The organism is Streptomyces sp. NPDC096311 (assembly GCF_044763085.1).
GTDB lineage: Bacteria > Actinomycetota > Actinomycetes > Streptomycetales > Streptomycetaceae > Streptomyces.
Genome location: NZ_JBIWFN010000017.1, coordinates 1 through 115,343 on the forward strand (window position 1 = coordinate 1; position 115,343 = coordinate 115,343).

At 70.8% G+C, this 115,343-nt stretch carries 79 protein-coding genes and 2 pseudogenes (1 of these 81 running past the window's edge); 55 read left to right on the top strand and 26 right to left on the bottom strand.

Going from position 1 to position 115,343, the window contains the following annotated elements; all coding sequences use genetic code 11:
• From ACIRA5_RS35960 to ACIRA5_RS36005, 10 genes are all read left to right on the top strand, one after another.
• On the top strand, positions 1-943 hold a 943-nt coding region (locus ACIRA5_RS35960; protein ID WP_403698174.1), incomplete at its 5' end, for a phosphopantetheine-binding protein.
• Positions 943-14,604: an amino acid adenylation domain-containing protein gene (locus ACIRA5_RS35965; protein ID WP_403698176.1), complete on the top strand. Its 13,662-nt coding sequence runs from the start codon at positions 943-945 to the stop codon at positions 14,602-14,604. The genes ACIRA5_RS35960 and ACIRA5_RS35965, both read left to right, overlap by 1 nt.
• A 111-nt stretch (positions 14,605-14,715) precedes the next feature.
• Positions 14,716-15,834: a 4-hydroxyphenylpyruvate dioxygenase gene (gene hppD / locus ACIRA5_RS35970; protein ID WP_403698177.1), complete on the top strand. Its 1,119-nt coding sequence runs from the start codon at positions 14,716-14,718 to the stop codon at positions 15,832-15,834.
• Complete coding sequence (locus ACIRA5_RS35975) at positions 15,831-17,018, top strand: alpha-hydroxy acid oxidase (protein WP_403698179.1); 1,188 nt, start codon at positions 15,831-15,833, stop codon at positions 17,016-17,018. Before hppD ends, ACIRA5_RS35975 begins: the two co-directional genes overlap by 4 nt.
• Complete coding sequence (locus tag ACIRA5_RS35980) at positions 17,012-18,319, top strand: PLP-dependent aminotransferase family protein (protein WP_403698181.1); 1,308 nt, start codon at positions 17,012-17,014, stop codon at positions 18,317-18,319. The genes ACIRA5_RS35975 and ACIRA5_RS35980 overlap by 7 nt, the downstream gene beginning before the upstream one ends.
• Complete coding sequence (locus ACIRA5_RS35985) at positions 18,319-21,972, top strand: ABC transporter ATP-binding protein (RefSeq protein WP_403698183.1); 3,654 nt, start codon at positions 18,319-18,321, stop codon at positions 21,970-21,972. Before ACIRA5_RS35980 ends, ACIRA5_RS35985 begins: the two co-directional genes overlap by 1 nt.
• Positions 21,973-22,052: 80 nt before the next feature.
• Positions 22,053-22,880 (top strand): phytanoyl-CoA dioxygenase family protein, encoded by an 828-nt coding sequence (locus ACIRA5_RS35990; RefSeq protein WP_403698185.1) that lies wholly within the window; start codon positions 22,053-22,055, stop codon positions 22,878-22,880.
• 471 nt (positions 22,881-23,351) lie between these two features.
• Complete coding sequence (panD, locus tag ACIRA5_RS35995; RefSeq protein WP_385370146.1) at positions 23,352-23,771, top strand: aspartate 1-decarboxylase; 420 nt, start codon at positions 23,352-23,354, stop codon at positions 23,769-23,771.
• A 60-nt stretch (positions 23,772-23,831) separates the two neighbouring features.
• The gene (locus ACIRA5_RS36000) at positions 23,832-24,176 is read left to right on the top strand and encodes a GNAT family N-acetyltransferase (RefSeq protein WP_403698187.1); all 345 of its coding nucleotides are present in this window, start codon (positions 23,832-23,834) and stop codon (positions 24,174-24,176) included.
• Positions 24,176-24,838, top strand: a complete 663-nt coding sequence (locus ACIRA5_RS36005; RefSeq protein WP_403698189.1) for an aspartate/glutamate racemase family protein — start codon at positions 24,176-24,178, stop codon at positions 24,836-24,838. Before ACIRA5_RS36000 ends, ACIRA5_RS36005 begins: the two co-directional genes overlap by 1 nt.
• A 627-nt stretch (positions 24,839-25,465) precedes the next feature.
• Here the strand turns inward: ACIRA5_RS36005 and gndA are convergent.
• Entirely contained in the window at positions 25,466-26,905 is a 1,440-nt protein-coding gene (gndA, locus tag ACIRA5_RS36010; RefSeq protein ID WP_403698191.1) for an NADP-dependent phosphogluconate dehydrogenase, read from the bottom strand.
• A 376-nt stretch (positions 26,906-27,281) separates the two neighbouring features.
• On the opposite strand from gndA, the pseudogene ACIRA5_RS36015 reads away from it, so the two are divergent.
• Together ACIRA5_RS36015 and ACIRA5_RS36020 are read left to right on the top strand one after the other, a co-directional pair.
• Positions 27,282-27,488: pseudogene (locus ACIRA5_RS36015) on the top strand (transglycosylase family protein); the annotation flags it as partial.
• 165 nt (positions 27,489-27,653) lie between these two features.
• Positions 27,654-28,427, top strand: a pseudogene (locus ACIRA5_RS36020) (peptidoglycan DD-metalloendopeptidase family protein); the annotation flags it as partial.
• Here the strand turns inward: ACIRA5_RS36020 and ACIRA5_RS36025 are convergent.
• Entirely contained in the window at positions 28,417-29,694 is a 1,278-nt protein-coding gene (locus ACIRA5_RS36025; protein ID WP_403698193.1) for a DMT family transporter, read from the bottom strand. The pseudogene ACIRA5_RS36020 and the gene ACIRA5_RS36025 sit on opposite strands and share 11 nt — an antisense overlap.
• Before the next feature lie 210 nt (positions 29,695-29,904).
• On the opposite strand from ACIRA5_RS36025, the gene ACIRA5_RS36030 reads away from it, so the two are divergent.
• The 6 genes from ACIRA5_RS36030 to ACIRA5_RS36055 all read left to right on the top strand — a co-directional run bounded on the left by ACIRA5_RS36030 (position 29,905) and on the right by ACIRA5_RS36055 (position 39,275).
• Positions 29,905-30,666, top strand: a complete 762-nt coding sequence (locus ACIRA5_RS36030; RefSeq protein WP_403698195.1) for a (2Fe-2S)-binding protein — start codon at positions 29,905-29,907, stop codon at positions 30,664-30,666.
• An 81-nt stretch (positions 30,667-30,747) separates the two neighbouring features.
• A complete protein-coding gene (gene glgA / locus ACIRA5_RS36035; protein WP_355301171.1) occupies positions 30,748-31,899 on the top strand; it encodes a glycogen synthase in 1,152 nt (383 codons plus the stop codon).
• An 81-nt stretch (positions 31,900-31,980) separates the two neighbouring features.
• On the top strand, positions 31,981-33,201 hold the full coding sequence (gene glgC, locus ACIRA5_RS36040; RefSeq protein WP_403698196.1) for a glucose-1-phosphate adenylyltransferase: 1,221 nt from the start codon (positions 31,981-31,983) through the stop codon (positions 33,199-33,201).
• Positions 33,202-33,426: 225 nt separating this feature from the next.
• On the top strand, positions 33,427-36,033 hold the full coding sequence (locus ACIRA5_RS36045) for a PA14 domain-containing protein (RefSeq protein WP_403698197.1): 2,607 nt from the start codon (positions 33,427-33,429) through the stop codon (positions 36,031-36,033).
• A gap of 262 nt (positions 36,034-36,295) precedes the next feature.
• Complete coding sequence (locus tag ACIRA5_RS36050; protein WP_054234961.1) at positions 36,296-37,627, top strand: wax ester/triacylglycerol synthase family O-acyltransferase; 1,332 nt, start codon at positions 36,296-36,298, stop codon at positions 37,625-37,627.
• Positions 37,628-37,751: 124 nt separating this feature from the next.
• On the top strand, positions 37,752-39,275 hold the full coding sequence (locus tag ACIRA5_RS36055) for an SDR family NAD(P)-dependent oxidoreductase (protein ID WP_403698199.1): 1,524 nt from the start codon (positions 37,752-37,754) through the stop codon (positions 39,273-39,275).
• A gap of 32 nt (positions 39,276-39,307) precedes the next feature.
• Here ACIRA5_RS36055 and ACIRA5_RS36060 read toward each other — a convergent pair whose 3' ends face one another.
• The 4 genes from ACIRA5_RS36060 to ACIRA5_RS36075 all read right to left on the bottom strand — a co-directional run bounded on the left by ACIRA5_RS36060 (position 39,308) and on the right by ACIRA5_RS36075 (position 43,665).
• Complete coding sequence (locus ACIRA5_RS36060; RefSeq protein ID WP_403698201.1) at positions 39,308-40,915, bottom strand: serine hydrolase; 1,608 nt, start codon at positions 40,913-40,915, stop codon at positions 39,308-39,310.
• A gap of 117 nt (positions 40,916-41,032) precedes the next feature.
• Complete coding sequence (locus ACIRA5_RS36065) at positions 41,033-41,833, bottom strand: SDR family oxidoreductase (RefSeq protein WP_403698203.1); 801 nt, start codon at positions 41,831-41,833, stop codon at positions 41,033-41,035.
• A gap of 25 nt (positions 41,834-41,858) precedes the next feature.
• Positions 41,859-42,314, bottom strand: coding sequence for a hypothetical protein (locus ACIRA5_RS36070; RefSeq protein WP_403698205.1), 456 nt, complete (start codon positions 42,312-42,314; stop codon positions 41,859-41,861).
• A gap of 106 nt (positions 42,315-42,420) precedes the next feature.
• Positions 42,421-43,665 (bottom strand): permease, encoded by a 1,245-nt coding sequence (locus ACIRA5_RS36075; RefSeq protein WP_403698207.1) that lies wholly within the window; start codon positions 43,663-43,665, stop codon positions 42,421-42,423.
• A gap of 566 nt (positions 43,666-44,231) precedes the next feature.
• Between ACIRA5_RS36075 and ACIRA5_RS36080 the strand changes: the two genes are divergently transcribed.
• Together ACIRA5_RS36080 and ACIRA5_RS36085 are read left to right on the top strand one after the other, a co-directional pair.
• On the top strand, positions 44,232-44,405 hold the full coding sequence (locus ACIRA5_RS36080; protein ID WP_180292769.1) for a hypothetical protein: 174 nt from the start codon (positions 44,232-44,234) through the stop codon (positions 44,403-44,405).
• Between the two features lie 59 nt (positions 44,406-44,464).
• A complete protein-coding gene (locus tag ACIRA5_RS36085; protein ID WP_403698209.1) occupies positions 44,465-44,947 on the top strand; it encodes a GNAT family N-acetyltransferase in 483 nt (160 codons plus the stop codon).
• Between the two features lie 36 nt (positions 44,948-44,983).
• Here the strand turns inward: ACIRA5_RS36085 and ACIRA5_RS36090 are convergent, their stop codons facing one another.
• Entirely contained in the window at positions 44,984-46,327 is a 1,344-nt protein-coding gene (locus ACIRA5_RS36090; RefSeq protein ID WP_403698210.1) for an amidase, read from the bottom strand.
• A gap of 252 nt (positions 46,328-46,579) precedes the next feature.
• Between ACIRA5_RS36090 and ACIRA5_RS36095 the strand changes: the two genes are divergently transcribed.
• Genes ACIRA5_RS36095 through ACIRA5_RS36105 form a run of 3 tightly spaced genes read left to right on the top strand, consistent with a single transcriptional unit; the run spans position 46,580 to position 52,360 of the window.
• The gene (locus ACIRA5_RS36095; RefSeq protein ID WP_403698211.1) at positions 46,580-48,919 is read left to right on the top strand and encodes an alpha-L-fucosidase; all 2,340 of its coding nucleotides are present in this window, start codon (positions 46,580-46,582) and stop codon (positions 48,917-48,919) included.
• A complete protein-coding gene (locus ACIRA5_RS36100; protein WP_403698213.1) occupies positions 48,912-50,807 on the top strand; it encodes a family 20 glycosylhydrolase in 1,896 nt (631 codons plus the stop codon). Before ACIRA5_RS36095 ends, ACIRA5_RS36100 begins: the two co-directional genes overlap by 8 nt.
• A gap of 20 nt (positions 50,808-50,827) precedes the next feature.
• Entirely contained in the window at positions 50,828-52,360 is a 1,533-nt protein-coding gene (locus ACIRA5_RS36105) for an alpha-L-fucosidase (RefSeq protein ID WP_403698215.1), read from the top strand.
• 75 nt (positions 52,361-52,435) lie between these two features.
• Here ACIRA5_RS36105 and ACIRA5_RS36110 read toward each other — a convergent pair whose 3' ends face one another.
• A complete protein-coding gene (locus ACIRA5_RS36110; RefSeq protein WP_403698217.1) occupies positions 52,436-53,479 on the bottom strand; it encodes a LacI family DNA-binding transcriptional regulator in 1,044 nt (347 codons plus the stop codon).
• 220 nt (positions 53,480-53,699) lie between these two features.
• Between ACIRA5_RS36110 and ACIRA5_RS36115 the strand changes: the two genes are divergently transcribed.
• From ACIRA5_RS36115 to ACIRA5_RS36140, 6 genes are read left to right on the top strand one after another with little or no spacing between them, the layout of a single operon-like run.
• Positions 53,700-54,992, top strand: coding sequence for an ABC transporter substrate-binding protein (locus tag ACIRA5_RS36115; RefSeq protein ID WP_403698218.1), 1,293 nt, complete (start codon positions 53,700-53,702; stop codon positions 54,990-54,992).
• A gap of 8 nt (positions 54,993-55,000) precedes the next feature.
• Positions 55,001-55,897 carry a carbohydrate ABC transporter permease gene (locus ACIRA5_RS36120; RefSeq protein WP_403698219.1) on the top strand — a complete coding sequence of 299 codons (897 nt, stop codon included), beginning with the start codon at positions 55,001-55,003 and terminating at the stop codon, positions 55,895-55,897.
• A 44-nt stretch (positions 55,898-55,941) separates the two neighbouring features.
• Positions 55,942-56,859, top strand: coding sequence for a carbohydrate ABC transporter permease (locus ACIRA5_RS36125; protein WP_403698220.1), 918 nt, complete (start codon positions 55,942-55,944; stop codon positions 56,857-56,859).
• A gap of 37 nt (positions 56,860-56,896) precedes the next feature.
• Positions 56,897-58,156 (top strand): glycosyl hydrolase, encoded by a 1,260-nt coding sequence (locus ACIRA5_RS36130; RefSeq protein ID WP_403698222.1) that lies wholly within the window; start codon positions 56,897-56,899, stop codon positions 58,154-58,156.
• A complete protein-coding gene (locus tag ACIRA5_RS36135; RefSeq protein ID WP_403698224.1) occupies positions 58,153-60,174 on the top strand; it encodes an endo-beta-N-acetylglucosaminidase in 2,022 nt (673 codons plus the stop codon). Before ACIRA5_RS36130 ends, ACIRA5_RS36135 begins: the two co-directional genes overlap by 4 nt.
• A gap of 43 nt (positions 60,175-60,217) precedes the next feature.
• Positions 60,218-63,235 carry an alpha-mannosidase gene (locus tag ACIRA5_RS36140; RefSeq protein ID WP_403698226.1) on the top strand — a complete coding sequence of 1,006 codons (3,018 nt, stop codon included), beginning with the start codon at positions 60,218-60,220 and terminating at the stop codon, positions 63,233-63,235.
• 40 nt (positions 63,236-63,275) lie between these two features.
• Here ACIRA5_RS36140 and ACIRA5_RS36145 read toward each other — a convergent pair whose 3' ends face one another.
• A complete protein-coding gene (locus tag ACIRA5_RS36145) occupies positions 63,276-63,977 on the bottom strand; it encodes a FadR/GntR family transcriptional regulator (protein WP_352049912.1) in 702 nt (233 codons plus the stop codon).
• Between the two features lie 199 nt (positions 63,978-64,176).
• Between ACIRA5_RS36145 and ACIRA5_RS36150 the strand changes: the two genes are divergently transcribed.
• The 8 genes from ACIRA5_RS36150 to ACIRA5_RS36185 all read left to right on the top strand — a co-directional run bounded on the left by ACIRA5_RS36150 (position 64,177) and on the right by ACIRA5_RS36185 (position 72,130).
• Positions 64,177-65,244 carry a sugar ABC transporter substrate-binding protein gene (locus tag ACIRA5_RS36150; RefSeq protein WP_403698227.1) on the top strand — a complete coding sequence of 356 codons (1,068 nt, stop codon included), beginning with the start codon at positions 64,177-64,179 and terminating at the stop codon, positions 65,242-65,244.
• Positions 65,241-66,734 carry a sugar ABC transporter ATP-binding protein gene (locus ACIRA5_RS36155; RefSeq protein ID WP_403698228.1) on the top strand — a complete coding sequence of 498 codons (1,494 nt, stop codon included), beginning with the start codon at positions 65,241-65,243 and terminating at the stop codon, positions 66,732-66,734. The genes ACIRA5_RS36150 and ACIRA5_RS36155 overlap by 4 nt, the downstream gene beginning before the upstream one ends.
• Positions 66,727-67,761, top strand: coding sequence for an ABC transporter permease (locus tag ACIRA5_RS36160; protein ID WP_403698230.1), 1,035 nt, complete (start codon positions 66,727-66,729; stop codon positions 67,759-67,761). The genes ACIRA5_RS36155 and ACIRA5_RS36160 overlap by 8 nt, the downstream gene beginning before the upstream one ends.
• Positions 67,762-67,847: 86 nt before the next feature.
• The gene (locus ACIRA5_RS36165; RefSeq protein WP_403698232.1) at positions 67,848-69,218 is read left to right on the top strand and encodes an L-fuconate dehydratase; all 1,371 of its coding nucleotides are present in this window, start codon (positions 67,848-67,850) and stop codon (positions 69,216-69,218) included.
• On the top strand, positions 69,215-69,973 hold the full coding sequence (locus tag ACIRA5_RS36170; protein ID WP_403698233.1) for an SDR family NAD(P)-dependent oxidoreductase: 759 nt from the start codon (positions 69,215-69,217) through the stop codon (positions 69,971-69,973). Before ACIRA5_RS36165 ends, ACIRA5_RS36170 begins: the two co-directional genes overlap by 4 nt.
• Positions 69,970-70,983 (top strand): aldo/keto reductase, encoded by a 1,014-nt coding sequence (locus tag ACIRA5_RS36175; RefSeq protein ID WP_403698235.1) that lies wholly within the window; start codon positions 69,970-69,972, stop codon positions 70,981-70,983. The genes ACIRA5_RS36170 and ACIRA5_RS36175 overlap by 4 nt, the downstream gene beginning before the upstream one ends.
• Entirely contained in the window at positions 70,980-71,294 is a 315-nt protein-coding gene (locus tag ACIRA5_RS36180; protein WP_403698236.1) for an L-rhamnose mutarotase, read from the top strand. Before ACIRA5_RS36175 ends, ACIRA5_RS36180 begins: the two co-directional genes overlap by 4 nt.
• Positions 71,291-72,130 (top strand): amidohydrolase family protein, encoded by an 840-nt coding sequence (locus tag ACIRA5_RS36185; RefSeq protein ID WP_403698238.1) that lies wholly within the window; start codon positions 71,291-71,293, stop codon positions 72,128-72,130. The genes ACIRA5_RS36180 and ACIRA5_RS36185 overlap by 4 nt, the downstream gene beginning before the upstream one ends.
• Before the next feature lie 28 nt (positions 72,131-72,158).
• Here ACIRA5_RS36185 and ACIRA5_RS36190 read toward each other — a convergent pair whose 3' ends face one another.
• Positions 72,159-73,580: a lipase maturation factor family protein gene (locus ACIRA5_RS36190; RefSeq protein ID WP_403698240.1), complete on the bottom strand. Its 1,422-nt coding sequence runs from the start codon at positions 73,578-73,580 to the stop codon at positions 72,159-72,161.
• Positions 73,581-73,755: 175 nt separating this feature from the next.
• Between ACIRA5_RS36190 and ACIRA5_RS36195 the strand changes: the two genes are divergently transcribed.
• From ACIRA5_RS36195 to ACIRA5_RS36205, 3 genes are all read left to right on the top strand, one after another.
• Complete coding sequence (locus tag ACIRA5_RS36195) at positions 73,756-75,051, top strand: DUF6777 domain-containing protein (protein WP_403698242.1); 1,296 nt, start codon at positions 73,756-73,758, stop codon at positions 75,049-75,051.
• A 101-nt stretch (positions 75,052-75,152) separates the two neighbouring features.
• A complete protein-coding gene (locus tag ACIRA5_RS36200) occupies positions 75,153-77,228 on the top strand; it encodes a SpoIIE family protein phosphatase (RefSeq protein ID WP_403698243.1) in 2,076 nt (691 codons plus the stop codon).
• A gap of 86 nt (positions 77,229-77,314) precedes the next feature.
• On the top strand, positions 77,315-78,175 hold the full coding sequence (locus ACIRA5_RS36205; RefSeq protein WP_403698245.1) for an Fpg/Nei family DNA glycosylase: 861 nt from the start codon (positions 77,315-77,317) through the stop codon (positions 78,173-78,175).
• Positions 78,176-78,203: 28 nt separating this feature from the next.
• On the opposite strand, the gene ACIRA5_RS36210 is transcribed toward ACIRA5_RS36205, so the two are convergent.
• From ACIRA5_RS36210 to ACIRA5_RS36220, 3 genes are all read right to left on the bottom strand, one after another.
• Positions 78,204-78,860 carry an anti-sigma factor family protein gene (locus ACIRA5_RS36210; RefSeq protein ID WP_403698247.1) on the bottom strand — a complete coding sequence of 219 codons (657 nt, stop codon included), beginning with the start codon at positions 78,858-78,860 and terminating at the stop codon, positions 78,204-78,206.
• Positions 78,861-79,096: 236 nt separating this feature from the next.
• A complete protein-coding gene (locus ACIRA5_RS36215) occupies positions 79,097-79,612 on the bottom strand; it encodes a hypothetical protein (RefSeq protein WP_095851206.1) in 516 nt (171 codons plus the stop codon).
• A 152-nt stretch (positions 79,613-79,764) separates the two neighbouring features.
• A complete protein-coding gene (locus tag ACIRA5_RS36220) occupies positions 79,765-80,304 on the bottom strand; it encodes a sigma-70 family RNA polymerase sigma factor (RefSeq protein ID WP_060899753.1) in 540 nt (179 codons plus the stop codon).
• A 241-nt stretch (positions 80,305-80,545) separates the two neighbouring features.
• Between ACIRA5_RS36220 and ACIRA5_RS36225 the strand changes: the two genes are divergently transcribed.
• Positions 80,546-81,700 (top strand): CapA family protein, encoded by a 1,155-nt coding sequence (locus tag ACIRA5_RS36225; RefSeq protein ID WP_403698249.1) that lies wholly within the window; start codon positions 80,546-80,548, stop codon positions 81,698-81,700.
• Positions 81,701-81,739: 39 nt separating this feature from the next.
• On the opposite strand, the gene ACIRA5_RS36230 is transcribed toward ACIRA5_RS36225, so the two are convergent.
• Positions 81,740-82,204: a universal stress protein gene (locus ACIRA5_RS36230; RefSeq protein ID WP_403698251.1), complete on the bottom strand. Its 465-nt coding sequence runs from the start codon at positions 82,202-82,204 to the stop codon at positions 81,740-81,742.
• A 188-nt stretch (positions 82,205-82,392) separates the two neighbouring features.
• Between ACIRA5_RS36230 and lysX the strand changes: the two genes are divergently transcribed.
• Together lysX and ACIRA5_RS36240 are read left to right on the top strand one after the other, a co-directional pair.
• The gene (gene lysX / locus ACIRA5_RS36235) at positions 82,393-85,680 is read left to right on the top strand and encodes a bifunctional lysylphosphatidylglycerol synthetase/lysine--tRNA ligase LysX (protein ID WP_403698253.1); all 3,288 of its coding nucleotides are present in this window, start codon (positions 82,393-82,395) and stop codon (positions 85,678-85,680) included.
• Between the two features lie 81 nt (positions 85,681-85,761).
• Positions 85,762-86,607: a polysaccharide deacetylase family protein gene (locus ACIRA5_RS36240; protein WP_403698255.1), complete on the top strand. Its 846-nt coding sequence runs from the start codon at positions 85,762-85,764 to the stop codon at positions 86,605-86,607.
• 76 nt (positions 86,608-86,683) lie between these two features.
• On the opposite strand, the gene ACIRA5_RS36245 is transcribed toward ACIRA5_RS36240, so the two are convergent.
• Positions 86,684-87,346, bottom strand: a complete 663-nt coding sequence (locus ACIRA5_RS36245; RefSeq protein ID WP_403698256.1) for a class F sortase — start codon at positions 87,344-87,346, stop codon at positions 86,684-86,686.
• A gap of 887 nt (positions 87,347-88,233) precedes the next feature.
• Between ACIRA5_RS36245 and ACIRA5_RS36250 the strand changes: the two genes are divergently transcribed.
• Positions 88,234-88,632, top strand: coding sequence for a hypothetical protein (locus ACIRA5_RS36250; RefSeq protein ID WP_403698497.1), 399 nt, complete (start codon positions 88,234-88,236; stop codon positions 88,630-88,632).
• Positions 88,633-88,738: 106 nt separating this feature from the next.
• Here the strand turns inward: ACIRA5_RS36250 and ACIRA5_RS36255 are convergent, their stop codons facing one another.
• The 3 genes from ACIRA5_RS36255 to ACIRA5_RS36265 all read right to left on the bottom strand — a co-directional run bounded on the left by ACIRA5_RS36255 (position 88,739) and on the right by ACIRA5_RS36265 (position 90,911).
• A complete protein-coding gene (locus ACIRA5_RS36255; protein ID WP_403698258.1) occupies positions 88,739-89,332 on the bottom strand; it encodes a hypothetical protein in 594 nt (197 codons plus the stop codon).
• A 223-nt stretch (positions 89,333-89,555) separates the two neighbouring features.
• Positions 89,556-90,320, bottom strand: a complete 765-nt coding sequence (locus ACIRA5_RS36260) for a hypothetical protein (protein WP_352049890.1) — start codon at positions 90,318-90,320, stop codon at positions 89,556-89,558.
• Between the two features lie 15 nt (positions 90,321-90,335).
• On the bottom strand, positions 90,336-90,911 hold the full coding sequence (locus tag ACIRA5_RS36265; protein WP_403698260.1) for a hypothetical protein: 576 nt from the start codon (positions 90,909-90,911) through the stop codon (positions 90,336-90,338).
• A gap of 282 nt (positions 90,912-91,193) precedes the next feature.
• Between ACIRA5_RS36265 and ACIRA5_RS36270 the strand changes: the two genes are divergently transcribed.
• The 4 genes from ACIRA5_RS36270 (at position 91,194) to ACIRA5_RS36285 (ending at position 96,498) form a co-directional block, all read left to right on the top strand.
• The gene (locus tag ACIRA5_RS36270) at positions 91,194-92,141 is read left to right on the top strand and encodes an SCO0930 family lipoprotein (protein WP_060897635.1); all 948 of its coding nucleotides are present in this window, start codon (positions 91,194-91,196) and stop codon (positions 92,139-92,141) included.
• A 443-nt stretch (positions 92,142-92,584) separates the two neighbouring features.
• Positions 92,585-93,397 (top strand): SAM-dependent methyltransferase, encoded by an 813-nt coding sequence (locus ACIRA5_RS36275; RefSeq protein WP_403698262.1) that lies wholly within the window; start codon positions 92,585-92,587, stop codon positions 93,395-93,397.
• Positions 93,394-95,529 carry a putative bifunctional diguanylate cyclase/phosphodiesterase gene (locus tag ACIRA5_RS36280; RefSeq protein ID WP_403698264.1) on the top strand — a complete coding sequence of 712 codons (2,136 nt, stop codon included), beginning with the start codon at positions 93,394-93,396 and terminating at the stop codon, positions 95,527-95,529. Before ACIRA5_RS36275 ends, ACIRA5_RS36280 begins: the two co-directional genes overlap by 4 nt.
• A gap of 189 nt (positions 95,530-95,718) precedes the next feature.
• Positions 95,719-96,498 carry an SDR family NAD(P)-dependent oxidoreductase gene (locus tag ACIRA5_RS36285; protein WP_403698266.1) on the top strand — a complete coding sequence of 260 codons (780 nt, stop codon included), beginning with the start codon at positions 95,719-95,721 and terminating at the stop codon, positions 96,496-96,498.
• Positions 96,499-96,532: 34 nt separating this feature from the next.
• On the opposite strand, the gene ACIRA5_RS36290 is transcribed toward ACIRA5_RS36285, so the two are convergent.
• A complete protein-coding gene (locus ACIRA5_RS36290; RefSeq protein ID WP_054227929.1) occupies positions 96,533-97,414 on the bottom strand; it encodes a LysR family transcriptional regulator in 882 nt (293 codons plus the stop codon).
• A gap of 119 nt (positions 97,415-97,533) precedes the next feature.
• Here ACIRA5_RS36290 and ACIRA5_RS36295 point away from each other — a divergent pair, with 119 nt between their 5' ends.
• The 5 genes from ACIRA5_RS36295 (at position 97,534) to ACIRA5_RS36315 (ending at position 102,805) form a co-directional block, all read left to right on the top strand.
• Positions 97,534-98,205 carry a succinate dehydrogenase gene (locus ACIRA5_RS36295; RefSeq protein WP_403698499.1) on the top strand — a complete coding sequence of 224 codons (672 nt, stop codon included), beginning with the start codon at positions 97,534-97,536 and terminating at the stop codon, positions 98,203-98,205.
• 1 nt (position 98,206) lies between these two features.
• On the top strand, positions 98,207-100,165 hold the full coding sequence (locus ACIRA5_RS36300) for a fumarate reductase/succinate dehydrogenase flavoprotein subunit (protein WP_403698269.1): 1,959 nt from the start codon (positions 98,207-98,209) through the stop codon (positions 100,163-100,165).
• Complete coding sequence (locus ACIRA5_RS36305) at positions 100,162-100,911, top strand: succinate dehydrogenase/fumarate reductase iron-sulfur subunit (protein WP_403698271.1); 750 nt, start codon at positions 100,162-100,164, stop codon at positions 100,909-100,911. The genes ACIRA5_RS36300 and ACIRA5_RS36305 overlap by 4 nt, the downstream gene beginning before the upstream one ends.
• Positions 100,912-101,225: 314 nt before the next feature.
• The gene (locus ACIRA5_RS36310) at positions 101,226-101,996 is read left to right on the top strand and encodes a GNAT family N-acetyltransferase (protein ID WP_403698273.1); all 771 of its coding nucleotides are present in this window, start codon (positions 101,226-101,228) and stop codon (positions 101,994-101,996) included.
• Entirely contained in the window at positions 101,996-102,805 is an 810-nt protein-coding gene (locus tag ACIRA5_RS36315) for a lysophospholipid acyltransferase family protein (protein WP_403698275.1), read from the top strand. Before ACIRA5_RS36310 ends, ACIRA5_RS36315 begins: the two co-directional genes overlap by 1 nt.
• Before the next feature lie 46 nt (positions 102,806-102,851).
• On the opposite strand, the gene ACIRA5_RS36320 is transcribed toward ACIRA5_RS36315, so the two are convergent.
• From ACIRA5_RS36320 to ACIRA5_RS36335, 4 genes are all read right to left on the bottom strand, one after another.
• Positions 102,852-105,200 carry an ATP-binding cassette domain-containing protein gene (locus ACIRA5_RS36320; RefSeq protein WP_403698277.1) on the bottom strand — a complete coding sequence of 783 codons (2,349 nt, stop codon included), beginning with the start codon at positions 105,198-105,200 and terminating at the stop codon, positions 102,852-102,854.
• A gap of 46 nt (positions 105,201-105,246) precedes the next feature.
• A complete protein-coding gene (locus tag ACIRA5_RS36325) occupies positions 105,247-106,290 on the bottom strand; it encodes an LLM class flavin-dependent oxidoreductase (protein ID WP_403698279.1) in 1,044 nt (347 codons plus the stop codon).
• A 37-nt stretch (positions 106,291-106,327) separates the two neighbouring features.
• Positions 106,328-107,542, bottom strand: coding sequence for a hypothetical protein (locus ACIRA5_RS36330; RefSeq protein WP_403698281.1), 1,215 nt, complete (start codon positions 107,540-107,542; stop codon positions 106,328-106,330).
• Positions 107,543-107,613: 71 nt separating this feature from the next.
• Positions 107,614-107,868 carry a hypothetical protein gene (locus tag ACIRA5_RS36335; RefSeq protein WP_403698283.1) on the bottom strand — a complete coding sequence of 85 codons (255 nt, stop codon included), beginning with the start codon at positions 107,866-107,868 and terminating at the stop codon, positions 107,614-107,616.
• A 335-nt stretch (positions 107,869-108,203) separates the two neighbouring features.
• Here ACIRA5_RS36335 and ACIRA5_RS36340 point away from each other — a divergent pair, with 335 nt between their 5' ends.
• Positions 108,204-109,172 carry an aldo/keto reductase gene (locus ACIRA5_RS36340; protein ID WP_403698285.1) on the top strand — a complete coding sequence of 323 codons (969 nt, stop codon included), beginning with the start codon at positions 108,204-108,206 and terminating at the stop codon, positions 109,170-109,172.
• 28 nt (positions 109,173-109,200) lie between these two features.
• Here the strand turns inward: ACIRA5_RS36340 and ACIRA5_RS36345 are convergent, their stop codons facing one another.
• Positions 109,201-111,057, bottom strand: a complete 1,857-nt coding sequence (locus ACIRA5_RS36345; RefSeq protein ID WP_403698287.1) for a glycoside hydrolase family 9 protein — start codon at positions 111,055-111,057, stop codon at positions 109,201-109,203.
• 545 nt (positions 111,058-111,602) lie between these two features.
• Here ACIRA5_RS36345 and ACIRA5_RS36350 point away from each other — a divergent pair.
• Complete coding sequence (locus tag ACIRA5_RS36350; protein ID WP_403698289.1) at positions 111,603-113,546, top strand: ricin-type beta-trefoil lectin domain protein; 1,944 nt, start codon at positions 111,603-111,605, stop codon at positions 113,544-113,546.
• A gap of 86 nt (positions 113,547-113,632) precedes the next feature.
• On the opposite strand, the gene ACIRA5_RS36355 is transcribed toward ACIRA5_RS36350, so the two are convergent.
• Positions 113,633-114,886, bottom strand: a complete 1,254-nt coding sequence (locus tag ACIRA5_RS36355) for a hypothetical protein (protein ID WP_403698291.1) — start codon at positions 114,884-114,886, stop codon at positions 113,633-113,635.
• A 216-nt stretch (positions 114,887-115,102) separates the two neighbouring features.
• Positions 115,103-115,343 carry the 3' end of a DUF4232 domain-containing protein gene (locus ACIRA5_RS36360; RefSeq protein ID WP_403698292.1) on the bottom strand. 479 nt of this gene lie beyond the right edge of the window, so only the last 241 of its 720 coding nucleotides appear in the window; its start codon lies beyond the right edge, outside the window; the stop codon is at positions 115,103-115,105.

Consider the following 115,343-nt stretch of genomic DNA (forward strand, 5'->3'; position numbering starts at 1 on the left):
GCACAACTACTACGGTCCGACCGAGTCGCACGTGATCACAGCACTGACGTTGGAGGGCGAGCCGGCCGAGTGGCCGGTGTTCCCGTCGATCGGTGTGCCGGTGGCCAACAGCCAGGTGTATGTCGTGGACGGCAACCTCCAGCCTGTGCCGGTGGGCGTTGCTGGCGAGCTCTACCTGGCGGGTGTGCAGCTCGCGCGCGGTTATCTCAACCGTCCGGGGTTGACGGCGGAGCGTTTCGTCGCCAACCCGTACGGGGCTGCGGGTGAGCGGATGTATCGCACGGGTGATCTGGCTCGCTGGACCTCTGATGGGACGGTGGAATTCCTGGGGCGTGCGGACTTCCAGGTGAAGATCCGTGGGTTCCGTGTCGAGCTGGGTGAGGTAGAAGCGGCGCTGGCCGCGCACCCGCAGGTCGCTCAGGTAGCCGTGGTGGCGCGTGAGGATCGGCCGGGAGACAAGCGCCTGGTCGCCTACGTTGTTCCGAAGGCAGATGGCGGGGATCTGGATCCGTCTGGGCTGCGGCGGTTTGTTGGGGAGGGTCTGCCGGAATTTATGGTTCCGGCCGCGGTGATGGTGCTGGAGTCGTTCCCGGTGACGGCGAACGGGAAGCTGGACCGTCGTGCGCTTCCCGCGCCCGAGTACGCTTCCGCGGCCGCCTCGCGGGCTCCGCGCAATCCGCGCGAGGAAGTCCTGTGTGCGGTCTTCGCTGAAGTCCTCGGTCTGGACAAGGTCGGCATCGACGACAGTTTCTTCGACCTGGGCGGCCACTCCCTCCTCGCCACCCGCATCGCCAGCCGCATCCGCACCGAACTAAACGTAGAAATTCCGCTTCGGGCCCTGTTCGAAGCTCCCGATGTTGCCAGCCTCAGTGAACGGTTGGGGGCAGCGGAGAAGTCCCGCCGGCCCGCTCTGCGGCGGATGCCGCGCCCCCAGGAGAAGTGATGATTCCTCTTTCTTTTTCGCAGCGTCGTCTCTGGTTCCTCAACCGCTTTGAGGGAGCAAGCGTTTCGACGTACAACCTCCCCATCGCACTCCGTCTGAGCGGTGAGCTCGACCGCGAGGCGCTGGCCGCTGCTCTGCGCGACGTAGTAGAGCGGCACGAGAGCCTGCGCACCGTCTTCCCTGAGGGAGAGGACGGCACGCCGTTCCAGAGGATCCTCGACACGGAGCAGGCATGGACGGGGCTGGACGTGATCTCCACGTCCGAGGGTGAGTTGGACGAACTCATCGTCTCTTTCCGGCAGGTCGGGTTCGATGTGACCGTCGACGTTCCGATCCGCGCCCGCCTGTTCTCCCTGAGTAGTGACTCGCACGTCCTGGTGGTGGTGCTGCACCACATCGCGGGTGACGGCTGGTCTATGGCGCCGCTGGCGCGGGACGTCGCGGGCGCATACGAGGCACGGGCTGAGGGCCGTATCCCGGACTGGGAGCCGCTGCCGGTCCAGTACGCCGACTACGCAATGTGGCAACTGGAACTGCTGGGGGAGGAGTCCGACCCGGAAAGTGTGCTGAGCCGCCAGGTCGCCCACTGGAGCGAGGCGCTCGCGGGCCTCCCGGAGCAGCTCGAACTGCCGACGGACCGGGCGCGGCCTGCTGCGGCCTCGTACGCCGGTGACCGTGTGCCCGTGGAGATCGACGCCGAACTGCATTCCGGTCTCGGCGCGTTGGCGCGCGAATCAGGCGCGAGCATGTTCATGGTCGTCCAGGCGGCTTTCGCCGCGCTGTTGTCGCGCTTGGGTGGGGGCACGGACATCCCGATCGGCGCGCCCATCGCGGGCCGCACGGACGAGGCGCTGGACGATCTGGTCGGGTTCTTCGTCAACACCCTCGTTCTGCGCACGGACCTTTCCGGCAACCCCACCTTCCGCGGACTCCTCGCACAGGTGCGCACGTCCGTCCTCTCCGCGCACGAGCACCAGGAGGTGCCGTTCGAGCACCTGGTGGAGGTTCTGAACCCGGCGCGTTCCATGTCCCGCCACCCGCTCTTCCAGGTCGCGCTCGCCTTCCAGAACAACACGCAGGCGGAACTCCAGCTCAAGGGGCTCACCCTGAGCCTCGTGGACTTCGCCGCGGACACCGCCAAGTTCGACCTGTCCCTCGGCATTTCGGAGCAGTTCACCGAGCAGGGCACGCCGGCCGGTCTGACGGGTGTCTTCGAGTTTGCGACGGATTTGTTTGATCGTTCGACGGTTGAGTCGTTCGTGGTGTATCTGCGTCGTTTGCTGGTGGGTGTTGTTGCTGATCCTGATGTGTTGGTGGGGTCGGTGGACATCCTTGATGTGGGGGAGCGGCGGGATCTTTTGTCGGGGTGGCAGGGGGTGGGGTCTGATGTGGTGGTGGCTCCGTTGCCTGTGTTGTTTGAGCGGCAGGTTGCTCGTACTCCGGATGCCGTTGCAGTGGTGTGCGGTGATGGGGTTGTTTCGTATGCGGAGTTGAATGCGCGTGCGAATCGTTTGGCGCGGTTGTTGGTGGGTCGTGGTGTAGGTCCGGAGTCGGTTGTGGCGTTGGTGTTGCCGCGGTCGGTGGATCTGTTGGTGGCGATGCTGGGGGTGTTGAAGGCTGGTGGTGCGTATGTGCCGGTCGATCCGCAGTATCCGGTGGAGCGTGTGCAGTTCATGCTCGAGGACGCTGATCCGATTGCGGTCGTGGTCGTGGATGATTCCGGCATCGGGATTCCGGAGGGTGTCGCTCGGGTTTTGGTCCGTGATTCCGAGAGGGGTTTCGCTTCCGGTGATCTCTCTGATGGTGAGCGGTTGTCGGTGTTGGGTGTGGATGGTGCGGCGTATGTGATTTATACGTCGGGTTCGACGGGGCGTCCTAAGGGTGTGGTGGTTTCGCATCGGGGTGTGCCGAATTTGGCGGCGGATCATATTGCTCGTCTGGGTGTGACGGGTGGGAGTCGTCTGTTGCAGTTTGCGTCGCCGAGTTTTGATGCGGCGGTGGCGGACATTTGGCCGGCGTGGTTGGCGGGTGCGGCGTTGGTGGTGGCGTCGGCTGAGGAGCTGGTGCCGGGTCCGGCGTTGGCGGATCTGATCGTGCGGTCGGGGGTGACGCATGCGACGTTGCCGCCGGCGGTGTTGCCGGTGCTGGAGGCTGAGGGTGGTCTGCCGGAGTCGGTGACGTTGATCGTGGCGGGTGAGGCGTGTCCGCCGGATGTCGCGGCGCGTTGGGCGCGGGGCCGGCGGATGTTGAATGTGTATGGTCCGACGGAGGCGACGGTTGCCTCGGCGGCGAGTGATCCGTTGGCGGGGGGTGTGGTGGCGGTGCCGCCGATCGGGCGGCCGTTGTGGAACACCCGCGCCTACGTCCTGGACCGGAACCTTCAGCCCGTCCCGGCCGGTGTGACGGGAGAGCTCTATCTCGCGGGTGTCCAGCTTGCTCGTGGGTATCTGAATCGCCCTGGCCTGACCGCGGAGCGGTTCGTCGCCGACCTGCACGGGATGCCGGGTGAGCGGATGTACCGCACGGGGGATGTGGCGCGTTGGCGTGCGGACGGCAATCTGGAGTACGTAGGGCGCGCGGATGATCAGGTGAAGCTGCGGGGCTTCCGCATCGAGCTGGGTGAGATCGAGGCGGTCCTGACCGGCCATCCGCGGGTCGCTCAGGCCGTGGTACTGGTGCGGGAAGACCGGCCCGGTGACAAGCGCCTGATCGCCTACGTCGTCCCGTCGAACGGCGCCGAACAGCCGGACCCGGCCGCACTGCGCCGCTACGCCGGTGAGAGCCTGCCGGAGTTCATGGTCCCGGCCGCGGTGATGGTCCTGGACGCGTTCCCGCTCACGGTCAACCGCAAGATCGACCGCCGTGCCCTGCCCGCCCCCGAGTACGGGGCAAGTGCTGCTTCACGCGCTGCGCGCAACGCGCGGGAAGAGGCTCTGTGCGCGGTGTTTGCCGAGGTCCTCGGCCTGGAGACGGTCGGCATCGACGACAGCTTCTTCGACCTGGGCGGCCACTCCCTGCTCGCCACCCGCGTCGTCAGCCGCATCCGTACCACCCTCGGCGTCGAGATTCCGCTGCGGGCACTGTTCGAGACGCCGACCGTCGCTCAACTCGCCGAGGAGATAGGCGGGGCTGCGGGCGCTCGGACCGCGCTGGTCGCCGGAGAACGGCCGGCAGAGGTCCCGTTGTCGTTCGGCCAGCGACGTCTCTGGTTCCTCAACCGCCTCGAAGGCGCAGAGGCAGCGACGTACAACATGCCGGTCGTCCTGCGCCTGACCGGCGACCTCGACCAGGCTGCCCTCCAGGCCGCCTTCCATGACGTGGTCGTACGTCACGAGAGTCTCCGCACCGTCTTCCCGGAGAACTCCGCCGGAGAGCCCTACCAGCACGTCCTCGTGCCCCACGCCCCGCAGAGTGCCGAACTCACGGTGGAGGAAGTGGAGATCTCGGTCTTGGCGGAGCGCCTCGCGGCCCTTGTGGGTACCGGCTTCGACTTGACCACCGAAATTCCCCTTCGTGCACGCCTCTTGGCGATGGGTGACGGATCGCACGTCCTCGTTGTGGTGCTGCACCACATCGCGGGCGACGGCTGGTCTATGGCGCCGCTGGCGCGTGACATCGCCACCGCGTACGCGGCACGTGCCGAGGGCCGCGGCCCGGACTGGGAGCCGCTCCCCATCCAGTACGCCGACTTCAGCCTCTGGCAGCGCGACCTGCTGGGCAGCGAAGACGATCCCGACAGCCTGGCTTCGCGCCAGCTCGCCCACTGGGCCGCGGCTCTGGACGGCGTACCCGACGAACTGGAGCTGCCGACGGACCGGCCGCGCCCTGCCGTGGCGTCTCATCGCGGCGACACGGTGCCGTTCGCGGTCGATGCGCAGACCCACGACCGCCTCGTCGAACTCTCGCGGGAGTCAGGTGCGAGTGTGTTCATGGTGCTCCAGGCCGCGCTGGCCACGCTGTTGTCGCGGCTGGGTGCCGGTACGGACGTTCCCATCGGCTCGCCGATCGCCGGTCGTACCGACGAAGCGCTGGACGATCTGGTCGGGTTCTTCGTCAACACGCTTGTCCTGCGCACGGATCTCTCCGGTGATCCGACCTTCCGTGAGCTGATCGCGCGCGTCCGGGAGACGGACCTGGCGGCCTACGCCCACCAGGACGTGCCCTTCGAGCACCTCGTCGAGGTCCTGAATCCGGCGCGCTCAATGTCCCGCCATCCGCTCTTCCAGGTGATGCTCGCCCTCCAGAACAACGACGAGGCAGACCTGCGCCTGCCCGGCCTCACCGTGTCGGCCGGAGTCGATGAGGCGGCCCGCGTCTCGGCCGCCCGTTTCGACCTCACCGTCAACGTCGGCGAGCGCCACACCGAGAGCGGCGAGGCGGCCGGGCTGGCCGGTGTCTTCGAGTACGCGACCGATCTGTTCAACCGCACCACGATCGAACGCATGGTCGAGCGTTTCGGTCTGTTCCTCGCCCACGCCGTACGGAACCCGGACGCACGCCTGGCGGATCTGGAACTCCTCCCCGAGCAGGAGCGCCACCAACTCCTCGTCGATTGGCAGGGTCCGGCCCGGTCCGAGAACGACGCATCGGCGATCAGCGGAGGGTCGGCCACCGTGCCGGCGATGTTTGCCGCCGCCGCAGCCCGTACGCCTGAGGCGGTCGCCGTCGAGGGCGGCGAAATCCGGTGGACGTTCGCCGAACTCGACGCCCGCTCACGGCTCGTGGCCGAACGCCTGACCGCGCTCGGTGTCGCCGCGGAGACCCCGGTCGCCGTACTCATGGAGCGTTCGGCGGACCTGATCGCGGCTCTGCTCGCCGTGCTCCGGGCCGGCGGTACGTACGTACCGCTGCACACGGGCTACCCGGTCGCACGCATGCGAGCGGTCCTGGACGAGGCCGACGCGCCGGTCCTGCTGACCGATGCGACGTTCGCTGGGCATGCCCTGGCCGCCGCGCAGCGGGACAAGGGCGTCGCGGTCCTCGTCATCGATGACGTCGCCTCCACAGCTGAGTCCACCACCGTGACCGATGCGGCAGCGGACGAGGCGGACGTGCTTCCGGACGCCCTGGCGTACGTGATGTACACGTCCGGCTCCACCGGTGTGCCCAAGGGCGTGGCCGTCTCGCACCGCAATGTCATGGACCTCGTCGTGGACTCGGGCTGGAACGTAGGCCCAGGGGACAGCGTGCTGATGCACGCCCCGCACGCCTTCGACATCTCCGTGTACGAGATTTGGGTCCCGCTGCTGAACGGCGCCCGCGTCGTGGTGGCACCCGAAGGCGCCCTGGAAGCGGCGGACTTGGACCACCTGGTGCGGTCGTACGAGGTGTCGCACCTCCACCTCACAGCGGGCCTCTTCCGCGTCATGGCCGAAGAGCTGGTCACGGCCTTCTCCCGTACGCGGGAGGTTCTCACCGGTGGCGACGTGATCTCGGCTGACGCGATGCGCCACGTGTTGACCCACTGTCCCGAGACGAACCTGCGCACGCTGTACGGTCCGACCGAGACGACCCTGTGCGTGACGGGCACCGTATGGCGGGAAGCCGACGACGTCACCAGCCCTGTGCCGCTGGGGCGGCCGCTGGAGCAGACGCGTGCGTACGTCCTGGACCGCACGCTGCGACCGGTGCCCGCCGGAGTCACGGGTGAGCTGTACCTCGCGGGCGCCGGACTGGCCCGCGGCTACCTGAACCGCCCTGGCCTTACCGCCGAGCGGTTCGTCGCCGACCCGTTCGGGGCACCGGGGGAGCGGATGTATCGCACTGGTGACCTGGCCCGCTGGGAGGCCTCCGGCATCCTGGAGTTCCTGGGCCGGACCGACGAGCAGGTCAAGATCCGCGGCTACCGCGTCGAGTTGGGCGAGGTGGAGTCGGCCCTGTCGGCGCATCCGCGGATCGCGCAGGTGGCAGTGATAGCCCGCGAGGACCGGCAGGGGGACAAGCGCCTTGTCGCGTACGTCGTGACGGCGGCGAATGGCGCTGAACAGCCGGATTCGGCCGAACTGCGGCAGTACGTCGCGGACAGCCTGCCCGAGTTCATGGTCCCGTCGGCCGTGGTCGTCCTCGGAGCCCTTCCGCTGACTCCCAACGGCAAGCTCGACCGCCGTGCCCTGCCCGCGCCGGCGTACGAGACGGCGGCGACCTCTCGCGCGCCGCGCAGCGCCCATGAAGAGGTGCTCTGCGCGGTCTTCGGGGAAGTTCTCGGCCTGGAGCGGATTGGGATCGACGACAGCTTCTTCGACCTGGGCGGCCACTCCCTGCTGGCCACCCGCGTGGTGAGTCGCGTCCGTACCGCTCTCGGAGTGGAACTGCCTCTGCGCGCCCTGTTCGAAGCACCTACCGTGGCGCAATTGGCCGCGTACATGGGCGAGGCCGGGCCTGCTCGAACGCCGCTCGTGGCGGTGGAGCGGCCGGCGGTGGTGCCGTTGTCGTTTGCGCAGCGTCGGATGTGGTTCCTGAACCGGTTCGAGGGTGCGTCGGCGTCGCTGTACAACATGCCGGTGGTGCTACGGATGGACGGTGTGTTGGATCGCGCGGCACTGGCCGCGGCGCTGGGGGATGTCGTCGGACGGCACGAGTCGCTGCGGACGGTGTTCCCGGAGGGGGCGGACGGTGTTCCGTTCCAGGAGATCCGTCCGGCTGGTGCCGGTCTGATGACCGTGCACATGGAGTCCGCGACGGAGGAGTCGCTGGTCGACCTCGTGGCCGCGTTCACCGGGCGCGGTTTCGACCTGACCTGTGAACTGCCTCTGAGAGTGAGTGTTTTCGACGTCGGCGGAGCGAGTCACGTACTCGTGGTGGTGCTGCACCACATCGCGGGCGACGGCTGGTCCATGGCACCGCTGGCGCGGGATGTCGCGGCCGCGTACGCGGCACGCACCGAGGGCCGTGCTCCGGCCTGGGATCCGCTGCCGGTGCAGTACGCCGATTACGCGTTGTGGCAGCGGGAGCTGTTGGGCGAGGAGTCTGACCCGGAAAGCGTGCTGAGCCGTCAGGTCGCCTACTGGACACGGACACTTGCCGGTGTCCCGGAGCGTTTGGAGCTGCCGACGGACCGTCCGAGGCCCGCGGTGGCCACATTCGGTGGTGACAGCGTCGCAGTGGAGCTCGGCCCGGAGCTCCACGCGTCCCTGGTCCTGCTCGCCCGAGAGTCCGGCGCGAGCGTCTTCATGGTGCTCCAGGCGGCCTTCGCCACGCTTCTGTCGCGGCTGGGTGCGGGGACGGACATTCCGATCGGTTCGCCGGTCGCGGGTCGTACGGACGAGGCGTTGGATGATCTGGTCGGGTTCTTCGTGAACACGCTGGTGCTGCGCACGGACCTGTCCGGTGATCCCACGTTCCGTGAGCTGATCGGGCGGGTGCGGGAGACGGACCTGGCGGCTTACGCCAATCAGGACGTGCCCTTCGAGCACCTGGTGGAGGTGCTCAACCCGACGCGCTCCCTGTCCCGCCACCCGCTCTTCCAGGTCATGCTCGCCCTCCAGAACAACACACGGGCCGAGCTGCGGCTGTCTTCACTGGAGATGATCGGGCAGGTTTCCAGCAGCACCAGCTCCAAGTTCGACCTCTTCCTCACCATGAGCGAGCAACGGAACGGCGAGGGTGCCCCCGCGGGACTGGCCGGCGTGCTGGAGTTCGCGACCGACCTCTTCGACCGTTCCTCGGCCGTGCGTCTGGTGGAGCGGTTCGTCCGCTTGCTGACCGAGGTCGTGGCGTCCCCGGACGTGCGGGTGGGCTCCACTCGGGTGTTGTCGGCGGGTGAGTGTGCGGAGCTGGTCTCGGCCTTCAACGACACAGCGGTGGACGTACCGTGGGTGTCACTCCCCGAGCTGTTCGCGCGTCGCGTCGCGCAGTCTCCGGATGCGTTGGCCGTCGTCTTCGAGGACGTGCGGCTGACGTACGCGGAGCTGGACGCCGCATCGACCCGACTGGCGCACGTTCTGCGCGGTGCGGGTGCGCGACCGGGGAAGACGGTGGCCCTGATGCTGCCGCGCTCCCAGTGGCTGCCGGTGGCGTTGCTGGCCGTGGTCAAGACCGGTGCCGCCTACCTGCCCGTGGATCCGGACTACCCGGCGGATCGGATCGCGTATATGTTCGAGGATGCCGACCCGGTGTCCGTGATCACGGCCACCGGCACGGTGGACAACATCCCCGCCGACGTGTCCCCCGAGGCGATCGTCGTCGACGCACCCGGCTTCGCCCAGACCCTGGCCGAGGTCGCTTCCGGTCCGGTCGAGGTCCAGGACCTGCGGCCCGAGCACTCTGTCTACCTGATCTACACCTCCGGCTCCACAGGGCGCCCGAAGGGCGTCGTCCTCCCTTCCGGCGCCATGGTCAATCTGCTGGCCTGGCACGAGCGGACTCGTCCCGAGGGTGTCGGGGTGGTCACCGCCAACTTCACGTCGATCAGCTTCGACGTGGCGGCGCAGGAGCTCTTCACCACACTTTGGTCCGGACGCACCCTCGCCGTTCCCCGCGACGAAGTACGCCGCCACCCCGGCGACTTCGCGCGCTGGCTGGACCGGTACCGGGTGAACGAGTTGTTCGCCCCCAACCTGATGGTCGAGGCCCTCGCCGGGGCTGCCGCCGAGCTCGGGCTCTCACTGCCCGAGCTGCGTGACGTGGCGCAGGCGGGCGAGGCCCTGACCCTGCACGATCGGGTGCGGGAGTTCTTCGCGGCGGTGCCGGGCGGGCGCAGGCTGCACAACCACTACGGGCCCACCGAGTCGCACGTCGTCACGACGCTGGCCCTGCACGGCGATTCCGGCGACTGGCCGGTGTCCCCGTCGATCGGTGCGCCGGTCGACAACAGCCAGGTCTACGTCCTCGACGCCGGCCTCCGGCCCGTCCCCGTGGGCGTGACCGGTGAGCTCTACCTCGCGGGCGCCCAGCTGGCGCGCGGCTACCTCAACCGCCCTGGCCTCACGGCCGAGCGATTCGTCGCCAACCCCTACGGCACCGCCGGTGAGCGCATGTATCGCACGGGTGACCTGGCCCGCTGGCGGGGGGACGGTACGCTGGAGTTCCTGGGGCGCGCCGACTTCCAGGTCAAGATCCGCGGCTACCGGATCGAGCCGGCCGAGGTGGAGTCGGTGCTGGCCGCCCACCCGCAGGTCGCCCAGGTGGCGGTCCTCGCGCGTGAGGACCGGCCGGGGGACAAGCGACTGGTCGCCTACGTCGTACCGGCGAACAGCGCCGAACAGCCGGAGCCGTCCGCGCTGCGGCGGTACGTCGGTGAGGGCCTGCCCGAGTTCATGGTCCCCTCTGCCGTGGTGGTCCTGGACCATCTTCCGCTGACGGTCAACCGCAAGCTCGACCGCCGGGCCCTGCCCGCCCCCGAGTACGCCTCGGAGGCCGCCTCGCGCGGGCCGCGCACCGCGCACGAGGAAGTGCTGTGTGCGGTGTTCGGCGAGGTTCTCGGCCTGGAGACGGTCGGCATCGACGACGGGTTCTTCGACCTGGGCGGGCACTCGCTGCTCGCCACCCGCGTCGTCAGCCGCATCCGTACCGTCCTCGGTGTCGAGCTGCCGCTGCGGGCCCTGTTCGAGTCGCCCACCGTCGCCGAGCTCGCCCGGCACATCGGGCGGGCCGACACGGCGCGGGTGCCGCTCGCCCCGATGGAGCGCCCCGAGCGGCTGCCGCTGGCGTTCGCCCAGCGCCGCATGTGGTTCCTCAACCGGTTCGAGGGGGCGAGCGCGTCCACGTACAACCTGCCCATCACCCTGCGGCTGACGGGTGGACTCGACCGCACCGCCCTGGAGACAGCCCTCCAGAACGTCGTCGAGCGGCACGAGTCGCTGCGCACGCTCTTCCCCGAGGGCCCCGACGGTGTTCCGTACCAGAGGATCCTGTCGGCGGACGACGCGCGCATCGGACTCCCCGCGGTCGAGGTGGGGTCGGCGCCGGAATTGGAGGAGCGGCTCGCCGAGGAGGCGTCGCGAGGCTTCGACCTGACGAGGGAACTGCCACTGCGGGCCTCCTTGTTCGTCGCCGAGGATGGGACGCATGTCCTTCTCGTGGTGCTGCACCACATCGCGGGTGACGGCTGGTCGATGGCGCCGTTGGCGCGGGACATCACGACGGCGTACGCGGCACGCACCGAGGGGCGCGCTCCGCAGTGGGAGCCGCTTCCGGTGCAGTACGCGGACTACGCCTTGTGGCAGCGGGAGTTGCTGGGTGACGAGTCCGACCAGGGCAGCGTGCTCGGTGCCCAGTTGGCGCACTGGACCCGGGTGCTCGCCGGTCTGCCGGAGCAGCTTGAGCTGCCGACGGACCGGCCCAGGCCCGCGGTGGCCTCGTACCGGGGCGACAGTGTTCCGGTGGACGTCGCCGCCGGGCTGCACGCGGAGCTGGTCGCGCTGGCGCGTGAGTCGGGCGCGAGCATGTTCATGGTTCTCCAGGCGGCCTTCGCCGTTCTCCTGTCCCGTCTGGGTGCGGGTACGGACATCCCCATCGGCTCGCCGATCGCCGGCCGTACCGACGAAGCGCTCGACGACCTGGTCGGGTTCTTCGTCAACACGCTCGTCCTGCGCACGGACGTGTCCGGCGACCCGACGTTCCGTGAGCTGATTGAGCACGTACGCGAGACGGACCTGGCAGCGTACGCGCACCAGGACGTGCCCTTCGAGCACCTCGTCGAGGTGCTGAACCCTGCGCGGTCGATGTCCCGCCACCCGCTCTTCCAGGTCATGCTCGCCCTTCAGAACAACACCCGGGCCGAACTGCTCCTTCCGGGCGTGACGATGACCGGTCAATCGGCGCGGTCGGCGGTGGCGAAGTTCGACCTGTCGCTGGCGCTGCGCGAGGAGTACGCGTCCGACGGTGCACCGGTCGGCATCACCGGCGGGTTGGAGTTCGCCTCCGACCTGTTCGACGCCTCCACGGTCCGCGTCTTCGCCGACCGGTGGACCCGGCTGCTCGCGGCCCTCGTGGCAGAACCCGACCGGCCGATCGGTGACGCGGACACCCTCACCGCGGACGAGCGACGAGAACTCGTCGGGGAACAGGCCCCGGTCGTTGAACGGCTGGCGGACACACTGCCCGCGCTGTTCGAGGAGCAGGTGGCCCGGACGCCCGACGCCGTGGCGGTCGCCGGCGACGGCGTCCAGGTGACGTACGCCGAACTCGACGCTCGGGCGAACCGCATGGCCCGGCTCCTGGTGGGCCGGGGAGTCGGCCCCGAGTCGGTCGTCGGGCTGCTGCTGCCCCGCTCGGTGGAGCTGCTGGTAGCGATGGTCGCCGTCGCCAAGTCCGGGGGCGCGTACCTGCCGGTCGACCCGGGGTATCCGGCCGACCGCATCGCCCTGCTGCTGTCCGAGGCGAAGCCGGTCGTCCTGCTGACCGACGGGTCGGAGCACGAGGCGGTCGCCGGGCGGCACGACGCAGATGTGACCGTGCTGCGCCTGGCGGACCTCGAACAGGAGCTGTCGGGGCCGGGGACCGGCGGCCTGAGCAACGCCGAACGGCGAGCGGCGCTGTGCGCCGACCATCCCGCGTATGTGATCTACACGTCCGGTTCCACCGGCAAGCCCAAGGGAGTCGTGGCCACACACCGGGGCATCGGCGGGCACCTGCGGTGGATGGCGCGGGAGTATCCGCTCGACGGGCGCGACAGGGTGCTGGCGCGTACCTCGCCGAGCTTCGACGCCTCCGTGTGGGAGCTCTGGCTTCCCCTGGTGTCCGGAGCCACCGTGCAGGTGGTCCCGGCGGCGGTGGCGGCGGATCCGGAGCGCCTGACTGCGTACATGAGCGAGAACGGGACGACAGTCGCGCAGCTGGTGCCCTCCCTCGTCCCCGCCGTGTGCGACGCTGCGGAGGCTACCGGAGGAACGTCGACGCTGCGCCGGCTGTTCGTGGGCGGTGAGCCGCTTCCGGGCGCGATCGTGAAGCGCGTGTCCCGCGTCTGGGGCATGCCGTGCGTCAACCTGTACGGCCCGACCGAGACGACCGTGCAGGTCACCCACCGTGAGGTGGGGCCCGACGCCGCCGTGTCCGGTGAGTCCGTCGTGCCGCTGGGCGTTCCGGTCGCGGGCATGCGAGCGTACGTCCTCGACGGCCGCCTGCGGCCGGTTCCGGAGGGCGTGCCCGGCGAGCTGTATCTGGCGGGCCCCCAGGTGGCGCGCGGGTACGCGGGCCGCCCCGGTCTGACCGCGGAGCGGTTCGTCGCCGATCCGTACGGCCCGGCGGGCGGGCGAATGTACCGCACGGGCGACGTCGTACGGCGCCGTGGCGGTGAGCTGGAGTTCGTGGGGCGCGCCGACGACCAGGTCAAGCTGCGCGGCTTCCGCATCGAGCTCGGCGAGGTGGAGGCGGCCCTAGCCGCCCTGCCTGAGGTCGAGCGGGCTGCGGTCGCGGTGCGGGAGAACGCGCGCGGCGAGAAGGTGCTCGCCGCCTATGTGGTAGCGGCCGCAGGCGCGTCGGCGGACCCGGGTGCGCTGCGGCGCTCGCTCGCCGCGGTGCTACCGGACTTCATGGTGCCGACGGCGATCGTCGAGCTGGACGTGCTGCCGGTGGGCGTGCACGGAAAGCTGGACCGTCGTGCGCTGCCCGCGCCGGAACCGGGCGCCGCCACGCTGTCGGGCCGGGCACCGCGCAATCCCCAGGAAGAGGCGCTGTGCGGGTTGTTCGCCGAGGTGCTGGGGGTCGCGTCGGTGGGGATCGACGACAGCTTCTTCTCCCTGGGCGGGCACTCCCTGTCGGCGGTGCGCCTGGTGAGCCGCATCCGGTCGGTCTTCGGGGCGGAGCTGCCCGTACGGGCGTTGTTCGAGGCCCCGTCGGTGGCAGAGCTAGTCCACCGCTTCGGCACGGAGAGCGGTGGCCATGACGGTCTCGGGGTGCTGCTGCCGCTGCGTGAGGCCACCAGGCCTGCTGGATCCGGTCCGGCGCCGCTGTTCTGCGTGCACCCGGCGGGCGGACTGAGCTGGCCGTACGCGGGAATCCTCCCGCACCTGGAGCCCGACCAGCCCGTGTACGGTCTGCAGGCGCGCGGTATCGCCGAGCCCGCTGAACTCCCCCAAAGCATTGAGGAGATGGCCGCCGACTACGTGGCGCACATGCGCACCGTGCAGCCCGCCGGGCCGTACCGGATCCTGGGTTGGTCCCTGGGAGCGGTGATCGCGCACGCCGTGGCGACCGCGCTGCAGGACCAGGGCGAGACGGTGTCACTGCTCGCGCTGCTGGACGGCTATCCGGCGGTGGAGCCCGCCGAGGCGGTCACCGCCACCGACCAGGAGGCCGGGGAGCGACGGATCCTACGTGGCCTACTTCAGGGGATGGGGTTGGTGGACGCGTCGGACGAGGAGGGCCACGAGCCGTCACTGTCCGAGGCGATCGCGCTGCTGCGCGGGCAGGGCGGGGTGCTGGCCGGGTTCGACGAGGTGATGCTGGCGCGGCTGCTGGCAGCCTGTGTGAACGGGACGCGGCTCGCGGGCCGGTTCACGCCGTCGGTCTTCGACGGCGACGTCGTGTTCTTCACGGCGGCCGCAGAGCGTGTGGCGGATGGCGCCGCCGAGCACGGCGTCGACTTCTCGGTGTGGGAGCCGCACGTCGGTGGCTCCTTGGAGAACTACGACGTCGACTGCGCGCACACCGATATGACGGCCGCCGCGCCGATCCGGGAGATCTCCAGGGTGATCGCGCAGGAACTCCGCAAGCGCGGCTGAGGCCGCATCCCGGCGCACAACGAGCCCCCGGCCCTTGATGGATGACGTGGCACGGGCCCGTGGAGTTGCCATGGGCACGTGCCTGAGCAAGAGGAAGAAGGAAGCGAACTGATGCAGTACAGCCCTGCAGGGGAAGGTGTCCGGCTCGACCACGTCGAGTTCTTCGTGGCGGACGCGGCGGCCCACGCCGCTTCGATGGTGGACGAGTTCGGCTTCCGTGTCTGCGGATCCGCCGGCCTCGGGGAGGACGGCGCCGCGCGCTCGGTGGCGGTGCGCCAGGGCGACGCGGTCATCGTGTTCACCCAGGGCCTGAAGGAGGAGCACCCGGCCGCTGTGTACGTCACCCGGCACGGCGACGGCGTTGGCGGCATCACGCTGCGCGTCGACGACGTACGGGTGGTCTTCGCCCACGCTGTGGCCAACGGGGCGACTGTCATCGAGGAGCCGGTGGACCTGGTGGACGACGTGGTGGAGACCACCGCGGTGATCGGCGGATTCGGCGACGTCGTGCACCGGCTGGTCCAGCCCGCGCCGGGAGCCGACGTCCGCGGCGTCCTGCTTCCTGGGTTCGCGGCCGCCTCGGGCGCGGCCGCCTCGGCCGCCTCCGAGCGGGGCATCGTCCGCGGCATCGACCACTTCGCGGTGTGCCTGGAGGCCGACGGCCTCGTCCCGGCCGCCGAGTTCTACCGGCGCGCGCTCGGCTTCCGGGAGATATTCGAGGAGCGCATCATCGTCGGGGGCCAGGCGATGATCTCGAAAGTCGTGCAGAACGCCACGCACGACGTGACCTTCACCCTCATCGAGCCCGACCTGTCCGCCCAGCCGGGCCAGATCGACGCGTTCCTCAAGGACCACGGCGGGGCGGGGGTCCAGCACATTGCCCTGGCCGCCGGGGACATCGTCGGTACCGTCGGAGACCTTGCGAGCCGCGGCATCGGCTTCCTCACGACACCCGGTACCTACTACGACATGCTGGGCGACCGACTCTCCCCGGAGGCCTACACGGTGGAGCAGTTGAAGGGGCTGGGGATCCTGGCCGACGAGGACCACGGCGGACAGCTCTTCCAGATCTTCGCCAAGTCGACTCACCCGCGTCGGACGTTCTTCTGGGAGGTCATCGAGCGGCTCGGCGCCAAGAGTTTCGGGACGCGGAACATCAAGGCCCTGTACGAAGCCGTCGCCCGTGATCTGGAACAGGCCCACCCGGCCCGGGAAGGCGGTCGCGCATGAGCACCCTCGACACGACACCGCGCACCGAACCGGCCCACAGCGCACCGCGCCGCGCGGCGGGCAGCGCCCACTGGCTGACCTCCGCCGACGCCCAGCGGGCCGCCGACCTGGCCCTGCCCCAGGACGTCCGGGACTTCCTGGAGGGCGGCAGCGGCGCCGAGGCGACGCTCGCCGCCAACCGGGCCGCGTTCGAGGACCTCTTCCTCGTGCCGCGCGTCCTGGCGGACGTGTCCGGCACCGACACGGCGACCACCGTCCTCGGTGCCACCGCGGCCATGCCGGTGGGCATTGCGCCCATGGCTTACCAGCGGCTGTTCCACCCCGACGGCGAGCTGGCCGCCGCGCGCGCCGCCGAGGCGGCCGGTATCCCTTACGTGGCGGGGGTGCTGAGCACGTACACGCTGGAGGAGATCACTGCGGTCTGCTCGCAGACCTGGCTCCAGCTGTACTGGCTGCGTGACCGGATCCTGCTGACGGACCTGATCGACCGCGCCGAGGCCGCGGGCTGCGAGGCGCTCGTCCTGACGGTGGACGTCCCCCGGATGGGGCGGCGGCTGCGGGACATGCGCAACGCCTTCGTTCTCCCGCAGGACGTCGTGGCGGCCAACTTCCCCGCCGCCGCGACCCTTTCCGCACGCCGCGGCGCGGCCGGCATGTCGTCGGTGATGGTGCACACCAGCGAGGCGTTCGACCCGACCCTGACCTGGAACGACGTGGCCTGGCTGCGCGGGCAGACCGATCTGCCGCTGGTCCTCAAGGGCGTGCTGCACCCCGAGGACGCGGCGCGCGCCGCCGAACTGGGTGTCGACGCAGTCGTGGTGTCCAACCACGGGGGCCGTCAGCTGGACGGAGCGGTGGCCGGTCCGAACGTGCTGCCCGCCGTGCGCGACGCCGTCGAGGGCCGTGTCGAGGTGCTCCTCGACGGCGGCGCGCGGAGCGGTACGGACGTGCTCAAGGCGCTCGCGCTGGGGGCGTCGGCGGTGCTGGTGGGCCGCCCGGTCCTGTGGGGTCTTGCAGCCGACGGGCAGCGCGGCGTGGAGCGCCTCCTGTCGTTGCTGCGCACCGAGCTGGAGGACGCGCTGGCTCTGTCGGGCTGCGCGGACGTGACGCGGGCGCGGGGCCTGGACGTGGTGCCCCGGGGCGCCTCGCTCCCCTCCTCGGTGCGAAGGGGGCAGCGGTGGTGACGGCGGACCTGTTCGCGGCGGAGCTGCACTCCTCGCTGACCGACGCATTGCTGTCGTCGATGAACTTCCTCAACGAGGTGGCCCAGCGGTTTCCCGAGGCGATTTCCTTCGCCGCGGGCCGCCCGCACGAGGCGAACTTCGACGTGGCACTGATTCACGAGTACCTCGACACGTACTGTCGCCACCTGGCGGAGAGCGAGGGCCGCACCGAGGAGCAGGTGCGGCGCGCCCTGTTCCAGTACGGGCGCACCAAGGGCATAGTCCACGACCTCGTCGCCAGGAACCTGGAGGTCGACGAGGACATCGTCGTCGACCCCGAGGCGATCGTGGTGACCGTGGGCTGCCAGGAGGCCATGATTCTGACCCTGCGGGCGCTGCGCCGCGATGAGCGGGACGTCCTCCTGGCGGTGTCGCCGACGTATGTGGGGATCACAGGGGCAGCGCGGCTGGTGGACATGCCCGTGCTGCCGGTGCGCTCCGGAGACGGCGGCGTCGACCTGAACGACCTGGCCGCCGCGGTGCGGCGGGCCCGCTCCGAGGGGTTGCGGCCGCGCGCGTTCTACGTCGTCCCCGACTTCTCCAACCCGGCGGGTGAGACCCTGTCAATCGAGCAGCGCCGTGAACTCCTCCACATCGCGAATGAGTCCGGGCTATTGCTGCTGGAGGACAATCCGTACGGATTGTTCCGGGCGCGGGGCGAGCGGCTGCCGACGCTGAAGTCGCTGGACCGCGCCCGCCACGTGGTCTACCTCGGCTCATTCGCCAAGACCGGGCTGCCCGGCGCCCGCGTGGGGTACGTGGTGGCGGACCAGCTCGTCGACGGCGGAATGGGCGGTGCGCTCACGCTGTTCGCGGATGAACTCTCCAAGATCAAGAGCATGGTTACGGTCAACACGCCCCCCGTCGCGCAGGCGGTGATCGGCGGCAAGCTGATCGCCCACGACTACAGCCTGCTGCGGGCCAACGAGCGCGAGATCGCCACCTACGCCCGCAACCTGCGCCAGGTCCTCGATGGGCTCGAGCGCCGCTTCCCCCGCCCGTTCGACGGAGAAGCGCCTGAGGTCACCTGGAACACCCCGGCCGGAGGCTTTTTCGCCGTGGTGACCGTGCCCTTCGACGTCACCGACGAGCTCCTGGCGCTGTCGGCGGAGAAGTACGGGGTGATCTGGACCCCCATGCACCACTTCTACGACGGCGCGGGAGGTGAGCGCCAACTGCGCCTGTCCTGCAGTCTGCTGGAACCGGACACCCTCGACGAGGGGCTCGACAGGCTCGCCGCGTTTATCAAGGACCCGGTGTGATGCGCCAGGCGAAAGAGCGGCACCGCGCCAAACCGGCCCCCGCGGACCGAGGGCTGCGCCGCCTGCTGTCGTACAGCCTCCGCCACCGCCGTACGGTCGCGTGCGCGCTCGTCGCCACGCTGCTGGTCACCGGCGCGGCGCTGATGGTGCCGCTGATCCAGCGCACGGTCGTTGACCGGGTCGTTCTCACCGACGAACTCGGCCTGCTGCCTTGCGTGGCCGCCTTGGTCGCCACAGGCCTCGCGCGGTTCGGCGCGGGCGCCGCGCGGCGCTACCTCGCGGCCCGGCTCTCGTACGACGTCCAGTACGGCTTGCGCAACGACATCTTCCGCACCCTGTCGCAGCTCGACGGCGCGCGCCAGGACGAGTTGAGGGCCGGACAGGTCGTCAGCAGGGCGATCTCCGACCTCACCATGGTTCAAGGTCTGCTGATGCTCCTGCCCCATGTGCTCGCCGGCGTGCTGATGTTCGTCCTGGCGCTGGGCGTCATGCTGGTGCTGTCACCCGCCCTGACCCTGGTCATGCTGCTGGTGCTGCCGCTCCTGCTGCTCACCGCGCTGCACAGCGACCGGCGCATGTACGGGGCGGCCCGCGAGGCGCAGCAGCGCGAGGCGCTGGTCGCCGGGGTCGTCGACGACTCCATCGCCGGCGTCCGCGTCGTGAAGGGCTTCGCGCAGGAGGCACGGGAAATGCGGCGGCTGGAGGCGGCCGCGCGTCGACTGTTCACGGCCCGCTCCCGCGTCGTAGGGCTCAACGGCCTGTACGGCGCGACCCTGCAGGCCCTGCCGCTGCTCGGGCAGGTCGGCATCCTGGCCCTCGGGGGCTGGATGGCGGCCCGGGGGAACATCTCAGTCGGCACGTTCGTGGCGTTCTCCACGTACCTCGCCGAGATGGTTGTGCCCATGCGCGGCCTCGCCGCCCTGGTGACCGGGGTCCACCAGGCCCGCGCCAGCGTCGCGCGCGTCTTTGAACTCATCGATACCCGCCCACTGGTCACCGAGGCCCCCCAGGCGGTGGCCCTGTCCCCGGCGGCCCCGCCGACCGTCGAACTGGACAACGTGACCTTCGGATACGGCTCTGGGGCTCCGGTCCTGAAGGGGCTCACGCTGACGGTCGCGGCGGGGGAGACCCTCGCCCTGGTCGGGGCCCCGGGCTCGGGCAAGTCGACCGTGACGACGCTGCTGCCGCGCTTTTACGACGTACGGCAGGGAGCCGTCCGCGTCGGCGGCACCGACGTGCGTGAGCTGACGCTCGACTCGCTGCGCTCGGCTTTCGGCCTGGTGCCCGAGGACAGCTTCCTGTTCTCCGGCACCATTCGGGGCAACATCGCCTATGGCCGGCCCGACGCCACCGACGAGCAGGTGTGCGCAGCGGCCCGGGCGGCGGGCGCCGACCGGTTCGTGGAGGAGCTGCCCGAGGGCTACGACACCGCCGTCGGAGAACGGGGACTGACCCTGTCCGGCGGGCAGCGGCAGCGCCTCGCGCTCGCCCGCGCCCTGCTCACCGAGCCACGGATCCTGCTGCTCGACGACGCCACGTCGCACGTGGACCCGCGCACCGAGGCGGAGATCCACCGCACCCTGCGGCGCATCACCCGCGACCGCACCACCGTGCTCGTCGCCCGCCGCCGCTCCACCCTCGAACTGGCCGACCGCATCGCCGTACTCGACGAGGGACGGCTCGTGGACACGGGCACGCACAGCGACCTCATGGCCCGATGCGCCCGCTACCGGACGCTGCTCGCGCGGCAGGAAGAGACGGCGCCCGAAATCGCGTCGTCAGCGACGGAATCCGAACCACAGGTGGTACGGGCCGGGCCGGTGACCGTGACGGCGCCTTCCGGCGAGGTGCCGTCACGGCCCGCGCCGCGCGCGCTGGCCCGGCTCACCGGGGCAGCTGTCGCCCCCGCCCTGCGGCCCGAACCGGACTACGGCCCGTCGAGGCTGTTGAGGCCCTTCCGCGTGGCGCTCGCCGTCGGGGCACTGATGGTGGTGCTCGACGCCCTGGGCGGTGTCTTCGTCCCGCTGTTCATCCGCAGCGGGATCGACGACGGTGTCCGGCAGGCGGCCACGGAGGCAGTCCTGGCGATGGCCCTGGCGGCGGGGGCCGTCGTCGTCGCGGGCTGGGGCGTGAGCCTCGCGCAGATCCGCCTCAACGGCGCCACCGGCGAACGCATCCGGTATCTCCTTCGGATGCGGACCTTCGCCCATCTGCACCGGCTCGACCTCCAGTACTACGAACGCGAGCTGTCCGGGCGGATCATGACCCGGCTGACCGCCGACGTGGAGGCCGTGGCGTCGTTCGCGCAGACCGGGTTCGCCACGGCTGCCGTGAGCGTCCTGTCGACGCTCACCGTGCTGGCGGTGCAGTTCTCCCTGGACTGGCCGCTGGCGCTGGTGGTGTGCGGGGCCGTGCCGGTCCTGCTGCTGGTGACCGTCCTGTTCCGTCCCGCCTCGGCCAAGGCGTACGACGAGGCGCGTGAGAAGGCCGGCACGGTCAATGCCCTGCTGCGCGAGAGCACTGAAGGGCTGCGCGTGACCCAGGCCTTCGGTCGTACGGGCGCCGACGCCGAAAGCTTCGCGCACCATGGGGACGTGTACCGCCGGGCGCGTCTAAAAACGCAGCGGCTGATGGCGCTCTACTTCGGGTTCGTGGAGTTCTTGCCCGAAGCGGTCGCCTCTTGCGTCCTGGTGGTCGGTGCCAGCCGCGTCGCGGCCGGCACCCTCACCGTCGGCACCCTCGTCGTTCTGCTGCTGTACGTGTCGGCGTTCTTTGCCTCCGTATTGCAGTTGTCGCAGGTCCTCGACGGATACCAGCAGGCCTCGACTGGCTTCCGCCGCATCCAGGAGCTGTTCCACGACCCGGCGGGGACACCGCAGGCCGAGGAGCCCCTGCCGGTGGAACGGCTCGCCGGACACATCGAGTTCGAGGACGTCCGCTTCCGCTATCGGGGAGCGCACCGCGACGCCCTGGCGGGGATCGACCTCACCGTCCCGGCGGGGCAGACCCTCGCGCTGGTCGGTGAGACGGGCGCGGGCAAGTCGACCCTCGTCAAGCTCGTGGCGCGGTACTACGACGTCACCTCGGGCACCGTGCGCGTGGACGGCCACGACGTACGGGACCTGGATCGCGCCGCCTACCGGGGTCGCCTCGGCATCGTCCCCCAGGAGAGCCACCTGCAGGCGGGGACGGTTGCCGAGGCCATCGCCTACGGACGCCCCGGCGCGAGTGGCACCGAGATCGAGGCCGCGGCCCGGGCAGTGGGAGCGCACGACCTGCTCTCCCGGCTGCCCGGCGGCTACGCGCACCCCGTCGCCGAAGGCGGCCGGAACCTCTCCGCGGGGGAGCGGCAGCTGATAGCTCTGGCCCGGGCCCAACTCGTCGCGCCGGACGTCCTCATCCTGGACGAGGCCACCTCGGCGCTCGATCCGGCCACTGAGGCCGCCGTGTCGGAGGCGATCGGAAAGCTGAGCGCGGGCCGCACCGCGCTGATCGTCGCCCACCGGCCGGACACGGCGGCACGCGCCGACCGCGTCGTGCTCGTCGACGCCGGCAGCGTCGTCGAGTCGGGAACGCACGAGGAGCTGATGGCCGCGGGCGGGCGCTATGCCCGGCTGTGGCGGGGCGACGCCCTTGTCGACCTGCCCCTTTGAACCCTCTGACGGCCGCGTCCGGCCGTTACGCAATACGAGATCAACGAACGCGAGTTCAACGAACAGAGGAGAACCCTTCCATGACTGTGTCCACTGTCGCGGGGACGGCCTTGTCCGAACTGAAGTCTGCCTATGACAAGGACGGTTACTGCCCCTTGCCCCACCGGTTCGGCGAGGCCTCGGTCGAACTGCTGCGCCAGCGGGTGGCGGCGATCAGTGCCCAGTCCAGGCCGGAGGTGGTCCACGAGAAGGGCAGCGACATCGTTCGGGCCATCCACGGCTGCCACGAGTTCGACGAGGTGTGCGCGGCTCTCGTGCGCCACCCGGTGCTCGTGGAACTGGCTGAGACGCTGATCGGCGGGCCGGTCTACGTGTACCAGTTCAAGGTCAACCTGAAGCAGGCCCGCGAGGGCGCGGCCTGGCCATGGCACCAGGACTTCGCGTTCTGGAGCGAGGAGGACGGCATGCCGCGTCCCGACGCCATCAACTTCGCGATCCCGCTGGACGACGTGCACGAGGACAACGGTCCGCTGCTCGTCATCCCCGGCTCGCACGACCTCGGGCTGTTCGACCTGCCCGACCAGACGGCGCAGACCTCCAACTGGCGGCAGCACGTTTCGAACGACCTGGCCTACACGGTGAGCGCGGAACGCGCCGAGCGGATGGTAGAGGAACGTGGCAGGACCCTCATCCTGGGCGGCGCCGGCTCCCTACACGCGTTCCACCCGAGCATCGTGCACTCGTCGTCGAACAACAGCTCCGAAGACCGGCGCGCGCTGCTGTTGATCACCTATAACGCGGTCGACAACGCACCGGCCAACCCGACACGCCCGGCCTTCCTGGTCGGCCGGGACACGACACCGGTCGCGGCTCGCCATGACGAGCGTCTCGTGCTGGAGTCCGCATGACTCGACCGCCGCTCAGACGATGGCTGGGCAGACTGAACCACCTCATGCGGGCCCAGGCGGCCCCCGCGTGCTGCCCAGTCTGCATCGCAGTCCACGCCCGTGGACTCCGCCCACCCGGACACGGGAACGGGCGGTAGCCGCCCGATGGCCCCGGGTTCTCGGCGTCCTCGGCCCCTCTTCGGCCGGGGACGCTGGGCTCTCGCCTGGTGCTGCCGCCTCTGGAAGTGGAGGATCCGGCCGATGTCTTCCGCCCGAGTATTGCTCGACCTGCCGCCATCGCGGCAGACAGTCGGGGCTGTCGGGGGCTGCCGAACCGGCCTGATAGAGCGTCGGGAAAGTCAGCAAACGGTCAGCATGAGTCCTGAAAGGCCCGGGGAAAGCTGACCGAACATGCGAATGGTTGTTAGTCTGCCGAGACCGCCCTTGACCTGCGGGAAGCAGGCAGGGAGCAGACATTTCGGGAGTTTCTTCATGTTTCGGACAATGTTCAAGTCCAAGATCCACCGTGCCACCGTCACCCAGGCCGACCTGCACTACGTCGGATCCGTCACGATCGACGCCGATCTGCTCGACGCCGCGGATCTGCTGCCGGGTGAGCTCGTGCACATCGTCGACATCACGAATGGCGCCCGCCTGGAGACGTACGTCATCGAGGGCGAGCGCGGTTCCGGGGTCGTCGGGATCAACGGGGCGGCGGCCCATCTCGTACATCCCGGAGATCTGGTGATCATCATCAGTTACGCTCAGGTCTCCGACGCCGAGGCGCGGGCACTGCGGCCGAGGGTCGTGCACGTGGACCACGACAACCGGATCGTGGCCCTCGGCGCTGATCCGTCCGAACCGGTGCCGGGCTCGGACCAGGAGCGCAGCCCGCAGGCGGTCACCGTCTGAACCCCGGGCCGGGGGCAACGGCTGAGCAAGCAGATGACCTGAGGACGCGAGGAGTTGCCCATGAGCGACATGGAGATCCGCGACGACCGTGCGGGCGGCCGCCTCGAGGCGATCGCCGGGGACGAAGTGGTCGGTCACATCGAGTACTTCGTCCTCGATGCCCCCGCACGCGCCCTCGTCCCCGTGCACACCATCGTGGAACCCGCGCACGAGGGGAAGGGCATCGCGGGCTCCCTCGCCCGTGAGCTGTACGGCATCGCCGCGCGCGAGGGCATCGTGGTCGCACCCCTGTGCCCGTACGTCGTGAAGTGGGCGGCGCGCCACCCCGAGGAGGCTCCGGCGGCCGACCCGGAGCTGCTCGGGGCAGCGATGCAGTGGCTCGAGGCGCACCCCGGGCGCTTCTGATGAACCGATCGGGTCCGCTCGCCCTGCTGCACACCTCGTCCCTGCACATCCCCGTCTTCGACGCGCTGCGCGACGAGGACCACCAGGGGCTGGAACTGCGGCACATGGTGGACGAGGAACTGTTGTCCCACGCCCGGCGCGAGGGTCCGGCCGCGGTGGCCGGCGAGGTGCGGGCGGCCCTCGACCGGGCCGTCGCCGACGGGGCGCGTGCTGTGCTGTGCACCTGCTCGACCATCGGCGCTGTCGCCGAGGAGGCGGGCGCCGGGATACCCGTGCTCCGGGTGGACCGCCCGATGGCCGCCGACGCCGTCGCCACCGGCCCCCGTGTGGTGGTCGTCGCGACGTCGGAGAGCACCTTGGAGCCGACGGTCGCCCTCGTCGAGGAGGAGGCCCGCGCCGCCGGGCGCTCCGTACAGGTTCGTACGTTGCTGGTCGACGGGGCCTGGGCCCGTTTCGAGGCGGGCGACACCGACGGGTACGTCCGCAGCGTGGCGGCGGCTGCCGACTCGGTCACCGACGCCGACGTGATCGTCCTCGCCCAGGCGTCCATGACCCCGGCCCAGCGGCTGACCACGACCACGGTCCCGGTACTGTCCAGCCCCCGCCCCGGGCTCGCGGCCGGCGCGGACGCGGTGCGCCACGGAGAGACGCTCCACGGGTGAAGCTCCACGAGTAGACATGCCATGGATGGACGCTCTATGGGCGGATGCTTCATGGGCGGACGCTCCATGGGTGGGCGCTCCACCGGTGGAACGGCCGGGTCTGTCTGGTCCAACTGGTCCGCGCGCCCAGCGCGACGGGGTGACTGGGGGAGCGGTGGCCGGGTACGCGTGGGACAAGTCCAGGGTCGACGTATCGACTGGCTGGAGGACACCATGACGCATCCGAACCCCGATCCGGTGCAACCGGGTCCCACGCCCGGGCCGGGCCCCGACCGCCCGCAGCCCTTCCCGGACCCCCACCCCTTCCCGGATCCGACCCCGGATCCGGGCCCTCACCCCCCACCGAAGCCCACCTCTCCGCCGACCCCGGTGCCGAAGCCGCCGGGGCCCGAGCCGACCCCACCGAGCCCCGGCCCGGTGCCGCCCAGCCCGGACCCGGTGCCGCCGGGCCCCGAGCCGGTACCGAACCCCGAACCCGGACCCCCGCTCACGTGAACGTCCGATCGAACGAGTGAACGAGTGAACGGGTGAGGCCGTCACGCCCCGGGTTCCAGGGATGTGACGGCCTCGGTGGCGCGGAGTACCCGTACGCCCGGTACCCGTACGCCCGGTACCCCCTACGTCTGCCTACGCCTCGACCTCCGACCGGTCGCCGCCCCACAGCGTGTGGAACGAGCCCTCCCGGTCGACGCGCCGGTAGGTGTGTGCCCCGAAGAAGTCCCGCTGCCCCTGCGTCAGGGCGGCGGGCAGCCGGTCGGCGCGCAGCGCGTCGTAGTACGCGAGGGCCGCGGAGAAGCCGGGTGCGGGAACGCCCTGGCGGGTGGCGGCCACCAGGACCTCACGCCAGTCGTCCTGCGCCGCCGCGATCTCCTGCGCGAACGTCTCGTCGGACAGCAGGCTCGGCAGATCGGGCCGGGCGTCGTACGCGGCGCGGATCCGGTCCAGGAACGCCGCCCGGATGATGCAGCCGCCGCGCCAGATCGCGGAGATGGCACCGAGGTCGATGTCCCAGTCGTACTGGTCGCTGCCCGCGCTGATCTCGTGGAAGCCCTGCGTGTACGACACGATCTTCGAGGCGTACAGCGCCTGCTCCACCCGGTCCGCGAAGGCCGACGCCTCGGACTCCCCGAGCGGCTTCGCCTTGGGGCCCGCGAGCTCGCGGGAGGCGGCGCGCAGGTCGGCGTGCCCGGACAGCGAGCGGGCGAAGACCGCCTCCGCGATGCCGGACACCGGAACGCCCAGGTCCAGCGCGATCTGTACGGTCCAGCGGCCCGTGCCCTTCTGCTCCGCGCGGTCCTGGACCACGTCCACGAACGGCTTGCCCGTCGCCGCGTCCACGTGCGACAGGACCTCCGCCGTGATCTCGATCAGGTAGGAGTCGAGCCGGCCGGTGTTCCAGGTGCGGAAGATGTCGGCGATCTGCGCGGGGGAGTACCCGGCGACATCCCGCAGCAGCTGGTAGGCCTCGCCGATCAGCTGCATGTCTGCGTACTCGATGCCGTTGTGCACCATCTTCACGAAGTGCCCGGCGCCGTCGGGACCGCAGTGGGTCACGCAGGGCGAGCCGTCCGGCGCCTTCGCGGAGATCTTCTCCAGCATCGGACCGAGCGACGCGTACGACTCCTTCGAGCCGCCCGGCATGATGCTCGGCCCGTTCAGCGCACCCTCCTCGCCGCCGGACACGCCCGTGCCGACGAAGTGGATGCCCTGGCCCCGCAGGTCGCGTTCCCGGCGCCGGGTGTCCTCGAAGTGCGCGTTGCCACCGTCGATGATCATGTCGCCGGGCTCAAGGAGCGGGGCGAACTCCTGGATCACCGCGTCGGTCGGCTCACCGGCCTTCACCATGATCATCAGACGTCGCGGCCGCTCCAGTGCCTCGACGAACTCCTTCGCGGTCTCCGTCGCCACGAAGCCGCCCTCGTGGCCGAATTCCTCCACCAGCGCGTGCGTCCGGGCCGCGGTCCTGTTGTGCAGGGCGACCGTGTAGCCGTTGCGGGCGAAGTTACGGGCGAGATTGCGCCCCATGACCGCGAGACCCGTGACGCCGATCTGGGCTGAGTTGCTCATACGGTTGGCTCCTAAGAGATCCAGTAAGAGGTCTTGGTATTCATCGGTATCAGTCGGTATCAGTCGGTATCGGTCGGTATCGGTACTGCCGGTGATCCCGCCGTTCCCGTTCGTCAGTACTCCTCCGGCCATCCTGACGTGTCGGAGACGTGTACGCAGAAGAACGACCCGCTGCCTCTCCGGGCGAGGGAGCGGCGCCCGGGGCGCGCAGCACGGCCGATTGCGCTCTTGTCATGGCCTGTTCGCAGCGCTTACTTTTGCCGCTCCTGACGCATGTCGAGGGGGCTCCCACATGGCCGTACGCGGCCGGCACCGCCGGTATCAGCCGAACAGGATCAACCGCGCCTCACTCACTGTTACGGCGGGCGGCGCCGGAATGGCACTCCCGCTGATCGGCACCGGCGTCGCGCACGCGGCCGACGTGGACACCTGGAACAAGGTCGCCGCCTGCGAGTCCACCGACGACTGGAGCATCAACACCGGCAACGGCTACTACGGCGGACTGCAGTTCACCCAGTCCACCTGGGAGGCGTACGGGGGGCAGATCTACGCCCCGCGCGCGGATCAGGCCACCAAGGACCAGCAGATCGCCATCGCCGAGAAGGTGCTCAAGGGCCAGGGACCCGGTGCCTGGCCGGTGTGCTCGGTGCGCGCCGGTCTCACGCGGGGCGGGGACACCCCCGACATCACCCCGGCCGCCGAGCGGACCGGCACCAGGTCGGACACCTCGCCCCAGACCACCAAGCGCTCCGTGCGCGACGTCCAGCCGCAGACCACACCCCAGTCGCGGGCCGGCACCGCCGAGATGTACACCGTCGTGCACGGAGACACGCTCTCCGGCATCGCGGGATCCCGCCACGTCCAGGGCGGTTGGCAGCGGTTGTACGACGCGAACCGCAGCACCGTCGGCTCCGACCCGGATCTGATCCTGCCGGGCCAGCGGCTGAACCTGCGGGGCAAGGGCCAGACCCCGGCGCACACCGGGAGCACCCCCTCGTCCGCGCCGAAGAAGCAGAAGACCCCCGACAAGACGTCCCCGCACAAACCGTCCCCGCACAAGACGTCCCCGCACCAGACCTCCTCGCACAAGACGTCCTCGGACACCGCCAAGAAGTCCGACACGCTCGTCGCCCCCGTGCACGCCGCGACCGGCACGCCCTACCGCGCCGCCGGTGCCTCTTGGTCGAAGGGCTACCACACGGGCGTCGACTTCCCGGTGCCCACCGGCACCTCCGTGAAGGCGGTCGCCGCGGGGCAGGTCGTCAGCGCGGGCTGGGGCGGCTCGTTCGGCTACCAGGTGGTGATCCGGCACACCGACGGCCGCTACACCCAGTACGCCCATCTGTCGGCGATCTCGGTGAAGGACGGGCAGAGCGTGGTGGGCGGCCAGCGCCTCGGCCGCTCCGGTTCCACGGGCAACAGCACGGGCCCGCATCTGCACTTCGAGGTGCGGACGGGGCCCGGTTTCGGCACGGACATCGACCCGGTCGCCTACCTGAGGGCGGGCGGCGTCAGGATTTGACGCGCGTGCGGTGGTGGTGGTCCAGCAGAGGCGTCGCCACTACGTAGGGCCCGCACAGGGGGCCGAAATAGGCCAGCGCGGGCGGCGCGTCCTCCTCGGACGGCTCGGGTGAGCCGGCCGGGTCGGGCGCGCTCTCCGCGGCCCCCACCATCGCCGGAGCCGGTACGAAGGCGTCCTCGCCGTCGCGGTCCACGCCAAGCCCGTTTCCGAGCCCCGCGCCGATTCCGTCTCCGAGCTCGGCGTCGAACGCCTCCTCGAATCCTGCGCCGAACGCCTCTCCGCGGCTTCTGGCCGGCTCGTCCTCGTGGTCCGGTCCGGTGGACTGCTCGGGCAGCGCCGCGAGCAGCAGCGCCTCCAACGCGGAGTCCGGCGTGGCCGCTTCCGGCGCGGGCTCGGTCTCCGCGGTGGTGGGTGCGAGGACCTCCGCGGTGTTCCGGGCGCTGCCGATCTGCTCGGTCGTGAGCAGGATCAGACCGCCCGCCGCGACGACTCCGCAGGCCAGCGCGAGCACGGTGCCCGTCTCGCCGTAGCGGAAGGTCTCGCCGAACATCGTGATGCCGACGGCGGCCGCCACGACGGGGTTGACGACCGTCAGTGTGGCCAGCGGCGCCGCGAGACCGCCGCCCCGGTAGGAGGCCTGCGACAGCAGCATCCCGGCCGTCGCGAAGACACCTATGAGGACGAGGCTCGGCAGGTCGGCGAGCGAGACCTGGTGCGACCAGTCCACCGCGACGGTCTTGGTGAACACCGAGGACATGCTGAAGGCTATGCCGGACCCCACCGCGAGCATCACGCTGCGCACGGCCGGGTGCCGGTGCGCGGCGCGGCCCGCCACCATGAAGGCCGCCACCGCGCCGCCCGACACCACGGCAAGCACCGTGATCTGGGTGTCGCTCAGGGACTGCGAGTCGGCCGAGCCGACCAGGGCGAGCAGGACCGCGAGGCCCACCGTGGCCATGATCGCGCCACGCCAGGCGGTCGCCCCGGCCTTGCGGCCGACGAAGACGGCCGCCATGGGGAGCGCGAACACGATGGTCAGCGCGCCCAGCGGCTGCACCAGGCTCAGCGGGCCGTAGGCGAGCGCCACCACGTGCAGCACCCCGCCGACGCCGCTCAGGGCGACCGCCGCCCACCAGCCGGGGCGGCGCAACGGCGCGTACGTCTGGTCGGGAGAGGTCAGCGCGACCTGCTCCTGGACGATCGCGCCGCCCGCGTACGCAACGGCGGAGACGAACGAGAGCAGGACGGACAGCGCGAGCGCGCTCATGAGTCCCTCCTCTGCGTGCGGCGGGGGCGCTGTGCCCGGCGCGGCGAACGATCGGCCTTCATACCCACTACGATGCCTCGCGCATCCGTTCACGTCGTCGTACCTGAGCAGGCAATGAGTAGTACTGCCGATGGAGTACGACTCGCCCCATGTCCTCCCCTGGGTGGGCGACATGAGAGGGAGACCCTCCGGTGAGACCCCCTAGAGGGCTTGGTACTACTGCTGTTCGTGGACCTCGACCCGGAACTCGCGGCGCTCGGCTCGCTCGGCGGCTTCTTCGTACTACGCACCGGCGTACCGCCGGGTGCCCCGCTGCCGACGCTCGCACAGGCGTACGCGTCTCCCCGGGACGATGATCCCAGAGATGTCTGGTCGGATCCTCTGAATTTCCGCGTCCGGAAGGTCGCGGTGAATCTGCGGGCGCCCGAGCCCCGGATCGCGGTCTCGGTGGCGCAGCAGGGCCTCGCGGCCCGTCTGTGGTCGGTCGCGCTCGGCGCCGCCGCGCTGTACGGGCAGCTGCCGGACCTCGCCCCGGGGCTGCTGCGGTGGGATCCGGACGGCAGCGCTCCGGACGACCTGTGGCTGTCCGAGGCACGCGCCCTGCCGGTGGCGGCGATCGGAGAGATCGTACGGGACGGCCACCTCGCCCCGCTGGCGGCGGCTCTGCGCACCCGTCACCGCATGTCGGAGGGCCTGTTGTGGGGGAACGCGGGCTCGGCGCTCGCGGGTGCCTGGCGCCAGCTGCACCGCTGGGCCGAGGCGAACGGCCGTACGGACGTGGCCGATCGGGCCCGCGCCCTCACCGCCGACCTGTTCACGCATCCCGACCTGTCCGAGACCGTCGACCCCCGTACCCTCCGCCGCCGCAGCTGCTGCCTCTACTACCGGCTCCCCGGCGGCGGGCTGTGCGGTGACTGCTGCTTCGACCGCCCGCCGGGCCGGACGCCGGGCGGGGCTCCGGGCCGCCGCTGAGCACCGCGGTCTTCCCCAGGCGTCCCTTCTGGGTGACCATGAAAGGCACCAGCCGGTATCCGGTACGACGGGGGGCTCTGCGTGCGAGTGGGACTGCTGACCCGGGAGTACCCGCCGGACGTGTACGGCGGCGCGGGCGTCCATGTCGAGTTCCTCGCCCGGGAGTTGCGGACCCTCACGGACCTGGACGTGCACTGCTGGGGCGAGGGCGCCGCGGGCGGCGTCGTGCGCCACCGGTCCTGGTCCTCGCTCGACGGCGCCAACGACGCGCTGCGCACCTTCTCCGTGGACCTCGCCATGGCCGCCGCCCTCGAAGGCCGCGAACTCGTCCACTCGCACACCTGGTACGCCAACCTCGCCGGCCACTTCGGCAAGCTCCTGTACGGCATCCCGCACGTCATGACCGCCCACTCCCTGGAGCCGCTGCGCCCCTGGAAGGCCGAGCAGCTCGGCGGCGGCTACGCCCTGTCCAGCTGGGCCGAGCGCACCGCCGTCGAGGCCGCCGACGCCGTCATTGCCGTGTCCGGCGCCATGCGCGAGGACATCCTCACCTGCTACCCCGCCCTGGACCCCGCCAAGGTGCGCGTCGTGCACAACGGCATCGACACCGCCCTATACCGCCCGGACCACGGCACGGACGTCCTGGAGCGCATCGGCATCGACACCGCCCGCCCCTACGTCCTGTTCGTCGGCCGCATCACCCGCCAGAAGGGCGTGCCCCACCTGCTGCGCGCGGTTCGGGACCTGGACCCGGCCGTGCAGGTGGTGCTGTGCGCGGGCGCCCCCGACACCCCCGAGATCGACCGGGAGTTCCGTGATCTCTTCCAGGAACTGAGTGCCGTACGCCAGGGCCTGCACTGGATCCCGCAGATGCTGCCCCGCCCGGACGTCGTCCAACTCCTCACGCACGCCGCCGTCTTCGTCTGCCCCTCGGTGTACGAGCCGCTCGGCATCGTCAACCTGGAGGCGATGGCCTGTGGAACGGCCGTGGTGGCGTCGCGGGTCGGTGGGATACCCGAGGTGGTCGAGGACGGCGTGACGGGTGTTCTGGTGCCGGTCGAGGAGAACTTCGAGGCGGGTCTGGCGCTCGCTCTCGACTCCGTGCTCGCCGATCCCCGGGCCGCCCGGCGGATGGGTGAGGCCGGACGGGAGCGCGCGGTACGGGAGTTCGGATGGGACGCGGTGGCCCGGCGGACCGTCCAGCTTTACGAGGAAGTCCTCAAACCGGGGTAACCATCTGACAGGTGTAGTTCAAGCAACGGGGCCGGCCCGGCACAGCGGGCGCGGCTCGACCGGGCTCAGAGGGGCGGCGGCATGCGGCGCGGTGGACCTTCGGTACTGGGAATCGTCCTTGCGGGTGGAGAGGGCAAACGGCTCATGCCCCTCACCGCGGACCGCGCGAAACCCGCGGTCACCTTCGGCGGGACGTACCGCCTGGTGGACTTCGTACTCTCCAATCTCGTCAACGCCGACATCCTGCGCATCTGCGTCCTGACGCAGTACAAGTCGCACTCCCTGGACCGCCATGTCACGACGACCTGGCGGATGTCGAGCCTGCTCGGCAACTACGTCACACCGGTCCCGGCCCAGCAGCGGCTCGGCCCGCGCTGGTACCTGGGCAGCGCGGACGCGATCCTTCAGTCCCTCAACCTCGTGCACGACGAACGGCCCGACTACATCGCGGTGTTCGGCGCCGATCACGTCTACCGCATGGACCCCCGGCAGATGCTCGCCCAGCACATCGAGGGCGGCGCGGGTGTGACCGTCGCCGGGATACGGGTGCCGCGCGCCGAGTCGTCCTCCTTCGGGGTCATCAGCCCCGGCTCCGACGGGCAGACCGTGGAGGGCTTCCTGGAGAAGCCCGCCGACCCGCCGGGCCTGCCCGACGACCCCGAGTGCGTCTTCGCCTCGATGGGCAACTACATCTTCACCACCAAGGCTCTGGTGGAGGCGCTCCAGCGGGACGCCGAGGACGTGCACTCGGTGCACGACATGGGCGGATCGATTCTGCCCATGCTCACCGACCGCGGCGAGGCGCAGCTCTACGACTTCAGCGACAACCACGTGCCCGGCGAGACCATCCGCGACCAGGGCTACTGGCGTGACGTGGGCACCCTCGACGCCTACTACGACGCACACATGGACCTGATCGCCGAACGCCCCGCCTTCAACCTCTACAACCGCAGCTGGCCCATCTACACCACTTCCGGGCAGCTCTCCCCGGCGAGATTCAACGCCGGGGGCATCGCGAGCGAGTCGATCGTCAGCGCGGGCAGTCTGATCCGGGGCCAGGTCACGCGGTCCGTGCTCTCGCCGGGTGTCGTGGTCGACCCGGGAGCCGTCGTCCAGGGCTCGATCCTGCACGACAACGTCCACATAGGGCGGGGCGCGGTGGTGCGCGGCGCGGTTCTCGACAAGAACGTCGAGGTGCCGCCGGGCGCGACGATCGGCGTCAACCCCGAGCGCGACGCGGATCTCTACACGGTCTCCAAGGGCGGGGTGATCGCGCTGGGCAAGGGCCGGATCGTGCCGTAGCGGCCGACGGTGACCGACAACGGCCCCGGTGGGTCCGTGCCCATCGGGGCCGTTGTCATGCCCCTGGACAGAAAGTGGAACCCTGTGTTGTCATGCCAACTGCCGTTGGTGACAACGTTGTTCCGTCTGAGCAAGAGCCGCACCACCCGCCCCACCCCCCTCCCGGGCCCGTCCGGCAACCGTCCTCACCACCGTCCCCCCACCCGTCCTCAACGAGGAGGATCCGTGCGTTTCGGACGACTCAGAAACCGACTCGCGTTACTGCTCGCCGTGGCCCTCGGCGCCGCGGGACTCGCCTCCGTGCCGGCCGCGGCCGACGATCCCGTCGCGGTCCACGGACTGAAGGGCGACTATTACACCCAGTCCGCCCCCGGCGCCTTCGACTTCCACGAACTCAAGGCCACCGGCTTCGACCCGCAGCTCGACTTCGACGACCTGGAACCCCGACTGCGCTTCGCGACGGGCCAGGACAACGATGTCAGTGTCCGCTGGACCGGCAAACTCGTACCGGAGAAGAGCGGAGCCACCACCTTCTCGATCATCGGCGACAACGGTTTCCGCCTCTGGATCGACGGCAGACCCGTCATCGACCACTGGGTGGACGACTGGGATCGTGAACAGACCTCCGAGCCGGTCGATCTGACGGCGGGGCACGCCTATGACTTCAAGCTCGAGTACTTCGAGCACTACGGCGGCTCCAACCTCCATCTGCGCTGGACCGAACCCGGCGGCGCCAAGGTGGCGATTCCGCAGTCGGCGTTCCTGCTGCCCGACGGCTACGACTACGACGGCGCCCTTGCGACCACCGTCCAGCCGGACGGCCGTACCCTCAGGCTCGACTTCGCAACGGCACTGTCCGCGCCCCCGGCCGCCGTCGTCGACCACCTCCAGGCCGTGATCGGCGGCGCCAAGTGGCCGCTGGGAGCTGCCGAGTTGGACCCCGCCGACCCCAGATCCCTTCTCGTCACGCTCAAGGAACCCGTCGTCGGCAACAAGACCGGCACCGCACGCGGCAACGCCGACCTGCGCTATGACGGCACGGGCGGCCTCGCCGCCGCCGGGGACGGCAAGGCGGTCGGCGCCTTCTGGAGCAGCGGCCCCAACCGCTCCACGTACGAGCTGCGCACGAAGTGGGCCGACGAGGTCGGGCCGGACAACGCCCTGCCGGAATACCCCCGCCCCCAGCTCACGCGTGACGCCTGGCGCAACCTCAACGGGCGCTGGCAGTTCGCCGCCGCCACCGCGGGGGAGCAGCCCCCGGTCGGCAAGACGCTCGGCGAGCACATCCTCGTCCCGTACCCCGTGGAGTCCCAGCTGTCCGGCGTCGAACGCCACGAGGACCGCATGTGGTACCGCCGCACCTTCACCGTCCCGGCCGACTGGCACATCGGCTCGGGTCAACGGCTCCTGCTGAACTTCGGTGGCGTCGACTGGCAGTCCGAGGTGTACGTCAACGGGGTCAGGGTCGCCGCACACCGGGGCGGCTACGACAAGTTCGGCGCCGACGTCACCGACGCGCTGAAGCCCGGCCGCACCCAGGAGCTGATCGTCGGCGTGTACGACCCGACCGACGCCGCGTCCGGCGAGAACCCGCCGCTCGGCAAGCAGCGCCTCGACCCCAGCGGGATCTGGTACACCCCGACCTCCGGCATCTGGCAGACGGTGTGGATGGAGCCGGTCGCCCCGGACCGCGTCGACTCGCTCAAGCTCACTCCGGACGTCGGTGGCGGCCGGCTCACCGTGGAAGCGAAGGGCGTGCGCGACGGGCTGCCCGTCACGGCGACGGCGTACGAGGGAGGGCGGAAGGTCGCCACCGGCACCGGCCGTACCGGACAGCCGCTGACCCTGAAGATCGCCCACCCGCGCCTCTGGTCGCCGGACGACCCCTTCCTCTACGACCTCAGGGTGAGCGTCGGGCGCGACCGCGTTGGCAGCTACTTCGGGATGCGCTCGATCTCCGTGGAGAAGGTCGACGGCACCCCGCGCACCGTCCTCAACGGCAAGCCCGTCTTCATGATGGCCACGCTCGACCAGGGGTTCTGGCCCGACGGCCTGTACACGGCGCCGACGGACGAGGCCCTCGCGTACGACCTGCGCATGCACAAGGAGATGGGCTTCAACGCGGTGCGCAAGCACATCAAGGTGGAGCCCGACCGCTGGTTCTACTGGGCGGACCGGCTCGGCCTGCTGGTCTGGCAGGACATGCCCGCCATGACCGCCGGGGTGAACCCGAGCGCCGCGGCCCGCGCCGAGTACGAGCGCGAGATGAAACTGATGATCGACCAGCACATCAGCAGTCCGTCGGTCGTGATGTGGGTGACCTTCAACGAGGGCTGGGGCCAGTACGACGAAGGGCGCATCGCCGACCAGGCCAAGGCCTGGGATCCGACCCGGCTCGTCAACGGCATGTCGGGGCTGAACCTGGGGGCCGACGGCGGCGCCGGCGACATCATGGACGAACACGGCTATCCGAGCCCCGCGCTGCCACCGGATCCCGACGGCAGACGCGCGCTCGTCAGCGGCGAGTACGGGGGTCTGGGGCTCGCCGTGCCCGGGCACGCCTGGTCGGTCCAGCAGTCGTACGTGGACGTGGACCCGTCGACGTACACCGACGACTACCTCGCCCGCCTCGCCGAGGTGCGAGCACTCGCGTGCCGGGGCGGCAACGGCGCCGTCTACACCCAGATCTCGGACGTGGAAGGGGAGCTGAACGGGCTCCTCACCTACGACCGCAAGGTCGTGAAGCCGGACGTGGGGAGGTTGAGGGCGGCGCACGAGGCGCTGATCGCCGACGCGTCCCGGGCGACCCCCACGGGCTGCCCGGCAACCTGACGCCTCGGGTCCTTCGAGGGCCTTCGCGGTCCTTCGAGCCACCCGGCACTTCCGGTCCTTCGCGTGGCCGCGCGTCGGCGCGCGTGCCGCGGTCGGGACGCCTATCCTGATCCGACCTCACGTGCCCCTTGTGTCCCGCCCCTTTCGCGGGGGGCGGGACTTAATCTGCTGTTAACTGAGCGTAGCTTGATCGTACTTGACCGTAATCGCCTGCCGGGGTTTGACTGCTTGCTCACCCTGTCGTCGAAGCGAGAGCAAGCCGTTGACTCCTGATCTCCTCGCACCACTCGACCTGGCGTTCTGGAACATCGAGTCCGCCCAGCACCCGATGCACCTCGGCGCCCTCGGTGTCTTCTCCGCGCACTCGCCGACCGCGGGCGCGCACGCCGCCGAACTGCTCGCGGTCCGCGCGGCCGGGGTGCCCGGGCTGCGCATGCGGATCCGCGATGTCTGGCAGCCCCTCGCCTTCCCACCCCACTTCGGGAGCGCGGCCCGGGAACCCGCGCCCGACTTCGAACCCCTCGACCACGTCCGGCTGCACGCGCCGACCGCGGACTTCCCCGCTGCCGCGGGCCGGCTCATGGAACGCCCGCTCCAGCGCGGCCGGCCCCCGTGGGAGGCGCACGTCCTGCCGGGCGAGGACGGCACCTCGTTCGCGGTGTTCTTCAAGTTCCACCACGCGCTGGCCGACGGCCTGCGGGCACTGATGCTCGCCGCCGCCCTCATGGACCCGCTGGACCTGCCCGAGCCCCGCCCGCGCCCCGCCGAGCCGCCTCGTGGACTCCTCCCGGACGTCCGCAAACTGCCCGACCTGGTGCGCGGAACCCTTTCCGACCTGGGCCGCGCCCTCGACATCGGCAGCTCCGTCGCCCGCGCCACCCTCGGCGCCCGCTCCTCGCCCGCCCTCACCTCGCAGCCCACCGGCACCCGCCGGATCGCGGGCGTCGCCCTCGACCTGGACGATGTGCACCGCGTCCGCAAGAGCGTCGGCGGCACCGTCAACGACGTCCTGATCGCCGTCGTCGCGGGCGCCCTGCGCAACTGGCTCGACGAACGCGGCGACAGCAGCGAGGGAGTCGCGCCCCGCGCCCTGATCCCCGTCTCCAGGCGCCGCCCGCGCACCGCGCACCCGCAGGGCAACCGGCTCTCCGGTTACCTGATACGGCTTCCCGTCGACGATCCGGACCCGCTCGGCCGACTCCGTTCGGTGCGTACGGCGATGGACGCCAACAAGGACGCGGGACCCAACCGGGGAGCGGGCGCCGTCGCGCTGCTCGCCGACCATGTGCCGCCGCTCGGTCACCGCCTCGGTGGTCCCGTCGTCGGCCAGGCGGCCCGGCTGCTCTTCGACATCCTGGTCACCAGCGTGCCGCTGCCCAGCCTCGGTCTGAAGCTCGGCGGCTGCCCGCTCACCGAGGTCTATCCGCTCGCCCCGCTGGCCCGCGGCCAGGCGCTGGCGGTGGCCGTGTCGACGTACCGCGGACGGGTCCACTACGGGCTCGTCGCCGACGCACAGGCCGTGCCGGACCTGAACCGGCTGGCCCGCGCGCTGACCGAGGAGGTGGAGACGCTGATCATCGCCTGCGGCCCCTGAAACGGCCCGCGGGGACCGGTGATCATCTCGGGTTTGGCGCCTTGCCCCCTTGCTCCGTAAAATTCCGCCTTCGAAAGCGAGCGCGGTTCGAGCGCGGCGCGAGACCCGAGGAACGGCACACGCGATGACGGTGACAGAGGACGGCCAGGCGACTTTCGCCGTGGACACGGCTGAGGACGACCGGGCGGCTTCCGCCGTGGACGGGGAGGCGGTCTCCTACGGGCCGGGCATCGACCCGGAGCGGCTGGCCGTCTGCCTCAGCGTGCTCGACGAGCTCGACAAGATCGAGGTCGACCACCCGGACGCCATCGCCGTGCGCCGCGCCACCGCGGGCGTCTACCGCACGGTCAAGCAGCGCCGCCGCCAGGAGCGCAGGGCCGCCAAGACCGCCCACGACAAGGCGGTCACCGAGTCCACCGCGACCGGTTCCGCCCAGCGCATCGACGACGAGACCGAGGGCATCCTGCCCTCGTCCGTCACCGACGCCGGCGAGATCGCGGGGATACTCCAGCGCCCGCGCTCCTGCTACATCTGCAAGAAGCGGTACGTCGAGGTCGACTACTTCTACCACCAGCTCTGCCAGGACTGCGCCGCCGAGAACCGCACCCGCCGCGACGCCCGCGCCGACCTCACCGGCAAGCGCGCGCTGCTCACCGGCGGCCGGGCCAAGATCGGCATGTACATCGCGCTGCGGCTGCTGCGCGACGGCGCGCACACCACCATCACCACGCGTTTCCCGAACGACGCGATCCGCCGCTTCAAGGCCATGCCCGACAGCGACGAGTGGATCGGCCGCCTGAAGATCGTCGGCATCGACCTGCGCGACCCGGCGCAGGTCGTGGCCCTGGCCGACTCGGTCGCCGCCGAGGGCCCGCTGGACATCCTGATCAACAACGCGGCCCAGACCGTTCGCCGTTCCCCGGGTGCCTACAGCGAGCTGCTCGCCGCCGAGTCCGGCCCGCTGCCCGCCGGTGAGCTGCCGCCCGCCGAGGTCATCGGCACCTTCGGCTCCGGCGCGGTGGCCGCGCTCCCGGTCGCCGGGGGCGGCGCGCTGACCGCACAGGACGTCACCGACCTGGCCCTGGTGTCCGGCTCGGCCTCCCTGGAGCGGATCGCGGCCGGTACGGCCATCGACGCGGGCGGCCTCGTGCCCGACCTCCACGACACCAACAGCTGGATCCAGTCGGTCGAGGAGGTCACGCCGGTCGAGCTCCTCGAGGTCCAGCTCTGCAACTCGACGGCCCCCTTCATCCTGATCAGCCGGCTGCGCGCGGCGATGGCGGCCTCCGGGGCCGACCGCACGTACATCGTGAACGTCTCCGCCATGGAGGGCGTCTTCAACCGCGGCTACAAGGGTGCGGGCCACCCGCACACCAACATGGCCAAGGCAGCCCTGAACATGCTCACGCGCACCAGCGCGCAGGAGATGTTCGAGAAGGACCGCATCCTGATGACCGCCGTCGACACCGGCTGGATCACCGACGAGCGCCCGCACCCCGACAAGATGCGTCTCGCCGACGCGGGCTTCCACGCCCCCCTCGACCTGATCGACGGCGCGGCCCGGGTGTACGACCCGATCGTGCGCGGCGAGCAGGGCGAGGACCTGTACGGCGTCTTCATGAAGGACTACGCGCCCGGCAAGTGGTGACCGCGCGCTCGGCCACGGGTGAAACCGTGCCCTCAGCTGCGGGTGAAGGTGCCCAGGCCGTCGTGGTCCCAGGCCTCGACGGTCACCCGCGACGCCTTCGAGCCGCCGGACCCCGGTGAACCCGGACCGACCTCGAAGGTCACCCCCGAGAGCCCGGTCGCGTTCTCGCCGACGGTCCGGAAAGCGAAGGTGTCGCCGTCGTAGTGGGTGAGCCGGAAGGTCGTGTGCCTCGGGCCCAGGCTCATCCTGAGCTCGCCGTTGGCTGCCGTGACGGTCAGCGGCCCGTAGTACGCGTTGTCGTACGTGCCCGTGTACCTGTCGGCGGCGCGGGCCACGGCCCCGTTGCGCGGGGGTCTGGCGTAGTCGGTGGGGGAGCGGCCCTGCTGCTCCTGCTGCCGGTAGACCCGGTCGACCAGGGGCAGCCAGTCCGTCGTGGGCTTCCCGTACTGGGCGGTGTCGAAGAAGTTCAGCGCGACCGAGTCGGCGAGGCCCACCGGCGCCCCGTTGGTCAGGACGGTGATGCCGAGCTGCTCGCCGGGCAGCATCGTCACATTGGTGTTGGCGCCGAGTTCGAAGGCGCCGGAGTGGCTGAGGCGCAGCCGGCCCTGGTCGTCGTAGCCGACGTTCCAGCCGAGGCCGTAGAAGCCCGCGCGGCCCGCCGGGGCCTGCGGGGGCTGGGCGACGATCTCGGGCAGGTGGGTGCGCTCCAGCGGTGCGGCGGGGATGATCTGCCTGCCGTCCAGCTTCCCGTTCGCCAGTTGCAGTCGCATCCAGGTGGCCATGTCACGGGCCGTGGAGCTCGCGCCGCCCGCGGGCGACTGGGCGTCGGCGTCCCGGACGTACTTCGGCTGCCAGGTGCCGTCCGCGCTCTTCACATGGGTGACGGCCTTGTCCTTGGCCCGGTCGTAGTCGCAGAAGCGGGAGCTGGTGTTCTTCATGCCGGCGGGGCCGTACAGCGTGTCCTGGGAGAGCTTGTCCCAGGACGTGTCCTTCGTGTTCGCGACCGCCTGGGCCGCGGCGGTGACCCCGTAGTTGGTGTAGGCGTAGCTGGCGCGGAACGGGCCGAGCGGTTCGTATTTCAGGTGGTCCAGGATGTACGTCCGGTCGTAGCCGAGGTCTTCGAGGATGTCGCCGGAGTGGTCGGGCAGTCCGCTGCGGTGCGAGAAGAGGTCGGCGTAGGTGACGTGTGCCGTGACCCAGGGGTCCTTGAGGGCGAAGCCGGGCAGCTGCGCCGCGACGGGGTCGTCCCAGGCGAGCGTCCTGCCGCCGACGACCCCTGCGACGACCGTCGAGGCCAGCGGCTTGGACAAGGACGCGAGCGGGAAGACGGTGTCCGGGTCGACGGCCCCGGCCCGTCCCACCCGACGCTCGCCGAAGCCCTTGAGATAGACCACGCGGCCCTTGTGGACGACGGCCACGGCGACGCCGGGGACGCCGGTCTTCTTCATGGCGTCCCGCACGATCCCGTCGAGTCTGCCGACGGCGTCGTCCACCTTGGCCCGGGTGAGCTGCGCGGGCGGCTGGGGAGGCGGGGCCGCCGCGACGGCGGAGGGGGTGTGGCCCGCGCCGAGCAGGGAGGTCGCGGCGGCCGCGATCAGCGCCGCGCATCGGTGGTGTCCCGCCCGTCGCCGCACACCCATGGTCACCATTGAACGCGCGCTGTCAGGCTTTGTCCTGCGCAGACGCACGGCGACCTGCGGGGCTCCGGCGGCAGCCGGGCCTGAACTGGTGGGAGCCGGTGGGAGCCGTCATGGCCGCTATGCGTCGGGCGCGCGCGTCCGCAGGCGTTCGTGGACGGTGTCGGCGGGAGAGTGAGCGGACCGGACCCGGGTCCCACCGTCGACCAGCAGATCGGCGCCCGTGATCCACCCGGCCGCGTCCGAAGCCAGCCAGACCACCGCCCGCGCGATGTCCTCGGGGCGGCCGATCCGGCCCAGCGGGAGCCCCGCGCCGAGCTCGTCCTCGGCGTTCTCCCAGACGAACCGGGCCATCTCGGTGCGGACGAGCCCCGGGGAGACGGAGTTCACCCGCACCTTCGGGGCGAGTTCGCCGGCGAGCTGCTGGGTGAGGTGGAGGAGGGCCGCCTTGCTGGTGCCGTACGCCCCCACGTTCGGCCCCACATGTCCGGCGCCCTCCGTGCACACGTTCACGACCGTGCCGCCGTGCTCGCCCATCCAGGCCCGCCAGGCACACTGCACCAACCGCAGTGGGGCCTCCACGTTGAGCGTGAACGCCTCGCGCCAGCGGTCCGGATCGGCGTCCATGAGCGGGCCGTACGGCTGGTTGGTCGCGGCGTTGTTCACCACGACGTCGATGCGCCCGAATTCCCGCAGCGCCAGCTCGGTCAGCTCTCGCAGATGCGCCGGATCGGCCACCGAGCCCGCGAGCCCGACGCCGCCGAGCCGCGCGGCGGCCCGGCCCACCGCGTCCGGGTCCCGGGCCGTCACACACACCCGCGCCCCCGCCCGGGAGAGCTCCTCGGCGACGGCGAGACCGATCCCGCGCGAGGCCCCGGTGACGATGGCGCTCCTGCCCTCAAGCCCGTACGGCGTCGTCATCCGCGTACCGTCTCATGACGGACCGTCAGTCAACAGCCCCGAGTCGCGAGTGCTGCGCCGCCACCAGCTCCAGCACCGTGCGCCAGTCCTCCAGGACCCCGGCGTCGAGACCGGGGACCCTGCCCGACTCGTCCGCGTGGCGCAGGCTCAGCACGTCGTCGGCGTCCGCGTCGTCGGCCCATCCGCCGGCGTGCAGACCGACGAGCCGGGAGACCCGCTCGCCGAGCAGCGGCCGGACCAGGTCCGCCGCCAGGTCGGCGTGACCGGTCGTGTCGCCGGGCCGCAGCAGGTGCCCTACGGCGTGGACCAGGCCCGCCACCTGGAGTTCCTTGTCCGCGGGACGACTTCGGCGCAGGAGCGCGGCGGTCTGTAGGGCGTGGTCGTGCAGATCCACTCGGCCGCCACAACGGCCCGGGGTGTCCCGGGCGCCCCGGCAGGCGTGCAGCAGATCCATCAGCTCCTCGACGCTGCGCAGCTCCATGCGTCAGTCCTCCCGAGTCCTCCCGCGGGAAAAAGCCGTTTCCGGGCGCCAGCAGATCATGGCTGCCTTGCGAATCGGCCAACGGGATCTGAACTGCGCGCCGTGTTCAGTGGTGCCCGTGGCCCTCGGCCCCCGGAGTCCCGTGCCCGTGGGCTCTCGGCGCGGGTGCGCCGTGGTGGTGGCCTTCCGCCCGCGCAGTCCCGTGCCCGTGGCCCTCCGGCTCCGGTGCCCCGCCCATCATCCGCAGCATCGCCTGGCCGCCCGTGCGCAGGAACCGCCACACCAGGGCCGCCGCCAGCAGCAGGAAGACGATGTTGAGCCAGGTCGTGTAGTTCCAGGAGACACCCTCCATGGGGATCGTCGCGTCGGCCTGGTCGGGGATGAGCCCGAGGCCGCCGAAGAGGAACTCCACGACGTATCCGGCGAACACCATGGCGACGTAGAAGGTGACAAGGAGGAAGCCGGTCATCCGGAGTCCGTAGTACTTCCGGTAGATGTTCAGGATCGGCAGGATCAGCAGGTCGGCGAAGATGAACGCGACCACACCGCCGAAGCTGATCCCGCCCTTCCACAGCACGACGGCCAGCGGCACGTTCCCGATGGAGCAGACGAACGAGGCGATCGCCACGAGCGGGCCGATCAGGGGGCCGATCAGCCTCGCGGCGAGCGGATGGCCGTCCAGGAAGAGGGACTGCCAGAACGCGTCGGGCACCCAGGCCGCGATCGCGCCCGCGATCAGCAGACCGATCACCAGGTCGCGCAGGATCGCCGCCCACTCCATGACGAACACGTGTGCGACAGAGGTGTAGCCGTCGCGCGAGAGCAGCCGCCGCACGAACGAGCCCTCCGTCTGGATCGACATGTCCATCGCGGCGTGCCCTTCCATCGATCCGGCGAGCCCGCGCTCCGCCTGCTCCCGGGCCTCGCGCAGCAGTCGTTCGCGCAGAAAGATCCGGAAGAGCACGGCCAGCACTACGATCATGATCGGGCCGCCGACGAACTCGGCGACCGTGAACTGCCAGCCCATCAACAGGGCCAGGATCACGCCGAGTTCGACGACCAGATTGGTCGAGGCGATCTCGAACGCCATCGCCGCGGTGAAGTTCGCGCCCTTGCGGAACAGCGAGCGCGCCAGCGCGACGGCCGCGTACGAACAGGACGAGGACGCCGCGCCGAGCCCCGCGGCCAGCGTGAGCGTCCGCGGCCGGTCGTCACCGAGCAGCCGCACGATCGTCGCGCGGCGCACCACGGCCTGGACGACGGCGGAGAGGCCGAATCCCAGGATCAGCGCCCAGGTGATCTCCCAGGTCATCGACCCGGTGATGGACAGTGCGTGCAGGATCGCGTGCATCGGCCTCACTCTTTCCCGTCCGGCTTCCCCGATTCACGCGGGACTATACCCCCTAGGGGTATGGGATCCCCCGGGGCGGGCGGGCGGGTCGTGCCGGTTCAAGGTTCCGCAAAGACTTCGCAGGGCCGTCCCAAGGGGAGGCCGGGGCTCCGCGGGTCGGCCCATCACCCCTGCCTGGACGCCGGGTTGAGTCTTCCCGTCCTGGTCACGGGAGGTGTGGCGCTACGTCGAACGGGTGGCGTGCGAGGGGGGATACATCATCAAATAGACCCAGATCGAGGATCGATGCATGCTGATAGACGCAAGACGGTTACCTCGTGTTATCAGCCCCATCGAGCGGGCACCCGCTCATTTGGTTACCCTGTACCGGACGGACAGCCTGCAGGGGTTCCACCCACACCCAAGGTCCGTCCCGGGACAGCCGGTCACCACGGACTGCTCTCACGAGTTACCGGCGCCACCGCGTCCTTAACTGCCTTCGACTCAGACCCGAGGGGATGTCAGGCGACCGGAAGCAGACTGGCCCTGTACGTCCCGAGGGTGACCCGACACATAAGGAGTGCGCGGTGACACCGGAGAAGACGAATCGCGATCAGCGCCCCAAGGAACGCACGGAGCGCGGAGGCCGGGCCGAGAAGAAGCTCGGCAGCCTCGACGTGTGGGCCAGGTCCGCCCCGATCCGCCTGGCGGGGTACGAGGACGACCTCGCCGAGCCCCACATCCTGCCCAGCGTGGACTGACCGCTCGCGGCGGGACTCATCGCGATCGCTGACGGCATGGGCGTGCCGGACTCACGTCCATGCTGATCAGAGAAGCAGCGGCCGACGACTGGCCGCGGATCTGGCCTTTCTGGCACCGGATCGTCGCCGCGGGTGAGACCTACACCTGGGACCCGGGCACCTCCGAGGAGGCGGCCCGGGCCCTGTGGATGGCACCGGGCAAGCATGTGTACGTCGCCGAGGACGCCACCGGAGCGGTCGTCGGCTCGGCCTACGTCACCCCCAACTACGGCGGCCCCGCCGCCCGCGTCGCGGGCGCCGGATTCATGGTCGACCCCGACCACGCCGGGCTCGGCATCGGGCGCGCGCTCGCCGAGCACATCCTCGTCGCGGCGAAGGCCGACGGCTACCGGGGCATGGTCTTCAACGCCGTCGTGGAGACCAATCCCGCCGTCAAGCTGTGGACCGCGCTCGGCTTCACGATCCTCGGCACCGTGCCGGACGCCTACGAGCACCCCCGGCACGGGTGGGTGGGACTGCACATCATGTACAAGGCGCTGTGAAGTCCCCGCGCACCCCGGGGGGTGTCACCGCGCTCCTCAGTCCAGCGGCGCCGTCCGCCGCCACGGCCGCAGTTCCTCCAACTGACCCGCCATATCCAGGAGTTCGAGTTCGGATCCGGGGCGTGCGACCAGCTGTACGGCCGCCGGTGCCCCGCTCGGCAGGGTCCCGAACGGCACCGCCATCGCGGGCCACCCGGTGAGGTTCCACGGTGGCGTCAGCGGCGAGTAGGTGGTGTTGACCAGCACATTGCGCAGCCAGCCCCGCTCGTGCCACGGTGCGGCGGCCGGCCCCCGCCGGGCCAGTGCCGGGGTGAGCAGCACGTCGTGCTCCGCGAAGAACGGATCCAGACGCCCGCGCAGCTGCTCACGGCGCTCACCCGTGCGTACCCCGGCCACGAAGCGGCGCCCCACGGCGGCGTGCACCCGAGTCCGCCGGGCGAGCCGGCGCGGGTCGAGGTCCTCGGCGTCCACCGCGGTGCCCGCCGTCCAGTGCATCAGCGCGGCGGTGCCCAGCCAGTAGGGGTACGGCGGGTCGGCGGCCCGCACCTCGTGGCCCGCCCCGGCCAGCAACTCCCCGGCCTCCCGGGCCGCGTTCGCGTACGGGCGGCCGACACCCACGCCGACCAGCGGACTGCGCACGGAGACGGCCACCTTGCGGACGAGCTTGCCCGAGGGGCGTATCGCCTCGGTGTCCGACAGGACCGCGAACATCAGGCGGGCGTCCTCGACCGTGGTCGCGAGCGGCCCGTTCTCCGACATGCCGAACCAGTCGCCGTGACCGATGCCCGCCGGGATCGTGCCATGGCCCGGCTTGAGGCCGACGATGCCGCAGTTGGCGGCCGGGATGCGCAGCGAACCCATCCCGTCGTTGCCCAGCGCGATCGGCACCATCCCGGCGGCGACCGCGGCCGCGCTGCCTCCCGAGGAGCCGCCCGCCGTGCGCGAGGTGTCCCAGGGGTTGCGGGCCGTGCCGTGGACACCCTCGGAGGTGCCGAAGACGCAGAGCTCGGGCACGTTGGTGAGACCCACGACCACGGCGCCCGCCGCGCGCAGCCGCGCCACCGTCGGATGGTCGTGATCGGCGGGGGTGTCCGCGGTCGCGGCGGAGCCGTTGCGGTTCGACTCGCCGCGCACCGCGAGGTTGTCCTTGACGGCCACGGGCACCCCCGCGAGGGGGAGTTCGGCCAGGTCCGCGCGGCCGGCCAGCTCGTCGGCCGCCGCGAGGGCCGCCTCGGCCCGTACGACACGGAAGGCACCCACGCGCGCGTCGAGCCGCTCGATCCGCGCGAGGTGGTCGGTCACCACCTCGCGGGGCGTGGCCCGCTTCTCGCGTACGGCTGTGGCGATCTCGGTGGCGGTCCGGCCGGCCCAGCTGGTCACGGGTGCTCCTCGGGGACAGGGGAGTACTGGCGAGTACGAGGAGCACTGTGCCCGGCGGCGGGGTGCCGCGTCGAGAGCCGTCGCCCTTGGACATGCGGATCGGTCTTCCTGGACTTTCGCGCTCAGGCTTGTCCGGTATCTCCGCAGGGTCGCCGATCATCCGATCACTTGCTCAAGTTTCGTACCCGCTCGCCCCATTGACAGGATCTGGTGGTGCCTCAATCATCAAACATCCGATGAATTGGAGCCGCTATGAGCACGTATCCAAGACGTCAGGTTCTGGGCGCCGCGGCCGGAGTGGCCGTCGCAGCCACTCTTCCCCTCGCGGCCACGGCCGAAGCGCGACCGGCGGTCGAGCAGCACGGTCAGTGGGTTCCCGTCCCCGACCCGATCCCCGTGCCGCTCGACGCGTACACCGACAACGACGGCATCGACACGGTGGCCGCCCCCGGCGGCAGCTTCGACGGCTCGGGGTACACGTTCCCCGGCGAGGAGCTCCCGGCGGGCCCCGTCGAGGTGGACGGCATCGCGTTCGTCTTCCCCTCCGCCGCCGCGGGCGCCCGGAACAACGTGGTGGCCCTCGGCCAGCGCATCGACCTCCCGAGCGGGCGCTACCTCTCGGCCCACTTCCTCACCGCGGGCAGCTACGGGGACGCCTCGGGCCGTGCCACCGTGCACTACGCCGACGGCTCGACGACCACCGCCGGGCTCGGCGGCGCGGACTGGTACGCGACCGGCGGGTCACTGTCGGCCCCGTACCGCTACCGGCCGGACGGCACGAAGGACGAGCACGGTGTGGGGATCGGCACCGCCGAGGTCTGGATCGACCCGCAGCGCGAGGCGGTCGCCCTCACCCTGCCGACCACCAACCCCGCCGAGGCCGGCAAAGCCTCCCTCCACGTGTTCGCCCTCTCCCTCCAACCGGCCGCCCAGGGACGGGCGTTGACCCTGCGGGACGCGCACTCCACCCTCTCCCTGCTGGAGTCGAGCGGCGCGCAGAGCGTGGAGGCCACGGTCGTCAACGCGGGCACGGTCGCCGTCCTCGCCGGTGACCGGGTGTCGGTCGGCGTCGACGTGCCGGGCGCCCGCACCGTCGAGCCCGCACACGTCATCCGCCTCGACCCCGGCGAGCAGGCGCGCGTCCGGGTCGGCATCCGCAACCGTGTGGGCACGGCACCGGGCACCGCGCGGCCCGGAAAGGTGACCGTCACCGGACGCGGGCAGCACGTCACCTCCACCGGACGCGAGTTGACCCTCGGCGTGCCCGACTACCAGCCCACCGAGAGCTCTCTCGCCGGCCACCAGGCCCCGTACTGGTTCCACCGCGCCAAGTTCGGCATCTTCATCCACTGGGGTGTCTACTCGGTGCCGGCCTGGTCTCCGGTCGGCAAGCAGTACGCCGAGTGGTACTGGAACCACCTGCAGAGCCCGGACAACGCGGTGTACGCCTACCACCGGGACACATACGGCGAGAACTTCGCCTACGACGACTTCATCCCGATGTTCACGGCGGCGAGGTTCGACCCCCGGGCCTGGGTGGAACTCTTCCGTGACGCGGGAGCCCAGTACCACGTGCTCACCTCCAAGCACCACGAGGGCTTCGCCCTGTGGGACACCAAGGTCTCCGACCGCAACGCCGTGAAGATGGGCCCCAAGCGCGATCTGATCCGCGAACTCTTTGACGCCTCGAAGAAGTTCACGCCCGAGCTGCACCGCGGCCTGTACTTCTCCATGCCCGAGTGGTTCAACCCCGACAACCCGTGGATGGGCCACGCCCCGCGCAACCCGTACACCCTGGAGCCGCTCCCGTACACGGGATACACGGCGGGCAAGGACTATGTGAAGGACTATCAGGCCCCGCAGATGCTGGAACTGATCCACGGCTACGACCCGTCACTCATCTGGTGCGACATCGGCGGCGCGAACGACAGCCTCCATGTCCTCGCCGAGTACTTCAACCACGGCAAGAACAGACCCAAGCCGTACGAGGTGACCGTCAACAACCGCTCGGGCATCGGCTTCCACGACTTCACCACCCCCGAGTACACGACGTACGAGAACACCGTCGTCGCGAAGTGGGAGTCGAGCCGGGGACTCGACCCCTTCAGCTACGGCTACAACAAGGCGACGCCCGACGCCGCCTACATGACCGCCGAGGAGGTCGTCCACAGCCTGGTCGACATCGTGTCGAAGAACGGCAACTTCCTGCTGGACATCGGCCCCCGCGCGGACGGCACCATCCCGGAGATCATGCAGACCCGGCTGCGCGAGACCGGCCGCTGGCTCAGGACCAACGGCGAGGCGATCTACGACACCACGTACTGGTCACGGATGGCGCAGCTCGGCGAGGACCTGCGGTTCACGGTCCGGCAGAACGAGGCGTTCTACATCCACGCGCTGACCGAGCCCGGCGCCACACTGACCGTCGAGGCGCCGGTGCCGATCCGCGGCGGGGACAAGGTGACGATGCTCGGTCACGACCGGCCGCTGACCTGGACGGTGAGCGGCGGGTCGCTGGTCGTCGACGTGCCGGAAGCGGCCCGCAGGGCGGGGCAGTACGTGTGGGTGTTCAAGGTGGAATGGCATGGCTGACCGACGCGCCGCACGGCCCGCGCGGAGCAGGTGGACCCGGAGGGCCGTCGGCTGCGTGGTGGCGCTGCTGCTGACGCTCGCCACACCGGTCCCGGCGCTGGCGCGCACAGCGGAGGTGCCGGCGGCCGCGGTGCCTCCCGTCACGGTCCCCGCCCTCGCCAACTGGACACCGGAACAAGGGAGTTACTCTTTCGGTCCCGGCTCGCGCATCGTCGCGCGCGACCCCGCGGCACGCCGGGTCGCGGACACTCTCGCCGACGATCTGCGCGCGGCGGGCCACGGCACCGTTCCCGTCGTACGGCAGGGCGCGCACGCGGGTGACATCGTGATCGGCGTCGACCCCTCCTCGTCGCGGCTCGGCACGGAGGGATACGAACTGCGCGCGGGCAAAAGCCTGCTGGTGACCGCCGCCGCCGAGACCGGTGCGTTCTACGGCACCCGCACCCTCCTCCAACTCCTCGCCCAGAGCGACCGCGTGCCCGCCGGGAGCACGGTCGACGTGCCCCAGTACAAGGAACGGGGTGTCGGCGTCTGCGCCTGCTACGTCCACATCTCCACGGCCTGGCTGGAGAACCTGGTGCGCGACATGGCGTACCACAAGCTCAACCAGCTACTGCTCGAACTGAAGGTGAAGAGCGACGCCCACCCCGAGGCCAACGCCTGGGGCTACTACACGAAGGACGAGATACGCCGGCTCGTGGCCCTCGGCAAGAAGTACCACGTCGAGATCATCCCGGAGATCAACTCGCCCGGGCACATGGACCCCTGGATCCAGAACCGCCCGGACCTCCAGCTCACCGACGCCGACGGCGTGAAGCAGCCCGCCCGGCTCGACATCACACAGGACGCGGCCTTCACGTACTACACGAGCCTGATCGACGAGTACGCGCAGGTGTTCACGTCCGGGTCCTGGCACATGGGCGCCGACGAGTACATGCTCGGCTCCGACTTCGCCAAGTACCCGCAGATCCTCGCCTACGCACGGGCCAGCTACGGCGCGAACGCCACGCCGCAGGACGCGTTCATCGACTTCGTCAACCGCGTCCAGGCCTACGCGGCGGCCAAGGGCAAGAAGCTGCGCATCTGGAACGACGGTCTCACCGGCGCCAACACCGTGCCCGTCACGACCGGTACCACGGTCGAGCACTGGCTGAACGTGGCGACGAAACCGAGCCGGCTCATCGCCCAGGGCTATCCGTTGATGAACGCCGCGTACTCCCTCTACCTCGTCCGCGGCGGCTTCCACACCGACACGAAGGCGCTGTACGACCAGAGCTGGGACCCGCGCAGTTTCGAGGGCGAGAAGCTCGCCTCACGCGCGGGCGTCACCGGGGCGAAGATCAGCCTCTGGCCGGACAACGGGCGCGGGGAGACCGAGAACGAGGTCGCGACGGCCATGGACCCGGCCCTGCGGCACATCGCCCAGGTCACCTGGGGCTCGGCGCACCCCGACCCGACGTACGCCGAGTTCACCGCGCGCGGTGCGGCCGTGGGGCACGCGCCCGGGTGGCGGGACCTGACCCGCGTGCCGGTGGCCGAGGGGACGTACACCTTCCGCGGAGGGGCCGCGACCGCCGATCTCCAGGTCCGGCGGACCGCGGACGGCTATGTGACCCTGCGGTCCACGACGACCGGCGGCTGTCTGGAGGTGAGCGGCGGAAAGCTCACGCTGAACGTGCCCCTGGACCCCGGTGTCGAGGTGACCGAATCGCCGTGCGTCGCCGCGGACACCTTGCAGCGCTGGGAGCTGGACCCGGTGCGCGGCGGCGGATACCGGCTCGTCAACGCGATCACACGGATGGCGGTGCACGTGACGGACGCGGGGCGGCTCCTCCAGTACCCGCCGGACCAAGAGCCACCGTCCGTCTGGCAGTTGACCGTCCACTGATGTGAGGAGACCCCACCCCCATGGCCATCTCCAGACGCCTCTTCGTCCTGGCATCCACCGCCCTCGTCGTGTCCACCGGCACATCCGTCGCCCTCGCGGCCCCCGGCGAAGCTCCCTCCCGCATCCCCGTCAGCCCCACCGACACCGAGGACGACCTGGTCCGCAAGGCCTCCCAAGTCCGGCCCACCGCACGGCAGATCGCCTGGCAGAACCTCGGACGCACCGCCTTCCTGCACTTCGGCGTGAACACCTTCACCGGTCTGGAATGGGGCACCGGCGACGAGGACCCGGACGTCTTCCAGCCCGTCGGGCTCGACACCGACCAGTGGGCCCGCGCCCTGCGCGACGGCGGCTTCGAGCTCGCCATCCTCACCGTCAAGCACCACGACGGGTTCGTCCTCCACCCGTCGCGCTACACCGACCACTCGGTGGCGTCGAGCAGTTGGCGCGACGGGCGGGGCGACGTGCTGCGCTCCTTCGCCGACTCGATGCGCCGCCACGGGATCAAGGTCGGCGTCTACATCTCACCGGCCGACGAGAACCAGTACCTGCACGGCGTGTACGCCAACGGCAGCGCGCGCACACAGCGCATCATCCCGACGCTCGTCGACGGCGACGACCGTACGAACCCGAGGACGTTCACGCTGGACGCCACCGACTACGGCGCCCATATGCTCAACCAGCTCTACGAAGTGCTCACCGAGTACGGACCCGTCGACGAGGTGTGGTTCGACGGCGCACAGGGCCGCATTCCGCCCGACAAGGTCGAGAAGTACGACTGGGACAGCTGGTACGCGCTGGTCCGGGCCCTCGCCCCCGACGCCTCGATCGCCGTGTCCGGGCCCGATGTGCGCTGGGTCGGCAACGAGGGTGGGCTCGCCCGCGAGGACGAGTGGAGCGTCGTACCGGTCACGGAGAAGGACAACGGCCGCACGGACTACGCGCTGGCCTACGACGCACCCGACGAGGGCAGCAGGGCCGCGCTGGTGGCGGCCCGGCCGGTGGCCGACCACCTGCAGTGGTGGCCGGCCGAGTGCGATGTCTCCATCCGTGACGGCTGGTTCTACCACGCCGACCAACAGCCCAAGAGCGTGGACGAGTTGACCGACATATACTTCCGCTCGGTCGGCCGCAACTCGGTGCTGCTGCTCAACATCCCACCCGACACACAGGGCTTGCTGCCGGCCGCCGACGTGGTGCGGCTGCGCGAGTTCCGCGAACGTGTGGACCGGGAGCTGCCGGAGGACCTGGGGCGCGGGGCCGTGGTCCGCTCCTCCCCAGGGGTCTTCACCGTCGACCTCGGTACGGAAGGCGAGGTGGACCGGATCCGGCTCGCCGAGGACATCCGGCACGGCCAGCAGGTGGAGAGCTTCGTGGTCGAGGCGTACGGAGCGGGCGCCTGGAGCCGGGTGGCCGGGGCGGGCACGATCGGAGCGAGCCGGATCCTGCTGCTCGCGGTGCCCGTACGGGCCCGCCACTGGCGCCTTCGGGTGACGCGGTCACGGCAGACCGCGCGGATCGCGGAGTTCGCGCTGTATCGCTCACGGATCTGACACGTACGGGAGGTGGATGCCCCGCACGGCGTCCACCTCCCACCGTCTTTGGCTCCGCGCCCGTCCTTCACCCTCTCAAGCCCCGCAGGGCCCCGTACTCTCCCGTTCGATCAGCCGCGGCACCGGTACCTGCACCGTCCGGGCCGGACCGCCGTCCAGTAGTGCGGTGAGTTCCTGGGCGGCCGTGCGGCCGAACTGGACGGTGTCGCGGGAGAGGGCGGACAGCCAGGGTTTGACCATGCGGCACAGGGGCGAGTCCTCCCAGGCGACGACCGAGACGTCGCGCGGCACCAGGAAGCCGAGTTCCGTGGCGGCGGCGACGCCGGCGACGGCCATCACGTCGTTGTCGTAGACCAGCGCGGTCGGCGGGGTGCCGCTCTCCAGGACGCGGCGGGTGACGGCGGCGCCCTCCGCGTCCGAGTAGTCCGTGGGGACCGAGCGCACCTCCGTCAGACCCCGCCGCTCGGCCTCCGCGCGCAGGGTGCGGATCCGGCGCTCGGTGTGGGCGAGCCCCGGCAGGCCCGCGATGTGCACGATCCGGCGGTGGCCGAGCGCGTACAGCTCGTCCACCAGCGCGGCCATCGCGCCCGCGTCGTCCGCCCAGACGGTGGAGATCCCCGGGTGCCCCGCGTCCGGAACGCCGCCGATCACCACGGCGGGCAGACCCAGCTCCTCGAGGAGGTCCGGACGCGGATCGTCGGTCCGCGGGTCGACGACCATGACTCCGTCCACGCGGTGCTCGGCCCACCAGCGCCGATAGACCCCGCACTCGTCGGCCACGTCCTCCACCACCTGGAAGAGCAGGCCGAGATGACGCTCGGCCAGTACCTCCTGGATGCCGGAGATCAGCTGCAGGAAGAACGAGTCCACCCCCAGGGTGTCGGCGGGACGGGCCACCACGAGACCGACCGTCGCCGCGCCCTCGCCGGACAGCTGGCGCGCCGCCGTACTCGGCCGCCAGCCAAGCTGTTCGGCCACGCGACGGACCCGGTCGCGGGTGATCTCGGAGACCCCGGGCCGGTCGTTGAGCGCGAAGGAGACCGCGCTCTCGGAGACCCCGGCGCGCTGTGCGATGTCCTTCATCGTCGGTCGGCGCGCGGGAGACCGCTTGGCTGGCAACCCTGTTCCCCGTTCTGCTGAGCTGGTGTACTAATGCGCTTGAGCTGAGGCAATCTAAAGCGCATTAGTGATCGATTGCAAGAGGCTGCCAGAACGTCTGTGACCAGCCATGTTGTGGAACTAATGAATTTAGCTGAGCCAAATCCATTGACGTGCCCGGCGAGTTGGCTGCAAGGTCTGCCCCGGCACCGTTACCCCTGCTGCAAGAGGAGCCCCATCCGTGCGCATCTCCCGCAGAGCTCTCGCCGCCGCTGCCACCATCGCCGTCCTCCTGCCGCTGAGCGCCTGCGGCTCCGGGAGTGACGGCAGTGGCCAGGCGGACGCCTCCGGCAAGGTCGAGGGCGACATCACCTTCCAGACCTGGAACCTGAGGGCCAACTTCAAGTCGTACTTCGAGGGCGTGATCGCCGACTTCGAGAAGAAGTACCCCGGCACCCATGTGAAGTGGGTCGACCAGCCCGCCGAGGGCTACGCCGACAAGATCAGCGCGGACGCGGCCGGCGGCACCCTGCCCGACGTCGTCAACGTCTCGCCGGACCTCGTCGCCCCGCTCGCCAAGGCGGGCCTCGCCCTCGACCTCGACAAGTCCGCCGCGCAGTACAAGAAGGAGTACCTGGACGGCGCCTGGGCCAGCCACCAGATACCGGGCATGCCCGGCACGTACGCCTTCCCCTGGTATCTCAACACCGGCCCGCTCTTCTACAACAAGTCCCTGTTCAAGGAGGCCGGCCTCGACGCCTCCAAGCCGCCGACGACGTACGACGAACTCTTCGCCGACGCCCTGCAGCTGGCGAAGAAGAGCGACGGCAAGGTCGCCACGCTCGCCAACGTGCCCACCATCGAGGACTTCGGCCGCTACGGCGTCGAGCTGATGAACCAGGAAGGCAACGCCTTCGCCTTCAACGACGCCAAGGGAGTCGAACTCCTCACCAAGTACAAGGAGTTGTACGACGCGAAGGCGCTCGACCCGCAGGCGCTGACCGCGACCCCGGAGTCCTCGGGCAAGAAGTTCCTCACCGGGGCCGTCGCCATGAACCCGGGCAGCGCCCTGGACCTCGGCAACTTCAAGAAGCAGGCCCCGAACCTCTACAAGAACATCGGCATCACGGACCAGATCACCAGCACCGGCAAGGTGAACATGTACGTGATGGGCGTGATGGTCAACTCGCGCACCAAGCGCACTCCCGCCTCGGTCGCCTTCGCGCACTTCGTCACCGACGCGCAGAACCAGATGTCCTTCGCCAAGAAGGTCGCGATCTTCCCGAGCACCGCGGGCTCGCTCGACGACCCGTACTTCACCAAGGAGGACGGCACCGACGAGACCCGCGTGCGGATAGCCGCCGCCAAGTCCCTGAAGAACGCGGTCAACTACACGCCGGTCCTCTTCAGCGAGCAGATGAAGACCGCGCTGCGCAACGAGGTCGCGAAGGCCCTGCAGGGCAAGGAGAGCCCCAAGACGGCTCTTGACAACGCTGTCAAGGCCTGCGACACGCTGCTCAAGCAGCAGGGCTGAGCGCAGCCATGGCGAGTTCCTCCAGCACTGTCCGGGTACGGCGCCAACTGCCGGCCAGCCCCTGGCTGTTCGCCGCTCCCGGCCTCCTGGTCGTGGGCGTGTTCATCCTCTATCCGTTCGTCTCGACCATCGTCAACGCCTTCACCGACCGCCGCACCCTGACGCCGGGATCGTTCGTGGGCCTCGCCAACTTCCGCGAGCTGCTGCACGACGACATGTTCTGGATCGGGCTGCGCAACAGCACGCTGTACGTCCTCGGGGTCGTCCCCGCGCTCGTCCTGCTGCCGTTGCTGCTCGCGCTGCTGGTCCAGAAGAACATCCCCGGCATCACCTTCTTCCGGTCGGCCTTCTACACCCCGGTGGTCGCGTCCATCGTCGTGGTCGGCCTGATCTGGGTGTGGCTCCTGGACGAACGCGGCCTGGTGAACTCGCTGTTGGAGTCGATCGGCGTCGGCAGGGTCGGCTTCCTCAGCGACCAGTGGCTGCTCCTGCTGAGCGCCATGGCCGTCACGGTCTGGAAGGGCCTCGGCTACTACATGATCATCTATCTCGCCGCGCTCGCCCATGTGCCACGCGAGCTGCACGAGGCCGCTTCGGTCGACGGCGCGGGCGCGGTCCGCCGCTTCTTCACGGTCACCGTGCCCGCCGTCCGCTCCACCATGGTGCTGGTCGCCGCGCTCTCCTCGGTCGCCGCCTTCAAGGTGTTCTCCGAGGTGTACCTGATGGCGGGCCCCGACGGCGGCCCGGCGGGCGAGGACACCACCCTTGTCATGCTCGTCCAGCGCACCGGCACCGGACTGACCGGCCGCGTCGGCTACGCCTCCGCCATCTCGGTCGTCGTCTTCGTCGTCACCGTCGCGCTGATGCTGCTCGTGCTGCGCGCCGACCGCAAGGAGGACGTGTGAGCGTGCGGGATGGAGGACGCGTGAGCGTGCCGGAAGGAGGACGCGTGAGCGTGCTGGAGAAGGAGCGCGACGTCGAGCGGCGTGCGCCGGCCGAGCGCGGGCCCCGGCGCCGCCGTATCACCGACGAGCACGGCCGCCGTGTCCGCGGTTGGGAACTCGCCCTGCGCTACCTGCTGTTGATCGCCGTCCTCGCCCTGACCGTCGGCCCGTTCCTGTGGCAGCTGTCCACCTCGCTCAAGGGCCCGACCGAGGACATCTTCAGCTCACCGCCGAAGTTCCTGCCGGGCGATCCCACGCTGCACAACTACAAGCGGGTGGCCGACACCATCCCCGTCTGGGACTACGCCTTCAACTCCCTGAAGGTCGCGGGCGCAGGCGTCGTCACGAACTGCGTGGGTTCGGCCCTCGCCGGCTACGCCCTGGCCCGCCTGCGCTACCGCGGCCGACGCGTGGCGACCCTCGTCTTCATCCTCGCGATGCTGGTCCCCGTCGAGGGCATCATCATCGCCCAGTTCACCACCATGCGAGAACTCGGCCTGAACAACACGCTCATCGGGGTCGTCCTGCCCGGCAGCATCGCCGCGATGAACGTCCTGCTGATGCGAGGCGCCTTTCTCAATCTGCCGTACGAGATCGAGGAGGCGGCCTTCGTGGACGGCGCCAACACCTGGCAGCGGTTCCTGCGGATCGCGCTGCCCTCGGTGAAGGGCACGCTCGCCGTCGTCGCGATCTTCGCCTTCATGGGCGCCTGGGACGACTTCCTGTGGCCGCTCATCGTGCTCAGCGATCCCTCGAAGTTCACCCTCACCATCGGCCTCAACTATCTGCACGGCACTTTCGCAGGCGACGAACGGCTCGTCGCCGCGGGCACGATCATCGCCGTGGCACCGCTCATCGCCCTCTTCGCCTGCCTCCAGCGGTACTTCTTCCGCGGGGTGGGGGAGGGCGCCGTCAAGGGCTGACCTCCCGCCGTCCCGATTCGCTTCGCAAGGATCCTGCATGCCTTCTGCCGTGCGCTTCGGCGTCAACTACACGCCCAGCGAAGGGTGGTTCCACCACTGGCTCGACTTCGACCTCGACTCCGTACGCGCCGACCTCGACTCCATCGCCGCGCTGGGCCTCGACCACATCCGGGTCTTCCCGCTGTGGCCCTACTTCCAGCCCAACCGCGCGCTGATCCGCCCGCGCGCCGTCGAGCAGCTGCTCCAGCTCGTCGACGCGGCCGGAGAACGCGGGCTCGACGTCACCGTGGACGGCCTGCAGGGGCACCTGTCGAGCTTCGACTTCCTGCCCGCGTGGACGCGGACCTGGCACCGGCGCAACCTGTTCACCGACCCGGAGGTCCTCGACGGCCAGGCGGCCTATCTGCGTACGCTCGCCGCGGCCCTCGCCGACCACCCGCACTTCATCGGCATGACGCTCGGCAACGAGGTCAACCAGTTCTCGGCGGGGCCGCCCCATCCGGACCCCGACCGGGCGAGCAGCGCCCAGATCGACGACTGGCTGGAGCGGATGCTCGCCGCCTGCGAGGAGGGCGCCCCCGGCAGGCTGCATCTGCACGCCGAGTACGACGCCACCTGGTACCAGGACGACATGCCGTTCACCCCGGGCCAGGCGGCCCGGCGCGGCGCCGTCACGGCCGTACATTCCTGGGTCTTCAACGGCACCGCTCAGCGGCACGGCCGTACCTCCGTGCCGACCGAACACCACGCCGCGTATCTGGTCGAGCTGAGCAAGGCCTGGGCCGACGACCCGCACCGGCCCGTCTGGCTCCAGGAGGTCGGCGCACCCGCCCCCCTGATCCCGCCCGAGCACGCCGCGGCCTTCACCGAGGCCACCGTCGCGGCGGCGCTGGACTGTCCCGACCTGTGGGGCATCACCTGGTGGTGCTCCCACGACGTCTCCCGCGACCTCGCCGACTTCCCCGAACTCGAATACGGGCTCGGCCTGTTGACCAACGACCGGCGCCCAAAGGACAGCGCGCGGACGCTGGCCCGCGCCGCCCGCGAGCACCACCACACGCCCGCCCCCCGCAGCACGGCGCTGATCGTCCCCGCCGACCCCGCCGTCCGCTCGCGCTGCGCCCCGGGCGGCCCCGTCTTCGAGGCGTTCTTCCGGCTCACCGCCGACGGCGCCCGACCCACCACCGTCCTCGACGCGCGCGCGGACGACAAGGAACACCTCGCCGCGCGCGGCATCACCGAAGTCGTCAGTCCCGATCAGGTACTCCCCATCCCACAAGGAGAAACCCGCTCGTGAACCCCACCAGACGCACCGTCCTGCTCGCCGGGGCGGCCGCCGCGCTGCTGCCCGCCCTGCCCGCCCTGCCCGCCCTGCCCGCGGTCGCGGAGACCGGGGCCGCCGCGACCGCGGCACCGCCGTACGCCTCCTACTGGTACCCCGACTCGCTGCCCTCGGGCACTCCCGGCACCGGCATCACCTGGCGCAGTCTCAAGGCATGGAGCGCCGCCACTGACGCCGACCTGGCGTTCAACGCCTCGACCGTGCCGCTCGCCGCGCGCTTCACACCGATGCCGGCCAACACGACGGCCCGCAGCGGCCAGGCCCGTATCCAGTCCCTCGTCTCCTTCGGCCCCACGTCGAGCAACCCCTCGCAGGGGGCCGCCACCGCCGACTACTACGCGCTCACCCACTGGGCGTACCTGGACGAACTCGTCTTCTGGGGCGGCTCGGCGGGCGAGGGCCTGATCCTCGCGCCGAACGCCCCGATCGTCGACGCGGCCCACCGGCACGGCGTGCCCGTCCTCGGCAACGTCTTCCTGCCGCCCGTCGCCTACGGCGGACAGCTTCAGTGGACCCGCGACCTGGTGCAGAAGGACTCCACCGGGCACTACCCCCTCGCCGCGCGCCTCGTCGCGGTGGCGGCGGCGTACGGCTTCGACGGCTGGTTCATCAACGCGGAGACCAGCGGTGGGAACACCGCGCTCGCCACCGACATGCTCGGCTTCATGAACGAACTGAAGACGCTCGGAACGGCTCAGGGGCAGCGCGTCACCTGGTACGACGCGATGACGGTGAGCGGCTCGGTGAGCTGGCAGGGCGCCCTGAACAACCAGAACAAGACGTTCTTCCAGGCCGCCGACTCCCTGTTCGTCGACTTCCGCTGGTCGCAGAGCGGCCTGGCCTCCTCCGCGACGACGGCCCGGCAACTCGGGCGCAGTCCCTACGAGTTGTGGGCGGGCGTCGACGTCGAAGCCAACGGCACCGGCGCGTCCGTGAATTGGGACGCCATCGTGCCGAGCGCCAAGGCCCACGTCACCTCGCTCGGCTTCTACCGGCCCGAGTGGACCCGCAACCACCTGCCCGCGAGCCGGACCCCCGGCGACTTCCACGCCGCCGACGACCTGTTCTGGACCGGCTCGTCCCTCGATCCCTCCAAGCCCGGCACGAACGCGAGCTGGCGCGCCCCGGCCGTCTCCGTCGCCGACCGCTCGACCGTCGCCTCGCTTCCCTTCGCGACCGTCTTCAACACCGGTCACGGGCTGAAGTGGTACGAGGACGGCGAGGCCACCTCGGACCAGGCCTGGAACCATCTCGGCCTCCAGGACCGGCTGCCCTCCCGCCGCTGGGTCGTGCGGACGAACGGACAGCGCCCCGCCGTCACCTTCGACTTCGCGGACGCCTGGCGGGGCGGAAGCAGCCTGCTCGTCGACGGCGCCCTCGACGCACCCACCACGCTGGACCTGTACGCGACGAGGCTGGCGCTCACCGCGGACACGGTGGTCGAGCTCACCTACCGCACGGACGCGGGCGCCGCCGACGTGGAGCTGGCCGTCGCCATCGCCGAGCCGAGCGCGGCGGGCGGGGCGCCCCCGTACACGTACTTCCCGGTCACGTCCTCGGGGGACGGCTGGGGTACCGCCACCGTACGGCTGACCGGACTGAGCGGGACCGTGCATGCGCTGGGCGTGCGGCTGACGGCGAGCAGTGGTCCGGTGCGCTGGCGTCTCGGCCGGCTCGCGGTCCGCGATGCCGTGCTCACCCCCGCCGCACCCACCGACCTGCGCGTCACCGGCGCCGACGGAGGCAACCTGCGCTTCGCCTGGCAGGGCGCCCCCGGCGAAGTACGCCACTACGAGCTGTACCGGACGCTCCCCGACGGCACGCGCCGCTTCCTCGGCGGCACCTGCCAGAGCGCGTTCTACGTCGGCGGTCTCACCGCCGAACAGGGCGAGTCGTCCGGGGGGTTCGAAGTGCGCGCGGTGGGGGAGCTGTTCACCGTCTCGACCGCCGCCAAGACCACCCACACCTGGTAGCAGGACCACCTTCCCGCACCATCTTCACCCCACGGAGCACCCCATGCATGACGACCGCACCCTGGTCGAAGCCCGCCTCAAGCGCGTCCTCGACGAGCGCATCCGACCCGCCGTGTACCCCGAGTCCGTGCCGCTGGAAGTCGCGGTGTGGCACGCTCCCGGTGAGCCGGTGCCCGTCGCCGAGGGGCTCGCGGCCGCACCCGAGCCGATCGAGGTGGGTGCGCGCTGGGGCGCTCCGTGGGGCACCAGCTGGTTCCGGGTCACCGGGACCGTCCCGGAGGCGTGGGCGGGGAAGACCGTCGAGGCACTGCTGGACCTCGGCTTCGACGAGAACATGCCCGGCTTCCAGTGCGAGGGGCTCGTCTACCGGCCCGACGGCACTCCGGTGAAGGGCCTCAACCCGCGCAACCAGTGGGTGCGCATCGGCGCCCCGGTCGAGGGCGGTGAGGAGGTCCGGCTGCATGTCGAGGCCGCCTCCAACCCGGTGATCCTCGACTACCACCCCTTCCTGCCGACCCAGTTGGGCGACAAGGAGACCGCGGGCACCGAGCCGCAGTACACCCTCACCCGGATGGACCTCGCCGTCCTCGACGAGACCGTGTGGGAGCTGGTGCTCGACCTGGAGGTTCTCGGCGAGCTGATGTCCGAGCTGCCGGTGGAGTCGGCGCGGCGCTGGGACATCCTGCGCGCGGTGGAGAAGGCGCTCGACGCGGTCGACCTGCAGGACGTGGGCGCGAGTGCCGCCGCGGCCCGCGAACGGCTCGCCGGGGTGCTCGCCGAGCCCGCCGTCCCGTCCGCGCACCGCATCAGCGCCGTCGGGCACGCGCACATCGACTCGGCGTGGCTGTGGCCGCTGCGCGAGACCGTCCGCAAGGTGGCGCGGACCACCTCCAACATGACCGCGCTCATCGAGGACGAGCCCGAGTTCGTCTTCGCGATGTCCCAGGCCCAGCAGTGGGCCTGGGTGAAGGAGCACCGGCCCGAGGTGTGGGCGCGGGTGAAGAAGGCGGTCGCGGACGGCCGGTTCGTGCCCGCGGGCGGTATGTGGGTCGAGTCGGACACCAACATGCCGGGCTCGGAGGCGATGGCCCGTCAGTTCGTGCACGGCAAGCGGTTCTTCCTCGACGAGTTCGGCATCGAGAACGACGAGGCCTGGCTGCCGGACACCTTCGGCTTCGCCGCAGGACTCCCGCAGATCATCAAGGCGGCGGGTTCCAAGTGGCTGCTCACCCAGAAGATCTCGTGGTCGCAGACCAACAAGTTCCCGCACCACACCTTCCGGTGGGAGGGCATCGACGGCACCCGCATCTTCACCCACTTCCCGCCCGTCGACACCTACAACTGCTCCATGCGGGGCAGCGAACTCGCCCACGCGGCCAGGAACTTCAAGGACAAGGGCGTCGCCCGGCACTCCCTCGCCCCCACCGGCTGGGGTGACGGAGGCGGCGGTACCACCCGCGAGATGGTGGGCAAGGCGGCCAGGGTCCGTGACCTCGAAGGCTCCGCCACCGTGGTGTGGGAGACCCCGACGGAGTTCTTCAAGAAGGCCGAGGCCGAGTACCCGAACGCCCCCGTCTGGGTCGGCGAGTTGTACCTCGAACTGCACCGCGCCACGCTCACCAGCCAGGCCAGGACCAAGCAGGGCAACCGCCGCAGTGAACACCTCCTGCGCGAGGCCGAACTCTGGGCGGCGACCGCGGCCGTACGGACCGGATTCCCGTACCCGTACGAGGAGTTGGACCGCATCTGGAAAACGGTCCTGCTCCACCAGTTCCACGACATCCTGCCCGGCTCGTCCATCGCCTGGGTGCACCGGGAGGCGCGCGGGACGTACGAGCGGGTCGCCGAGGAGCTGACCGGCATCATCGACGCGGCGCAGCGGGCGCTGGCGGGTGAAGGCGGCACAGAGCTCGTGTTCAACTCCGCCCCGCACAGCAGGGACGGGGTCCCGGCGGGCGGGGCCCTGCCCGCCGCCGCGACGAGCGAGGTGGCGCTCGCGCCGCGCGCAGGCGGCGGCCACGTCCTCGACAACGGCCTGCTGAGGGTCGAGATCGACGCCCGGGGCCTGGTCGTCTCCGCGTACGACATCGACGCCGACCGCGAGACGATCGCCCCTGGACGCGCCGCGAACCTGCTCCAGATCCACCCCGACTTCCCGAACATGTGGGACGCCTGGGACGTCGACGAGTTCTACCGCAACACGGTCACCGACCTGGTCGACGCCGACGAGGTCGCGCCCGGTGAGGACGGCGTGTCGGTGCGGATCGTACGGTCCTTCGGCGCGTCGCGGGTCACCCAGGTGCTGTCGCTCGCGCCGGGGGAGCGGCGGCTCGGCATCGACACCGAGGTCGACTGGCACGAGACGGAGAAGTTCCTGAAGCTCGCCTTCCCGCTCGACGTGCACGCGGAGCGCTACGCCTCCGAGACACAGTTCGGGCACTTCTACCGGCCGACGCACACCAACACGTCCTGGGAGGCCGCCAAGTTCGAGGCATGCAACCACCGGTTCGTGCACATGGAGGAGCCCGGCTGGGGAGTCGCGCTCGTCAACGACTCGACGTACGGCCATGACGTGACCCGTACCGTCCGCGACAGCGACTCCGGTACGACCACCACCGTGCGTGTCTCGCTGCTGCGCGCCCCGCGCTTCCCCGACCCCGAGACCGACCAGGGCGTGCACCGCTTCCGGCACGCGCTGGTGCCGGGGGCCCGCATCGGGGACGCGGTGCGCGAGGGGTGGCGGATCAATCTGCCGGAGCGGCGGGTCAGCGGCGAGCATGAGGTCGCGCCCCTGGTGGAGGTGGCGCAGGACGCGGTCGTGGTGACGGCGGTCAAGCTCGCCGACGACGGCAGCGGGGATGTGGTCGTACGCTTCCACGAGTCCCGGGGCGGGCGCACCAGGGCCACGCTGACGGCCGGGTTCGAGGTCGGGGACGTCACCGTGACCGACCTGCTGGAGCGGCCCCTCGCGGACGCCGCGGAGCCGCGGCGCGACGATGACCGGGTCACCCTGTCGCTGCGCCCCTTCGAGCTGGTCACCCTGCGGCTGACACGCGCCTGAGCGGTTGCGTGCCTGACCCCTTCGCGGTCTGCGGATCCGGCTACTGCGTGAGCTGGGTCCGCAGCCACTGCTCCACTTCGCCCACGTGCGCGGCGGCGGCAGCCCTGGCCGCCTCCGGGTCGTGGGCCACCAGCGCGCGGTGGATCGCCGCGTGCTCGCGGCGCGTGCGCTCGAAGGCGCCCTCCTCCTCGTAGCCCCGCCAGACCCGGGCACGGAACGTGCGCGAGGACAGGCCCTCCAGGATGGCCGCCATGGTGTCGTTTCCCGCGGCGGCCGCGATCTCGCGGTGGAAGGCCAGATCGTGGGCAAGGATCTCCTCCGGGTCGTCCGTCGCGTTCATCGCCAGCAGGTGTTTCTCGACCTCGGCGAGCTGGTCCGCCGTGATCCGTGCGGCGGCCAGCGCGGTCGCGGTCGACTCCAGGATCCGCCGCACCTCCAGCAGCTCGACCAGCCGCGGCCCGCGCGAGAGGTCGGCCACCACGCCGAAGGTCTCCAGCAGGTCCCCGGCCTCCAGCTGGGTGACGTAGATGCCCGAGCCGTGCCGGGCCTCCAGCACACCGAGGACCGTGAGCGCGCGGATCGCCTCGCGCATCGAGCTGCGGGACATGCCCAGCTGGGCGGCGAGATCACGCTCGGTCGGCAGCCGCTGCCCGGGCTCCAGCCGGCCCTCGCCGATCATCGCCTTGATCCGCTCGATGGCGCGCTGCGTCACGGTGCCCTTCTGCGGGGCCGACTCGTCCACGCCGTCTCCTCCTGTTGCCGGGTGCGCCGCAGTCTAACCACCAGAGTGGTCGGACCACTACGGCTGATAACGCGGAAATTTTGGCGCACAGGGGTGTTGCGGAGGCGAAGTGGTCTGATAAATATTCGTCCCGGTTGAGCGGGACGCTCGGCCACGCACCGTCACCCCCGATCGATCTCGCTCAACGAGGAGCCGTCAGATGGCCGGCAGAAACGTGCGGAACACGCGAATTGCGTCGCGGGCAGTGCGTGCGGCGGCTGCGGCCGCCTGCGCGACCCTCGTGCTCGCGGCATGCGGCAGCACCAAGGACTCCGTGTCGTCGGGCGGCGGAGGCACCGGCAAGGTCGGGGTGATCCTGCCCCTGCTGACCTCGCCGTTCTGGCAGTCCTACAACGACTACGTGCCGAAGATGGCGAAGTCCGAAGGGGTCGACGCCCTCAAGACCGTCAACTCCAACAGCGACCCGTCCCAGCAGATCACCGACATCAACAACCAGCTCAACCAGGGCGTGAAGGGCCTCGTCGTGGCCCCCCTGGACAGCGCCGCGATCGCCGCCGGGCTCGACCAGGCCGAGCGCAAGGGCGTGCCCGTGGTCGCCGTCGACGTGGCGCCCGAGAAGGGCAAGGTCGCCATGGTCGTACGCGCCAACAACGTCGCGTACGGCGAGAAGGCCTGTGAGTACCTCGGCAAGCAGATCCCTTCCGGCAAGGTCGTGCAGATCATGGGCGACCTGGCCTCGGTCAACGGCCGGGAGCGCTCCGAGGCCTTCCGCACCTGCGTGCAGAAGAACTACCCGAAGCTGAAGGTCCTGGAGATCCCCGCCAAGTGGGAGTCCGACACCGCGGCCTCCAAGCTCGACACCCTGCTGAACGCCAACCCCGACATCAAGGGCATCTACATGCAGGCGGGCGGCGTCTACCTCGCGCCGACCCTCCAGACCCTCAAGTCCAAGGGCATGCTGAAGAAGACCGGCCAGGCGGGCCACATCACGATCGTCTCGAACGACGGCATCCCGCAGGAGTTCGACGCCATCCGCAAGGGCGAGATCGACGCCACCGTCTCCCAGCCGGCCGACGCGTACGCCAAGTACGGCATGTACTACATCAAGGCCGCGATGCAGGGGAAGACGTTCAAGCCCGGCCCGACCGACCACGACTCCGAGATCGTCAAGCTGCCCAGCGGCATCCTGGAGGACCAGCTGCCCGCGCCGCTGGTGACCAAGGACAACGTCGACGACCCCAAGCTCTGGGGCAACACGGTCAAATGAGTACCCCACTGGTGGAGGCGCGGGGGGTAGCCAAGCGGTACGGCCCCACCGTCGCCCTCCAAGACGGCCGGCTCACCGTGCTCCCCGGTGAGTCCCACGCCCTCGTCGGGCGCAACGGCGCGGGCAAGTCCACCCTCGTCACCATCCTCACCGGCCTCCAGGCCCCCGACGAGGGCGAGGTCCGCTTCGACGGCGAGCCCGCGCCCGCGCTCGCCGACCGCGACGCCTGGCGCCGCAAGGTGGCCTGCGTCTACCAGAAGCCCACCGTCGTACCGGAGCTGACGGTCGCCGAGAACCTCTTCATCAACCGGCAGCCGGTCGGGCGCGGCGGCTTCATCAGCTGGCGCAGGCTGCGGGCCGAGGCGGCGCAGGTCCTGGACACCTGGGACGTGCACGTCGACCCGGAGGCCCGCACCGCCGACCTCAAGGTCGAGGACCGCCAGATGGTCGAGATCGCCCGGGCGCTCAGCTTCGGCGCCCGGTTCATCGTCCTCGACGAGCCGACCGCGCAGCTCGACAACCGGGAGATCGAACGGCTCTTCACCCGGATGCGCGCGCTCCAGGAGTCCGGTGTCACCTTCCTGTTCATCTCGCACCACCTCCAGGAGGTGTACGAGGTGTGCCAGACGGTCACCGTGCTGCGCGACGCCCGCTGGATCACCACCGCGCCGGTCGCCGAACTCCCCCGCACGGCCCTGGTGGAGGCCATGGCGGGGGAGTCGATCGCCGAGCGGACCGTCACGCACCAGACCGTCGCCGCGGACGCCCCGGTGCTGCTCGACGCCCGGGGGCTCACCTCGGACGTGTACGAGGACATCGACCTCACCGTCCGCCGCGGCGAGGTCCTCGGCCTCGCCGGCTCCAGCGGCAGCGGCAAGATCGAGCTTGCCGAGTCCTTCGCGGGACTGCACACCCCGACCGGCGGAACGGCTCGACTCGACGGTGAGCGGCTGCCGTTCGGCGATGTGCAGGCCGCGCTCAAGGCGGGCGTCGCCTGTGTCCCGCGCGACCGGCACGAGCAGGGTCTCGTCTCCGGGATGACCATCGGCGACAACACCACCATGAGCGTCCTGAACCGGCTCGGCCGCTACGGATTCATCTCCGCCGCCCGCAAGCGGGGCTTCGCCACCGAGCTGATCGAACGCCTCGACATCCACACCGAGGGCCCCGGACAACCCGTCTCCGACCTCTCCGGCGGCAACGCGCAGAAGGTCGTCATGGCCCGCGCCCTCGCCTCCGACCCCCGCCTCCTCGTCCTCATCAACCCCACCGCGGGCGTCGACGTGAAGTCCAAGGAGTCACTGCTGTCCCGGATGGACAGCGCCAGCGAGGACGGCACCGCCGTGCTCGTCGTCTCCGACGAACTCGACGACCTGCGCCGCTGCGACCGCGTCCTCGTCCTCTTCCACGGCCGTGTCGTCGCCGAGCACCCGGCGGGCTGGCACGACCACGAGCTGATCGCCTCCATCGAAGGAGTGGACCATGGCTGACACGAAGGCCCCGTCGGCCTCGTCGCCCACCTCCGCGCGCGTCCCCGACGCACGGGCCGCCAAGACCGTACTGCTCCGCAGGGCCCGCGAACTCGCCCTCGTGCCAGCCCTGTTGGTGCTCCTGGTGCTCGGCGCGATCGTCAACGACTCGTTCCTCACCGAACGGAACCTGATCTCCATCCTGGGCGCCTCGGCGGCACTCGCGATGGTGGTCCTCGCCGAGTCGCTGGTGCTGATCACCGGCAAGATCGATCTGTCACTGGAGTCGGTGGTCGGCATCGCGCCCGCCGTCGGCGCCCTGCTGGTCCTGCCGTCCGCGCAGTCCGGCTGGGGCACGGAATGGCCGGCCGCGCTCGCCCTCGTCGCGATCCTCGTCGTGGGCGCAGTCATCGGCGCCTTCAACGGCATCCTCGTGGTGAAGTTCAAGCTCAACGCCTTCATCGTCACCCTCGCGATGCTGATCGTCCTGCGTGGCCTGTTGGTCGGCGCCACCAAGGGCAAGACACTGTTCGGCATGCCCGACGCGTTCTTCCAGCTGGCCACCTCCACCTTCCTGCGGGTCCCGCTGTCGGTGTGGCTGGCCGCGGTCGCCTTCGGGGCCGCCGGACTGATCCTCAAATACCACCGCGTCGGGCGCGCCCTGTACGCCATCGGCGGCAACGCGGAGGCGGCCCGCGCCGCCGGTATCCGCGTCGACCGGATGCTGCTCGGCGTCTCCGTCGTCGCCGGCGTCCTCGCCTCGGTCGGCGGGATCATGCAGACCGGGTACGTCGGCGCGATCAGCGCCAACCAGGGCAACAACATGATCTTCACGGTGATGGCGGCGGCGGTCATCGGCGGCATCAGCCTGGACGGCGGCAAGGGCACCATGTTCGGCGCCCTGACCGGCGTACTCCTCCTCGGCGTGGTGCAGAACCTGCTCACGCTCGCCCAGGTGCCGTCCTTCTGGATCCAGGCCATCTACGGCGGAATCATCCTGGTCGCCCTGATGATCGCCCGCGTGACCACCGGGCGCGCCCAGGACTGACCTCCCTTCGTCTTCGTACGGATCCAAGGACCCACGGATCCACGGAACCCCTCCGTACGCCCCTGTCCCGGACCGAAAGGCCTCCCGTGTCCCCAACTGCCGCCCGTATCACCGCGGTCGACACCTACGACATCCGTTTCCCCACCTCGCGCGAGCTCGACGGCTCCGACGCGATGAATCCGGACCCCGACTACTCGGCGGCGTACGTCGTGCTGCGCGGCGACGCGGCCGACTGCCCGGAGGGGCACGGCTTCACCTTCACCATCGGACGGGGCAACGACGTCCAGGTCGCCGCGATCGAGGCGCTGCGCGGGCATGTGGTCGGACGCTCGGTCGACGAGCTGTGCGCGGACCCGGGCTCCCTCGCCCGGGACCTGATCGGGGACAGCCAGCTGCGCTGGCTCGGGCCCGAGAAGGGCGTGATGCACATGGCGATCGGCGCCGTCGTCAACGCCGTGTGGGACCTGGCCGCCAAGCGTGCCGGGAAGCCCCTGTGGCAGCTGCTCGCCGATGCCGAACCGGAGTGGCTGGTCCGCCAGGTCGACTTCCGCTACCTCACGGACGCCCTCACCCCCGAGGAGGCGCTCGAACTGCTCCGTCGTGGCCGGGAGGGCGCCGCCGAGCGCGCCACGATCCTCCGGGAGAGGGGCTTCCCCGCCTACACCACCTCGCCCGGCTGGCTCGGCTACAGCGACGAGAAGCTCACCCGCCTCGCCGCCGAGGCCGTCGCCGACGGGTTCCGGCAGATCAAGCTGAAGGTGGGTGCCGATCTCGCGGACGACGTACGCCGCTGCCGGGTCGCCCGCTCGGTGGTCGGCCCCGACATCCGGATCGCCATCGACGCCAACCAGCGCTGGAACGTGGACGAGGCGATCACCTGGACCAAGGCCCTCGCCGAGTTCGAGCCCTACTGGATCGAGGAGCCCACGAGCCCCGACGACGTCCTCGGCCACGCCGCCGTCCGCGAGGCCGTCGCCCCCGTCAAGGTCGCCACCGGCGAACACGTCCAGAACCGTGTCGTCTTCAAACAGCTCCTCCAGGCCGGCGCCATCGACGTCCTGCAGATCGACGCCGCCCGCGTCGCCGGCGTCAACGAGAACCTCGCCGTCCTGCTCCTCGCGGCCAAGTTCGGCGTGCCCGTCTGCCCGCATGCCGGCGGGGTCGGCCTGTGCGAACTCGTCCAGCACCTGTCGATGTTCGACTTCGTGGCGCTCTCCGGCACCACCGACGACCGGGTCATCGAATACGTCGACCATCTGCACGACCACTTCCTCGACCCGGTGGTGATCAGGCAGGGTCACTACACGGCACCCACCGCGCCGGGCTTCTCCGCGACCATGCGGCCGCAGTCCATCGCGGAGTTCACCTACCCCGGCGGCACCTTCTGGGCCGCCGACCTCGCCCACCAGAAGTCCGACAGCCAGCCGAGCGACAAGCAGAAGGGGGAAGCGGCGTGAGTGCCGACTTCGAAGGACTCAAGGCGCTGGTGACCGGTGGCGCCTCCGGCATCGGCCGCGCCACCGCAGAGCTGCTCGCCGCCCGTGGGGCGCGGGTCGCCGTCCTCGACCTGGACCCCTCGACGGTCGAGAAGCCCCTGCTCGGTTTCCGCGCCGACGTCACCGACGACGCCTCCGTGCGCGAGGCCGTGGCCGCGGCCGTCGCGGACCTCGGTGGACTCGACGTGCTGGTCAACAACGCCGGGATCGGCGCCCAGGGCACCGTCGAGGACAACGCCGACGACGAGTGGCACCGGGTCCTGGACGTCAATGTCGTCGGCATGGTCCGTACCGCCCGCGCCGCCCTGCCCCACCTGCGGGAATCCGCACACGCGGCGATCGTGAACACCTGCTCCATCGCCGCCACCGCCGGGCTCCCGCAGCGTGCCCTGTACTCCGCCACCAAGGGCGCCGTGCTCTCCCTCACCCTGGCGATGGCCGCCGACCACCTCCGCGAGGGCGTCCGCGTCAACTGTGTGAACCCCGGCACCGCCGACACCCCCTGGGTCGGCCGCCTCCTCGACGCCGCCGCCGACCCGGCCGCCGAGCGGGCCGCGCTGGAGGCCCGCCAGCCCTCCGGCCGGCTCGTCTCGGCGGACGAGGTCGCGGGCGCCATCGCCTACCTGGCGAGCCCGCTGTCCGGCGCCACCACCGGCGTCGCCCTCGCCGTGGACGGCGGCATGCAGGGACTGCGGCTGCGACCGGTGGGCCAGTGAGCACGCTCGGAAGGGGCACGCTCGGGAACAGTGGTGTCGAGGTCAGTGCCCTGTCCTTCGGCGCCGCGGGCATCGGCAACCTGTTCACCGCCGTCAGCGACGAACAGGCGCACGAGACCGTGGACGCCGCCTGGTCCGGGGGCATCCGCTACTTCGACACCGCCCCGCACTACGGCATCGGCCTCTCCGAACGCCGTCTCGGCGCGGCCCTGCGCGATCGCCCCCGCACCGAGTACACCCTGTCCACCAAGGTGGGCCGCCTGCTGGAACCCACGGGCGCGGACGCGGGCGGCGAGGACCTGGCCGACGGCTTCGCGGTGCCCGCCACGCACCGCCGCGTCTGGGACTTCAGCGCCGAGGGCGTACGACGCGGCATCGAGGCCAGCCTCGAACGCCTGGGCCTCGACCGCGTGGACATCGTCTACCTCCACGACCCGGACGACCACGCCGAGCAGGCCTTCCAGGAGGGCTATCCGGCCCTGGAGCGGCTGCGCTCGGACGGCGTGGTCGGCGCGATCGGCGCGGGCATGAACCAGGCCGAGATGCTCACCCGCTTCGTCCGCGACACGGACGTGGACGTGGTGCTGTGCGCGGGCCGCTACACCCTGCTCGACCACGCCGCGCTGACCGAACTGCTGCCCGCCGCCCAGGAGCGCGGCACCTCGGTGGTCGTCGGCGGCGCCTTCAACTCCGGGCTGCTGGCCGACCCGAGGCCCGGAGCGGCGTACGACTACGCGACCGCTCCGGCGCAGGTGCTGGACCGCGCCCTGCGACTGAAGGAGATCGCGGAGCGGCACGGCACCACCCTGCGCGCCGCTGCGCTGGCCTTTCCCGCCGCCCACCCGGCCGTCGCGAGCGTCCTGGCCGGCGCCCGCTCGGCGCACGAAGTCCGCGACTGCGTCGAGCAGTTCACGACCCCGGTGCCGGAGGACTTCTGGCGGGAAGTGCGCGAGGCGAAGCTGCTGCCCGAGGACGCCCCCGTACCCGTACCCCCACAGGACCCGTCATGAGAGTCGCCCTGCACACCAAGGTCCGCGCGGACCGCGTCGCCGCGTACGAGGCCGCCCACCGGGAGGTCCCCGAGGAGCTCACCACGGCCATCCGCGCCGCCGGAGCCACCTCCTGGACGATCTGGCGCAGCGGCACCGACCTCTTCCACGTCCTGGAGTGCGAGGACTACGAGCGCCTACTCGCCGAACTGGAGAAACTGCCGGTCAACATCGCCTGGCAGGCGCGCATGGCCGAACTCCTCGACGTCGTCCACGACTACTCGAGCGAGGGCGCTCAGGCGGGCCTGCCCGTCGTGTGGGAGCTGCCGTGAGGGTGGACGCGCACCACCATGTGTGGGACCTCTCGGTCCGCGACCAGGACTGGATCACCGGGCCCGAACTCCAGCCACTGCGACGTGATTTCGGCGTGGCGGACCTCGCACCGCAGGCACGCGCCGCCGGCGTCGACCGCACGGTCCTCGTACAGACGATCACCGTGCCCGAGGAGACCCCGGAGTTCCTCGCCCTCGCGGCGCAGGGCGAGCTGATCGCGGGTGTGGTCGGCTGGACCGACCTGACCCGGCCGGACGTCGCCGACGAGCTGGCCCGGCTGCGGGAGCTGCCGGGCGGCCGCCACCTCAAGGGCATCCGCCACCAGGTACAGGGCGAGCCCGACCCGGAGTGGCTGCTGCGTCCGGACGTACGGGACGGGCTCGCCGCCGTCGCCGAGGCGGGCCTCGTCTACGACCTGGTCGTGCTGCCGCACCAGCTGTCGGCCTGTGTCCGGGCCGCCGCCGGCCACCCCGGACTCACCTTGGTCCTCGACCACCTGGGCAAGCCACCGATCGCCACGGGCGCGCTGCGGCCCTGGGCGACGGCCGTCCGGGCGCTGGCCGCGCTCCCCAACACCGTGTGCAAACTCTCCGGCATGGTCACCGAGGCGGACCACGGGAAGTGGACGGTCGACGGGCTGCGCCCCTACGCGGACACGGTCCTGGACGCCTTCGGACCCGGCCGGCTGATGTTCGGCTCCGACTGGCCGGTGTGCACGCTGGCGGCGTCGTACGGCCAAGTGGTCGATGTGGCCGAGGAGTTGACCGGGGGACTTGGCGCGGCGGAACGCGCCGAAGTCTTCGGCGGCACCGCCACCCGGGTCTACCGGCTCTGATCCACCCGTCCGATCCGCCGCGTCCGATCTACCGGCTCTGGTCCACCCACTCCAGCCGCATCGGCGGCAGGAACTCCCGCACATACGTCCGGTGCCAGCACGCACCCGTCTCCCGCAGCTCATGCCACGTCGTGTAGCGGTAGCGGTAGAGGCGGGCGCGGACGTACCGGGGCGGGGCGTCCGCCGGGAACGGACAGCGACGCAACAGCCGTAGCGTGTCGCGGTCGTTCTCCAGGAGCCGTTCGACCAGGCCCGTGAACCACGAGGCGGCGTACGCGGGGGAGAGCGCCGCGAACCACATCAGCCAGTCGAGCCGCAGATGGTACGGCGCGTACTGGCGCGGCCAGTGGCGAAGATCGCCCGGTTTTCCCTTGAACTCGTACTCCTTCCAGTCCGAGTCCTCCCGCGGCACGGGGTCCGCCGTGCCCTCGACGACCACCTCGTGGCGCACCCGGCTGACGCTGCCGAACGCGCCGTAGGTGTTGACCAGGTGCAGCGGGTCGAAGGAGCGGTTCATGACCTGGCGCCGGGAGATCATGTTGCGGGCGGGGCGGTAGCTGAGGGCCACCAGGCCCGTGGCGACCGCGAGGACCACGATCTCGTACCAGAGGGGTGGGCCGGCCACGTGCGGGGGAGTGGTGGGGAACTCGATCGCGGAGAGGGCCAGCACGATGGTGGTCCAGTTCAGCCAGGAGAAGTTGCCGGACAGGACCAGCCAGAGCTGGGTGAGGACCATCAGCGACGCTGCCGCCGTCGCGATCGGCTGCGGGGTGAACAGGAGGACGGGCACGACGAGCTGGGTGAAGTGGTTCGCCGCCACCTCGGCCCGGTGGAAGGGCTTGGGGAGATGGTGGAAGAACCAGCTCAGCGGTCCCGGCATCGGCTGGGTCTCGTGGTGGTAGTCGAGGCAGGTCAGCTCCCGCCAGCAGGCGTCCCCGCGCATCTTGATCAGCCCGGCGCCGAACTCCACGCGGAACAGCACCCAGCGCAGCAGGAAGAGGACGACGACCGGCGGGGCCACTTCGTCGTTGCCGAGGAATACGGCGAGGAAACCGACCTCCAGGAGCAGGGACTCCCAGCCGAACGCGTACCAGGTCTGGCCCACGTTGACGATCGACAGGTACATCGCCCAGGGCACCAGCCAGAGCACCATGGCCCCCCAGAGCGGGAGCCACTGGTCCAGGCCGGCCACCAGCGCCACCGACACCGCGCAGCCGGCCCAGGACCAGGCCGCGAAGAAGGGGTCCGAGTAGCGCAGGTGGAACACGCTCGGCGCATCGCGGAACGCGACCCGCGCAAGGAACCGCGGCACCGGAAGCATCCCCCGCTCCCCGATCAGCGCACGGAACTGGAGCGCCGCGTCCAGGAAGGCGACGACGTACACCACGGCCAGAGCCCGCTGGAAGACCAGCCGGCTCAGCCAGTAGTCGGGCGCGACGAACCACTCCACGCGAGCCACTCCTCTTCCCTTGTCTTCCATTGTGACGCTGGGTGACCGTCTCCGCTTGCGTGAGCCAACTGGGCGAAGCAGACAATAGTGGGCGAAACCCCTGAATGGCCGGGAGGTCGTGGTGCAACGGGAGGAAGCAGTGCAACGGGAGAACGTGGTGCGACAGGAGAACAGCGTGGTGCACATACCTACCCGGGCCTTGGTCATGGCCTGCGCGCTCTCGGCGGCGCTCCTCGTCGCCGGGTGTGGCGGCCGAGGCGGCGAGAGCGCGGCGTCCGGGGCCGACGGGGGTGAGGTCTTCCTGCAGCCGGTCGCCGGCGGCGGCCCCGACCCGTTCACCGCGTCCACGGCCGCCGACTCGCCGTTCATCACCCGAATGCCGTACCCGGCGACACCCGCGAACCGTGGCTCCGCCCCGCAGGGCGTGCGCTCCTTTCCCGGCTCCACACCCGGCCTCTACGGCGGCACCCGGGCCGTCGGCAGCTGTGACGTCGGGAAGCAGATCGGCTTCCTCTCCTCGGACCCCGGCAAGGCGCGCTCCTTCGCGCAGGCGGCGGGCGTCGCGCGGGCGGCCGTCCCGGACTTCCTGCGCGGTCTGACCTCGGTCGTGCTGCGCGCCGACACACAGGTCACCGACCACGGCTTCCGTGACGGCCGGGCGACCAGCTTCCAGTCGGTGCTCCAGCGGGGCACCGCGGTCCTCGTCGACAACCGGGGCGTGCCGCGTGTGCGCTGCGCCGGCGGCAACCCGCTGAACCCGCCCGTCGTGTCCAGGGCGACCCCGGGGACCCAGGGGCAGCCCTGGTCCGGTTTCCGTCCTGGCAACGTTGTCGTCGTGACCCCGGCGTCCGCCGCGATCAGGAACATCACGATCATCGACATCGCCGACAACAGGTGGATCGAACGGCGGATCGGGGACGACGGTCACCGGGACGTCGTCCTGCGGCCACCGGTCTCGGCCGCGAGCCCCGGCCGTCGCCCCGACGCAAGCCCCAGTGCGAGCCCCCGTACGAGTCCCGGTACCAGCCCGAGCACGGTCCCGGAGCACAGCGCGCGGACGGGCCCCTTCGCGGACGCGCCGCCGCCCGACTGCGTGGCGCCCACCCTGACCGTCACCCCGGAGGGAACCCCGGGCATGCCGGACGGCGGCGTGCCGACGGAGGCGCCCGTGGCCGCGGTGTCGAACTGTCTCCCGCCCACCACGACCGCCCCGCCGCCCGCCTCGTCGCCCCCACGGCCCGACATCTCCCTGCCGCCCCGGGTGCCGTGGACCCCCGCCCCCGAGTCCACGGAGCTCGACCGGAACGTCCCGCAGGACCCCCTCGCCCCGCTGGACCCCTCGGAGGACGAGATCGGCCCCGACACCGTTCCGGAGATCCCCGACCTGCCCGACGGCGGTGGTCTGATCCCCGACGAGTCGCCCGATGCGGACACCGTCTTCGACACCCCGACGGACGTCTTCGACGGCTGAGCGCCGAGCGGTCGGGGGAGCCCGAATCCGGACTCCCCCGAAGCCGCATACCGGACTCCCCTGAAGTCGAATAATCGGCCGAATGCTGGCAAGGTGGGCGCATGGTTGATCGGGGAGCGAGCGCCCTGTCACTCCCGGACGACTGGCCCGCCCACCCGGATCCGATCCTGGCGCTCAACCGCATGGGCAGTTTCGACTGGGACCTGGACTCCGGTCTGATGCAGATGGACGCCCAGGCCCACGAAGTCTTCGACGTGCGTCCCGAGGAGTACGACGGCCGCCCCGAGACCCTGTCCCTGCGGGTGCCCGCGACCGAGAGGATCCGTCTCGACACGCTGGTCTCGCACGCCCTCAAGGACGGCAGCGAGAACTACGGCGCCTACTTCCGCATCCGCTGCCGCGACGGCTCACTGCGCTGGACCCACACCCAGGGCTACATCCGCCGCGACGGGACGGGCCGGCCGCGCCGGATCATCGGCATCGTCCGCGACGCCACGCAGGAGCTCGGCGAGAGCGTGGCGCGCCGCGAACAGGCGGCCCAGGACGAGGCGCGGCGCCAGCAGACGAACGTCGTGCAGATCACCACGGCCGCCCTCGCCCACGCCCGCACCGTCCAGGACGTCATCGACGTCCTCAAGGACTCCCACGGCCTCACCCATCTCGGCGCGACGAGCCTGGTCATGGGCCTGGTCGAGGCCGGACGCATACGGCTGGTCGCCGAGGGCCCCGAGGGCAGCTTCGTCCCCGGCACCATGGTCACCCGCATCGACGAGCAGTACCCGATGAGCGAGGTCGTACGCACCCTCGCCCCGCGCTTCATCGACTCGCCCGAGGACTTCGCCGACTCGTATCCGCTGCTGTGGCCGCACATCACCGACCTCAAGATCACCTCGGCCGCCTACCTGCCGCTCATCGCGCAGGCCCGCCCCATCGGCGCGATGGGACTGCTCTACAACGACCGGCGTGGCTTCTCCTCGGAGGAGCGCAACGTCCTCGTCGCGCTCGGCAGCAGCATCGCCCAGAGCCTCCAGCGGGCCATGTTCTACGAGCAGGAGAAGGACCTCGCGCAGGGCCTCCAGCAGGCCATGCTGCCGCGCTCCATACCCAACGTGCCCGGCGCCGACATCGCCGTCCGCTACCGATCCGCCTCCCTCGGCCGGGACATCGGCGGCGACTGGTACGACGTGATCCCGCTGCCCGGCGGTCGCGTCGGCGCCGTCATCGGGGACGTCCAGGGCCACGACACCCACGCCGCCGCAGTCATGGGCCAGTTGCGGATCGTGCTGCGGGCCTACGCCGCCGAGGGGCACACCCCCGCCACCGTGATGGCCCGCGCTTCGGTCTTCCTGCACGAACTCGACACCGACCGCTTCGCGACCTGCCTGTACGCGGAGGCCGACCTGTCCACCGGAGTCGTCCAGCTGGTGCGGGCCGGCCACATCGACCCGGTGATCCGGCAGAAGGACGGCACCTGCCGCCGACAGTCCGTCACAGGGGGCCTGCCGCTCGGCCTGTCCGCCTTGTTCGGGCGCCTCGAATACCCCGTCGACACGGTCGAACTGGACCCCGGGCAGACCCTGGTGCTGTGCACCGACGGCCTGGTCGAGCAGCCCGGCGTCGACCTCGACGAGGGCATGCACACCCTCATGGAGCTGATCCGCTCGGGCCCGGACGACGTACGCGACCTCGCCGACCGGCTCATCGACGTGGCCGAGGAACGCGGCGGCGACGACGACGTGGCCCTGCTGGCGCTGCGCCGCCGGGGCCCCGGGCCCCAGCAGTCCGGCGGGCGGCTCCAGCAGCATGTCGGGCCCGGCGACCCCGAGGCGCTCACCGAGGCCCGGCACATGATCCGGGCCGCGGTCCGCGCCTGGGGCGGGGGAGAGCGCGCCGACGATGTCGAACTGGTCGCCGACGAGCTGATCACCAACGCCCTCATGCACACCGAAGGCGCCGCGATCGTCACCCTGCGGGTGCTCAGCGGCCCCGACCGCCGGGTGCGCGTGGAGGTCGAGGACTCCTCCAGCGCCCTGCCGCGCCGCCGCGAGGCGGGCGAGTCCGGTGTCTCCGGCCGCGGACTCCTCCTGGTCGACCGCCTCGCCGACGTCTGGGGCGTGGAGGCGCGCGGCGGCGGCAAGTGCGTGTGGTGCGAGTTCCTGGTTCCGGAACAGGACTGACCGGGTGCCGCGGGGACCGGCCGCCGTCGCCTCAGGAGGTGGGCGGTTCGGCTGGTGTTGTCGGTGGCGGGTGGCACTCTGGAGCCATGCCGGAACTGCCAGAGGTCGAAGCGCTCAAGGACTTCCTGGCCGACCATCTCGTCGGCCGCGAGGTCGTGCGCGTGCTGCCCGTCGCCATCAGCGTCCTGAAGACCTACGACCCGCCCGTGACCGCCTTCGAGGGCCGTGAGGTGACCGCCGTGCGCCGGCTCGGCAAGTTCCTCGACATCGAGGCCGACGGACTGCACTTCGTGACCCACCTGGCCCGCGCGGGCTGGCTGCAGTGGAGGGACACGCTGCCCGACGGCCCGCCCCGCCCCGGCAAGGGCCCGCTCGCGCTGCGTGTCGCCCTGGAGACCGGCGAGGGCTTCGACCTCACCGAGGCCGGCACACAGAAGAGACTCGCGGTGTACGTCGTCCGGGACCCGGCGGAGATCCCCGGTGTGGCCCGCCTCGGCCCGGACCCGCTCGCCGCCGACTTCGACGAGGAACGGTTCGCCCGGCTGCTCGCGGATGAGCGCCGCCAACTCAAGGGCGCACTCCGGGACCAGAGCCTGATCGCCGGCGTGGGGAACGCGTACAGCGACGAGATCCTGCACGCCGCCAGGATGTCCCCCTTCAAGCTGGCCGCCTCACTGACCCCCGAGGAGACGACCCGTCTCTACGAGGCGCTGCGCTCCACGCTCACCGACGCGGTGGAGCGCTCCCACGGGCTGGCCGCGGGGCGCCTCAAGGCGGAGAAGAAGAGCGGGCTGCGGGTGCACGGCAGAACGGGCGAGCCCTGCCCGGTGTGCGGCGACACCATCCGCGAGGTCTCCTTCAGCGACTCCTCGCTGCAGTACTGCCCGACCTGCCAGACGGGAGGCAAGCCACTCGCGGACCGCCGGTTGTCCCGGCTGCTCAAATAGTCCGGGAGCAGCGGGGAACAGCCCGGGATCAGTGGGGCGTGACGGTCACCAGGTGCTTGCCGTCCGTCGTACGCACCTCGAACCGGCTGATCTCGTCGGACTTGAGCGCGGCGCCGCCCTGCAGGGTGGTCGCCTCGCCGTTGTGCGCGGGCACCATCCAACTCGTCACCGTCTGCTGAGAACCGTCCTTGCCGATGGCGACGAGCTGACAGGGGCGCGGGCCCCCGGCGTCCTTGACCTCGACCTGGACCTGGCTGCCCCAGATGCGGTCCGCGGTGGTGACCTTGGCCCATACGCCGGTCTGCGCGTCCGTCGACGCGACCGCCGCCGTCTGGGACCCGGAACCGTGCGACGTGACCATCGCGATCGACGGACCGCCCACCGCGAGCACCACGGCGGCGGCCACCGCGTACAACCAGCGCCTGCGCCCGGCCTGGTGCCGGGCCGCCACCTCACTGAGGAGTTTGTCCATCAGGCGCGGCCCGGGGGCGGCGAAGGGGTGCACGGAGCGCGGGGTGGCATGCCGGTACAGCATCAGCTGCCGCGTGGCGGGCCTGAACTCACTCACGTGCGCCGCGCACTGGGGGCACTCCATGAGGTGATCCTCGAAGCGGAACGCCTCCGCCTCGTCCAGCACGCCGAGCGCGTAGGCGCCGACGTCGCGATGCCGTTCCAGGGACCTCATACCGAATACCGAATCCTCGTGGCGATGGTGCGGGGGTGGGAGTGGTGTTGCTGTTGCCCACGGGTACGCACCAGACCGTCGAATCACTCAAGACTCGTTCGGAATCGCGGCCAAGACATTCGGAGCGGGCGGGCTCGCGGATTGGTGCGAGCCCGAAAAAAGTTGTGCGGAAAACTTGTTTGGCGGAGTGCGGAGCCCTGAACAGGGGTTACCGGCGGTCCGCCCGGTCGTGGCGATCAGAAGAGATGGATCGCCAGATGTCCCAGGGGCAGACCCAGTCGCCAGGCCGGTGTCCACACCTTCGGACCGTCGTCCTCGCCCGGGATCGGGCCGCCGCCGGGTACGGCGTCCAGGTCCGGGGCGAGCAGTTCGGTCTCCTCCAGCCAGCGCCAGGCCGCCGTCGCCAGTTCCAGGTCCGGGGCGGGGCCGCCGGACTCGACCGCCTCGGCCGAGCGCCGCGCCATGTGCTCGCGCACCCAGTCCTGCCACGGCTGGTCGTACGCCGTCAGCGAGAGCCAGGTCTCCAACTGCGAGACGACCCGGATGCCCGAGAGCTCGCCGTCGGTGTCGGAGAGGAAGATGGTCAGTGCCAGGGCGTCACGCCCGGCGCGGAACTCGAAGGACGTGGGCGGCATCAGGTCGCCGGTCCGCAGCAGCTCGTCGGCGATGTACTCGGCGTACAACCACGCCATGGGGACGGTGAGTTCCCCACCGCCGGTGCCGTCCGTGCTCTCTTGGCCTCTGTGCAGCATCCCTTCCTGCCTTCCTCCGGTTTGCGTGCGCGTCGCCCGATCCCGAGCCCTTGGGGGTTTCCCCCCAATCCGGAACACGGATGAGGACAGCTGATTGCTCAACCATGGTCCTCAGCAAGGCGCTTTACGGAGGTTTGACTCGGCCTTCGGTTTCACCGCAGGTCGGCCGCGTATCCCGGAAGAACCCGGCGCAGGGCGCGCAGCGCGTAGTACGCACGAGACTTCACGGTACCGGGCGGAATCCCGAGCGCCGCGGCGGCCTCCGCCACACTCGCCCCCTGGAAGTACACGAGCACCAGGACTTCACGATGCTCGGGAGTGAGTGTCTTCACAGCCTCCCGCACATCGAGCGTCGCCGCCGACCTTTCGGCGTGATCCGCGCAGACCCGTGCGCTTTCCAGCACCGCGTCCCCGACCTCCGGCGGACGCGCCTGGCGGGCCCGCCGTGCATCGATCGCGAGCCGGCGTCCCACGGTGAGCAGCCAGGGGCGTACGGAGTCGAAGTCGTCGGCGCGCAGCGCCTCGGGGTGCTGCCAGGCGCGGACGAGCGTCTCCTGCAGCAGATCCTCGGCGCGTTGGCGGTCGCCGTCGGAGAGTCGCAGGAGCAGGGCGAAGAGGGGCCGGCCGTGCTCGCGCTGCAGCGCGGCCAACTCGTGTTCGGCGGTCGTCTTGGTGGTGGTTCCGGCCGTCATGGCGTGTATGCCAGCGGGTGCCGCTCCGCTGGGACAGGCCCGGGGCACGGGTCTGCGGTGGGCGGTCGATGCCGTCGGTGAACGGCGCGGTGAACGGTTCAGCGGGGCCCGGTGGCGCCCCGACGGGCGGTTCCCCGAGGGCCGGACGGGCTACGGATGCGCGTCGCTTCTTGACTCGACCCCTTCGATTGGGTGGATTTGCCTCACTTCCTACTTAAATATGACTGCATCGAGGCTGGGAATGATCACACGTAGTCGACTGGCCGCCATCGCTCTCGCGGCCGTACTTGTCGTGGGCGCCGGCTGCCGGGCCGACCAGGAGCCGTCGGCCCGGAGCACCGGGCACCCCGGCGCGCCCCTCACCTCCCACGGCTTCACCCTCGTCGCCTCCGGCGACGTGCTGGCGCACACCTCGGTCACCGAGCGGGCGAACGCCGACGCGGGCGGCACCGGGTACGACTTCCTGCCGATGTTCGAAGGGGTGAAACCCCTGGTCTCCGGTGCCGACCTGGCGATCTGTCACATGGAGACCGTGTACGGATCCGACGGCGACCACACCGGCAACCCCGCCTTCAAGATTCCACCGCAGGTGGCCGACGGGCTCGCGGCGACCGGGTACGACGCCTGCTCCACCGCCTCCAACCACTCCCTGGACGACGGCGCCGCGGGCGTACGGCGCACTCTGGACGCCCTCGACCTCGCCGGCGTACGGCACGCGGGATCGGCGCGCACGGCGCAGGAGGCGTATGTGCCCACCCTCATGCGCGCGGGCAACGCGGTGGTCGCCCACCTCGCCTACACCTACGGCACGGACGGCTTCCCGATGCCCCAGGGGCAGCCCTGGAGCGTCAACCTCATCGACCGCGACCGGATCCTCGCGGACGCCCGGGCCGTCAGGAAGGCGGGCGCCGACGTGGTCGTCGTGTCCCTGCACTGGGGCACCGAATGGCAGGAACAGCCCAACACCCAGCAGTTGACGCTGAGCCGGGAGCTCACCGCCTCGCGCACGGGCGGGCGGCCCGACATCGACCTGATCCTCGGCACGCACGCGCGTGTCCCGCAGGCCTACGAGAAGGTCAACGGCACGTGGGTCGTCTACGGGATGGGCGACCAGATCGCGGGCGAGATGTTCAACCGCCAAGGCCTCCAGGACTCCCGGGGCAACGAGAGCACCCTCGCCCGCTTCACCTTCGCCCCGCCCGCGCGCAAGGGAGACCGCTGGGAGGTCACGAAGGCGGAGTTCGTACCGCAGCTGTTCGACATCGACGCCGGGCGGGTGGTCGACATCAACGCGGCTCTGGCCCAGGGCGCCGACCTGGCCGGTGTACGCGACCGCATCCGTGACGTGGTGCTCAGCCGCGGCGCGGCCCACGACGGCCTGATGATGGCGCAGTAGGACCCACGGAGTTCACGGGGTCCCTGGGACCCACGGGGTCTATGGGACGACCGTGACCGGCCAGCGGCCCGCCTTCACCATCCGGATCGCCACCGACCCGATGATCCGGTGCCCCGCCTGCTCGGAGGCGCCGACCACCACGGCGTCCGCCTTCAGCTCGTCCGCCGCCGTCACCAGACCGTTGTAGGGATCGCCGCGGAAGGTGTGGAACTCCCAGCGCACCGCGAATATGTCCTTGACCTGCTCGGTGGCGTCCCGGATCTGCGCGATGAGGTCCTCGGCGATCCGGTCGGTCGTCTCGCCGACCGGCACCCCGAGCGCCGCTCCCGCGGCCATGACGGGCTGCACGTACACGAGGGCGAGCAGCGCGTGCTGCCGCCTGGCCAGCCCGGCGGCGTAGGCCGCCGCGCGCAGCGACGAGTCCGAGCCGTCCACGCCGACGACGATGACCTTGGGACCGTCCGTGCCACGCTCGAACCGGTGCGAGGGTTGCTGTTCCGCCACACCACCGAGGCTATCGGAAGGCGCAGGTCGGGAGCAGGGCGGGCCCGCCGCGTCCCGCATGGGACGGAACGGGTGAACTGTCCGTCCGCACGGCCCCCCACGGCCCGCCGCGACCGCCGTCCGCGCCGGCGACGAGTGGCACGACGCTCGACGGGCGCCCGCGGCCGGGGCTTCCTAGAGTCGACACCATGAGCGCCACCGTGGAGGCCCGCGGACCGAGGGACGCCACGGGTTCCGTACCACCGTCCCGGGTCGGCTTCCTCAACAAGGTGCCCGAAGGCTTCGCGGCCTTCTTCGGCGCCCTCTCGCTGCTGTGCGTCCTGCTGGCCTTCTTCGCCCCCGTGCGCCGTCTGCTGCACCCCGTCGTGGCCTTCCTCGACCTCTTGATCGTCCCGGTCAGCGCCAACCTCGCGTACGCCGTCTTCCTCTTCCTCCTCGCCGCCGCGACCGCCGCCCGCAAGAAGGTCGCCTGGTGGCTGGTCGTCGTCTACCTCGGCCTGCTGGTCTTCTTCGACATCGTGGGCCTGGCGATGGGCCTGTACGCCGAGTCGCTGCCGTCCTTCGTCGCCTGCGGACTGCTGCTGGTGCTCCTGATCGTGGCGCGCCGCGAGTTCTACGCCGACTCCCGGCGCGGCGCCGTATGGCGCGCCCTGGCCGTACTGCTCGTCGGACTCGCCGTGGCGATCCTGATCGGCTGGGGCCTGGTCGAGTGGTTCCCCGGCACACTGGCCGCGGGAGAACGGCTGCTGTGGGCGGCCAGCCGGGTGTGCGGCGGGCTGGTCCCCAGCAGTTCGTTCAGCGGGCGCCCACCCCGCAAGCTCTTCTTCGTCCTCGGCCTCCTCGGCGCCCTCGCCCAGCTCAACGCCGTCGCCACCCTCTTCCGCTCCCAGCGCCTGGAGGCGGCCCTGCGCGGCGACGAGGAGGCCCGTATCCGCGCCCTCCTGCGGGCGTACGGCGCCGACGACTCCCTCGGCTACTTCGCCACCCGCCGCGACAAGGCCGTCGTGTTCTCACCCAGCGGCAAGGCCGCCGTCACCTACCGCGTCGAGGCCGGCGTCTGCCTGGCCAGCGGCGACCCCGTCGGCGACCGCGAGGCCTGGCCGCACGCCATCGAGGCCTGGCTCGACCTGGCCCGCCGCTACGCCTGGGCGCCCGCCGTGATGGGCACCTCGGAGGACGGCGCCAAGGCCTTCGCGCGCGCCGGGCTCGGCGCGCTCGAACTCGGCGACGAGGCGATCCTGCACGTCGCCGGCTTCGACCTGGACGGCCGCGACATGCGTGTCACCCGCCAGGCGGTGCACCGCGTACGGCGCACCGGCGCCACCTGCCGGGTACGCCGCCACTCCAGCCTCACCGACGAGGAGATGGAGGAGCTCATCGACAAGGCGGACGCCTGGCGCGACACCGAGACCGAGCGCGGCTTCTCCATGGCGTTGGACCGGCTCGGGGACCCCACGGACGGCGACTGCCTGCTCGTCGAGGCACTGACGCCCGAGGGCAAGCTCCTCGCGCTGCTCTCTTTCGTGCCCTGGGGCAAGGACGGCATCTCGCTCGACCTCATGCGCCGCGACCGCAGCGCCCCGAACGGCGTCATGGAGTTCATGGTCGCCGAGGTGTGCGCGGCGGCCGGGACGTTCGGCGTACGGCGCATCTCCCTGAACTTCGCGGTGTTCCGGTCGGCCTTCGAGGAGGGCGCCCGGATCGGTGCGGGGCCGGTGCTCCGGCTCTGGCGCGGACTGCTGCTGTTCTGCTCCCGGTGGTGGCAGCTGGAGGCCCTCTACCGGTCCAACGCCAAGTTCCAGCCCGAGTGGTACCCCCGCTTCATCTGTTACGGCGACACCGGCTCCCTCGCCCGCATCGGGCTGGCGTCCGGCATCGCCGAGGGCTTCGTCTCCGTGCCCTCGCTGCGCAAGCTCTGGGGCAAGGGGCACCCGAGGAGCGGCGCTCAGCCCGCGAGCACCGCGGGCCTGCCCTCGCTGTCGGCCCTCGGCCTCGACGAGGGCGAGGAGACGGCGGCCACCGATCCGACCGCGGGCCTGCCCGAACAGATCCGCCTGCGCCACCGCACACTCGACCGGCTGCGCGCCGACGGAGTCGACCCCTACCCGGTGGGCGTCCCGTCCCGCACCCACACCCTCGCCGAGGTCCGCGCGGGACCGGCGGGACAGCACGTGACCGTCGCCGGGCGCGTCGTCCTCGTACGGGACTTCGGCGGGATCGTGTTCGCCGTCCTGCGCGACTGGTCCGGCGACCTCCAGCTCGCCCTCACCCGGCTGGAGTCCGGACCCGAGCTCAGACGCTTCCGCCAGGACGTCGACATCGGCGACCACATCACCGCCGAGGGCCTCGTCGGCGTCAGCGACCTGGGCGAACCGACCGTCTTCGGCTCCTCCTGGCAGCTCACCGGCAAATGCCTGCGCCCGCTGCCCGACAAGCGCCGGGGCCTCGCCGACCCCGAGGCGAAGGTGCGCCGCCGCTATCTCGACCTGGTGTCCAGCCCCGACGCCCGCGAGGTCCTGCGGGCCCGCGCCGCCGCCGTACAGGCGCTGCGCCAGGGCTTGCTGGACCGCGGCTATCTCGAGGTCGAGACGCCGATGCTCCAGCAGATCCACGGCGGCGCCAACGCCCGCCCGTTCACCACCCACATCAACGCCTACGACCTGAACATGTACCTCCGCATCGCCCCCGAGCTGTACCTCAAGCGGCTGTGCGTGGGCGGCCTGGAGAAGGTCTTCGAGCTGGGGCGCACCTTCCGCAACGAAGGCGTCTCCCACAAGCACAACCCCGAGTTCACCATGCTGGAGGCCTACCAGGCGTTCGCCGACTACGACGTGATGCTCGACCTCACCCGCGAACTGATCCAGGGCGCCGCGACCGCCGCCTTCGGCGCGCCCGTCGCCCGCAAGGACGGCACCGAGTACGACATCTCCGGCCCGTGGCCGGTCAAGACGGTGTACGGCGCGATCTCGGAGGCCCTGGGGGAGGAGGTGGACCCCGGCGCGTCCGTGCCGGACCTGCACCGGCTGTGCGACGGTGCGGGAGTGCCGTATCGGCCGGACGACGGACAGGGTGGCGTCGTACTGGAGATGTACGAACGACTGGTCGAGGAGAAGACCCTGCTGCCCACGTTCTACAAGGACTTCCCGACCGACGTCTCCCCGCTCACCCGGCAGCACCGCACCGACCCACGCCTCGCCGAGCGCTGGGACCTCGTCGCCTTCGGCACCGAACTGGGCACCGCCTACTCGGAGTTGACCGACCCCGTGGAGCAGCGGCGGCGGCTGACCGCGCAGTCGCTGCGGGCCGCCGGGGGAGATCCCGAGGCGATGGAGCTCGACGAGGACTTCCTCGACGCGCTGGAGTACGCGATGCCGCCGACCGGCGGGCTCGGCCTCGGCGTGGACCGGCTGGTCATGTTCCTCACGGGGCTGACGATTCGGGAGACATTGCCGTTCCCCCTGGTGCGTCGGCGCTGAGCTGGTCCCAACGGGTGCTTTCCTGAGTCCACACCGGTGTTGCTCAGCCGCGCCACGCCTCCGTTGGGCGACTGATGAGTCATGCAAAAGGATCAGCTGCTCACGCGGCGCCGGGCGTTGATCGCCGGTGCCGCCGTTCTCGGGGCGGCGGGGGCGGCGGGCACGGCCCGCGTCCTCACCGCGGATCCGGCCGGGAGCCCGGTACGGGGCGCACCCGTGGCCGGGGGCCCGCAGGCGCGTCAGGCGCTCAAGCCCTCCGCGTACCGCCTCGAGCCCATGACCGGATTCGCTCCGCCGCGCCGGACGCCCGGCAAGCCCGCCGTCCGGCGTGAGCCGATCATGCAGGTGAGCGGGCGCGGCCGCACGATGGTGCTGACCTTCGACGACGGACCCGATCCGCGCTACACCCCGAGCATTCTGCGCACCCTGCGCAAGCACGACGTACGGGCGACGTTCTTCGTCTGCGGGGAGATGGCCGTCGACAACAAGGACCTGCTGGCCCAGATGGCCGACGATGGGCACGTCGTCGGCAACCACACCTGGACGCACCCGTTGCTGACCGAGCTCAGCCGCTCCGAGATCCGCTCCGAGATCGCACGCACCAGCGACGTCATCGAGGACGCCTACGGCGAACGGCCCGTCTGGTTCCGCGCGCCCTACGGGGCCTGGAACCGGGCGACCTTCCAGATCGGCGCCGACCTCGGCATGGAACCGTTGGCCTGGACGGTCGACAGCCTGGACTGGACCACCCCGGGCACCGCCACGATCGTCGACCGGGTGGAGGAGGGCGCCGCCCCCGGCGTCGTCGTCCTCTCCCACGACGCGGGCGGCGACCGCTCCCAGACCGTCCGCGCCCTGCGCGAATACCTGCCGGAACTCCTCGACTCCGGCTACCACCTCACGGTGCCGCACCGCCAGGACTTCTGAGCGGGGAGCGGGCGCGGTCGCCCCCGACTCCGCCGACGGGCCCGGGAACACCGCCCGGGCCCGTCGGCGGGGAGTCTCAGCGGACCTCGACCAGGCGGGCGAACACGACGACGTTCCCGTCGTAGCCGTGCTGCTTGGAGAAACCGCCTCCGCAGGTGATGACCCGCAATTCCGGGGTGCCCTTGCTGCCGTACACCCGGTCACCGGGGAAGTTGTTCTTCGCGAATACGTCGACGCCGTAGATCTCGAATGTGGCCGTCTTCCCGTCCTTTCGCTGAACCTCGACCCGGTTTCCCTTTTTGAGGGAACCGAGCCCGTAGAAGACGGCCGGTCCCCGCATGTTGTCCACATGGCCCACGATCACGGACGTGCCCTTCTCGCCGGGTGACACCGCACCGGTGAACCAGCCCGCGAGATTGGCGTTGTCGGGCGGCGGCGCGGCGACCCAGCCGGCCGAGTCAAGACCCACCGGCACGACCGGGGCATCCACCTGGATCGCCGGGATCCTGACCCGGTCCACCACGGAGTACGGCAACGCGGCGGGCCCGTTGGAGAAGGTGGCGACGGGTGTCCTGCTGTCCGCTGCCGCCGCTGTCGCGGGCTGCGGAGGGCCCACGTCGAACTCACCGGAACCATTCCGAATGAGGGCGAGGCCGGTCAGCAGAACAAGCGCTATTACGCCCCACGGGGCGCGCTTCCTCTGCCGCTCCTCCTCTTCGGCCACCTCGGACGCAAACATTCGCAATCCCCTCTCGACGCGGCCGTCGCCGCGTCCGTCGCGCATACCAGAACGCTAAGTGCAGCATGCCCGGCAGGCGACGGGGCGCGGGCGAACGGGTGTCGGGGCATCCGCGGGGTGAGCCATCCGAGTTGCCAAGGGCAGGAATTTTCTGACGGTCCGTGACCTGCGGCAATATCCGATTGTGTGTAAATCCTTCGGCGTGTCTTCTCACCAGGACGGACCATTCTCGAAATGCGTCCCTGTGCACCGCATCTGAGGGTCTGTATGGGAGGCGCTTTCTCGCCGATCGACCGGGGACGGTTCCCGGGGCGTCTTCCGCGGAGGATCACATGCGTACAACTCGTGCCCTGGCGGTCTCTGCCGCCGTGGTCGCCGCGGTGGGGCTCGCCGCCCCGGTGGCGACGGCATCGAACGAACCGGGCAGCAATGAGTCGGGCAACAACGAGCTGAGCAACGACGAGCCGAGCGGAAACGAGCGACTGGGCAACCCCGGTGGACCGGGCAACGGCACAGGGCTGACCAACGGCGGTGGCGTGGTCGGCGGCGGTGGCGTGGTCGGTGGCGGCGGGGTGGTCGGCGGCGGTGGCGTGGTGGGCGGTGGTGTCGTCGGTGGCGGGGTGGTCGGCGGCGGTGGCGTGGTCGGTGGCGGCGGCGTGGTGATCGGCGGCGGTGGCGTGGTCGGTGGCGGCCGCCCGGGTGACAACGGTCGGTTCAACGACAACGGCCGGTTCAACGACAACGGCCGGTTCAACGACAATGGCCGGTTCAACGACAACCGTCGGTTCAACGACAACGGCCGGTTCAACGACAACGGCCGGTTCAATGACAACGGCCGCTTCGATGACCGTTTCGACGATCGCTTCGATGACCGTGGCCGTCACGAGGTGCGGAACATCCTCGTCCGGCCCAGTGTCATCGCGCGGGGCGGCCAGCTGTCGATCACCGTGGACGGCGAAGCGTGTCGGCGGCCCGGCAGCACGGTCTCCTCGCGGGTCTTCCGCACCACCCTGCTGCGCCGGGTGGGCGGCGACACGTCCATCGCGACGGTCACCGTCGACCGTGACGCGCGCCCGGGGTCGTACGACGTCACGGCCCGCTGTGACGACCGAAGGCTGACCCGGGCCGCCGCCTTCACCGTCATCGGCGGTGTCAGCGGTGGTCTCGGTGGCAGCGTCGGCGGAGCGGCGCCCGCCGACGTCGCGATCGGCAGCGGACTGCTGACCGCCGGCGTCGTCGGCGGTGGGGTGTTCTGGCTGCGCCGCAGGTCCGAGCGGCGGATCTGATCGGTGACGGCACCCTTGGCACTGCGCGGAGCGCGTGTGTGACAGGCCTTCGCCCCGGACCTTCTCGCCGAGATCCGGGGCGAGAAGGGCCCCGAGCGGCGAGCGGTCACGACTCCTCGTCGGTGACGCGGCGCGTCATGGACCACGCCGTGCCGACACAGCCGGCGATGAGCGCGGTTCCCAGTCCGATCTCCTTGAGGTCGAAGCCACCGCCGGAGCTCCCGCCGACACCGGCCTTGACGCCTCGTTGCACGGAGGCCGGGACCTGGACCTGGGTCGGGTCGGAGTAGCCGGTGCCGGAGCGGCCGGGGGCGATGGTGAGCTCGGTGTGGCCGCTCTCGTTGCCGCACTGGAACGTCACCTGGTGCACCGAGCCCGCTCTGGCGTCCCCGTCGATCAGGGCCGTCGCCGACGACTGGCCCTTGGGGATCGTGACCGTGTCGAAGACTTCCGAGGAGACCCTGGCGACGGAGTCGCAGCTCTCCGCGGTCAGCCGGAGCCGGCCGCCCGCCGCGATGCTCTGCGGCTGCACGTCGAAGCCGAACGAGGTGATGTTGCTGTTGCCCCGACCACTGTCACGGCCACTGTCACGGCCGCCGTCACTGTTTCCGTCGCCGTTTCCGGCGAGAGCGGCGGTTGCGGAAAGGGTGAGCGCGGTCACGCCCAGCAGTGCGGCCGAAGCGACGCGTATCGGGTGCATGGTGAGCCTCCGGGTCCCCGAGGAGCCTTGCTGCGGACCTTCCGCCTGCGTCTGAAATGCGCCTCGATGCTCGAAACGCTAGGAAGGCGTGCACGTGGGCGCGATCGCAGTAGCGCGAATGGGGTAACCGGGTGGGCCGTACGGGGGAATGCGGGTGCGCGATCGGGGGACGGACCCGGTGTGGCGTCCGTCCCCCGATCCTCCGGCCGCTAAGGGCGGCCGGTCACTTCGGAAGGTGCGGGAACAGTGCCGTGAAGGGTTCCGCCGAGGCTGTGATCCCCCGGCTGTAGGGCGCGTCGAAGTCCCAGATCAGGAAAAGAAGGAACGCGATCAGGGCGGAGAAGAGCCCGGCGAGGATCAGTTCCCTCTTGGTGCGCCGGATCTGGAGCGCGAACACCATCCCGATGGTGACCACGGCTCCGGTGATCAGCCCGAACCACACCACGCCAGGCATGGTCGCGTCCGTCGAGTCGGCGCGGGCGTTGCGTGCCGCGTCGGCCGCGGTCACCTGGTCGACGAGCGGCTGGTAGGTCTGGGCCTCGAAGTCCGACCTCGGCTGGTAGCCGCTGACGTCCTGGCGGACCACCTCGAAGAGCCGGCCGCCCTTGGCGGTGACACGGCCGTGGTCGGCCATGGTCTTCCACTCGGTTTTGACGACGTATCCGACGTACGCGTCGACGTCGCCGCGGATACGGTCGCGCACGTCCGGCGGATAGACGCGGACCCGCTCCGAGATCTCGTGCAGGGCCTGGGCCTCCGCCTGTACATGGTCCTGGGCGGCGCTGCGGGCCTCCCAGACTCCGGCGATGGCCAGTCCCAGGACGATGGCGTAGACCACGCCGATCATCATGGTCATGTATTCGATCACGTCCGGGGTCTCGGACGGATCCTCGTCGTCGGGGGCCCGGCGGGTGCGTACGAGGGACACGACGAGGACGACGACACACGCCGCCGCCATCGCGAGGACGAGAACAAGCCATTCCGACAAGGATGCCTCCAGGGGTCAGCGCGGACGCAGCGCCGCGACGGCGAGCAACGCGGGCACGGTGACGAGCAGGGTGAGCGAGACCAGGGACGGTCCGCTGCGGGGCGAGTGCTTGCGCGTCGGGGCGCGGTAGGCCGGATAACTCACCGGGGTGGCCGACGGTTTGGGCCGCGCCCGGTGCGTGGGCGAGGGCGTCGGTGTCGGTGTGGGCTTCGGCTTCGGCGCCGGCGGAGGTGCCGGCCTCGGTGGTGGCGCCACGGCGGGGGGCCGCGGGGTCGGCGAGGCGGGTGGAGGCGGTGGCGGGGGAGCCGGCGGCGGGGGCTTCGGCCTGGGCCTGGGCGGAGGCGCCGGGGGCGGTGGGGGCGGCGGTTTCGGAGTGGGTGGGGGCGTGGGTGACGGGGGCGGCGGGCTGATGGTGCAGAGGTCGCCGCCGGCCACCGCCACCGCGTCCGTGCCGTCCGGGCCGATGGAGGCGTACGCGCAGGAGTCGGCGACCGCCGCCGAGGCCGGCGCGCCGCCGATGATCCAGGTCAGCGTCAGCAGCGCCAACACCCGTATGACGAGGGCGGACCGGGTCCGCTGTGGTCCATGCACGACGGAGATCATGAGGCGTATCGCGCCTGCGCACGCCGGAGCCGACGGGTATTGCCCCCGAACGAAGGACGTCCGGCTCGGACCGGTTTGACGCCCCCTCGGGACACGGCCATCGGGGTGGGAACAGATGCCCGAGAAGCATGGTGGCGTGGGGTGTGTCACAGCGTTCCGAAAGTTTTTTGTGCGGCCGTTGAACACATCCGCCACTCCCGCCCGTACCTAGGGCCATGCGCGGCGCAGCAGGGCGCTGCAACCCTTAACGCGAACAGTGGGAGTTACCCAATGAAGACCTCCTGGCGGAGCGCCTCACTCGTAGCGACAGCTGCGGCCGTGCTGGCGCTCACGACGGCGTGCGGTCAGGAATCGGGCACCCAGTCGACGGGGAGCCAGAACGTGGGCGCCGCCGCGGCTGCCAACGGTTACGGTCAGGCCACCAGTAGCAGCACCACTTCGCCCAACGGCTACGGCGCCGACCAGCAGAGTGCCGCCCCCAAGGCGGAATCCGCAGGTCAGCTGGCCGTCGCGGAAAGCACGACGCTCGGCAAGGTGCTGACCGACAGCGCCGGATTCACCCTGTACCGCTTCGAGAAGGACACCGCCGAGCCGCCGAAGTCGAACTGTGACGGCGACTGCGCGACCGCTTGGCCGCCCGTTCCCGCCGACGGCGCCGTGGCCGCCACCGGTGTGGACAAGGCCCTGCTCGGCGAGGTCACCCGCTCGGACGGCACCAAGCAGCTGACGATCGGCGGCTGGCCGATGTACCGGTACGCCAAGGACACCAAGGCCGGTGACACCAACGGCCAGGGCGTCGGCGGCACTTGGTACGCCTCCGCCCCCGATGGCAAGAAGGCGACCCTGGCCTCCCTGCCGGGCCTGTCGACCCGCAACGACCCCAAGCTCGGCGAGATCATCGTCGACAAGAACGGCCGGACGGTCTACCGCTTCCTGAAGGACCAGGCCTGGCCCGTCCCGAAGTCCGCCTGCACCGGTGCCTGCCTGGAGAAGTGGCCCGTCGTGGCCCCGGTCTCCGCCAGTGACACCAAGGGCGTGCAGAAGAAGGGCCTGATGGGCTTCACCCGCCCGGACGGCGCCAAGCAGATGACCGTCAACTGCTGGCCCATCTACACCTTCTCCGGTGACAAGGCGGCCGGAGACACCAACGGTCAGGGCGTGGGCGGTACTTGGTACGCCGTCGCCCCCGACGGAAAGCCGGTCGGCGCGCCGAAGTAGAGGATCACCTCCCCAGGGTTGATCGATCTCGCCCGGAACAACGCGTACGACCCGGGTCCGCCCCCTCCGCACCGCACGGAGGGGGCGGACCTCTTGGCGTACCCGGAACGCGCGGGGCGCGCGGATCGGACGACGTGAGGCGCGGTTCACTTGCCGAACGAACGCCCGGGAGTTTTCCACACCGGGGATACCCGACCCCCGGATACCGTCGCGACGCTTCGTAACTCCCGCGAACTTTTTGGAATGCTTCGCATCGATTTCGCGGTGACAGGGAACGGCGTGTTCGACTGACCTGCACCGGGCGCCAATTCGGCACATGCCCGAGGCAGTGACGGTGAACGGACGGTCAATTTCCGTTTTGACTCGCTCCTTTGGCGGACGATCAGTAGCCTCAGCTCGAACACTGGATCGCCTACGTCGTCGACTACGCCTTGGAGAGATAGATGGAGCGTCCCGCCTGGGCCCCCCGCAGCATTGACATCTCGGTGCCGAGCGTGTCCCGTATCTATGACTACTACCTGGGCGGTTCGCACAACTTCGAGGTCGACCGGGAAGCCGCGCGCAAGGCGATGGAGTTCATGCCGGGACTGCCCAAGGTCATGCAGGCGAACAGGGCGTTCATGCGCCGTGCCGTGCGTTTCGCGGCCGACGAGGGCATCGACCAGTTCCTCGACATCGGCTCCGGCATTCCGACCTTCGGCAACGTCCACGAGATCGCCCAGACGGCCAGGCCCGGCGCGCACGTCGTGTACGTGGACCACGACCCGGTGGCCGTCGCGCACAGCCAGGCCGTCCTGCGGGACAACGAGGACACGGACGTGGTCGCGGCCGATCTGCTCAAGCCGCAGGAGATCCTGGCGACTCCCCAGGTGCAGCGGTTGATCGACCTGAACCGTCCGGTGGCCCTCCTCCTCGTTGCGATACTGCACTTCGTGGAGGACGCGGACGACCCGTACGGTGCGGTGGCCGAGCTGCGCGACGCGCTGGCGCCGGGCAGCCTGCTCGTGCTCACGCATGCGTCGTACGAGGGAATCCCGCTCCCGCCGGAGCGGGCCGAGGGCGCGGTCGACGTGTACAAGGACATCCGCAACCCGCTGATCATGCGCTCGCGCGAGGAGATCGCGCGGTTCTTCGAGGGGTACGACATGGTGGAACCCGGTCTGGTGCCGATGCCGAGCTGGCGGCCCGACACGGCACCCGAGGACGAGGATCCTTATTCCTTCTCGGGGTTCGCAGGCGTGGGGCGCACGGCGTGAGCGGCGAACCGGACGGGCCGGAGGACAGACTGCGCAGGTTCGCGACGATCTGGAGCCGGGCGGTCTTTCCGGTCACCTCCACGTCGCTGACCCGGCCGGAGCTCGAGCAGCAACTCGTGCCGTTCGCCCGGCTGTTGAGTGACGCGCTGAAGGCGAGGACCTTCGACGCGGCCGCGGGCCAGGCGGTCGGCGCCGCACTGGTCGCCGCGCACTGCACCGACCCCGAGGCGCTCAGCCGCAGCCTCGACTGCGTCGACGCCTATCTGGTGCTCTACTGCGGCGAGGACGGCCCCCAGGAGGCCCTGCGGACCCGCTCGGCGCGTCTGCAGCACGCCATGGCGGCGGGCTTCGCGGGGGCACTGCGGGAGCGGACGCTCGCCGAGCAGGAGGCCATCTCCCAGGCGGCGTTGAACGCGCGCAGCACGGTGGCCGAGGCGCTGCACGCGAGCGAGGCCCGGTTCCGCGCGGTCTTCGAGGGCGCGGCCATAGGAATCGGCATCGCCGACCTCGAAGGCAACATACTGCAGGTCAATGGAGCCCTGCTGCGTATGTTCGGCGGTTCCGAGCAGGGCGTGCGCGGCCGTAAGGTCTCCGAGTGGACGCATCCCGAGGACGCGCCCCAAGTCTGGCGGCTGTACGAGGAGTTGGTACGCGGCGAGCGCGAGCACTACCACGTCGAAAAAGCCTTCTACCGGCCCGACGGCACCGCCCTGTGGACCAACCTGACGGTGTCCCTGCTGCGCGACGCGGACGGCCGGCCGCAGTACCAGCTCGCGCTGATGGAGGACACCACCGAGCGGCGGCTGCTCAATCTGCGGCTGCGCTACGAGGCCACCCACGACGCGCTCACCGGTCTGCCCAACCGGACCCTCTTCTTCGAACGCCTGGAGAAGGCGGTGTCCGCGGGCAACGAGCAGCGCTTCGGCCTGTGCTACCTCGACCTCGACGGCTTCAAGACCATCAACGACAGCCTCGGGCACGCGGCGGGCGACCGGCTGCTCGTCGAGGTCGCCGACCGGTTGCAGTCCTGCGCGACCGCACCCGGCGAGATGGTCGCCCGGCTCGGCGGCGACGAGTTCGTGGCCCTCACCACCGGGCCCGACACCGAGCGCGAGGTGGACGCGCTCGCCGACCGCATCATGAACGCCCTCGTCACCCCGGTCCGCATCGACGGCCGGGAACTGACGGTCCGCGGCAGCATCGGCATCGTCGAGGGCCCGGCGGGTGAGCGCGGCCCGGCGGAGGTGCTGCGCAGCGCCGACATCACGATGTACCGCGCCAAGTCCGCGGGCGGCAACCGCTTCGAGCTCGCCGATCCCGAGGCCGACGCCCGCGCCATCACCCGGCACGGGCTCACCACGGCGCTGCCCGCGGCCCTGGACCGGGGCGAGTTCTTCATCGAGTACCAGCCGCTCGTGCACCTCGGCGACGGCAGCGTGCACGGCGCGGAGGCGCTGGTGCGCTGGCTGCACCCGCAGCACGGCGTCCTCGGCCCCGACCGGTTCATCCCGCTCGCCGAGCACACCGGGCTGATCGTGCCGCTGGGCCGGTGGGTCCTGGAGCAGTCGGTCCGCCAGGCCCGCCAGTGGCAGGAACGACACGCCGACTCGGGCCCGCTGCGGATCAACGTCAACCTGTCGCCCTGCCAGCTGACCCACCCGGGCCTGGTCCAGGACACGGTCGACATCCTGGAGCGTGAAGGCCTCGACGCCGAGGCGCTGTGTCTGGAGGTCACCGAGTCCGCGCTGATCGGCGCCGACGACGATCTGCTGAAGCCGCTGCGGCGCCTGGCCGAGATGGGCGTCGACATCGCCCTCGACGACTTCGGCACCGGCTACTCCAACCTCGCCAATCTCCGCCGCCTGCCCGTGAGCATCCTCAAGCTGGACCGCTCCTTCACCCAGGGCATGCAGCAGTTCCCGGCGGACCCCGTCGACCTCAAGATCGTCGAGGGCATCGTTTCGCTCGCCCACAGCCTCGACCTCGCGGTCACCGTGGAGGGCGTCGAAACGGGCGCACAGGCCGAGCAGTTGCGGATACTGGGCTGCGACACGGCCCAGGGCTGGTACTACGCCCGCCCGGGCCCACCGGAGCGGCTGCACGAACTGGCCCTGGTGGACGCCACAGGCTGAGGCTTCGGGCGCGGCGTGGTCTCCTGGAACGGAGGCCGTGCCGCTGTCCGCGCATCCGTGACCGGCGCGGCGGCCGGTGCGGGCCCGCGAACGTCAGCTGCGTCTCGGCCTCCACGCCGACCGTCGGACGACGCCTCCGTGAGGGCCCTGGATATCGCCGTAGCGGAGCAATCGAAGGAGCTGAGAAGGATGGGCACGCGACTCCAGGGCAAAACCGCCGTCGTCACCGGCGCGAGCAAGGGCATCGGACTGGCCGTCGCCGAGGCGCTGGCCGGGGCGGGGGCGACGGTGATCGCGGGATCGCGCACCACGACGGCGGGTCTCGACGCGCTGGTCAAGCAGGGCGGGGTGTCCTGGGTACCGGTGGACCTGGCCGAACCCGGTGCCGCCGAGCGTCTCGTGGCGGCGGCGGACGGCCGGCTGGACATCCTGGTCAACAACGTCGGCGCGGCCCCCGCCCGCATGGGCGGATTCCTGTCGGTGACCGACGAGGACTGGCAGCGCACGGTCGATCTGAACCTCCTCACGGCCGTACGGGTCACCCGCGCCGCCCTGCCCCTGATGCTGTCCGCAGGGCAGGGCTCGGTCGTGACGGTCGCCTCCGTCAACGCCACCCTGCCCGACCCGATGGTGATCGACTACAGCGCGGGCAAGGCCGCGCTGGTCGCCTTCTCCAAGGCGCTGTCCAAGGAGGTCGGCCCCCAGGGCATCCGGGTCAACACCGTCAGCCCGGGTCCGGTGGAGACCGAGCTGTGGCTCGGCGGCGACGGGGTGGCGGCCACGGTCTCGGCAGCCGCCGGGATCACCCCGGACGACGTGGTCGCCCAGGCGTCCAGTGCCACGGTCACCGGCCGCTTCTCCCAGCCGTCCGAGGTCGCCGACCTGGTCCTCTTCCTCGCCGGCGACCAGTCCCGCAACATCACCGGCAGCGACTTCGTCATCGACGGCGGCTTCATCCCGACCTGGTGACGTACCGACCGGCCTCCTGAGCCCCCTGCGCCGGTCAGCGTTCCAGCAGCATCCGCTGGAGTTCGCGGGCCGCGCGCGGCGGAGCCACATCGCTGCGGTGGGCCAGGGCGATGACGCGGTGGAGTCCGGGGCGTGCGAGCGGTGTCACCCGCAGGCCGCGTCCCGAGCGCGTCGCGACCATGCGCGGGACGACGGCCACGCCGAGCCCCGCCCTGACGAAACCCAGCACCGCGTCCATCTCGCCGCCCTCGACGGCGAAGTCCGGCTCGAAGCCCTCGGCGCGGCAGGCGGCGACGGTCAGTTCCCGCAGGTCGTAGCCGTGCCGGAACATCACAAGGCGTTCGCCCTCCAGGTCGGGGATGCGCACGGTGCGACCGGTCCCCGGCGCGGGCGCATCCGGTGACGACACCACGACCAGGTCCTCACGCAGCAGCTCCACCGTCGTCAGTGCCGGGGAGGGAGTGGGCAGCGGGAGGACGACCAGGGCGAGATCCAACGCGCCGCGCGCGAGTTCCCGCACGAGATCGTGGGAGCCGCCCTCCTCGATCAGCAGCCGGATACCGGGATAGCGGTCGTGGAAGGCGCGCAGGACGTCCGGAAGCAGGCCGGTGCACACGCTCGGCGTCGCGCCCAGGCGGACCCGGCCGCTGCGCAGCTGGGCCAGCTCCTGCACCTCGTGCCGGGCCGTGTCCGCGTCGGCGAGGATGCGCCGGGCCAGTGGCAGCAGCGCCTCGCCCGCGTCCGTCAGCGTGATGTTGCCCCGCGCGCGGAGGAAGAGGTCCGCCCCCAACTCCCGTTCCAGCGCCTTGATCTGCTGGGACAGGGACGGCTGGGCGACATGGACCAGATCGGCGGCCCGGGTGAAGTGCCGGGTCTCGGCGACCGCCACGAAGTACTGGAGCTGCTGGAACTGCATCCATCCATCATAGGATCCAGCTATCGAAACGAGCCGGACCATGTCTTGGACCGATCGGCATCCGTGGCCCTAGCTTCTGAGACATGGCTCTGGCAACGCGGACGGACCGACGACCGTCGATGACGCGCACCGTGTGGGACAGCTCCGTCGGGAAGAAGACCGTGATGGCGGTCAGCGGCCTGATCATGCTGCTGTACCTGGTCGTACACATGTTCGGTAACCTGAAGATCTTCTTCGGTGCGGGCGACTTCAACCACTACGCCCACTGGCTGCGCACCCTCGGTGAGCCCTTCCTGCACTACGAGTGGGCCCTGTGGACCATCCGCGTGGTCCTGGTCGTCGCCGTCGTCGCCCACGCCACCGCCGCGTACCAGCTCAGCCGCCGCGACATCAGGGCGCGCCCGAACAAGTACGTCCACAAGAAGCCCAGGTCCAGCTACGCGACCCGCACGATGCGCTGGGGCGGGATCATCCTCGGCCTGTTCATCGTCTGGCACATCCTCGACCTGACGACCGGCACCGCGCACCCCGGCGGCTTCCAGCCCGGACACCCGTACCAGAACGTGATCGACACCTTCTCGACGTGGTACGGCGACGTGATCTACATCGTCGCGATGCTCGCGCTCGGCCTGCACATCCGGCACGGCTTCTGGAGCGCCGCACAGACCCTGGGCGCCGGCAACCGCACGCGCGACCGCGCCCTCAAGACCATCGCCGACGTCCTCGCGCTGGTGCTGACGGTGGGCTTCATCTCCGTACCCGTCGGTGTCATGACCGGATTGGTGAGCTGACATGACCGCAGCCTCTGAATACACCGCGTACTCGACCGGTGCGCCCGTCGTCGACAGCAAGGCCCCCGAGGGCCCGGTCAACGAGCGCTGGGACACCCGTCGCTTCGAGGCCAAGCTCGTCAACCCCGCCAACCGCCGCAAGCACACGGTGATCGTGGTCGGTACCGGCCTCGCGGGCGGCTCGGCGGGCGCCACGCTCGCCGAGCAGGGCTACCACGTCGTCCAGTTCTGCTACCAGGACTCGCCCCGCCGCGCCCACTCGATCGCGGCCCAGGGCGGCATCAACGCGGCGAAGAACTACCGCAACGACGGCGACTCCGTCCACCGGTTGTTCTACGACACCGTCAAGGGCGGAGACTTCCGGGCCCGCGAGTCCAACGTCCACCGTCTCGCGCAGATCTCGGTCGAGATCATCGACCAGTGCGTCGCTCAGGGCGTGCCCTTCGCGCGGGAGTACGGGGGTCTGCTCGACACCCGTTCCTTCGGCGGCGTCCAGGTGTCCCGCACCTTCTACGCCCGCGGCCAGACCGGCCAGCAGCTCCTGCTCGGCGCCTACCAGGCCCTGTCGCGGCAGATCGCGGCCGGCAACATCGAGATGCATCCGCGCACCGAGATGCTCGACCTGATCGTGGTCGACGGACGGGCGCGCGGCATCGTGGCGCGGGATCTCATCACCGGCCGGATCGACACGTACTACGCGGACGCCGTCGTCCTGGCCAGCGGTGGCTACGGCAACGTCTTCTACCTGTCGACGAACGCCATGAACTCCAACGCCACCGCGGTCTGGCGGGCGCACCGGCGCGGCGCCTACTTCGCGAACCCCTGCTTCACCCAGATCCACCCCACCTGCATCCCGCGCACCGGCGACCACCAGGCCAAGCTCACCCTGATGAGCGAGTCACTGCGCAACGACGGCCGTATCTGGGTCCCCAAGGCCCAGGGCGACACCCGCCCGCCGAACGAGATCCCCGAGGACGAGCGCGACTACTACCTGGAGCGGATCTACCCCTCCTTCGGCAACCTGGTCCCGCGCGACATCGCCTCCCGCGCCGCGAAGAACGTCTGCGACGAGGGCCGCGGAGTCGGTCCGGGCGGACAGGGCGTCTACCTGGACTTCGCCGACGCGATCGGGCGGATGGGCAGGGCGAAGGTCGAGGAGAAGTACGGCAACCTCTTCGACATGTACGCCCGGATCACCGCCGAGGACCCGTACACCGTGCCGATGCGGATCTACCCGGCCGTGCACTACACGATGGGCGGACTGTGGGTCGACTACGACCTCCAGACCACGATCCCGGGCCTGTTCGCGATCGGCGAGGCCAACTTCTCCGACCACGGCGCCAACCGCCTCGGCGCCTCGGCCCTGATGCAGGGCCTCGCCGACGGCTACTTCGTGCTGCCGTCGACCATCAACGACTACCTCGCCCGCAACCCGCACCACGCTGAGGTGACGGACGAACACCCCGCCGTCCAGGAGGTGCTGGCCGAGACGGAGGACCGGCTGCGGGTGCTCCTTGCCGTCGACGGCGACCGCACCCCCGACTCCTTCCACCGCGAACTCGGCGAACTCATGTGGGAGTTCTGCGGCATGGCCCGCACCGAAACGGGTCTGCGCAAGGCCCTGGAGCGCATCCCGCAGATCCGCGAGGAGTTCTGGCGGCGCATCAAGGTCCCCGGCACCGGCGAGGAGTTCAATCAGTCCCTGGAAAAGGCCAACCGCGTCGTCGACTACATCGAGCTCGCCGAGCTGATGTGCCTCGACGCGCTGCACCGGTCCGAGTCCTGCGGCGGCCACTTCCGCGAGGAGTCCCAGACCCCGGACGGCGAGGCTGCCCGCAAGGACGAGGAGTTCTCGTACGCCGCCGCCTGGGAGTTCACCGACACCGGCACCGCGCCCGTCCTGCACAAGGAAGACCTGGTCTTCGAGTACGTCCACCCCACCCAGCGGAGCTACGCATGAAGCTCACCCTGCGCGTCTGGCGCCAGAAGAACGCCGACGCCGACGGAGCGATGTCCACGTACGAGGTGGACGACATCTCGGCCGACATGTCCTTCCTGGAGATGCTCGACACCCTCAACGAGGAACTCATCCTCAAGGGCGAGGACCCCGTCGCCTTCGACCACGACTGCCGCGAGGGCATCTGCGGCGCGTGCAGCCTGGTCATCAACGGCGACGCCCACGGACCCGAGCGCACCACCACCTGCCAGCTGCACATGCGGTCCTTCCAGGACGGCGACACCATCGACGTCGAGCCCTGGCGTGCCTCCGCCTTCCCGGTCGTCAAGGACCTCGTGGTGGACCGCTCGGCCTTCGACCGGATCATCCAGGCCGGCGGGTACATCACCGCCCCCACCGGCGCCGCGCCCGAGGCCCACGCGGCGCCCGTGCCGAAGCCGGACGCCGACTTCGCGTTCGAGCACGCCGAGTGCATCGGCTGCGGTGCGTGTGTGGCCGCCTGCCCCAACGGGGCCGCGATGCTCTTCACCTCGGCCAAGATCAACCATCTGAACGTGTTGCCACAGGGGGCGCCCGAGCGGGAGACGCGGGTGCTGGACATGGTGGCGCAGATGGACGAGGAGGGGTTCGGAGGGTGCACGCTGGCCGGGGAGTGCGCGACCGCCTGCCCGAAGGGGATTCCGTTGGTTTCCATCACCGGGATGAACAAGGAGTGGCTGCGAGCCGCTCGTAAGTCGGGGCGTCGCTGAGGCGGTGGTTCGACTGCGGGTCGGTGGGGGCTGGGCGCGCAGTACCCCGCGCCCCTCAAGGGGCGCCCTTACCGGCCCCGAATGTTAGGTAGACGTTCGCCGGATCTGTGCGGACGGGCGGGGCCGGGAGTGGTGCTCATTCCCGGTCCCGTCTCGCATTCGGGGGAATCGCCTGGCATTCAACATCCCCACATCCTGGCTCCTGGCACAGGTCACGCGCAGGCCAACCGGCATCGGAAGAACAGGAGCGCGCGGGCCGTACCGAACCGGTCTGCCGCCGCTGTGCCGAACCGGCCCGTGACCAGGAGAGTGCCATGACCGGCGTTTCCACCCTCGACAGCCCCCCGCAGCCCCTGGCCCCCACCCGCTACACCGTCTCCCTCGCCCGTACCGAGGCCGACGTCCGGGCCGCGCAGCGGCTGCGGCACGACGTCTTCGCCGGGGAGATGGGCGCCCTGCTGACCACGCCGCAGCCGGGGCTCGACATCGACGCCTTCGACGCCTACTGCGATCACCTGCTGGTCCGTGACACGCTGACCGACCAGGTCGTCGGCACCTACCGCCTGCTGCCCCCGGAGCGCGCCGCGATCGCCGGCCGGCTCTACTCGGAGGGCGAGTTCGACGTGACCCCGCTCGACGCGATCCGCCCGGGACTCGTCGAGGTCGGGCGCTCCTGCGTGCACCCCGACCACCGCGACGGCGCCGTCATCGGCCTCATCTGGGCCGGGATAGCCCGTTACATGGTCGAGGGCGGCCACGAGTGGCTCGCAGGCTGCTGTTCGATCCCGCTCGCCGACGGAGGCGAGCTCGCGGCCGGAACCTGGGACCGGGTGCAGGCCAAGCACCTGGCACCCGAGGAGTACCGGGTACGACCGCTGCTGCCCTGGACCGCGGAGGGTGTCACCCGCCAGATCCGCACCGAACTGCCCCCGCTCCTGCGCGGCTATCTGCGGCTCGGCGCCTGGGTCTGCGCCGCACCCGCGCACGACCCGGACTTCGGGGTCGCGGACCTGTTCGTGCTGCTGTCGATGCGCCGGGTCAACCCGCGCTATCTGCGGCACTTCCTCTCGCTCGTCCCGGCCTGATGAGCGTCTGGCTGCCCAGCGCGCCCTGCACCCCCAGGGCGTGCGTCGAGGCGACGGGGTCCGCCACGGCCGTACCGCGTGCCGTGCTGCGGCTCGCGGCGGTCCTGGTCGTGGTCGCCACCGGCGTCGTGCTGTTGCCGCTCGGCGGGCGGATCCCCGCCGAGCCGGTACGGCGCTGGTGCCGTGCGATCGTGCGGGCCGCGGGTGTCCGCGTCCGGATCACCGGCCCCGCCGTCCCCACCGGCGGGCTGCTGATCGTCGCCAACCACATCTCCTGGCTGGACATCCCGCTCCTCGCCGCCGTCCGGCCGGCCAGGATGCTCGCCAAGTCCGAGATCCGGCAGTGGCCGGTGGCGGGACCGCTGGCCGCGCGCGGCGGCGTCCTGTTCATCGAACGCGACCGGCTGCGCGCGCTGCCGGACACGGTGGCGCGGATCGCCGGGCTGCTGCGCGACGGGGCGGCCGTCGTGGCCTTCCCGGAGGGCAGCACCTGGTGCGGCAGGGCGCAGGGACACTTCCGGCGGGCCGTCTTCCAGGCCGCGCTCGACGCGGGGGTGCCGGTCCAGCCGGTGCACATCCACTACCGGCTCGCCGGGGGAGTGGCGAGCACCGCGCCCGCCTTCGTCGGGAACGACTCGCTGCTCGCCTCCCTGTGGCGGGTGGCCTCGGCACGCGGGCTGGTGGCGGAGGTCGAGGTACGGCCCACGCTCGTCCCGGGCAGCCACCCGGATCGCCGGGAGCTGGCCCGCGCGGCGCAAGGGGGGTTGCATTCCCAGGGCGCACGCGCGTCGGCTCTCGCCCATCGCTGATGTTTCAGGGCGCGGCGACCTGAAGGGACGGGGCCGGTGGCAGGGGCTATCGGCCCCGAGCGAGTGCCCGGGTGAGGTAAGGAGCCGTCGTGCTGCCCTCCGTCCGCGCCACCTCGGCCGGGGGGCCCGCGGCCACGATCCGGCCGCCCGCGTCCCCGCCGCCGGGACCCAGGTCGATCACCCAGTCCGCGCCCGCGACCACCGACATGTCGTGCTCGACGACCACGACGGTGTGTCCCGCGTCGACCAGGCCGTGCAACTGGCGCATCAGCACCTCCACGTCGGCGGGGTGCAGCCCGGTCGTCGGCTCGTCGAGGAGGTAGAGGGTGTGCCCCCGGCGGACCCGCTGCAACTCGCCCGCCAGCTTGATGCGTTGGGCCTCACCGCCGGACAACTCCGTGGCGGGCTGGCCTAGTCGCAGATAGCCCAGACCCACGTCGAGGAGCGTGGCGAGGCTACGGGCGACGGGCGCGGTGTCGGCGAAGAACTCCGCCGCGGCCTCCACCGTCATGTCCAGGACCTGCGCGATGTTCCGTCCGCGGTACGTCACCTCGAGCGTCTCGGGGTTGTAGCGCGCCCCGTCGCAGTCCGGGCAGGAAGCGTAGGTGCTCGGCAGGAACAGCAGCTCCACGCTCACGAACCCCTCGCCCTGGCAGGTCTCGCAGCGCCCGCCCGCGACGTTGAAGGAGAAGCGCCCCACCCCGTAGCCGCGCCTTCGCGCCTCCTCCGCCTTGGCGAAGACCTTGCGCACGACATCGAAGAGGCCCGTGTAGGTGGCGAGATTCGAGCGCGGGGTGCGGCCGATGGGCTTCTGATCGACGGAGACGAGCCGTCCCACCCCCGCCAGCTCCTCGGTCACCTCGCCGATGAGGGTGGACTTGCCCGAGCCGGAGACACCCGTGACGGCGGTGAGCACACCGAGCGGGAACGCGGCGCTCACCGCGCGCAGGTTGTGGCGGCTCACCGGCCCGACCTTCAACTGCCCTTGTGGGGAGCGGACTGCACGTTCCGGCGCGGGGAAGCGGTCGAAGAGGAAGCGGGCCGTGGCCGACTCCGCCACCCCGGCCAGCTCCGCCACCGGACCGCTGTGCAGTACCCGCCCGCCGTGCTCACCCGCCCGCGGACCGACGTCGACGAGCCAGTCGGCACCCCGTACGACATCCAGATGGTGCTCGACCACGAACACCGAGTTGCCCGCCGCCTTCAGCCGGTCCAGGACCGTGAGCAGGGCCTCCGTGTCCGCCGGGTGCAGACCCGCGGACGGTTCGTCGAGGACGTACACGACACCGAACAGACCGGAGCGCAACTGCGTGGCCAGTCGCAGTCGTTGCAGCTCGCCCGTGGAGAGGGTCGGGGTGGCCCGGTCGAGGCTGAGGTAACCGAGGCCGAGTTCGGCGACGGGGGCGATCCGTGCCCTCAGGTCGTCGGTGAGGACGCGGGCCGCCTCTCCCCGGGGCTCCAGGGTCCTGGCCAGCTCGGACAGTGGCAGCGCCGCCAGTTCGGCGATCGTGCGGCCCGCGAAGGTCACCGCCAGCGCCTCGGGACGCAGCCGGCTGCCGCCGCACACCGGGCACGGGGCGCTGGTCAGGAACCGCTCGGCTCTGGCCCGCAGCGTCGGGCTCTTCGAATCGGAGAACGTCTTCATGACATAGCGCCGGGCGCTCATGTACGTGCCCTGGTAAGGGCGTTGGATCCGGTCCGCGTCCCGTACCGGATGCACGGTGACGACCGGCTGCTCGTCCGTGAACAGGATCCACTCCCGCTGCTCGGCCGGCAGCTCGCGCCACGGCCGGTCCACGTCGTACCCCAGCGCGTCGAGGACGTCGCGCAGGTTCTTGCCCTGCCAGGCGCCGGGCCACGCGGCGATCGCGCCCGCGCGGATCGACAGCGACGGGTCCAAGACCAGCGACTCCTCGGTCGTACGGTGGACCTGGCCGAGACCGTGGCACTCCGGGCAGGCCCCGGCGGCGGTGTTCGGCGAGAAGGCGTCCGAGTCGAGGCGTTCGGCGCCCTGCGGATAGTCGCCCGCGCGTGAGAACAGCATCCGCAGGGAGTTGGAGAGGTTGGTGACCGTGCCCACGGACGAGCGCGAGGTGGGCGCCGAGCGGCGCTGCTGGAGCGAGACCGCGGGCGGCAGCCCGGTGATGTCCCCGACCTTCGGCGCCCCGACCTGGTGGATCAGCCGTCGCGCGTACGGCGCCACCGACTCGAAATAGCGGCGCTGGGCCTCCGCGTAGATCGTGCCGAACGCCAGCGAGGACTTGCCCGAGCCCGAGACCCCGGTGAAGACCACGAGGACATCGCGCGGGATGTCGACGTCCACACCCTGGAGATTGTGCTCGCGGGCGCCCCGCACACGGACGTACGCGTCGTGGCGGCGGTGCGGGTCGGACATCGACGGGACTCCTGGCGGGGGGTGGCTCGCGGCAAACCCCACGATTCTAGGCCGCGGTCAGTCCCGCGACCCGGGCGAGCCTCCGGAAGGAGTCCAGCAGGGCCCCGCGGTCGTACGTACTGGTCGTGACCAGCACCTCCTGCGCGCCGGTCTCCTCGATCAGCGTCTCCAGCTCGTGCTCGACCTGTTTCTCGGTGCCCGAGATCTGCCCCGCGAGCGCCGACTCGTAGAAATGCCGCTCCTTGCCGTTCATCGGGAGATCCTCGACCCGCTCGGCGGGCGGCAGCGGCGGGAAGGTGCCGTGCGTGCGGGCGTACGCCATCGACCACGCCTCGGGGAGGAGCAACCGCATCGCCTCGTCAGGGGTCTCGGCGACCGCGACGGCGCCGGAGACGACGACGTACGGCTCCGCCGCCCACACGGAGGGGCGGAACGTCGCGCGGTAGTGGTCGATCCCGCGGCGCATCTTCTCCCGGTTCCGGATGTCGCCGATGACCAGGGGCAGGCCCGCGCGCGCCGCGATCGTGGCGCCCTCGTTCAGGGCGAGCACGAAGGGCGGCACGGTCAGCCCCTCCGAGGGGCGCGCGTGCACCCCCGCCGACGACGGGCCGTGGAACCAGCCGAGCAGCTCGTCGAGCTGCCCCGCGAAGTCGTCGGCGACGTCCTTGTCCCGCCCCAGCGCCCTGCGCACGCCGTCCGTGAAGCCGACCGAACGCCCGAGCCCCATGTCGATCCGCCCGGGGAACAGGGACTCGAGCACACCGAACTGCTCGGCCACGACCAGGGGCTGGTGGTTGGGCAGCATCACCCCGCCGGTACCGACCCGGATCGTCCGGGTGGCGGCGGCGACCGCGGCGGCCAGCACGGTGGGCGCGGACCCGGCGACCCCGGGCACACCATGGTGCTCCGAGACCCAGATCCGGTGGTATCCGAGCCCTTCCAGCTCCTGGGCCAGACGCACGGTGTCCCGCAGCGCCTCGGCGGCGTCGTGCCCCTCGCGGGTGCGTGAGCGGTCAAGGACGGAGAAACGCGTCGCTGCGAGGCGGGAGTGCCGTCCCGGTGGACCCGCGTGATCGTGTGGGTTCGGCATGACTCCTCGGATGATACGGACCTCGCCGCACCGGCGGTCACAGGGCCTCGTGCGAAATGGTCAGCAGATAGGTGCCGTAGAAGAGGGAGAAACCGGCCAGGCCGATGAGCAGGACGACGACCGTGCGCCGCTGGGCGCGGGCCAGGGAGAGGGCGAACGGCAGCAGCAGGGGGAAGGCGGGCAGCAGCAGTCGGGGTCTGCTCGTGAAGAAGTGGGCGTCGCCGAGGGCGATGACGAGGAGAATCCCCGAGTACACGAGAAGCGGCAATGGCTGTCGGTCCAGGACGCCGAGGACGAACAGCAGGACGCAGCCGAGGACGATTCCGGCGGAGAGATAGACGACCAGGGTGTCGTGCCCGACGATCAGGTGTTTGAACATGTGCGCGGTGTAGCGACCGAAGTCGAACCGGGAGCCCCACAGTCTCTGCACCCGGAAGTAACCGGTCAGGTCGTGTGTGCGCAGCCCCACCCAGGCGACGTACCCGAGCCAGCCGACGGGCGCCAGGAGGAGGGCCGCCCAGGCGCGCGGGACGGTGGGTCTCCCGTCGCGGCGGCGCTGCCAGAGGTGGACGGCGGCGGCCGTGACGACGGCGGCGGCCACGGTGAAACCGTTGGGACGGCACAGCCCGGCCAGCGCGGCCAGTGTCCCGGCGGTCAGCCAGCGGTGGGTCAGCGCCGCGTAGAGCGCCCAGGCGGCGAAGGCCGTCATGAGGGACTCGGTGTACGCCATGGTCAGCACCACGGCGTGCGGCAGCAGCGCCCACAGTGCCGCGAGCGCCAGGCCGACCCGCCGTCCGTGCAGCAGCTCGCCGACCGCGTACACGCCCCAGGCGGCCACGGCGGCGGCGATCCAGGAGATGACGAGCGCGGTGTTGACCGGGCCGATCGGCAGGACCGTGTTCAGGCCGCGGATCAGTCCGGGGAAGAGCGGGAAGAACGCCAGGTCGTTGTAGATGACCCCGTGGCCGGTTTTGGCGACGACGATCGTGCCGTAGCCGTACCGGGCGATGTGCCAGTACCAGCCGCCGTCCCATTCCAGACCGAGCACGTTGCGCGGGTGCCGGCCCAGGTGCAGTGACCAGGCGGTCACCAGGGCCACGCCCGTCAGCCGCGCGGCGGCGAACAGCCACAGTGCCGGCAGCGCCCGCTTCAGTTCGCCCCGCCATTGCCACACCTCGGGCGAGGCGGCAGACGACGCGGGCACGAACTGCCGCGTGGATCTGCCGCTCACCGTCTGGGGGCCGTCTTCCATACCGACCTCCTCGTCGCCCTGCTAGAGGGAATGGCCGGGGACGGGGTTCCACCGGTGGGAAGATCCTGACTTCATGGGACACGACGGTCCCGGCCGGCGCATTCCGGCCCGGCACGGACGGGTGATGAGGTCCCCGAGCTCACCACGAGCGGCTTGCCGGTTCCTTCGAGCGCCGCTCCGAGCGTCTCGACGGCACGCAGGTCCAGCTTGCCGCAGGCGACGTAGTCCGAGAAGTCGTGGTGGAAGGCCAGATGGATGACGCCGTCCGCCGCGGCGACACCCTCGTGCAGGCTGTCCGGATCGTCGAGGGAGCCGCGGTGATGCATTCCTCCGGCAGAACGAACAGGGGCCACCCCGGTGCGGCACCGGGGCGGTGATTCCACCCTGCGTGCGGGAGGTGCTCCGGGTCCAAGACCTGTTGCGCATCCGGCGATACGTACGAGGCATCACCACAGCTCGGACCGTGGCACACACCCATGCCGCCGCGCAGTCCACCCGCGCCCGCCGGTCGTCGTACGAACTCCTCGGCGGCACGTACTGCGCCGCGCCCCCGCGACTAAGCGAACGGCGATCGGGAATGGCATTCCCGGAGCTCTTGTCGGCGGCTCGCCGCGGCCGGGTCGGCGGGAGCCCTTCCACCCCACGGAAAGCAGGAGTGAACATGCAGTACGTGAAGCTCGGTTCCACGGGCCTGGACGTGTCCCGGATCTGCCTGGGCTGCATGAGTTTCGGGCTGCCCGACCGAGGGCCCCACGCCTGGACGCTCGACGACGAGGGTGCCCGCCCCCTGATCCGCCGCGCGCTGGACGCCGGGATCACCTTCTTCGACACGGCGAACGTGTACTCCGACGGTACGAGCGAGGAGATCGTCGGCCGCGCGCTGGCGGAGTTCGCGCGCCGCGACGAGATCGTCATCGCCACCAAGGTGAACGGTGCGATGCACGACGGCCCCAACGGGCGTGGTCTGTCCCGCAAGGCCGTCATGACGGAGATCGACAACAGCCTGCGCCGCCTGGGCACCGACTACGTGGACCTGTACCAGATCCACCGCTTCGACCCCGCCACTCCCGTCGAGGAGACGATGGAGGCCCTCCACGACGTGGTGAAGGCGGGCAAGGCCCGTTACATCGGGGCGAGTTCGATGTACGCGTGGCAGTTCTCCAAGGCCCAGTACACGGCCCGGCTGAACGGCTGGACGCGGTTCGTGTCCATGCAGAACCACTACAACCTCCTCTATCGCGAGGAGGAGCGCGAGATGCTGCCGCTCTGCGCGGACCAGGGCGTCGGCGTACTGCCCTGGAGCCCGCTCGCCCGCGGTCGGCTCACCCGTGACTGGGACGTCAGCACCGAGCGCAGCCGCACCGACGAGTACGGCAAGCGGCTCTACCAGCCGGGCGACCGCGAGATCGTCGACGCCGTCGCCCGGATCGCCGCCGAGCGTGACATCCCGCGGGCCCGGATCGCCCTCGCCTGGCTGCTGCGCCAGAGCACCGTGACCGCGCCCATCATCGGCGCCACCAAGGTGGGGCACGTCGACGACGCGGTGGCCGCCCTCGACGTGGAACTCTCGGAGAAGGAGATCGAGCAGCTGGAGGAGCCGTACACGCCTCACGCGATCAGCGGGCACTGACCCGCGGTGTGGCGGGCGGGGAGCGCGCTCAGCCGCGGCGTTGCGGAAGGCCGCCCGCGCAGTCGTCCTCGGCGGCGTAGGCGGCCAGCCATGCCAGCGGCGCGTTCCAGTTGATGGCCACCTCGTTCGTCGAGTACGAGCCGATGTCGTCGATGTAGCAGGCCTGGGGCGCGCAGCCGGGCAGGTGCTCCTGTGCGACCGGGTCCTGCAGCCCGCTGTTGGGCCCGCCCGCGAGGGAGCCCGCCGGCGGGTGCGGCAGTGCGGGGTCGTACTGGTGCGCCCAGAAGCGGTGGTGCTGGTTGTCGGAGTACCGCTCCCCGTATCCGGTCACGTACGACTGGCCCAGGGCGTTGCGGCCCAGCAGGTAGTCCATCGACTCCAGCACTCCCGCGCGGTAGCGCGGGTCCCCGGTCAGTTCCTGGGCGGCGGCCATGACGATCGCGTTGTCGGCGACCGCGCTGTTGGAGCCCCAGACGTATCCGGTGGCGGGGATCGGGACGGCGTATCCCTGCCCGACCATGATGGACAGATAGCCGTCCGCTGCTGCGGTCACCGAGGCGCGCACCCGCCGGAGGTCGGCCGCGGGCAGCCCGGTGCGTACGGTCGCCAGCGTCAGCCTGCCCAGCGCGGCGGTGTCGGCCCAGCTGAAGCCGCCGGACGTGAAGGCGTTCGCGGCGGTGTGCCAGGGCGAGGAGGTCACCGCGTCCCGGTAGGCGCGCTCGCCGGTCGTGGCGTACAACTCGGCGGCCGCCCAGTAGAACTCGTCGGTGACCTGGGTGTCGCCATAGGCCCCGCCGCCGGTGCTGTCCGCATCCGGTGCGTACATCGCCGGGTTGGCCAGCGCCGCCGTCCAGGCCTTGCGGGCGGCGGTCAGGCAACGGTTCGCGAACGCGGTGTCGTAGGGGCGGAAGACACGGGCGCACTGGGCCGCCGTCGCCGCCAGGTTGAGGGTGGCGGCGGTGGACGGCGGGTGGAGCTCCCGCGGCTGGGCGTCCTGCTCGGGCCGGGTCGGCAGCCCGGTCCAGGCGGCGTCGTGGACCTTGTGGAACGCCATTCCCGCATGCGGTCTGCCGTCCGGCACCTGCATCCGCATCAGGAAGTCGAGCTCCCAGCGCGCCTCGTCCAGGACGTCGGGGACGCCGTTGCCGCGCTCGGGAACGCGCAGCGTCGAGTCGCCGAGCGCGGACGCGGTGCCGGCTCTCTTCGCCCGTTCGAAGGAATTGACGAGCAGCCAGGTGGAAATGCCGCCGTTCACGACGTATTTGCCCTGGTCGCCCGCGTCGTACCAACCGCCCCTGACGTCCTGCGTGTAGTCACACATCCCGGACTGACAGGGCACGTTCGTGTCGCCCTGATTGGGTGCGACTCCGAGATGCCCGGCGGGCCGCGCATAGGCGGAACCCACCAGGGAGGCTTCGATCGGTATACCGCTGCGCTGGTGGTAGAAGAAGGCCAGCGCGTCGGAGCGCAGCCCGTCGTAGAGATCCGTGCGAATGTCGAAGGGGTCGCTGACCATCCCGTCGACCGTCAGGACGTAACCCGAACCGGTCCGCCCATACGAGGAGAAGTCGGCGACCTGGGTCGGTTGCCCGGACGCGGCGTCCGCGCCCCGGCCGACGGTCGGCCCCGAGGCGACCACCCTGCCCGAGGCGGTGCGCAGCCGCCAGGTGAGCGGCCCCGCGGCGGAGGTGACCACGGTCGCGCGCTTGGGACCGTCCGGCAGATAGCCGACTTGGTTGACCCGTACGGCGGTTGTCGCCGTGGCGGCGGTGGCAAGCCCCGTCGCGGCGGGGGCGGTCGCGAGGCCGCCGACGAGTAATGACCCCGCCAGCAAGGCCGCCGCCAGGTGCCTTTGGCGGCGGCGGGACAACAGGAAAGCGGACATGAGCGGCTCCCAGCGGTGAGGTGAATCCTGTGCCGCGGCCACGCACGGTGGACGACGGATAATGGGAGCGCTCCCACTAGGGAGCATTGCATGGGCATGCCAGGCCGTCAACGGGTCGGTGAAGGCCTTTCCGCTCTTCGGGGGCCTGGTCGGGGGCTTGCGTATGACCGCTTGCCGATGGTTGTAGGTGATTCCGAATTTCTTTTGTGGAGGCCTCGGCTGACGTTCGGTCAATCCGTCCGCGCGCGACGGAAAAGGGAAGGTGACGAGATCTCTTGTTTCGGCTCGGCGCCCTGTGCAAAGGTGTGCCTTGTTGGCGTGCAGACAATTCGCTTCCTTCTGTACGGGCACGGTGTGCCCGCGCGCCCCTCGCTTCAAAAGAGCTGTCGGAGAGGGCGATTGCGGTAACAACCCCCCATGGGTAGTCCCTCCGCTTCGGCGGGCTGGCTACATACCCATTGGTATGGACTAATTCCTGCGTTACCTTTGGGAGGAAAGCGGACGTGAATGACGCAGCGGTGTCTCATTCCCCCACGCCCGGTCGCTTGTTCGAGGTTTCGGATGAGCGGCTCGCGGCGGACCTGAAGAAGAGCTCGGGGAACACGCCCGCGCACCATCCCGTCGGGGAACTCCTTGACCGCCACTGGGAAGCGGTCTTCGCCTATGCGCGCCTGTGCACCAACGGTGTGCGTCCCGCCGGAATGCTCACCACGGCCGCTTTCACCCGGCTGTTCGGTGAATCGCTGCGGCAGACCGGGCCGACGGCCGCCTGGCGGCCGCAGTTGCTGGTCACCGTACGGCGTATGACCGCCGAATGGCTCGGGGACCAACGGCGGGAGATGCTTCATCCCGAATTGCTGGCCGATTCCGACAGCCGTGACCGGGTCATGGCGCGACTTCTGCCGCCGGAGAACAGGCGGCAGTTGTCCCGCGCGTTCCAGCGACTTCCCGAGCCCGCCCGCTGCCTGCTGTGGCACACCGAGGTCGAGTCCGAGCAACTCACCCTGCCCGCCGGGCTGTTGGGCATCGGCGACGACGACGCTCTGGTGGAACTGCGGCGGGCCCGGGAACGCCTGCGCGAGGGCTGCCTGGAAATCCACCGCGAACTGGCCCCGGAGGAGGAGTGCCGCCGCTTCCACCGGATGCTCGATGTGTCCCTGCGCCGCGGCGGCCTCGACCTCGACGCCGATCTGAGCAGGCACATGGGCCGGTGCCGGCACTGCCGTCACACCGCCGACCAGTTGAGCCGGTTCAACGGCGATCTCGCGCTGCCCCTGGCCGAGGCCCTGCTCGGCTGGGGTGCCGCGGCCTACCTCGACTCCCGCCCCGGGCGCGTCGACGCGATCGTGGAAGTGACGGAAGTCCCGGACACCGTCCCGGCCGCGCACAGAATCCCTCCCCTTCCCCGCCACGCGCCCCTCGTTCCGGGCGAGTCCCCGCGCCCCGCGCCGCGCAGCCGCGCTTATGGTGACTCCCGCCCGCCGACGCACAAGGCGCCCCGGCGCTCCTCCCGCCGCGCTCCGCGTCGCAACAACATCGCGCTGGCCGCGCTGACCGTGAGCGGAATGATCCTGGTCCCACTGGTCCTGTGGGTCACCCAGAACTCGGACGGTGCGCCCGGCATGGCGGACGGCACCGGACCCTCGGGGTCGCCCAGTTCGGGCCCGGTCAAGGCGCCCGGACCGAACCCGTCCTGGATAGGCACCGGCGACACCTCGAAGGGCGGCGTGCGCGGCCGGCTGCGCAACACCGAGACCGGGCTGTGCATCGGCATCGTGGGCAAGAAGCCGGTGAAGGGCGTGGAGACCGCGCTCACGCCGTGTTCCTCGGCGGCGAGCCAGGAATGGTCGTACGAGGACGACGGACTGCTGCGCGACCTGGCCGCCCCCGACCTCTGCCTCGACTCCCACCTCGGCTACTCGGTCCAGCTCGCGCCCTGCACCGGCGAGTCGCAACCGGGCACCAAGAACGTGCGCTACGACTTCACCCTCCAGGGCACGGTGGTGCCCCGCTGGAACCAGGACCTGGCCCTCACTCCCGCCTCCGCCAAGGGCGAGGCGTCCGTGGTCCTCAAGGTCCGGGCGGAGGAGTCCGACCAGCACTGGACGATGGACACCTCGTCGCCCTCGCTCCAGATGGAGGCGGTCAACTGGGACTCCGCCGGGCAGACTAGGACATCGTCGGGCCAGACCTCTCCCGAGCCGTCGAAGTCACCGTCACCGACCGTGCCCAAGTCGTCGCCCCGGCCCTCGGCCGAGCCCTCGACGCCCGCGCCCTCGTCACCCGCCCACAACTGCTCCCCGTACTCCTACTGCGCGCCTCCGGGCGGACAGTACGGCGCATCGGGGTACGGCTATGGAGATGGCTACGGGGGCTATGGCGGCTACGGCGGTTATGGCGGTTATGGCGGTTATGGATACAGCGGTTACGGGGGTTACGGCGGTTACGGCTCTTACGGACACGGCGGCGGCCAGGGCGGCCACCGCTGACCCGTCCTGAACGTCATACCTACCGCGGCCGGGCCACGCGCGCCTGGCCGCGGTCGTGTTCGTAGGGGTGGTCGGCGACGGAGTCGTCAGGAACTCGCCGTGGCCGACTGCGAGGCCGCCGTACCCAGGAACTCCGACCAGCCGCCGAGGGGCGACTGACCCGGGTTGAGGGTGCGCAGCTTGCGCAGTACGGCCGGGTCCTGGGCCTCCAGCCACTGGACGAGCTGGCGGAAGGAGACCAGGCGGACGTCGTCGTGCCCGGCGATCTGCTCGACGGCCTGCTCGACCGCGTCCATGTATATCCCCCCGTTCCAGCGTTCGAAGTGGTTGCCGATGAAGAAGGGGGCGCGGTTGCTCTCGTAGGCGCGGCGGAAGCCGGCGAGGTAGCTGTCGCGGGCCTGGGCGCGCCAGGCGTCGTACATGGACTTGTCCCCGAGCGGGTTGGCGTGGGACTGGTTGGCCATCAGGTTGTAGTCCATCGACAGGACCTGGAAGGAGTGGCCGGGGAAGGGTATGGACTGCAGCGGGAAGTCCCAGATCCTGCCGCCCTGGACCTTGCCGGGCCACATCTGCAGGCCGCCGGGGCTGCTGGCGTCGTACTTCCAGCCGAGGGCGGCGGCGGTCGGCAGCAGGTTGGACTGGCCCTCCAGACACGGGGCCCGGCCGCCGATCAGCTCCTTCTCGTAGTCGAAGGGGAACGGTTCGAGGTCGGTGAAGCCGGTGTTGGTCTTCCACCCGGTGACGAACTTCTTCGCCTGCGCGATCTCGCTGCGCCACTCGGCGGGGGACCAGCGGCGCACCCCGTCCGCGCCGCAGAAGTGGCCGTTGAAGTGGGTGCCGATCTCGTGGCCCTCCAGCCAGGCGGACCGGATCTGCTGGATCGTGGAGTGGATGTGCCGGTCGGAGAGGTAGCCGATCGCGGAGGCGCCCACGGGGTGCTGCGGCGGGCTGTAGAGGTGCTTCTTCGACTCGGGCAGTGTGTAGATGCCGCTGAGGAAGAACGTCATCGAGGCGCCGTGGTCGGCGGCGACCTTGCGGAAGCGGGAGAACAGCTTGTTGCTGAGCTCGCCCGCACCGTCCCAGGAGAAGACCACGAACTGCGGCGGGCGCTCGCCCGGCTTCAGCCGTTCGGCCTTCGGCTGCTTGGGCTGGGCCCCGGTGTCGGCGGTGGAGCCGTCGCCGATCAGCTTCGGCTTGGGGGACTTGCCGCTCGTGTCCCCCTTGGCGCTGCTGCCCACGGACCAGTCGTTCGCCGAGCAGGCGGTGAGCGCGCCCAGGCCGCCCAGCGCGCCCGCCGACGCCGTCGCGGTCAGCAGACGCCTGCGTGAGATGCCGGTCATGATGAACCCCCGAAGTTTCTCGATCCGGCTCCCGCCCACGGGCGGGAGCTTCCGCTCCTGTGACGCGCCGCTCTGCGGGGTGCGTCAAACGGTGTGATGCGTGGATGGTCGGGAAAGGTCGCCGGCATCGGCACGTGTTGCTGTTCCGTGACAAACCCCGCCGGTCCGCGGGGCGGACGGCGGGGCCGGGAGCGGGGTCGGTGACGCCGGCCGGGGTCAGGCGCCGTTGCCGGCGCGGACGACGGTCAGGGACACGGAAGAGGCGTTCCCCGACACGGGTACCGCGCCCCCCTTCCACGCCACCTTGAGCGGATCCCGCTCGTCGGGCGGGGTGACGACCAGCGTGGCGGGCGTCGCCGTCTTCGCGCCGCTGATCTCCGGGTTGGAGAACGTCAGGCCCGCCCACGCGCTCCGCCCCGGCACCAGCGTCACCGTCGTCGGCGTATCGGCGGAGCGC

Bases quoted from the DNA above. Each gene is read 5' to 3' on its own strand.
- ACIRA5_RS35965 (WP_403698176.1), top strand. From the start codon at position 943: ATGATTCCTCTTTCTTTTTCGCAGCGTCGTCTCTGGTTCCTCAACCGC.
- hppD (WP_403698177.1), top strand. From the start codon at position 14,716: ATGCAGTACAGCCCTGCAGGGGAAGGTGTCCGGCTCGACCACGTCGAG.
- ACIRA5_RS35975 (WP_403698179.1), top strand. From the start codon at position 15,831: ATGAGCACCCTCGACACGACACCGCGCACCGAACCGGCCCACAGCGCA.
- ACIRA5_RS35985 (WP_403698183.1), top strand. From the start codon at position 18,319: ATGCGCCAGGCGAAAGAGCGGCACCGCGCCAAACCGGCCCCCGCGGAC.
- ACIRA5_RS35990 (WP_403698185.1), top strand. From the start codon at position 22,053: ATGACTGTGTCCACTGTCGCGGGGACGGCCTTGTCCGAACTGAAGTCT.
- panD (WP_385370146.1), top strand. From the start codon at position 23,352: ATGTTTCGGACAATGTTCAAGTCCAAGATCCACCGTGCCACCGTCACC.
- ACIRA5_RS36000 (WP_403698187.1), top strand. From the start codon at position 23,832: ATGAGCGACATGGAGATCCGCGACGACCGTGCGGGCGGCCGCCTCGAG.
- ACIRA5_RS36005 (WP_403698189.1), top strand. From the start codon at position 24,176: ATGAACCGATCGGGTCCGCTCGCCCTGCTGCACACCTCGTCCCTGCAC.
- gndA (WP_403698191.1), bottom strand. From the start codon at position 26,905: ATGAGCAACTCAGCCCAGATCGGCGTCACGGGTCTCGCGGTCATGGGG.
- ACIRA5_RS36025 (WP_403698193.1), bottom strand. From the start codon at position 29,694: ATGAGCGCGCTCGCGCTGTCCGTCCTGCTCTCGTTCGTCTCCGCCGTT.
- glgC (WP_403698196.1), top strand. From the start codon at position 31,981: ATGCGGCGCGGTGGACCTTCGGTACTGGGAATCGTCCTTGCGGGTGGA.
- ACIRA5_RS36055 (WP_403698199.1), top strand. From the start codon at position 37,752: ATGACGGTGACAGAGGACGGCCAGGCGACTTTCGCCGTGGACACGGCT.
- ACIRA5_RS36060 (WP_403698201.1), bottom strand. From the start codon at position 40,915: ATGGGTGTGCGGCGACGGGCGGGACACCACCGATGCGCGGCGCTGATC.
- ACIRA5_RS36065 (WP_403698203.1), bottom strand. From the start codon at position 41,833: ATGACGACGCCGTACGGGCTTGAGGGCAGGAGCGCCATCGTCACCGGG.
- ACIRA5_RS36070 (WP_403698205.1), bottom strand. From the start codon at position 42,314: ATGGAGCTGCGCAGCGTCGAGGAGCTGATGGATCTGCTGCACGCCTGC.
- ACIRA5_RS36075 (WP_403698207.1), bottom strand. From the start codon at position 43,665: ATGCACGCGATCCTGCACGCACTGTCCATCACCGGGTCGATGACCTGG.
- ACIRA5_RS36085 (WP_403698209.1), top strand. From the start codon at position 44,465: ATGCTGATCAGAGAAGCAGCGGCCGACGACTGGCCGCGGATCTGGCCT.
- ACIRA5_RS36095 (WP_403698211.1), top strand. From the start codon at position 46,580: ATGAGCACGTATCCAAGACGTCAGGTTCTGGGCGCCGCGGCCGGAGTG.
- ACIRA5_RS36100 (WP_403698213.1), top strand. From the start codon at position 48,912: ATGGCTGACCGACGCGCCGCACGGCCCGCGCGGAGCAGGTGGACCCGG.
- ACIRA5_RS36105 (WP_403698215.1), top strand. From the start codon at position 50,828: ATGGCCATCTCCAGACGCCTCTTCGTCCTGGCATCCACCGCCCTCGTC.
- ACIRA5_RS36120 (WP_403698219.1), top strand. From the start codon at position 55,001: ATGGCGAGTTCCTCCAGCACTGTCCGGGTACGGCGCCAACTGCCGGCC.
- ACIRA5_RS36130 (WP_403698222.1), top strand. From the start codon at position 56,897: ATGCCTTCTGCCGTGCGCTTCGGCGTCAACTACACGCCCAGCGAAGGG.
- ACIRA5_RS36140 (WP_403698226.1), top strand. From the start codon at position 60,218: ATGCATGACGACCGCACCCTGGTCGAAGCCCGCCTCAAGCGCGTCCTC.
- ACIRA5_RS36150 (WP_403698227.1), top strand. From the start codon at position 64,177: ATGGCCGGCAGAAACGTGCGGAACACGCGAATTGCGTCGCGGGCAGTG.
- ACIRA5_RS36155 (WP_403698228.1), top strand. From the start codon at position 65,241: ATGAGTACCCCACTGGTGGAGGCGCGGGGGGTAGCCAAGCGGTACGGC.
- ACIRA5_RS36160 (WP_403698230.1), top strand. From the start codon at position 66,727: ATGGCTGACACGAAGGCCCCGTCGGCCTCGTCGCCCACCTCCGCGCGC.
- ACIRA5_RS36180 (WP_403698236.1), top strand. From the start codon at position 70,980: ATGAGAGTCGCCCTGCACACCAAGGTCCGCGCGGACCGCGTCGCCGCG.
- ACIRA5_RS36200 (WP_403698243.1), top strand. From the start codon at position 75,153: ATGGTTGATCGGGGAGCGAGCGCCCTGTCACTCCCGGACGACTGGCCC.
- ACIRA5_RS36205 (WP_403698245.1), top strand. From the start codon at position 77,315: ATGCCGGAACTGCCAGAGGTCGAAGCGCTCAAGGACTTCCTGGCCGAC.
- ACIRA5_RS36210 (WP_403698247.1), bottom strand. From the start codon at position 78,860: ATGAGGTCCCTGGAACGGCATCGCGACGTCGGCGCCTACGCGCTCGGC.
- ACIRA5_RS36215 (WP_095851206.1), bottom strand. From the start codon at position 79,612: ATGCTGCACAGAGGCCAAGAGAGCACGGACGGCACCGGCGGTGGGGAA.
- ACIRA5_RS36220 (WP_060899753.1), bottom strand. From the start codon at position 80,304: ATGACGGCCGGAACCACCACCAAGACGACCGCCGAACACGAGTTGGCC.
- ACIRA5_RS36225 (WP_403698249.1), top strand. From the start codon at position 80,546: ATGATCACACGTAGTCGACTGGCCGCCATCGCTCTCGCGGCCGTACTT.
- lysX (WP_403698253.1), top strand. From the start codon at position 82,393: ATGAGCGCCACCGTGGAGGCCCGCGGACCGAGGGACGCCACGGGTTCC.
- ACIRA5_RS36240 (WP_403698255.1), top strand. From the start codon at position 85,762: ATGCAAAAGGATCAGCTGCTCACGCGGCGCCGGGCGTTGATCGCCGGT.
- ACIRA5_RS36245 (WP_403698256.1), bottom strand. From the start codon at position 87,346: ATGTTTGCGTCCGAGGTGGCCGAAGAGGAGGAGCGGCAGAGGAAGCGC.
- ACIRA5_RS36255 (WP_403698258.1), bottom strand. From the start codon at position 89,332: ATGCACCCGATACGCGTCGCTTCGGCCGCACTGCTGGGCGTGACCGCG.
- ACIRA5_RS36270 (WP_060897635.1), top strand. From the start codon at position 91,194: ATGAAGACCTCCTGGCGGAGCGCCTCACTCGTAGCGACAGCTGCGGCC.
- ACIRA5_RS36275 (WP_403698262.1), top strand. From the start codon at position 92,585: ATGGAGCGTCCCGCCTGGGCCCCCCGCAGCATTGACATCTCGGTGCCG.
- ACIRA5_RS36285 (WP_403698266.1), top strand. From the start codon at position 95,719: ATGGGCACGCGACTCCAGGGCAAAACCGCCGTCGTCACCGGCGCGAGC.
- ACIRA5_RS36290 (WP_054227929.1), bottom strand. From the start codon at position 97,414: ATGCAGTTCCAGCAGCTCCAGTACTTCGTGGCGGTCGCCGAGACCCGG.
- ACIRA5_RS36295 (WP_403698499.1), top strand. From the start codon at position 97,534: ATGACGCGCACCGTGTGGGACAGCTCCGTCGGGAAGAAGACCGTGATG.
- ACIRA5_RS36300 (WP_403698269.1), top strand. From the start codon at position 98,207: ATGACCGCAGCCTCTGAATACACCGCGTACTCGACCGGTGCGCCCGTC.
- ACIRA5_RS36305 (WP_403698271.1), top strand. From the start codon at position 100,162: ATGAAGCTCACCCTGCGCGTCTGGCGCCAGAAGAACGCCGACGCCGAC.
- ACIRA5_RS36310 (WP_403698273.1), top strand. From the start codon at position 101,226: ATGACCGGCGTTTCCACCCTCGACAGCCCCCCGCAGCCCCTGGCCCCC.
- ACIRA5_RS36315 (WP_403698275.1), top strand. From the start codon at position 101,996: ATGAGCGTCTGGCTGCCCAGCGCGCCCTGCACCCCCAGGGCGTGCGTC.
- ACIRA5_RS36320 (WP_403698277.1), bottom strand. From the start codon at position 105,200: ATGTCCGACCCGCACCGCCGCCACGACGCGTACGTCCGTGTGCGGGGC.
- ACIRA5_RS36325 (WP_403698279.1), bottom strand. From the start codon at position 106,290: ATGCCGAACCCACACGATCACGCGGGTCCACCGGGACGGCACTCCCGC.
- ACIRA5_RS36330 (WP_403698281.1), bottom strand. From the start codon at position 107,542: ATGGAAGACGGCCCCCAGACGGTGAGCGGCAGATCCACGCGGCAGTTC.
- ACIRA5_RS36335 (WP_403698283.1), bottom strand. From the start codon at position 107,868: ATGCATCACCGCGGCTCCCTCGACGATCCGGACAGCCTGCACGAGGGT.
- ACIRA5_RS36340 (WP_403698285.1), top strand. From the start codon at position 108,204: ATGCAGTACGTGAAGCTCGGTTCCACGGGCCTGGACGTGTCCCGGATC.
- ACIRA5_RS36345 (WP_403698287.1), bottom strand. From the start codon at position 111,057: ATGTCCGCTTTCCTGTTGTCCCGCCGCCGCCAAAGGCACCTGGCGGCG.
- ACIRA5_RS36355 (WP_403698291.1), bottom strand. From the start codon at position 114,886: ATGACCGGCATCTCACGCAGGCGTCTGCTGACCGCGACGGCGTCGGCG.